Annotated in this window: 117 protein-coding genes (1 of these 117 cut by a window edge); 71 read left to right on the top strand and 46 right to left on the bottom strand. The window is 54.8% G+C overall.

Annotation, left to right across the window (positions count from 1 at the left end; genetic code table 11):
* Positions 1-853: the 3' portion of a sodium:solute symporter family protein gene (locus F8R23_RS09530; RefSeq protein WP_129935106.1), read on the top strand. Its footprint begins 530 nt before the window's first position; the window shows 853 of its 1,383 coding nt (coding positions 531-1,383); the start codon falls outside the window, past its left edge; its stop codon occupies positions 851-853.
* Positions 854-892: 39 nt separating this feature from the next.
* Here the strand turns inward: F8R23_RS09530 and F8R23_RS09525 are convergent, their stop codons facing one another.
* Positions 893-1,873: a magnesium and cobalt transport protein CorA gene (locus F8R23_RS09525; RefSeq protein WP_129938467.1), complete on the bottom strand. Its 981-nt coding sequence runs from the start codon at positions 1,871-1,873 to the stop codon at positions 893-895.
* 11 nt (positions 1,874-1,884) lie between these two features.
* Positions 1,885-2,304, bottom strand: coding sequence for a GNAT family N-acetyltransferase (locus tag F8R23_RS09520; protein ID WP_151415550.1), 420 nt, complete (start codon positions 2,302-2,304; stop codon positions 1,885-1,887).
* Between the two features lie 131 nt (positions 2,305-2,435).
* Between F8R23_RS09520 and F8R23_RS09515 the strand changes: the two genes are divergently transcribed.
* Positions 2,436-3,536: a PQQ-dependent sugar dehydrogenase gene (locus tag F8R23_RS09515; protein ID WP_129935102.1), complete on the top strand. Its 1,101-nt coding sequence runs from the start codon at positions 2,436-2,438 to the stop codon at positions 3,534-3,536.
* A gap of 18 nt (positions 3,537-3,554) precedes the next feature.
* On the opposite strand, the gene F8R23_RS09510 is transcribed toward F8R23_RS09515, so the two are convergent.
* Positions 3,555-4,175: a glutathione S-transferase family protein gene (locus tag F8R23_RS09510; RefSeq protein ID WP_099064163.1), complete on the bottom strand. Its 621-nt coding sequence runs from the start codon at positions 4,173-4,175 to the stop codon at positions 3,555-3,557.
* Between the two features lie 103 nt (positions 4,176-4,278).
* Complete coding sequence (locus F8R23_RS09505; RefSeq protein ID WP_085116000.1) at positions 4,279-4,935, bottom strand: HAD family hydrolase; 657 nt, start codon at positions 4,933-4,935, stop codon at positions 4,279-4,281.
* A 112-nt stretch (positions 4,936-5,047) separates the two neighbouring features.
* Here F8R23_RS09505 and F8R23_RS09500 point away from each other — a divergent pair, with 112 nt between their 5' ends.
* Positions 5,048-5,284 carry a hypothetical protein gene (locus tag F8R23_RS09500; RefSeq protein WP_129935100.1) on the top strand — a complete coding sequence of 79 codons (237 nt, stop codon included), beginning with the start codon at positions 5,048-5,050 and terminating at the stop codon, positions 5,282-5,284.
* A complete protein-coding gene (locus F8R23_RS09495) occupies positions 5,229-6,248 on the top strand; it encodes an isopenicillin N synthase family dioxygenase (RefSeq protein ID WP_151415549.1) in 1,020 nt (339 codons plus the stop codon). Before F8R23_RS09500 ends, F8R23_RS09495 begins: the two co-directional genes overlap by 56 nt.
* Before the next feature lie 50 nt (positions 6,249-6,298).
* Here the strand turns inward: F8R23_RS09495 and F8R23_RS09490 are convergent, their stop codons facing one another.
* Together F8R23_RS09490 and F8R23_RS09485 are read right to left on the bottom strand one after the other, a co-directional pair.
* Entirely contained in the window at positions 6,299-7,444 is a 1,146-nt protein-coding gene (locus F8R23_RS09490) for a trans-sulfuration enzyme family protein (RefSeq protein ID WP_129935097.1), read from the bottom strand.
* Positions 7,445-7,457: 13 nt separating this feature from the next.
* Positions 7,458-8,825 (bottom strand): pyridoxal-phosphate dependent enzyme, encoded by a 1,368-nt coding sequence (locus tag F8R23_RS09485; protein ID WP_129935096.1) that lies wholly within the window; start codon positions 8,823-8,825, stop codon positions 7,458-7,460.
* 464 nt (positions 8,826-9,289) lie between these two features.
* On the opposite strand from F8R23_RS09485, the gene F8R23_RS09480 reads away from it, so the two are divergent.
* Positions 9,290-10,495, top strand: a complete 1,206-nt coding sequence (locus F8R23_RS09480) for a serine hydrolase (RefSeq protein ID WP_170287982.1) — start codon at positions 9,290-9,292, stop codon at positions 10,493-10,495.
* 63 nt (positions 10,496-10,558) lie between these two features.
* Here the strand turns inward: F8R23_RS09480 and F8R23_RS09475 are convergent, their stop codons facing one another.
* The 4 genes from F8R23_RS09475 to deoC all read right to left on the bottom strand — a co-directional run bounded on the left by F8R23_RS09475 (position 10,559) and on the right by deoC (position 15,871).
* Positions 10,559-11,926 (bottom strand): L-serine ammonia-lyase, encoded by a 1,368-nt coding sequence (locus F8R23_RS09475; RefSeq protein ID WP_151415547.1) that lies wholly within the window; start codon positions 11,924-11,926, stop codon positions 10,559-10,561.
* 91 nt (positions 11,927-12,017) lie between these two features.
* On the bottom strand, positions 12,018-13,313 hold the full coding sequence (locus tag F8R23_RS09470; RefSeq protein WP_099064171.1) for an HAAAP family serine/threonine permease: 1,296 nt from the start codon (positions 13,311-13,313) through the stop codon (positions 12,018-12,020).
* A gap of 967 nt (positions 13,314-14,280) precedes the next feature.
* The gene (gene deoR, locus F8R23_RS09465; protein WP_151415546.1) at positions 14,281-15,045 is read right to left on the bottom strand and encodes a DNA-binding transcriptional repressor DeoR; all 765 of its coding nucleotides are present in this window, start codon (positions 15,043-15,045) and stop codon (positions 14,281-14,283) included.
* A gap of 145 nt (positions 15,046-15,190) precedes the next feature.
* The gene (deoC, locus tag F8R23_RS09460) at positions 15,191-15,871 is read right to left on the bottom strand and encodes a deoxyribose-phosphate aldolase (RefSeq protein ID WP_020826066.1); all 681 of its coding nucleotides are present in this window, start codon (positions 15,869-15,871) and stop codon (positions 15,191-15,193) included.
* A 216-nt stretch (positions 15,872-16,087) separates the two neighbouring features.
* Here deoC and F8R23_RS09455 point away from each other — a divergent pair, with 216 nt between their 5' ends.
* Positions 16,088-16,930 (top strand): aldose epimerase family protein, encoded by an 843-nt coding sequence (locus F8R23_RS09455; protein WP_129935093.1) that lies wholly within the window; start codon positions 16,088-16,090, stop codon positions 16,928-16,930.
* A 36-nt stretch (positions 16,931-16,966) separates the two neighbouring features.
* On the opposite strand, the gene ybjG is transcribed toward F8R23_RS09455, so the two are convergent.
* Both ybjG and F8R23_RS09445 read right to left on the bottom strand, forming a co-directional pair.
* On the bottom strand, positions 16,967-17,572 hold the full coding sequence (gene ybjG / locus F8R23_RS09450; protein ID WP_129935091.1) for an undecaprenyl-diphosphate phosphatase: 606 nt from the start codon (positions 17,570-17,572) through the stop codon (positions 16,967-16,969).
* Positions 17,573-17,577: 5 nt separating this feature from the next.
* The gene (locus tag F8R23_RS09445) at positions 17,578-18,330 is read right to left on the bottom strand and encodes a phosphatase PAP2 family protein (RefSeq protein ID WP_232810844.1); all 753 of its coding nucleotides are present in this window, start codon (positions 18,328-18,330) and stop codon (positions 17,578-17,580) included.
* A gap of 137 nt (positions 18,331-18,467) precedes the next feature.
* Here F8R23_RS09445 and F8R23_RS09440 point away from each other — a divergent pair, with 137 nt between their 5' ends.
* From F8R23_RS09440 to F8R23_RS09430, 3 genes are all read left to right on the top strand, one after another.
* A complete protein-coding gene (locus F8R23_RS09440; RefSeq protein WP_112350277.1) occupies positions 18,468-19,307 on the top strand; it encodes a 5'-methylthioadenosine/S-adenosylhomocysteine nucleosidase in 840 nt (279 codons plus the stop codon).
* A gap of 141 nt (positions 19,308-19,448) precedes the next feature.
* Positions 19,449-19,961 (top strand): serine protease inhibitor ecotin, encoded by a 513-nt coding sequence (gene eco / locus F8R23_RS09435; protein ID WP_129935087.1) that lies wholly within the window; start codon positions 19,449-19,451, stop codon positions 19,959-19,961.
* 242 nt (positions 19,962-20,203) lie between these two features.
* Positions 20,204-21,172, top strand: a complete 969-nt coding sequence (locus F8R23_RS09430) for a threonine ammonia-lyase (RefSeq protein ID WP_129935209.1) — start codon at positions 20,204-20,206, stop codon at positions 21,170-21,172.
* Between the two features lie 203 nt (positions 21,173-21,375).
* On the opposite strand, the gene F8R23_RS09425 is transcribed toward F8R23_RS09430, so the two are convergent.
* The gene (locus F8R23_RS09425) at positions 21,376-23,064 is read right to left on the bottom strand and encodes an aspartate:alanine antiporter (protein WP_085116017.1); all 1,689 of its coding nucleotides are present in this window, start codon (positions 23,062-23,064) and stop codon (positions 21,376-21,378) included.
* Between the two features lie 314 nt (positions 23,065-23,378).
* On the opposite strand from F8R23_RS09425, the gene F8R23_RS09420 reads away from it, so the two are divergent.
* Complete coding sequence (locus tag F8R23_RS09420) at positions 23,379-23,759, top strand: inner membrane protein YbjM (protein ID WP_112350447.1); 381 nt, start codon at positions 23,379-23,381, stop codon at positions 23,757-23,759.
* A gap of 50 nt (positions 23,760-23,809) precedes the next feature.
* Here F8R23_RS09420 and F8R23_RS09415 read toward each other — a convergent pair whose 3' ends face one another.
* The gene (locus tag F8R23_RS09415) at positions 23,810-24,073 is read right to left on the bottom strand and encodes a GrxA family glutaredoxin (RefSeq protein WP_099065106.1); all 264 of its coding nucleotides are present in this window, start codon (positions 24,071-24,073) and stop codon (positions 23,810-23,812) included.
* 243 nt (positions 24,074-24,316) lie between these two features.
* Between F8R23_RS09415 and F8R23_RS09410 the strand changes: the two genes are divergently transcribed.
* The 10 genes from F8R23_RS09410 (at position 24,317) to F8R23_RS24150 (ending at position 32,954) form a co-directional block, all read left to right on the top strand.
* Entirely contained in the window at positions 24,317-24,631 is a 315-nt protein-coding gene (locus F8R23_RS09410; RefSeq protein WP_112350280.1) for a YbjC family protein, read from the top strand.
* Positions 24,632-24,688: 57 nt separating this feature from the next.
* Positions 24,689-25,591, top strand: coding sequence for a 30S ribosomal protein S6--L-glutamate ligase (gene rimK / locus F8R23_RS09405; RefSeq protein ID WP_129935086.1), 903 nt, complete (start codon positions 24,689-24,691; stop codon positions 25,589-25,591).
* Between the two features lie 161 nt (positions 25,592-25,752).
* Positions 25,753-26,232, top strand: a complete 480-nt coding sequence (locus F8R23_RS09400) for a type III secretion system chaperone family protein (protein ID WP_099065103.1) — start codon at positions 25,753-25,755, stop codon at positions 26,230-26,232.
* A 408-nt stretch (positions 26,233-26,640) separates the two neighbouring features.
* Positions 26,641-27,750, top strand: coding sequence for a spermidine/putrescine ABC transporter substrate-binding protein PotF (gene potF / locus F8R23_RS09395; protein ID WP_129935084.1), 1,110 nt, complete (start codon positions 26,641-26,643; stop codon positions 27,748-27,750).
* A gap of 247 nt (positions 27,751-27,997) precedes the next feature.
* Complete coding sequence (gene potG, locus F8R23_RS09390) at positions 27,998-29,131, top strand: putrescine ABC transporter ATP-binding subunit PotG (RefSeq protein WP_112350283.1); 1,134 nt, start codon at positions 27,998-28,000, stop codon at positions 29,129-29,131.
* 25 nt (positions 29,132-29,156) lie between these two features.
* Positions 29,157-30,122, top strand: coding sequence for a putrescine ABC transporter permease PotH (potH, locus tag F8R23_RS09385; protein ID WP_390899990.1), 966 nt, complete (start codon positions 29,157-29,159; stop codon positions 30,120-30,122).
* Positions 30,119-30,964 (top strand): putrescine ABC transporter permease PotI, encoded by an 846-nt coding sequence (gene potI, locus F8R23_RS09380; protein ID WP_151415545.1) that lies wholly within the window; start codon positions 30,119-30,121, stop codon positions 30,962-30,964. Before potH ends, potI begins: the two co-directional genes overlap by 4 nt.
* Positions 30,965-31,067: 103 nt before the next feature.
* Positions 31,068-31,547 (top strand): YbjO family protein, encoded by a 480-nt coding sequence (locus F8R23_RS09375; protein ID WP_129935080.1) that lies wholly within the window; start codon positions 31,068-31,070, stop codon positions 31,545-31,547.
* Positions 31,548-31,615: 68 nt separating this feature from the next.
* Positions 31,616-32,743 (top strand): 23S rRNA (uracil(747)-C(5))-methyltransferase RlmC, encoded by a 1,128-nt coding sequence (gene rlmC, locus F8R23_RS09370; protein WP_112350285.1) that lies wholly within the window; start codon positions 31,616-31,618, stop codon positions 32,741-32,743.
* Between the two features lie 43 nt (positions 32,744-32,786).
* A complete protein-coding gene (locus F8R23_RS24150; RefSeq protein WP_165366362.1) occupies positions 32,787-32,954 on the top strand; it encodes a hypothetical protein in 168 nt (55 codons plus the stop codon).
* Here the strand turns inward: F8R23_RS24150 and F8R23_RS09365 are convergent.
* The 7 genes from F8R23_RS09365 to F8R23_RS09335 all read right to left on the bottom strand — a co-directional run bounded on the left by F8R23_RS09365 (position 32,951) and on the right by F8R23_RS09335 (position 38,297).
* Positions 32,951-33,568: a Fic/DOC family protein gene (locus F8R23_RS09365; protein ID WP_129938462.1), complete on the bottom strand. Its 618-nt coding sequence runs from the start codon at positions 33,566-33,568 to the stop codon at positions 32,951-32,953. The genes F8R23_RS24150 and F8R23_RS09365 overlap by 4 nt on opposite strands.
* 88 nt (positions 33,569-33,656) lie before the next feature.
* Positions 33,657-34,391 carry an arginine ABC transporter substrate-binding protein gene (locus F8R23_RS09360; protein WP_129935079.1) on the bottom strand — a complete coding sequence of 245 codons (735 nt, stop codon included), beginning with the start codon at positions 34,389-34,391 and terminating at the stop codon, positions 33,657-33,659.
* Between the two features lie 208 nt (positions 34,392-34,599).
* Positions 34,600-35,268 (bottom strand): arginine ABC transporter permease ArtM, encoded by a 669-nt coding sequence (artM, locus tag F8R23_RS09355; protein WP_085116031.1) that lies wholly within the window; start codon positions 35,266-35,268, stop codon positions 34,600-34,602.
* Complete coding sequence (artQ, locus tag F8R23_RS09350; RefSeq protein WP_099065096.1) at positions 35,268-35,984, bottom strand: arginine ABC transporter permease ArtQ; 717 nt, start codon at positions 35,982-35,984, stop codon at positions 35,268-35,270. The genes artM and artQ overlap by 1 nt, the downstream gene beginning before the upstream one ends.
* A 9-nt stretch (positions 35,985-35,993) precedes the next feature.
* On the bottom strand, positions 35,994-36,725 hold the full coding sequence (artJ, locus tag F8R23_RS09345) for an arginine ABC transporter substrate-binding protein (RefSeq protein WP_129935077.1): 732 nt from the start codon (positions 36,723-36,725) through the stop codon (positions 35,994-35,996).
* 33 nt (positions 36,726-36,758) lie between these two features.
* Positions 36,759-37,487 carry an arginine ABC transporter ATP-binding protein ArtP gene (artP, locus tag F8R23_RS09340; RefSeq protein ID WP_112350288.1) on the bottom strand — a complete coding sequence of 243 codons (729 nt, stop codon included), beginning with the start codon at positions 37,485-37,487 and terminating at the stop codon, positions 36,759-36,761.
* Between the two features lie 261 nt (positions 37,488-37,748).
* The gene (locus tag F8R23_RS09335) at positions 37,749-38,297 is read right to left on the bottom strand and encodes a lipoprotein (protein ID WP_112350289.1); all 549 of its coding nucleotides are present in this window, start codon (positions 38,295-38,297) and stop codon (positions 37,749-37,751) included.
* Between the two features lie 161 nt (positions 38,298-38,458).
* Between F8R23_RS09335 and F8R23_RS09330 the strand changes: the two genes are divergently transcribed.
* Positions 38,459-38,782: a heavy metal-binding domain-containing protein gene (locus F8R23_RS09330; protein ID WP_004942542.1), complete on the top strand. Its 324-nt coding sequence runs from the start codon at positions 38,459-38,461 to the stop codon at positions 38,780-38,782.
* A gap of 153 nt (positions 38,783-38,935) precedes the next feature.
* Positions 38,936-39,772 (top strand): N-acetylmuramoyl-L-alanine amidase, encoded by an 837-nt coding sequence (locus tag F8R23_RS09325; RefSeq protein ID WP_129935075.1) that lies wholly within the window; start codon positions 38,936-38,938, stop codon positions 39,770-39,772.
* On the opposite strand, the gene F8R23_RS09320 is transcribed toward F8R23_RS09325, so the two are convergent.
* Entirely contained in the window at positions 39,773-40,783 is a 1,011-nt protein-coding gene (locus F8R23_RS09320) for an NAD-dependent epimerase/dehydratase family protein (protein ID WP_112350292.1), read from the bottom strand.
* Positions 40,784-40,951: 168 nt separating this feature from the next.
* The gene (locus F8R23_RS09315) at positions 40,952-42,391 is read right to left on the bottom strand and encodes a DUF2867 domain-containing protein (RefSeq protein WP_129935072.1); all 1,440 of its coding nucleotides are present in this window, start codon (positions 42,389-42,391) and stop codon (positions 40,952-40,954) included.
* A 153-nt stretch (positions 42,392-42,544) separates the two neighbouring features.
* On the opposite strand from F8R23_RS09315, the gene F8R23_RS09310 reads away from it, so the two are divergent.
* A complete protein-coding gene (locus F8R23_RS09310) occupies positions 42,545-42,892 on the top strand; it encodes a DUF1294 domain-containing protein (RefSeq protein WP_112350294.1) in 348 nt (115 codons plus the stop codon).
* A 1-nt stretch (position 42,893) separates the two neighbouring features.
* Here the strand turns inward: F8R23_RS09310 and F8R23_RS09305 are convergent, their stop codons facing one another.
* Positions 42,894-43,721: a MurR/RpiR family transcriptional regulator gene (locus F8R23_RS09305; RefSeq protein ID WP_112350295.1), complete on the bottom strand. Its 828-nt coding sequence runs from the start codon at positions 43,719-43,721 to the stop codon at positions 42,894-42,896.
* Positions 43,722-43,888: 167 nt separating this feature from the next.
* On the opposite strand from F8R23_RS09305, the gene F8R23_RS09300 reads away from it, so the two are divergent.
* Together F8R23_RS09300 and F8R23_RS09295 are read left to right on the top strand one after the other, a co-directional pair.
* Positions 43,889-45,445 (top strand): PTS transporter subunit EIIC, encoded by a 1,557-nt coding sequence (locus F8R23_RS09300; RefSeq protein ID WP_129938460.1) that lies wholly within the window; start codon positions 43,889-43,891, stop codon positions 45,443-45,445.
* On the top strand, positions 45,442-46,134 hold the full coding sequence (locus tag F8R23_RS09295; protein WP_151415544.1) for an N-acetylmannosamine-6-phosphate 2-epimerase: 693 nt from the start codon (positions 45,442-45,444) through the stop codon (positions 46,132-46,134). The genes F8R23_RS09300 and F8R23_RS09295 overlap by 4 nt, the downstream gene beginning before the upstream one ends.
* Before the next feature lie 40 nt (positions 46,135-46,174).
* Here F8R23_RS09295 and ltaE read toward each other — a convergent pair whose 3' ends face one another.
* The 5 genes from ltaE to F8R23_RS09270 all read right to left on the bottom strand — a co-directional run bounded on the left by ltaE (position 46,175) and on the right by F8R23_RS09270 (position 52,989).
* Positions 46,175-47,191 carry a low-specificity L-threonine aldolase gene (gene ltaE / locus F8R23_RS09290; RefSeq protein ID WP_129935069.1) on the bottom strand — a complete coding sequence of 339 codons (1,017 nt, stop codon included), beginning with the start codon at positions 47,189-47,191 and terminating at the stop codon, positions 46,175-46,177.
* A gap of 97 nt (positions 47,192-47,288) precedes the next feature.
* Positions 47,289-49,010, bottom strand: coding sequence for a ubiquinone-dependent pyruvate dehydrogenase (gene poxB / locus F8R23_RS09285; RefSeq protein ID WP_099061804.1), 1,722 nt, complete (start codon positions 49,008-49,010; stop codon positions 47,289-47,291).
* Positions 49,011-49,212: 202 nt separating this feature from the next.
* Positions 49,213-50,217 (bottom strand): NADH oxidoreductase, encoded by a 1,005-nt coding sequence (gene hcr / locus F8R23_RS09280; protein ID WP_129935068.1) that lies wholly within the window; start codon positions 50,215-50,217, stop codon positions 49,213-49,215.
* A 53-nt stretch (positions 50,218-50,270) separates the two neighbouring features.
* On the bottom strand, positions 50,271-51,920 hold the full coding sequence (hcp, locus tag F8R23_RS09275; protein ID WP_151415543.1) for a hydroxylamine reductase: 1,650 nt from the start codon (positions 51,918-51,920) through the stop codon (positions 50,271-50,273).
* Positions 51,921-52,092: 172 nt separating this feature from the next.
* Positions 52,093-52,989 carry a LysO family transporter gene (locus F8R23_RS09270; protein WP_129935066.1) on the bottom strand — a complete coding sequence of 299 codons (897 nt, stop codon included), beginning with the start codon at positions 52,987-52,989 and terminating at the stop codon, positions 52,093-52,095.
* Between the two features lie 192 nt (positions 52,990-53,181).
* Here F8R23_RS09270 and F8R23_RS09265 point away from each other — a divergent pair, with 192 nt between their 5' ends.
* On the top strand, positions 53,182-54,846 hold the full coding sequence (locus tag F8R23_RS09265; protein ID WP_129935065.1) for an ATP-dependent endonuclease: 1,665 nt from the start codon (positions 53,182-53,184) through the stop codon (positions 54,844-54,846).
* Here the strand turns inward: F8R23_RS09265 and F8R23_RS09260 are convergent.
* A complete protein-coding gene (locus F8R23_RS09260) occupies positions 54,843-55,811 on the bottom strand; it encodes a VirK/YbjX family protein (protein ID WP_129938457.1) in 969 nt (322 codons plus the stop codon). The two genes, F8R23_RS09265 and F8R23_RS09260, sit on opposite strands and share 4 nt — an antisense overlap.
* 183 nt (positions 55,812-55,994) lie before the next feature.
* On the opposite strand from F8R23_RS09260, the gene macA reads away from it, so the two are divergent.
* Complete coding sequence (gene macA, locus F8R23_RS09255; protein WP_129935063.1) at positions 55,995-57,110, top strand: macrolide transporter subunit MacA; 1,116 nt, start codon at positions 55,995-55,997, stop codon at positions 57,108-57,110.
* Positions 57,110-59,056, top strand: coding sequence for a macrolide ABC transporter ATP-binding protein/permease MacB (gene macB / locus F8R23_RS09250; protein WP_129935062.1), 1,947 nt, complete (start codon positions 57,110-57,112; stop codon positions 59,054-59,056). The genes macA and macB overlap by 1 nt, the downstream gene beginning before the upstream one ends.
* Before the next feature lie 199 nt (positions 59,057-59,255).
* Here macB and cspD read toward each other — a convergent pair whose 3' ends face one another.
* Positions 59,256-59,477 (bottom strand): cold shock-like protein CspD, encoded by a 222-nt coding sequence (gene cspD, locus F8R23_RS09245; RefSeq protein ID WP_012006105.1) that lies wholly within the window; start codon positions 59,475-59,477, stop codon positions 59,256-59,258.
* A 359-nt stretch (positions 59,478-59,836) separates the two neighbouring features.
* Between cspD and clpS the strand changes: the two genes are divergently transcribed.
* Together clpS and clpA are read left to right on the top strand one after the other, a co-directional pair.
* Positions 59,837-60,157 carry an ATP-dependent Clp protease adapter ClpS gene (gene clpS / locus F8R23_RS09240; RefSeq protein ID WP_004928347.1) on the top strand — a complete coding sequence of 107 codons (321 nt, stop codon included), beginning with the start codon at positions 59,837-59,839 and terminating at the stop codon, positions 60,155-60,157.
* A gap of 27 nt (positions 60,158-60,184) precedes the next feature.
* A complete protein-coding gene (gene clpA / locus F8R23_RS09235) occupies positions 60,185-62,464 on the top strand; it encodes an ATP-dependent Clp protease ATP-binding subunit ClpA (RefSeq protein ID WP_085116051.1) in 2,280 nt (759 codons plus the stop codon).
* A 206-nt stretch (positions 62,465-62,670) separates the two neighbouring features.
* Here the strand turns inward: clpA and infA are convergent, their stop codons facing one another.
* The 6 genes from infA to F8R23_RS09205 form a co-directional block, all read right to left on the bottom strand.
* Entirely contained in the window at positions 62,671-62,889 is a 219-nt protein-coding gene (gene infA, locus F8R23_RS09230) for a translation initiation factor IF-1 (protein WP_002211347.1), read from the bottom strand.
* 106 nt (positions 62,890-62,995) lie between these two features.
* The gene (gene aat, locus F8R23_RS09225; protein ID WP_112350306.1) at positions 62,996-63,721 is read right to left on the bottom strand and encodes a leucyl/phenylalanyl-tRNA--protein transferase; all 726 of its coding nucleotides are present in this window, start codon (positions 63,719-63,721) and stop codon (positions 62,996-62,998) included.
* Between the two features lie 30 nt (positions 63,722-63,751).
* The gene (cydC, locus tag F8R23_RS09220) at positions 63,752-65,488 is read right to left on the bottom strand and encodes a heme ABC transporter ATP-binding protein/permease CydC (protein WP_151415542.1); all 1,737 of its coding nucleotides are present in this window, start codon (positions 65,486-65,488) and stop codon (positions 63,752-63,754) included.
* A 2-nt stretch (positions 65,489-65,490) separates the two neighbouring features.
* Positions 65,491-67,257 (bottom strand): heme ABC transporter permease/ATP-binding protein CydD, encoded by a 1,767-nt coding sequence (cydD, locus tag F8R23_RS09215; RefSeq protein WP_129935060.1) that lies wholly within the window; start codon positions 67,255-67,257, stop codon positions 65,491-65,493.
* A 220-nt stretch (positions 67,258-67,477) separates the two neighbouring features.
* Positions 67,478-68,449, bottom strand: a complete 972-nt coding sequence (trxB, locus tag F8R23_RS09210) for a thioredoxin-disulfide reductase (protein WP_099061793.1) — start codon at positions 68,447-68,449, stop codon at positions 67,478-67,480.
* A 281-nt stretch (positions 68,450-68,730) separates the two neighbouring features.
* Positions 68,731-68,949 carry a hypothetical protein gene (locus tag F8R23_RS09205; RefSeq protein WP_129935059.1) on the bottom strand — a complete coding sequence of 73 codons (219 nt, stop codon included), beginning with the start codon at positions 68,947-68,949 and terminating at the stop codon, positions 68,731-68,733.
* A gap of 162 nt (positions 68,950-69,111) precedes the next feature.
* Between F8R23_RS09205 and lrp the strand changes: the two genes are divergently transcribed.
* The 10 genes from lrp (at position 69,112) to F8R23_RS09155 (ending at position 83,257) form a co-directional block, all read left to right on the top strand.
* Entirely contained in the window at positions 69,112-69,606 is a 495-nt protein-coding gene (lrp, locus tag F8R23_RS09200) for a leucine-responsive transcriptional regulator Lrp (protein ID WP_151415541.1), read from the top strand.
* Between the two features lie 120 nt (positions 69,607-69,726).
* The gene (locus tag F8R23_RS09195) at positions 69,727-73,284 is read left to right on the top strand and encodes a DNA translocase FtsK 4TM domain-containing protein (RefSeq protein WP_151415540.1); all 3,558 of its coding nucleotides are present in this window, start codon (positions 69,727-69,729) and stop codon (positions 73,282-73,284) included.
* A 198-nt stretch (positions 73,285-73,482) separates the two neighbouring features.
* Positions 73,483-74,094 (top strand): outer membrane lipoprotein periplasmic chaperone LolA, encoded by a 612-nt coding sequence (gene lolA, locus F8R23_RS09190; protein WP_085116057.1) that lies wholly within the window; start codon positions 73,483-73,485, stop codon positions 74,092-74,094.
* 7 nt (positions 74,095-74,101) lie between these two features.
* Entirely contained in the window at positions 74,102-75,445 is a 1,344-nt protein-coding gene (locus tag F8R23_RS09185; protein WP_112350310.1) for a replication-associated recombination protein A, read from the top strand.
* 110 nt (positions 75,446-75,555) lie between these two features.
* A complete protein-coding gene (gene serS / locus F8R23_RS09180) occupies positions 75,556-76,848 on the top strand; it encodes a serine--tRNA ligase (protein WP_112350311.1) in 1,293 nt (430 codons plus the stop codon).
* A gap of 270 nt (positions 76,849-77,118) precedes the next feature.
* Positions 77,119-79,572, top strand: a complete 2,454-nt coding sequence (gene ynfE, locus F8R23_RS09175; protein WP_151415539.1) for a selenate/tellurate reductase subunit YnfE — start codon at positions 77,119-77,121, stop codon at positions 79,570-79,572.
* 10 nt (positions 79,573-79,582) lie between these two features.
* A complete protein-coding gene (locus F8R23_RS09170; protein WP_085116061.1) occupies positions 79,583-80,200 on the top strand; it encodes a DMSO/selenate family reductase complex B subunit in 618 nt (205 codons plus the stop codon).
* 1 nt (position 80,201) lies between these two features.
* Positions 80,202-81,062, top strand: a complete 861-nt coding sequence (locus F8R23_RS09165) for a DmsC/YnfH family molybdoenzyme membrane anchor subunit (protein ID WP_129938453.1) — start codon at positions 80,202-80,204, stop codon at positions 81,060-81,062.
* Positions 81,063-81,111: 49 nt separating this feature from the next.
* Positions 81,112-81,729, top strand: a complete 618-nt coding sequence (dmsD, locus tag F8R23_RS09160) for a Tat proofreading chaperone DmsD (RefSeq protein ID WP_085116062.1) — start codon at positions 81,112-81,114, stop codon at positions 81,727-81,729.
* Positions 81,730-82,111: 382 nt separating this feature from the next.
* Entirely contained in the window at positions 82,112-83,257 is a 1,146-nt protein-coding gene (locus F8R23_RS09155; protein WP_112350314.1) for an MFS transporter, read from the top strand.
* A gap of 52 nt (positions 83,258-83,309) precedes the next feature.
* Here the strand turns inward: F8R23_RS09155 and pflA are convergent, their stop codons facing one another.
* From pflA to F8R23_RS09140, 3 genes are all read right to left on the bottom strand, one after another.
* Positions 83,310-84,050: a pyruvate formate lyase 1-activating protein gene (gene pflA / locus F8R23_RS09150; RefSeq protein WP_129935053.1), complete on the bottom strand. Its 741-nt coding sequence runs from the start codon at positions 84,048-84,050 to the stop codon at positions 83,310-83,312.
* Positions 84,051-84,147: 97 nt separating this feature from the next.
* The gene (locus tag F8R23_RS09145) at positions 84,148-85,134 is read right to left on the bottom strand and encodes a phage integrase (protein WP_099061786.1); all 987 of its coding nucleotides are present in this window, start codon (positions 85,132-85,134) and stop codon (positions 84,148-84,150) included.
* Between the two features lie 63 nt (positions 85,135-85,197).
* Positions 85,198-85,500, bottom strand: a complete 303-nt coding sequence (locus F8R23_RS09140) for a helix-turn-helix domain-containing protein (RefSeq protein WP_151415538.1) — start codon at positions 85,498-85,500, stop codon at positions 85,198-85,200.
* A 107-nt stretch (positions 85,501-85,607) separates the two neighbouring features.
* Here F8R23_RS09140 and F8R23_RS09135 point away from each other — a divergent pair, with 107 nt between their 5' ends.
* The 8 genes from F8R23_RS09135 (at position 85,608) to F8R23_RS09095 (ending at position 90,262) form a co-directional block, all read left to right on the top strand.
* Positions 85,608-85,970 carry a Cox family DNA-binding protein gene (locus F8R23_RS09135; protein ID WP_151415537.1) on the top strand — a complete coding sequence of 121 codons (363 nt, stop codon included), beginning with the start codon at positions 85,608-85,610 and terminating at the stop codon, positions 85,968-85,970.
* Between the two features lie 174 nt (positions 85,971-86,144).
* On the top strand, positions 86,145-86,645 hold the full coding sequence (locus tag F8R23_RS09125; RefSeq protein WP_126501525.1) for a replication protein B: 501 nt from the start codon (positions 86,145-86,147) through the stop codon (positions 86,643-86,645).
* A 69-nt stretch (positions 86,646-86,714) separates the two neighbouring features.
* Complete coding sequence (locus F8R23_RS09120) at positions 86,715-86,966, top strand: DUF2732 family protein (protein WP_244953392.1); 252 nt, start codon at positions 86,715-86,717, stop codon at positions 86,964-86,966.
* Positions 86,959-87,258 (top strand): DUF5405 family protein, encoded by a 300-nt coding sequence (locus F8R23_RS09115; protein WP_151415534.1) that lies wholly within the window; start codon positions 86,959-86,961, stop codon positions 87,256-87,258. The genes F8R23_RS09120 and F8R23_RS09115 overlap by 8 nt, the downstream gene beginning before the upstream one ends.
* Before the next feature lie 2 nt (positions 87,259-87,260).
* The gene (locus F8R23_RS09110; protein ID WP_099784757.1) at positions 87,261-87,476 is read left to right on the top strand and encodes a TraR/DksA C4-type zinc finger protein; all 216 of its coding nucleotides are present in this window, start codon (positions 87,261-87,263) and stop codon (positions 87,474-87,476) included.
* A 2-nt stretch (positions 87,477-87,478) separates the two neighbouring features.
* Positions 87,479-87,769, top strand: coding sequence for a DUF5405 family protein (locus tag F8R23_RS09105; protein ID WP_151415533.1), 291 nt, complete (start codon positions 87,479-87,481; stop codon positions 87,767-87,769).
* On the top strand, positions 87,759-87,971 hold the full coding sequence (locus tag F8R23_RS09100) for a hypothetical protein (protein ID WP_099061778.1): 213 nt from the start codon (positions 87,759-87,761) through the stop codon (positions 87,969-87,971). Before F8R23_RS09105 ends, F8R23_RS09100 begins: the two co-directional genes overlap by 11 nt.
* The gene (locus F8R23_RS09095) at positions 87,968-90,262 is read left to right on the top strand and encodes a replication endonuclease (RefSeq protein WP_151415532.1); all 2,295 of its coding nucleotides are present in this window, start codon (positions 87,968-87,970) and stop codon (positions 90,260-90,262) included. The genes F8R23_RS09100 and F8R23_RS09095 overlap by 4 nt, the downstream gene beginning before the upstream one ends.
* A gap of 193 nt (positions 90,263-90,455) precedes the next feature.
* On the opposite strand, the gene F8R23_RS09090 is transcribed toward F8R23_RS09095, so the two are convergent.
* From F8R23_RS09090 to F8R23_RS09065, 6 genes are all read right to left on the bottom strand, one after another.
* The gene (locus F8R23_RS09090) at positions 90,456-91,274 is read right to left on the bottom strand and encodes a hypothetical protein (RefSeq protein WP_151415531.1); all 819 of its coding nucleotides are present in this window, start codon (positions 91,272-91,274) and stop codon (positions 90,456-90,458) included.
* Positions 91,275-91,276: 2 nt separating this feature from the next.
* A complete protein-coding gene (locus tag F8R23_RS09085; RefSeq protein ID WP_151415530.1) occupies positions 91,277-91,672 on the bottom strand; it encodes a hypothetical protein in 396 nt (131 codons plus the stop codon).
* Between the two features lie 13 nt (positions 91,673-91,685).
* The gene (locus F8R23_RS09080; protein WP_151415529.1) at positions 91,686-92,756 is read right to left on the bottom strand and encodes a hypothetical protein; all 1,071 of its coding nucleotides are present in this window, start codon (positions 92,754-92,756) and stop codon (positions 91,686-91,688) included.
* Positions 92,757-93,274: 518 nt separating this feature from the next.
* A complete protein-coding gene (locus F8R23_RS09075) occupies positions 93,275-94,264 on the bottom strand; it encodes a hypothetical protein (RefSeq protein ID WP_151415528.1) in 990 nt (329 codons plus the stop codon).
* A 153-nt stretch (positions 94,265-94,417) separates the two neighbouring features.
* Positions 94,418-95,455, bottom strand: a complete 1,038-nt coding sequence (locus tag F8R23_RS09070; RefSeq protein ID WP_151415527.1) for a phage portal protein — start codon at positions 95,453-95,455, stop codon at positions 94,418-94,420.
* Positions 95,452-97,224 (bottom strand): terminase ATPase subunit family protein, encoded by a 1,773-nt coding sequence (locus F8R23_RS09065; RefSeq protein WP_151415526.1) that lies wholly within the window; start codon positions 97,222-97,224, stop codon positions 95,452-95,454. The genes F8R23_RS09070 and F8R23_RS09065 overlap by 4 nt, the downstream gene beginning before the upstream one ends.
* Before the next feature lie 160 nt (positions 97,225-97,384).
* Here F8R23_RS09065 and F8R23_RS09060 point away from each other — a divergent pair, with 160 nt between their 5' ends.
* The 23 genes from F8R23_RS09060 to F8R23_RS08955 all read left to right on the top strand — a co-directional run.
* Positions 97,385-98,230 (top strand): GPO family capsid scaffolding protein, encoded by an 846-nt coding sequence (locus F8R23_RS09060; protein WP_151415525.1) that lies wholly within the window; start codon positions 97,385-97,387, stop codon positions 98,228-98,230.
* Between the two features lie 70 nt (positions 98,231-98,300).
* Entirely contained in the window at positions 98,301-99,494 is a 1,194-nt protein-coding gene (locus tag F8R23_RS09055) for a phage major capsid protein, P2 family (RefSeq protein ID WP_151415524.1), read from the top strand.
* A gap of 3 nt (positions 99,495-99,497) precedes the next feature.
* Complete coding sequence (gene gpM, locus F8R23_RS09050) at positions 99,498-100,247, top strand: phage terminase small subunit (RefSeq protein ID WP_151415523.1); 750 nt, start codon at positions 99,498-99,500, stop codon at positions 100,245-100,247.
* Between the two features lie 93 nt (positions 100,248-100,340).
* Positions 100,341-100,847: a head completion/stabilization protein gene (locus F8R23_RS09045; protein WP_151415522.1), complete on the top strand. Its 507-nt coding sequence runs from the start codon at positions 100,341-100,343 to the stop codon at positions 100,845-100,847.
* Complete coding sequence (locus F8R23_RS09040; RefSeq protein WP_151415521.1) at positions 100,847-101,050, top strand: tail protein X; 204 nt, start codon at positions 100,847-100,849, stop codon at positions 101,048-101,050. The genes F8R23_RS09045 and F8R23_RS09040 overlap by 1 nt, the downstream gene beginning before the upstream one ends.
* A 2-nt stretch (positions 101,051-101,052) precedes the next feature.
* Complete coding sequence (locus F8R23_RS09035) at positions 101,053-101,262, top strand: HP1 family phage holin (RefSeq protein ID WP_151415520.1); 210 nt, start codon at positions 101,053-101,055, stop codon at positions 101,260-101,262.
* Positions 101,246-101,755, top strand: coding sequence for a lysozyme (locus F8R23_RS09030; RefSeq protein ID WP_151415519.1), 510 nt, complete (start codon positions 101,246-101,248; stop codon positions 101,753-101,755). Before F8R23_RS09035 ends, F8R23_RS09030 begins: the two co-directional genes overlap by 17 nt.
* Positions 101,752-102,189: an Rz-like lysis system protein LysB gene (lysB, locus tag F8R23_RS09025; protein ID WP_151415518.1), complete on the top strand. Its 438-nt coding sequence runs from the start codon at positions 101,752-101,754 to the stop codon at positions 102,187-102,189. The genes F8R23_RS09030 and lysB overlap by 4 nt, the downstream gene beginning before the upstream one ends.
* Positions 102,071-102,316 (top strand): Rz1-like lysis system protein LysC, encoded by a 246-nt coding sequence (lysC, locus tag F8R23_RS24265; protein WP_244953384.1) that lies wholly within the window; start codon positions 102,071-102,073, stop codon positions 102,314-102,316. The genes lysB and lysC overlap by 119 nt, the downstream gene beginning before the upstream one ends.
* On the top strand, positions 102,279-102,746 hold the full coding sequence (locus F8R23_RS09020) for a phage tail protein (RefSeq protein WP_151415517.1): 468 nt from the start codon (positions 102,279-102,281) through the stop codon (positions 102,744-102,746). Before lysC ends, F8R23_RS09020 begins: the two co-directional genes overlap by 38 nt.
* Positions 102,739-103,191, top strand: a complete 453-nt coding sequence (locus F8R23_RS09015; protein WP_151415516.1) for a phage virion morphogenesis protein — start codon at positions 102,739-102,741, stop codon at positions 103,189-103,191. The genes F8R23_RS09020 and F8R23_RS09015 overlap by 8 nt, the downstream gene beginning before the upstream one ends.
* 42 nt (positions 103,192-103,233) lie before the next feature.
* On the top strand, positions 103,234-103,965 hold the full coding sequence (locus tag F8R23_RS09010; protein WP_151415515.1) for a hypothetical protein: 732 nt from the start codon (positions 103,234-103,236) through the stop codon (positions 103,963-103,965).
* 74 nt (positions 103,966-104,039) lie between these two features.
* Positions 104,040-104,681 carry a phage baseplate assembly protein V gene (locus F8R23_RS09005; RefSeq protein WP_151415514.1) on the top strand — a complete coding sequence of 214 codons (642 nt, stop codon included), beginning with the start codon at positions 104,040-104,042 and terminating at the stop codon, positions 104,679-104,681.
* A complete protein-coding gene (locus tag F8R23_RS09000) occupies positions 104,678-105,028 on the top strand; it encodes a GPW/gp25 family protein (RefSeq protein WP_151415513.1) in 351 nt (116 codons plus the stop codon). The genes F8R23_RS09005 and F8R23_RS09000 overlap by 4 nt, the downstream gene beginning before the upstream one ends.
* 4 nt (positions 105,029-105,032) lie before the next feature.
* Positions 105,033-105,941: a baseplate assembly protein gene (locus F8R23_RS08995; protein ID WP_151415512.1), complete on the top strand. Its 909-nt coding sequence runs from the start codon at positions 105,033-105,035 to the stop codon at positions 105,939-105,941.
* Positions 105,934-106,542: a phage tail protein I gene (locus tag F8R23_RS08990; protein ID WP_151415511.1), complete on the top strand. Its 609-nt coding sequence runs from the start codon at positions 105,934-105,936 to the stop codon at positions 106,540-106,542. The genes F8R23_RS08995 and F8R23_RS08990 overlap by 8 nt, the downstream gene beginning before the upstream one ends.
* Complete coding sequence (locus F8R23_RS08985) at positions 106,535-108,343, top strand: SGNH/GDSL hydrolase family protein (RefSeq protein ID WP_151415510.1); 1,809 nt, start codon at positions 106,535-106,537, stop codon at positions 108,341-108,343. The genes F8R23_RS08990 and F8R23_RS08985 overlap by 8 nt, the downstream gene beginning before the upstream one ends.
* Entirely contained in the window at positions 108,340-109,050 is a 711-nt protein-coding gene (locus F8R23_RS08980) for a LamG-like jellyroll fold domain-containing protein (protein WP_151415509.1), read from the top strand. The genes F8R23_RS08985 and F8R23_RS08980 overlap by 4 nt, the downstream gene beginning before the upstream one ends.
* An 11-nt stretch (positions 109,051-109,061) precedes the next feature.
* Positions 109,062-110,225: a phage tail protein gene (locus F8R23_RS08975; RefSeq protein WP_151415508.1), complete on the top strand. Its 1,164-nt coding sequence runs from the start codon at positions 109,062-109,064 to the stop codon at positions 110,223-110,225.
* A gap of 274 nt (positions 110,226-110,499) precedes the next feature.
* A complete protein-coding gene (locus tag F8R23_RS08970) occupies positions 110,500-111,669 on the top strand; it encodes a phage tail sheath protein (protein ID WP_151415507.1) in 1,170 nt (389 codons plus the stop codon).
* 16 nt (positions 111,670-111,685) lie between these two features.
* Positions 111,686-112,207: a phage major tail tube protein gene (locus F8R23_RS08965; RefSeq protein ID WP_151415506.1), complete on the top strand. Its 522-nt coding sequence runs from the start codon at positions 111,686-111,688 to the stop codon at positions 112,205-112,207.
* A 57-nt stretch (positions 112,208-112,264) separates the two neighbouring features.
* The gene (locus F8R23_RS08960; RefSeq protein ID WP_151415505.1) at positions 112,265-112,567 is read left to right on the top strand and encodes a phage tail assembly protein; all 303 of its coding nucleotides are present in this window, start codon (positions 112,265-112,267) and stop codon (positions 112,565-112,567) included.
* A 32-nt stretch (positions 112,568-112,599) separates the two neighbouring features.
* The coding region (locus F8R23_RS08955; protein WP_151415504.1) for a GpE family phage tail protein at positions 112,600-112,708 on the top strand (109 nt) is incomplete at its 3' end.

Here is a 112,708-nt window from a genome sequence, read left to right as displayed (position 1 = left end):
TATCCAGTTTATTATTATGACCGTCGGCATGATGCTGGTGTTGATGCCGATGAGCATCGTCAAAGCCGGTGGCTGGGCGGCGTTCAGCAGCCAATTGCCGGACAGCTACTACCAGCTGTCGTCGATCGGGCTGGATACTATCCTGGTGTTCTTCCTGATCTACTTCTTCGGCATCCTGATCGGTCAGGATATCTGGCAGCGGGTATTTACCGCCCACAGCATCAATACTGCTCGTTACGCCGGGCTGGGTGCCGGGGTTTACTGCGTGCTGTATGGCGTGACCGGTGCTCTGATTGGCATGGCCGGAAAGTTGGTGTTGCCGCAACTGACCAATACCGATGGCGCTTTTGCCGCCATTGCTCAGGCGGTGTTGCCGGCGGGCGTCAGCGGTTTGGTGGCGGCTGCCGCGTTGGCGGCGCTGATGTCGACGGCCAGCGCCTGTCTGTTAGCGTCCTCAACTATTGCGCTGGAGGACGTATTGCCGGCGATCCGCAAGCGGCCTTCCGGTGGCTTGGCGGCCGGGCGACTCACGACACTGATCATGGGCTGCATTATGCTGGGGCTGGCGTTTGTGGTGCGGGACGTGATGATGGCGCTGACGCTGGCTTATAACCTGCTGGTGGGGGGGATGCTGATCCCGCTGATCGGCGCCATTTTCTGGCAGCGCGCCACCAGCACCGGGGCTATTGCCAGTATGCTGACCGGCAGCCTGTGCGTGTTGGGGCTGATGTATTACCAGGGTATTGAGGCCAACAGCCCGATCTACGGTGGCCTGCTGGTGGGCGGCGCGGCCTTTCTGATTGGCAGTTTGCTGACCCGACCCAGTCTGTCACAGCAGGTTCAGCCCGAGTAATGGGTAAAATGGGGCTGTGGTGGGCAGCCCCATAATCGACTACAGCCAGCCGGATCTCTTCAGTTTTTGGTACAGGAAGAAGCAGCCGACGGCGGTGACTCCGAGGATGGTGTGATAGGCCCAGGGGAATTTCAGCTCCGGCATATTGGCAAAGTTCATGCCGTACAGGCTGAATATCACCGTAGGGATCGCCAGGATCGCCCCCCAGCCCGCTAGCCGTTTTACCACTTCGTTCTGTTTTACCGTGACCAGTGCCAGATTGACGTGCATGGCGTTGGTCAGCATTTCTCGCATATCGTCGATGTTACTGACCACCTGGCGGGCATGGTCCTGTACGTCACGTACATAGGCGCGCAGCTCTTTCGGGATCACTTCTTCATGCAGGTGAATCAGCTGATTGCAGATTTCGTCCATCGGCATCGCCGCATTGCGCAGCGCCAACAGGTGTCGCCGCAGGGTATAGACGTTCTCGATGGCGGTCTGATCAAACTCGGATTTGAACATGTTGGCTTCGATGGCTTCGATATCCGTCTCGAACTTTGCCACCACGGTGCGGTAGTTATCTACCACAAAGTCCATCACCGAATACAAGGCAAAACCCGGGCCGCGGCACATTTGCTTGTGGTTTTCTTCCGCCTTGAGGCGGATCGGCGCATAGCTGGGTGAGTCACCGTGGCGTACCGTGACCAGAAAGTTTTTGCCGACAAAAAAGTGGGTTTCGCCGTACTCGACTTCGTCCTTTCCCCATTGCGCGGTTTTGACCACGATAAACAATGAATCGCCGTAGGCTTCAAGCTTTGGTCGTTGGTGGGCGCACAGGGCATCTTCAATCGCCAGATCGTGCAGCCCAAATTCCTCTTGCACCTTGCGCATAAAGGCGTCCTCCGGCTGCCACAGCCCGAGCCAGACGAAGGTGTCCGGTTGCTTGACTACCTCACTGACATCATCAATGGTCACTTCGCCCAGCCGTTGACCGGCCTTGTATGCTACGCAATTCACAACCATGGTTGCGGTTTCCATCAAGCCACCTGCTATTCAATAAGAGTTTTGGTGAGAAAGTAACATTCGTGTTCTATCGGGTAATTCTGCAGCGTCATCTGCAAGCGGTACCCGAGCTTCTCGTAGAACGGCCGCGCCTGAAAGCTGAAGGTATCCAGACGAACATAACGACAGCCCCGCGCTTTAGCCTCCTGTTCAGCTGCCAGCACCACCTTGCGACCTAACCCGCTGCCGCGCTGCGAATCATCCACCCACAACCATTCAACGCTCAACCAGTTTCCCCAGGTCTCGCCGGTTAGGCCTGCGACCACCCGACCGGCTTCATCCTGGCTATAGACGGCAAGGGATTTGCGTTGGATAGGGTCGATGTATGGGCTGTTGTGGGCCCGTAACCCCAAACGGATGGTGTTGAGGGTTTCTTCATCAGGGGTTTCGGTGACGGTGATGTTCATGTTTTCTCCTTGGTGAACCCTTAACTTAAGCACAGTCGGTGGAAAAGGCAACATATTGAAATTTAAAACAAACGTGGGAATCATCCTACTGGGCTACACTAAGTGGGTCAGTTTCTGTCCCGGAGGACGCTATGCCCCGATTGAGCATGATGGCCGCTTTACTGTTGTTCAGTGGCCTGTTGCACGCCGCACCGACGGTCATGCAATTACAGGATAAATTGGAACACCCATGGTCGCTGGCGTTTTTGCCTGGCGATCGAGGTATGTTAATCACTGAAAGACCGGGGCGTCTGCGGTTGTGGCAGCAAGATAAAGGGCTGTCAGCGCCGATTAGCGGCGTGCCACCGGTGTATGCCCAGGGGCAGGGTGGCCTGCTGGAAGTGCTGTTGGCGCCGGATTTTGCCGACAGCAGGCGGGTTTACCTCAGCTTTGCCGAAGCGGGTGAGGATGACAAGGCGGGGACCGCGGTGGGCTACGGCCAGCTAAGCGCCGACAGCCGGCGGCTGGAAAACTTCAGAGTGATTTTCCGTCAGCAGCCGAAGCTGTCGGTCGGCAATCACTTCGGTGGCAAGCTGGCGTTCGATCGTCAGGGATATCTGTTTATCGCACTGGGCGAAAATAACCAGCGGCCGACGGCGCAGGATCTGGACAAGCTACAGGGCAAGATCCTGCGGTTAACCGCCGAGGGGGCCGTACCGCCGGATAATCCGTTTGTCGGTCAGGCGGGTAAGCGGCCAGAAATCTGGTCTTATGGCCAGCGCAATCCACAGGGATTGGCGCTGAACCCGTGGAGTGGTGCCATCTGGGAACACGAACATGGCCCGCGCGGCGGGGATGAGATCAATATTCCTCAGGCCGGGAAAAACTACGGTTGGCCGATCGCCACCTATGGCATTAATTATTCCGGGTTGGCGATCCCGGAGGCTAAAGGGCAGAAGGTAGCCGGCACCGAACCGCCGCTGCATTATTGGCCGGTGTCGCCCGGTATCAGCGGCATGGCGTTCTATGATTCGCAACGCTTCCCTGCCTGGCGGCATTCGCTGTTTATTGGCGCGTTGGCGCAAAAAGAATTAATCCGTCTGACGCTGGACGGTAATAAAATTGTTGGGGAAGAACGGCTGCTGGCCGATCAAGGCGAACGCATTCGCGAAGTGCGTACCGGACCGGACGGTTATCTTTATCTGCTGACGGATGAGAGTGACGGTAAGCTGCTGAAGGTCGGGGCGTCGTAAAAAACCGCCCCGTGAAAATCAGGTTAACTCACTCATCACACCCTGCTGATAAGCGGGGCGGGCGGTTAACTGTTGGTACCAGCGTTCCATGTTCGGGCGGGGTTGACGCTTAATCGGCATTGAGAACCAGGCGTAAGCAAAGCTGCCGAGCGGGATGTCACCGATACCGAACGACTCGCCGGAAAGGTAAGGCTGGCGGCCCAGGGTTTCTTCCACAATGTCGAAGTGCTTTTCCAGCGTGGCGATCGCCGCTTCAATCTTGGCCATGTCGCGCAGTTCCGGCTTGGTACGCACCAGGCCCCAGAACACCACGCTAAAGTGGCTGACGATAGTGGCGGTGGTCCAGTCCATCCATTTCTCAGCGCTGGCGCGTGCCTGCAGATCCTGCGGGTAGAAGGGTTCACTACCAAATTTCGCCGCCAGATAACGCACTATGGTGTTGGATTCCCACAGCACGAAGTCACCGTCCTGCAGTAACGGCACCAGGCCGTTCGGGTTTAATGAGCGGTAGAGCTCGTCGTTCACCTTGCCGAATGCGCCACCGGCATTGATATGGCTGTAATTCAGCTCCAGCTCTGCGGCGCACCACAGCACTTTCCTGACGTTGTTCGAATTTTCACGACCCCAAATGGTCAGCATAGAACGCCTCTTTATACGGGTGAATTAACCTAAGCTATTATTCGTACGCCACAATTCAGCGATTGTCACACCGGAAGGCATTTTTTGCCGACCGACGCGTCGTTTAGCGCTCCCAGCGGCAAATCTCCCACCCTTTTTCCACTGCCAGCGCGTTGAGCTCCGTGTCCGGGTTGATCACCGTAGCGCTGTCGACATATTCCAGCATCGCCTTGTCGTTGAGGGAATCGCTGTAGCCATGGCTGTGTTCAAAGCTCAGCTCCGGGTGTTCGGCCAGCCACTTTTTCAGGCGGATCACCTTGCCCTGCTGGTAGGTCATGGTGCCGTAAGTGTTGCCGGTGAAGCGGCCGTCTTGCACTTCGACGCCAATCGCCAGTGCGCCGTCGGCACCCAGTTGTGCGGCTATCGGCGCAACCAGATGTTCACCCGTGGCGGAAATAACCAGAATGCAGTCGCCGCGTTCACGGTGCCACAGCAGGCGTTCACGGGCGGCGGGGTAGACGCGCGGCAGAATATCGCGGCGGATATAACGCTGCACCCAACCAGCCACCGTCTGGGTGCTCAGGCCGGCCAGCGGGGCCAGCGTGGCCTGCATGTAATCCTCCATCGACAGCTTGCCCTGATAATAGAGCTGCATCAGTTGCTGTTCCTGCTGTTCCAGTTCCGCCGGCGCAAACCCCTCGGTGACTAACCAGCGCATCCACAGGCTGGCGCTGTCATCATCAATCAGGGTTTCATCCAGGTCGAATAAGGCTAAATCCATCAGTATTTCTCCGGCAGGCAGGGAGTGAAATGGCGGTGTATACAGAATAGCGGATAGCGTAAGCCGCCAGCCAGTGGCGACGAACAAATTGCGCAGAGCATAAGAAACATTGATGACAGTTTTGCGACACTTTGTTGAAGCTTTGCATAACTTAGAACGCAACAATATTGGCTGGCATCGCTGGCGGGGTGGTAACTATAGGGACCATACACTGGTCATCCAGGAGTTAAAGATGCTGATAATTCGCCTTTATAGCGGTCCGGTTTTTGTCGGGGATGAAGAGGAACAGGATAATGACACCACCACTGACGCTGAAGACGCTGCCGCTGCTGGATCTTTCGCAGCTTGACGGCGACGCGCGGCAGCGGCAGAGATTCCTTGATGAGCTGCGTGCGGCAGCGCGTGACGCAGGTTTTTTCTATCTGCGCGGACACGGCGTAGATAACAGGCTGAATGCTCAATTGCAGCAGTATGCCAGGCAATTTTTCGCCCTGCCGGAAGCCGACAAGCTGGCGGTGCAGATGGTGCATTCGCCGCACTTTCGCGGTTATAACCGTGCAGCGGCCGAACTGACGCGCGGGCAGCCGGACTGGCGTGAGCAGTTTGATATCGGCGCGGAACGCCCTGCGCTGCAACTGGCTAATGAAACTCCGCGTTGGGCGCGTCTACAGGGGCCGAATCAATGGCCTGAGGCACTGCCCGAACTGAAGCCGCTGCTGTTGCAGTGGCAACAGGCGATGACCGCCATGTCGCTGCGACTGTTGCGCGCTTTTGCCCTGGCGCTTTCTTTACCGGAGCAGGCATTTGACGCGCTCTACGGCGACAAACCCAATGAACATATCAAACTGATCCGTTATCCGGGGCGCGAGGCGACCGCCAGCGGGCAAGGGGTGGGTTCCCATAAAGACTCCGGGTTTCTCAGCTTTCTGTTGCAGGACCGGCAAAAGGGTCTGCAGGTTGAAATTGACGAAGGGCGATGGATCGACGCCGAACCGTTTGAAGACACCTTTGTGGTGAATATCGGCGAACTGCTGGAGTTGGCAACCAATGGCTATCTGCGTGCCACGGTACACCGGGTAGAGACACCCCCTGCGGGCAGCGACCGCTTGTCGATTGCCTTCTTCCTTGGCGCTCGGTTGGATGCCGTGGTGCCGCTTTATCAGCTTCCGGCATCTCTGATGGCCGAGGCGCACGGACCGGCCAGCGATCCGCATAATCCGCTGTTGCGTGACGTGGGTTTTAACTATCTGAAGGGGCGCATTCGCTCTCATCCCGACGTGGCGCAGCGCTACTATCAGGACGTTGTTGCCTGATGGCAGGGGCGCCGCATGCAGCGCCCTACGGTTTTACATCAGGGCTGTGATTATTCCGCCAGCGCTTGCTGCAGATCGGCGATCAGATCTTCTGCATCCTCAATGCCCACCGACAGGCGCAGCAACTGCGGCGTGATGCCGGTTTTCAGGCGCTGCTCCAGCGGGATTGACGCATGGGTCATGCTGAACGGCTGGCTGATCAGACTTTCCACACCGCCCAGACTTTCTGCCAGGGTGAACAGCTGAGAACGCTTGATCACCCGACGGGCAAAGGCATCATCACCTTTCAGCCGCACTGAAATCATGCCGCCAAAGCTGCTCATCTGCTTTGCCGCCAACCCATGCTGCGGGTGGCTCGGCAGGCCCGGATAGTAGACTTCTTCTACCTGCGGTTGGCTTTCCAGCCACTGGGCAATACGCAAAGCACTGTTACTGTGACGCTCCATGCGCAGCGCCAGCGTGCGGATACCGCGCAGCGTCAGGAAGCTGCTGAATGGATCGAGAATGCCACCCACCGCGTTTTGTAAAAAGCCCAGCTGTTCGGCCAGCTCTGGGTTATTCCCTACTGCGGCCACGCCGGCCACCACGTCGGAATGTCCGTTGAGGTATTTGGTGGCCGAATGCACCACTACGTCAAAGCCGAGCTCCAGCGGACGTTGAATATAAGGCGAGGCGAAGGTGTTGTCCGCCACGCTGATCAAACCGTGTTTTTTGGCGATCGCGGCGATCGCACTCAGATCCGCCAGTTTCAACAGCGGGTTGGTCGGCGTTTCTACCCAGATCATTTTGGTATCCGGTTCGATCGCCTGCTCCAGCGCGGCAATGTCCGCCGGGGAAACATAGGTGACCCGCAGGCCGGCAGTGCGACTACGCACTTTTTCCAGCAACCGATAGGTCCCGCCGTACAGATCGTCAACCGCCACCAGATGGCTGCCCTGGTCGAGCAGCTCCAGCACCGTTGAACAGGCCGCCAGGCCAGAGGCAAAGGCGTACCCGCGGCTGCCGCCCTCCAGTTCGGCGATGGCGCTCTCCAGCGCGGTGCGCGTCGGGTTGGCGCTGCGCGAATATTCATAGCCGGTATGCTCGCCCGGCGCCGGTTGGGCGTAGGTAGAGGTGGCGTAAATGGCCGGCATCACTGCGCCGGTAGCGTCCGGCGTGTAGCCGGCATGGACGGTCAACGTATCAAACTTGGCCATACAATCTTCCTTATTAGCGTAATTTCTGGCGCCAGGTATTAAGCACGTCTGTGCGGGTAATCAGACCGAGGAAGCGCTCGCCGTCGAGCACCACCGCCACGTGGCCGTGACTGAAGGTGGCGAGCAAATCCTGATAGCTGGCTTCTTTTTGCAAGGTTTTGACCGAATGGGTCATGGCGCGGGAGGCCGGTAGGCTGAAGTGGCTGGCGTCCGCCTGTACGGCGTTCAGCAAATCCCATTCGTCGATCAGGCCGATCACCCGATCGCCCTCCAGCACCGGTAACTGTGAGATGTCATACAGCCGCATGCGGGCATGGACGATCGCCAGGGTATCTTCCGAAGTCACCGACACCGCAGCGCCTTCGTCATGACGGTAGGCGATCAGATCGCGCAGATCGCCGTGCTGCGGCTTGCTTAGCAAACCCTGTTCCAACATCCAGTGATCGTTATACATTTTAGACAGGTATTTGTTGCCGCTGTCGCAGACAAAGGTGACCACGCGTTTCGGCTCGGTCTGCGTCTGGCAATAGCGCAGCGCGGCAGCCAGCAGGGTACCAGTGGATGAACCGGCCAATACGCCTTCTTTACGCAACAAATCGCGCGCGGTGGTAAAGGCCTCGGCATCGCCGATGCGGTAGGCGTGACGTACCTGATTGAAGTCGCTCAGCGGCGGGACGAAATCTTCACCAATACCTTCTACCAGCCAACTGCCGGCCTCACCTACCTGGCCGTTATCGAGATAGTCCGCCAGGATCGAACCGGCAGGGTCAGCCAAAACAAACTCGGTCTGGGGCGACATCTCGGCGAAATAGCGGCTCAGACCACCCAGCGTACCGCCAGAACCGACGCCGACCACGATGGCGTCGACCTGATGGTCCATCTGCTGCCACAGTTCCGGTGCGGTGGTGCGGGTATGGGCCGCAGGATTGGCCGGGTTATTAAACTGATCGATATAGAAAGCGCCAGCAGTCTCACTCGCCAGACGTTGGGCATAATCCTGATAGTAAGCCGGGTGGCCCTTGCCGACGTCGGAGCGGGTCAGTACCACTTCCACACCCAGTGCGCGCAGATGGAAAATCTTCTCGCGGCTCATCTTGTCCGGCACCACCAGCAACAGCTTATACCCCTTCAGGGCCGCCACCAGTGCCAGCCCGAGGCCGGTATTGCCGGCGGTGGCTTCAATGATGGTACCGCCGGGTTGCAGGCTGCCGTCACGTTCTGCCTGTTCGATCATCGAGAGCGCCACGCGGTCCTTGATTGAGCCGCCGGGGTTTTGATTCTCCAGTTTGACGAACAGCCGGCAAGGACCGGTATCGAACTGGGTCAGTTCCAGCATCGGGGTGTTGCCGATCAGATCGATGACGGAATGCGGTATAGCCATGGGGGATCTCCAGAATAATTCGGTTTAAAGCCGTTGCCTGGATGATAGCGCTGCAAATAAGCCTATTAAAAAGAACAAATAACCGTTAAATATGCCTTTTTGGAATATATTAATCTTATTTGGACGTATAGAAGCGCGGATGTGCAGCAGCTTAGATGTTTGGCCGTGTAGCCGTGGGCAGTATAAAAAAAACACGTACGGTTGGCTTTTCATCCAAATTGCGCGTAACAGCGTACAGTTATGTAAAAATGCTGAAAATTTACGCTAAACCCTGCAAAAATAAGATGAATCTAATAAACTCACAGCAAGGGCATTTTCGGTACGCCGCTCACCCGTCATGGGGCCGCAGGGAGATTGCGGTTGGCAAACGCGTGCCGGGCCACTCTCGCTGGTTGGCTGAAAACGTGAATATGTTTGAAAGTTAACGCTATTTCAATGATTTGAATGGACACTCTGGCGACGTCATGATGAAAAGAAACTTACCTACCACTCTGAAAAAATTAACTTTTAGCGTCAGCATACTGTTGCTGGCTGTCCCTGTTGTCCAGGCGGCCGAAGCGCCGGCGGCGCCACAGGTAGATGCCAAGGCCTATGTGCTGATGGATTACAACAGCGGCAAAATCCTGGCGGAGGGCAATGCCGATACCCGTCTCGATCCCGCCAGCCTGACCAAGATCATGTCCAGTTATGTGATTGGCCAGGCGATCAAGGCCGGCAAGATCAAGCCCGAAGATATGGTGACCGTCGGTAAGGACGCATGGGCTACCGGCAACCCGGCGCTGCGCGGTTCCTCGCTGATGTTTATCAAGCCGGGCGATCAGGTGCCGGTGATGGAACTGAACAAGGGCATCGTCATTCAGTCGGGTAACGATGCCAGCATCGCCTTGGCCGACTATGTCGCGGGCAGTCAGGATTCGTTTGTCGGCCTGATGAATAACTACGCCCAATCGCTGGGCCTGCAGAATACCCACTTCCTGACGGTGCACGGTCTGGATGCGGAAGGGCAGTACAGCACCGCACGCGATATGGCATTGCTCAGCCAGGCGCTGATCCGCGATGTGCCGGATGAGTACGCGCTGCACAAAGAAAAAGAGTTCACCTTCAACAAGATCCGCCAGGTTAACCGCAACCGTCTGTTGTGGAGCACCAACTTGAGCGTTGACGGTATCAAAACCGGTTACACCGGCGGTGCCGGCCATAACCTGGTGGCCTCCGCTACCGATGGCCCGATGCGTTTGATTTCGGTGGTGTTGGGCGCGCCGAGCGACCGTATCCGCTTTAGCGAAAGTGAAAAACTGCTGACCTGGGGCTTCCGCTTCTATGAAACCGCCACGCCAATTAAAACGGACAAGCCGTTCGTGACCCAGAAAGTGTGGTTTGGCGATGTCGGGGAAGTGCCGTTGGGCGTAGCGAAAGATGCCGCCGTCACCATCCCGAAAGGGCAGATGAAAAACCTGAAGGCCAGTTACAAGCTGAACCAACCGACGCTGGAAGCGCCGTTGGCGAAAAATCAGGTAGTCGGCACCATTGATTTCCAGCTAGACGGTAAAACCATTGAGCAGTATCCGCTGGTGGCGATGCAGGAAGTGAAAGAAGGTAACTTCTTCACCCGTATCTGGGACATGGTGATGATGAAGCTGACCCAATGGTTCGGTAGCGTGTTTGGCTAAGGGTTACAGCAATAAGCTTTAAGAAGAGGGCGCCGTCATTGATGATTGCGCCCTCTTTTTTTATCAGTTACAGGCCACTACCTTGATCGCCAATCCACCTTGCGATGTCTCGCGGTACTTGGCGTTCATGTCTTTGCCCGTTTCATACATGGTTTCGATCACCTTATCCAGACACACGCGCGGCTCACTGGTACGACGCAGCGCCATACGTGCGGCATTGACCGCTTTCACTGCGGAAATCGCGTTACGCTCGATACAGGGCACCTGAACCTGACCGGCCAGCGGATCGCAGGTCAGCCCCAGGTGGTGCTCCATGGCGATTTCCGCCGCAATGCAAACCTGTGCCGGGCTGCCGCCCATCAATTCTGCCAACCCTGCCGCTGCCATTGAGCAGGCGACGCCCACTTCGCCCTGACAGCCCACTTCGGCACCGGAAATCGAAGCATTCATCTTATACAACGCACCGATCACGCCGGACGTCAGGAAATAACGGCTGTAGGAATTGGGGTTTACCGGACGAATAAACTGGTCGTAATAGGCCAGCACCGCCGGGATGATGCCACAGGCACCGTTGGTCGGGGCGGTCACCACGCGGCCACCGGCAGCGTTCTCTTCGTTAACGGCGAAGGCGAACATGTTGATCCAGTCGACGACGTTCATCGGATCGATATTGTTCTTGTCACCGGTCACCAGCAGGCGGCGCAGGGCGGCGGCGCGGCGTTGAACCTTCATTGGGCCGGGCAACAGGCCTTCGGTGTTCATGCCGCGTTCGATACCAGCGCGCATCACCTGCCAGACATCGGCGAAGTGTGCATCGATCTCGGCCTTGCTGTGTAGCGCCAATTCGTTTTGCATCACCAGGCCGGACAGCGACAAACCGGCGTCTTTGCAGTGTTGCTGCAAGTCACGCGCAGAGTTGAACGGGAAGGGCACCTGAACCGGGGTGGTCGCGGCCAGGCCGAAATTTTCTTCATCGACGATAAAACCGCCGCCGGTGGAGTAATAAGTTTTACTGTGCAATTGCTGTTCACCGGCGAAAGCGCGGATACGCATGCCGTTTTCATGCAGCGGCAGATTATCTTTGCTGAAGTTCATGCTGGTCTGCAGCGGGAAATCCACCTCGTGGTGCCCCTTGGCCAGCAGCAGGCGACCGCGTTGTTCAACGTCGCGGATAAAACCGGCGATGCCGTCGATATCTACATCGTGCGGCAGGTTACCCGCCAACCCCATGATAATCGCGATATCGGTGTGGTGACCTTTGCCGGTCAGCGACAGCGAACCGTAGACGTCCACTACCACGCGAGTGGTATCCATTAACTGTTGGTTGGCAATCAATTCATCGACAAACAGCTTGCCGGCTTTCATCGGGCCGACGGTGTGGGAACTGGATGGACCAATACCAATTTTGAAAATATCGAAAACGCTGACCATGGTCTCGCCTCCTTCTTCAGGTGTTAGGCGTTAATGCAGGAAAGGGGGCCGTGCAGAAAAGCCGGCGCAAGGTAGCGCCGGCTGGGCTTGATTAGAAGCTGTACAGGATTGCGGAGATGGCGATCAGGCCCATCACTACCACGAACACGTTGCTGATGTGGCCGCTGTATTTGCGCATTGCCGGTACTTTACGGATGGCGTACATCGGCATCAGGAACAGCAACATGGCGATGATTGGGCCACCCATATTCTCGATCATGCCGAGGATGCTTGGGTTCAGGGTCGCAACAATCCAGGTGGTCACCAGCATAAACAGGGCGGTGATACGGTTCAGTTTGTTGGTGCTGATAGTCTTGCCGCGGCTCTTCATCGACTTGGCGATCAGACCGTTAAAGCCTTCACGTGCACCCAGGTAATGACCGAGGAACGATTTGGTGATGGCGATAAAGGCGATAACCGGCGCGATGTAGGCGATCATCGGGTTATTAAAGTGGTTAGCCAGGTAAGACAGAATGGAGATGTTCTGCGCCTTGGCTTCCGCCAGGTTTTCCGGCGACAGGCTCAGCACACAGCTGAACACGAAGAACATCACGGTCAACACCATCATGATGTGCGCGAAACCCAGAATGCGTGAGCATTTCTTCTCGGCTTCTTCCTGACCGTATTCTTCACGCTTGGCCACCGCAAACGCGGAGATGATGGGTGAATGGTTGAAGGAGAACACCATCACCGGGATCGCCAGCCACAGGGTGACAACCAGACCATGACCCATACCCGTGCCTGCACCAGACAGCGAAACGTTCTCGAAGATTGCGGTGGTCCAGTTCGGGATCAGGTACAGGGCCAGCAGCATCAGCACGGCGACAAACGGGAAGACCAGGATACTCATGGTTTTCACGATAGCCTGCTCACCAAAACGCACGATGGTCATCAGGCCGACAATCAGGATCAGCGACAGAATGGCACGTGGTGGCGAAGTCATCCCCAATTGGTGGGTAATAAAGCTGTCGACGGTATTGGTGATGGCGACGCTGTAAACCAACAGGATCGGGTAGATAGCAAAGAAGTAGAGCAGGGTGATCAGCTTACCGGCGCTGATACCAAAGTGTTCTTCTACTACTTCCGTGATGTTTTCACCGGCATTTTTACCGGAGAGCACGAAGCGGCACAGGCCACGGTGAGCGAAGAAGGTCATCGGGAAAGCGATGATGGCCATGATGATCAGGGGAATCAAACCACCGATACCGGCGTTGATTGGCAGGAACAAAACGCCCGCGCCGATCGCGGTGCCGTACAGGCCCAACATCCACATGGTGTCGGTTTTACGCCAGGTACTGGTAGAGCCAGAAGCCGCAGAGGCAATAGTGCCGGTCTGTGTAGTGTCCATAAATATCTCCGAAGTGAACACGCTAATTTAAAATTAAAGGCAAAACTTAAGGTTAAGACCGAATGACGCAATATCAGATGACGGCATCGGTAAGAATCAGATGTAGCTTGCGGGGATAGTGGGTGCCCCCTGGTTGTTTAATAATCTAATTACCGTTGGCAACGGTGCCGGATAATTAATCAAATGATATTTAGCCCGTCGAGGACATCGTATCGGTACTGCTGCCGGAAGGTCATTGCCTGCCGATTTTCGTTGGCGGCAAGATAACGATTTACAGTAGAAACAACCGTGATCATGCTCTCAAATGCGTAATGTGTGCGGTTAACTGCTTTTTTATTGGTTTTTCATGCATATGTTAAGCGCTTGTGTAAGATTTCATGCTGAAAACGCTCTCATCAATGTTTCAGAGTTTATCTGGCGTGAACAATCTGTAACCAGATAAAACGCTGCCGTTGTCAGCAAGTCGAGCAATATATTTTAAGCAGGGGTTTGAATCTAGCTAAAAACCCGGATTAAGCGGTTTTAGTGACACAGATCACATTGTTAATCTAAGCGGAATTTGTTTCAACAGTTTGTTTTTACTGTATTTATTTTAAATTTCCAGCTAATAACGCGGGTAAACTACTTAACTGGTTAGCGGGTAAAAATGCTTAACCATTCATCATATAAATAAGCCAAATTGGTTATATTCAAAGCGCATTGGTTGCGAAATTGTTGATATTTATCACGCAAACGGTAATGCGATTTATCATATAAAAGCGCTGTTATACCTGGCGAGAAAGTAATATTAAGCCGGATTTATCTGTACGAAGGGAATAAGCCTGAGAAACTGTTTCAATTTATTAACCTGATATCGCGTAGGGATAAGAAATCAATTGAATCAATTGCGCATTATTTGTCCGGTTTTGGCGGGCAAGAAGGGGCTAATGAAGAGCACCGCCGGCCGAGGCCGACGGTAGGGTGCAGACTAAAAACGAATGGCGATCGCGTTTTCGCTGAAAAATTCCGCAAACTCCGGGTCGGGCTGACGATCGGTGATCACCCGGTCGAATTGGGTCAGTGGTCCAATGCAGGCGGGTTTGGTTTTACCGAATTTGCTGTGGTCAGCCACCAGAATTTTTTGTTGTGACATTGCTATCGCCCGGTGCTTCATCTCCAGCTCATCAAAGTTAAAGCAGGTGGCACCCTGTTGCAGGCTCAAACCGGCGGCGGAGATAAAGGCGATATTGGGACAGATATGATCCAGCTCGTTGTGGCGGCCAACGGCGGTGAAAATGTAGTTGTTTGGCTTGAATTCACCGCCGCATAGGATCACCTTGCAGTTCGGTTTGTCCTGTAACGCCAGAAAAGTATTCAGCGAGTGGCAGACCGCGGTGAACACCAGGTCGTCGGCAATGGCGTCGATGATTGCCGGGGTGGTAGTGCCGCAGTCGAAAAACACGGTGTCGTTTTCACTGATAAGCTGCGCGGCGAGCAAGCCAATGCGCCGCTTTTCCGTGACCTGTTTGGCTTTTTGATCGGAAACAAAATAGTGGGTGACGCCGTTACTGCGTGGATCGGCCACCACGTAACCGCCCAGCAGCACCACGGCAGCCGGTTCCGCGCTGAGATCGCGGCGAATGGTCATTTCTGAAACGCCCAACAGGACGGCGGCTTCTTTTAAGTGGAGCTTGTCAGAGCGCTTTAACGCCTGCACTAATCGATTGATACGTTCTTCGCGCCGCGTTTCCATCTGTCTGTCTTCCCACAGGGTTAAGAGAGTTTCTCCAGGGCTGAACACACAAATGCGGGGTAATAGGGACCCAGCCATCGGCTGGACTTATTACCCCGCATCAGATTATCACGGCGCGCGCCCGGTATTGAGACGCCTCAGGTTATCAGTAACTGCCGGCGGCAGCCTGATCACCGGAAACGATTGCTACGCCAGAGCTGGTGCCGATACGAGTCGCACCTGCTTTGATCATCTTCTCGGCGGTTGCGCGATCGCGCACGGCGCCGGATGCTTTAACACCCATCTCACTGCCCACTGTCGCGCGCATCAGTTTGACGTGTTCTTCACGAGCTCCGCCGGTGCTGAACCCGGTTGAGGTTTTAACGAAGGCCACATCGAGTTCGCGACACATTTCACAAACCTGAACGATCTGCGCATCGCTGAGCAGGCAGGTTTCCAATATTACCTTCAACGGGATCGCCGCGCAAACCTCGCGCACGGCGGCGATATCGGCTTTGACTTCGTCCAGCAGGCCGCTTTTCAGCCAACCTACGTTGATCACCATGTCAATTTCTTGCGCGCCGGCGGCAATGGCAGCTTTAGCTTCGAAGGCTTTGGCTACGGTCAGACCGGCACCCAGTGGGAAACCAATCACTGAGCAGATTTTCACTTCGCTTTCCTGCAGCAGGTGCGCCGCCAGTGGCACATAGCCAGAGTTTACGCAGACGGCGTAGAAGTTGTGCTGCTGTGCTTCTTCACACAGTTTGGCGATTTGCTCTTCAGTAGCGTCCATCGCCAGCAGGGTGTGATCGACATAGCGAGCGTAATCAATGTTTTCGGTTGTCATCTCGATTCCTTAGTAAGGTTTTCAAAGCAGGATGTGAGTAATGTTAGAATAGTAACATTTCATCGGCGGTAAACATAGTGAAGTTTTAAAAGTTATACCCAGATCATCGTTTTTTGGCTGTTGTGTGTATAACATGGGGACGTATGAAATGTTATTTAAGTAACATTTACAGGCGTTGGCCGCGGGATGACTCGCGTGAACACCCAGGGGGAAAGTATGGATATGATAATAAATCTGGCGCCAGAGCAGTTCGGAGCGCAACCAGAAGAAGTTTTCCGCAATGCGGATTTTGTAGTCACCACTTTTAACTGTGAAACAGCAGGGCCGATGCTGACGCTGGCAAACAGCCGCGGCTCACTACGGGTATTGCCTTACCGCACTTTGACGATTTGGGATGCCGATTTTGATGGCTACTCGCTGAAGTCGGGCCGTCGTAGTACCAGAACGCCGATAGGCAAACCGGGGGGCAATGTTGCCTTTCATTCACCCTGGCCATGCCTGGGGGACCCATTATCAGACATGCAGCTAGTGTGGTTGCAGGTCGAGGGCGATACATTGACGCTGTATGGCAGTGGAGAGTCTGCTCATCAACATTGCCGACTGCGCCCGGCGGTACGTTTGACGGCGGACAGCGCGCAATTCTCGATTGATATGCAAATCACCAACCTTGCCAATCGCCCCTTGTCGCTAAGTTATGTTTGCCAGCTTAACTATGGCTGCATTCCCGCAGCGGTGTTCCGACAGAACTTACCGATGCCGGCACTGGCTCCTCCGGGGGGCATCGCCGAGCAGGGGGTGCAGTGTACGGACGATCTGTCACTGTATGTCGATCAGGCCGAGTTCTTCATGTTGGCGTCAAAGGGGAGGCGCTACGTCACGCGGTTTTCCACTGAGCAGTTTAACTATGGTCTGCGCCCTATTGCACAACAGGGAAACCAGCGTTTGTTCAGGTTCATTCAACCGGCCACCAGCAGCCCACAGAAGCAGAGTGGGCAGACGGGGATGATGATAGGAGCGGGAAAAACACGTGAGTTTTGTGTGACAACCGGTGTGGTGTGAGAACAGGGGCGGAGCCGCCCCTGCCAAAGTGCCAATTTACTCTTTCACCCAGCCCTTGCGGATCGGGATGGCGAACAGGAAACGGTACAGGCGTGTCAGTTTGTTGGCGATGATATCGCCAAACAGGTTCCACACCAACTGGGCAAACAGGCAACCGACCAGACCGAGCAGGAAACCGCCCACCATATCCAGCGGCCAGTGCACGCCCAAATAGACACGTGACCAGGCAATGCCGGCTGCCACAATCAGCAATAAAATCCCTGACCAGACCCGGTGCCAGAACAAAAAGGCCAGAGCGAAAGTGAAGATGGCGGTGCCGTGATCGCTCGGGAAGGAGCTGTCCGGCGCATGTGCCAGGAAGGTATAACCGACACTGGCAACGAATGGCCGCTCGTGCGGCAAAAGCATACCAATGGTGGCTGAGGCAAGCATGGCGAACAGCAGAGCAATTGTCGTCTTGGCCACTACTTCACGTTGCGATACCAGTTGATTCTGCGGCCCCCACAGCCAGAGCCCGACGATCAGCATCGGCACGATAGCAATGAGATCGCGCGCCAGAAAAGTAGCGAGATCGATCAACCATTCGGGGGACGCCGGGGTCGCATTGATCCAGGCGAAAAGAAGATAATTCAACTGCTCCATAGTATTTACCTTGTCTTGCGGCGGCTATAACCGCTCACCATCCAATAAACAGCCAACTGGCTGAGCCAAACCCACCAACCCGCCCACAGGTTATGGGTAAAAAAATGTGCGCCGCGCATCACCTGACCAAAACCCATCAGCATGCCGAGCGCAATACCGCCGAACCAGCACCAGTAAGCCAGGCGTGGGCGTTGCGGGTAAAACAGGAAAAACAGCGCCATCACTGCAAAGCCGCTGGAAGCATGGCCGCCAGGGAAGCAGCGGCCCGGACCAGGTTCTGCCGGGATTGCACCGAACAAGGGGTAGGACATGGCCTTGCCGCCGTATTCGATCAAATCCCATGGGCAGGAGTGCGCACTGGTGGCTTTCAGAATGCCGACCACCAAGGGGCCAATACCGATCAGCAGCATGGTGACGATCATGCGCGGATTACGGCGGAAAATTCCCCAAAACAACGCCAACACTGCACCGGTAATGACGCCAATTTTCAGCAAGCGGTGGTTAATCAAGTCCAGCCAGCGATCGTTCTGCCACGGGAAGTGCCCACTGGCGGCGTCGAACCAGTAATTGCTGACTGCCCAGTCCAACTGTTCGTTACGCGACAGCCAAAGGAACAACAGGCCACTGACTATCAATCCCAAAACCTGCCAACGGTAAAAGGATGCCGACAGGGAGTAAAGGGCGTTAGTCTTAATTTGGGGTGTTGTTGAGGATTGATTTAATGAAGGTTTTGGATTCACGCGCAGGCTCGGTGACATTAATGGATGCTGCCACTGTAATAATTCTGCCTTAAGAAAACCTTAACCCTCCGGCTGGCTGACGTAGAGAAAGCGATAGGCGTATTATCGGCTTTCGGCTAAGGTAATCGTTTGCTTTTTATTGGGATGATGTGGCGATGACAAAAAAATTAAATTTGGCGCTGTTGGCAGCCTGTAGTGCAGTTTTTTCACCTTTGGCATTAGCGCAGGTCACTGGGCCGATTGTGGTGCAGGGTGCCATGCCGGTAGAGGCTGAACGCTTCGCCCAGCGCCTGGACAACCCGCGTGAGGAGCAGATTGGTGGTTGGCGTTTCTGGCGCGGTACGGTGGACGGTTATCCGGTGGTGGTGTCAGAAACCCTGAAAGGCATGTCTAATGCGGCGGCCGCTACGGCGATTGCTGCGACTAACTTCCACCCGGTGGCGATCATCAATCAGGGTACCGCCGGTGGCCACGATCCGGCACTGAAGGTGTACGACATTGTGTTGGGTAAGTATTCGGTCAGCCTGGGGGCATTTAAAACGCCGAAGAAGGCACTGGGGGAGGGCAGTGACTCACGTCAGTGGCAACCGATGGATTTACTGGCTTCTAAAGGCAGTGCCGGTGAGGATAAGAATGCCCACACTCTCCGCCAATTCCCGGCTGACGCCAACCTCCTGAGCATAGCAGAGGGGGTTAAGGGCAGCTATACCCAGGGCAAGGTGGTTGAAGGGGTGATCGGCTCTGCCGACGTGTGGAACAGTGAACTGGACCGCATTGGTTATTTCCACAAAAACTATCATACCTCGGTTGAAGAAATGGAGACGGCCTCCGCCGCGCAGATCGCTGCTGCCTTCAACATCCCCTTTGTTGGCATCCGCGTACTGTCTAACAATATTACCAATCAGGGTAAATATGACCCGCAGACGGGCCTGGCGTGCCAGGATTATGTCTATCAGGTGGTGAAGGCTTATATCGCCAAAAACGCATCTCGTTAATGATTTATCCTAATAAATGGTCTGTGGTGGGTTATTGCCGCTGGCCATTGCTAATTGTAAAGAAGATTAAACTGCTGGCTAGCCTATCGGTAGTGTATTAGCTTATGCCCGGAGCATTTAATAAATTGTAGGGATATAAACATGAACAAGGCATCCGTTGTATTTTCCGGCCTGCTGATGGCCGTTTCCGCCAGCGCCATTGCTGCCACCTCTGCTGAAGAGACTGATATCAGCAAACAGCCGCTGGAAAAGGTCGCCCCTTACCCGAAAGCCGAAAAGGGCATGAGCCGTCAGGTGATTTACCTGCCGAAGCAGGAACACGAAGAGAATTTCAAGGTTGAACTGCTGATCGGCAAAACGTTGGAAGTGGACTGCAACCGCCACATGATCGGCGGCACGCTGGAAACCAAAACCCTTTCCGGTTGGGGTTACGACTACCTGGTAGTGGAAAAACTGTCTGAACCGGCTTCCACCATGATGGCTTGCCCAGACAATACCAAACAGCAGAAATTTATCGCTGCCAACCTGGGTGACGCTGCCATGCAACGCTACAACAGCCGCCTGCCAATCGTGGTCTACGCACCGAAAGACGTGGAAGTGAAATACCGCGTGTGGAAAGCCGAAGACACCGTCAGCAAGGCAGAACAGAAGTAATACCGATGCGTGCTAACCATTAGCATGGCTAAGTGATTACCCGAAAATGAACCCGTCTGGAGAGTGCATTGCGCCGTTGGCCATTGCCCCTTGGACGGGTTTTTTTGTTTATCGCGCCCTGGCGTGAAGCAATAGAAAACGGCAGTAAAAGTCTGTAGTTTGGCGTGTATTCCGATAAAGGCTGCAGGATTAAAATGTCAGCTTTATATACCCAACAATCGAATTCACCTGACTGGGCAAAAATGACAAAATTAATTGAATTTAGCGCCATTACTGAAGCAGCAGAACGGCTCAACGGGAAAGTTATTCGCACCGCCACTATTCCAGCACCGAAACTGACTGAAAAACTACAGAGGCCGGTTTTCCTGAAACTTGAAAATACTCAGCTGGGGGGCTCTTTTAAAGCCAGGGGCGTGCTTAACAAATTTTTGAGCCTGGCGGGCGATGTTAAAGATAACCGGTTTGTGGCGGTGAGCGGCGGTAATTTTGGCATTGCGATAGCCGAGGCGGCGAAGATCTTTGGGGCTGATGTCACTATTATTATGCCGAAAAGTGCCCCGGCAACCGCCATCTACCGGGTGGGTGAACTGGGCAGCTCTGTTATCGTGGAATCTGATGTTCACGCTGCGTTTGAGCGGGCCAAGGCTTTGGCTGACCAGGGATATGTAGTCATTGATGATTGCAACGACTCGCTGATCGCCGAAGGGCACGGAACCCTGGCACTTGAGTTCATTGCCGACTGCCCGGAGCTTACCGACGTCCTGGTTGCGGTGGGAGGTGGCGGTATGCTGGCCGGTGTGGCAACCGCGCTAAAAGCCATAAAGCCAGAGATTAGAATTTGGGGGGGTGAAACCTCTGGGGCAAGTTCGATGCACCAGGCATTGCGCGCCGGCAAACCGGTGAACATTGAGGTGACTTCAATTATTTCTACCCTCGGTGTGCCTGTCATTGATGAAGTGATGCTGGCCCATGCTCAAGCTTATATCGAGGAAGTGGTTGTGGTATCGGATAAGGCCGCGATAGAGGGAATGGTGGCCTTTGGCGAAGATGCAAAATTATGGGTTGAACTGGCGTCCGGGACGCTGATACCTGCGGCTATGGCCATTGCCCCCAAGCTTCCCGCTAACGCCGTCATTGGGATCGTCGTGTGCGGTGGAAATATCTCCCATCAGGAGATGTCGAAATGGGTTAGCTACTCGCAAACCCTGTGATTTAGCCCTTGCGGAGTTTATCCAGGCAATAAAAAACCCGATAGTCTTGAACCTAAAAAGGCGGGACTAACGGGCTCCACAAAATGGGGACATCAAAGAAAAGCAGTGGCACTAATTAAGACTACCCCCTGAAAGGAAAGTTCTCACCGGGGATAAAAATTTCAAATTATTTTTGCCACTGATTCATCTTCTTTGCTTATCGGTTAGCCGAGGATCCCCGGCCATAACACAACAATCAGCGAGCCCGCCAGGGTTAACAATACGTTAGCGATGGCGTAGGTCCCGGCATAGCCCAGCGCCGGGATGTTGCTGCGCGCGGTGTCGCTGATAATTTCCATCGCGGGTGCACAGGTGCGGGCCCCCATAATCGCACCGAACAGCAGGGCGCGGTTCATACGTAGCACGTAGGCGCCGAACAGGAAGCAGATCACCACCGGTACCAGACTGACGATTAACCCGGAGATTAGCATCTGGCCGCCAACGGCACCGAGGCTGTTGCCGATACCGGCACCGGCGCTCAGACCGACACCGGCCATAAACACCATAAGCCCGAACTCTTTCACCATGTTCAGCGCACCCTGCGGAATGTAGCCGAAGGTCGGGTGGTTGGCACGCAGGAAGCCGAGCATGATGCCCGCCATCAGCAGACCGGCGGCGTTGCCGATGCCGAATGAGAAATTGCTGAACTGAATGGTGATCTGGCCTATCAATAACCCGATAATAAAGAAGGCGCAGAAGGCCAGCAGGTCGGTCACCTGGCTGTGGATCGAGATAAAGCCGATCTTCTCCGCCACGCTTTTCACCCGGCGGGCGTCACCGCTGACCTGCAGCACGTCACCTTTGTTGAGCACGATACTGTCGTCGATAGGCATTTCAATCTGACTGCGGATCACCCGGTTGAGGAAGCAGCCGTGATCGGTCAGCTTCAACTGGCTCAGGCGTTTGTTCACCGCATTGCTGTTCTTGACCACGATCTCTTCGGTGACGATACGCATGTCCAGCAGATCACGGTCGAACACTTCTTTGCCATTACGGAAGCTGGGGTCCAGCCGTGCATGGGCATCCGGGTAACCAACCAGTGAAATCTCATCGCCCACCTGCAATACCGCGTCGCCGTCCGGGTTAGCTAAAATACCGTTGCGGCGGATACGTTCGATATAGCAGCCGGTCTGGCGATAGATGCCCAGCTCACGCAGATTTTTGCCATCGGCCCAGGCCACCAACTCCGGGCCAACGCGATAGGCGCGGATGACCGGCAGGTAAACCTTGCGTTGGCTATCGGTGTCCAGGCCGCGTTCACGGGCAATTTGCTGGGCAGAGGTGGAGAGGTCCTGATGTTGCAGCTTGGGCAGATAGCGCGCGCCGAAAATCAGGCTCACCAAGCCAATCAGGTAAGTCAGTGCGTAGCCGAGGCTCAGATGATCCTGCGCCGCCAGCAGTGCGGGACCATTGGTGATGGTATTACGCAGCGTATCGCCAGCGCCCACCAATACCGGGGTTGAGGTCATGGATCCTGCGAGCATACCGGCGGTCAGGCCGATATCCCAATGGAACAGTTTGCCGAGGCCGATGGCGATCACCATCGCGGAACCGACCATCACCAGCGCCAGCATCAGGTAATTTTTGCCGTCGCGGAAAAAAATTGAGAAAAAGTTAGGTCCGGCTTCCACACCCACGCAGAAAATAAACAGCATAAAGCCGAGATTCAGCGCTTCGGTGTTAATGGCGAAGTGTTGTTGGCCGAGCAGCAACGAAACCACCAAAACACCAATGGAATTACCGAGTTGAACGGAGCCCAGACGGACTTTACCGAGGCACAGCCCCAGTGCGAGTACCACGAACAGTAACAGGATGTAGTTACCGTTTAACAAACTAGCGACGTTTATGTTCACGTAGGATAACTTATTGTTTACCAGTAAGTGCTTGATATAGATAAATATAAGATATAAATTCAGTCAAAAAGCGACGTCATAAATAACTAACCAGCGAAAGGCGATTCGAACCATCGATCGGCGGCGTTTATTCTAGTCGCTATGGCGCGTGACAGCCAGCATAAAGCTGGATCCATGCCCTGCCGAAAGCATTTAACTCTCTTTAGGCCAAGGAAAAAGTTCAGTTCAGCATTGTCGGTTTACGGCAAGGCGTCACCGGCTTTGTGGCACGGCTGATTTTTACGGTGGTTAACGAGGTTAAAGGGGAGGGGCGCATGGCGAGTGAACGGTATTGGTGGGGAATTTTAAGCTGTTTTCTGCTGTTCAGCCTGGTGTATCTCGGCCAGCAGAGTGGGGCATTTGGCAGCACGGATCATGAGCATCGGGGTGAAACCGGCCTGCTGCTGTTTGTGATACCCGGCGTGGTTGCGAGCTACTTGTCGAGCAAAAAACGTATTCTCTGTCCGCTGCTGGGGGCGTTGTATGCGCTGCCGTTGTGTCTGGTTATCCGTCATTTTTGGCTAACACCGTCTGCCTCGGTCTGGCAGGAACTGGCTTATGCGACCAGCGCAGTGTTCTGGTGCGTGTTCGGTGCGTTGCTGGCTCTGTTTGTGCGTAGCCTGCTACAGGCCTACCGCCAGTGCCATCGTGGCTAACGGCAATAAAAAAGGCGCTTTAAGCGCCTTTTTGTCGTTCTGCCTGAAACTTACTGGAACAGGTTCAGGTTGTCTTTGGCATAGGCTTCGAAATCGGTGCAGCCGCCGATGTGTTTCTCATCGAGGAAAATCTGCGGTACGGTTTCTACCGGCTTGCCGACGGTTTTTTCCAGGTCGGCCTTGGTGATGCCTTCAGCGTGGATATCAACATAACGGAAGTTGAAATCGTCACGTTCTTCAGTCAGTTTTTCCGCCAACTCTTTCGCACGGACACAATAAGGACAGCCTGGGCGCCCGAAGATAACTGCAAACATGCAACACTCCTTAAGATTGATATTCAATAATTTACTCGCAACTGCAATGACATTCTGTCAGTCAAAAAAGACTTAAGCTTGAGCATTACCCGCATTGATGGCGACTACTATGCCCGTTGGGTCGGCGAAAAAAAAGCAGGAATTACCTGTTACTCTGATTCATGTAACCGATTAAGCCGCCGGGGCTGTCGTCATCAATGGGAATTCACTACACTGGAGGCAGAGCTTCTGGAGAAGAAAAATATGCGTTCATTCGGTGACTTACCGCGTACGGTGCTGGTTTTGGAAGGGCTGGGGATGCTGTTGTTGGTGCTGGCCTATTTGAGCATTCACAGCCACGTTCAATTGCCGGGGTGGCTGGCTTCACAGCAGGCGGCGGTGGGGATGATTTTCCTCGGCGTGGCGCTGATGGTGCCGGCAGCGGCGTTTCTGGTTTGGCGTGTGGTGCAGGGGTTTGGCCCGTTGATGCGTGGTGGTCAGCCGCCGCAGAACGATCGGCCCAAGCCTGCAGCGAAAATAACGCCGGACGAGAAAAACGACAAGGAGCCGCGTGCCTGAGTCACGGCCGCCGCTGACAGGCCTGCCAGGCAGGTGTTTGCCTTTTTGGGGTGACAAGTGAAAATTGCCATTCTTTCGCGCGATGGAACGTTGTACTCATGTAAGCGTTTGGTTGAGGCGGCGGAGCAGCGCGGCCACAGCATTGAGGTTATCGATCCGCTCTCCTGCTATATGAACATCAACCCGGCGGCACCGACTATCCATTATCGCGGTCGTCAACTGGAGCGTTACGATGCGGTGATCCCGCGTATCGGCTCCGCCATCACCTTTTACGGCACCGCGGTGCTGCGCCAGTTTGAACTGCTGGGCAGCTACCCGCTGAATGAGTCGGTAGCGATCACCCGTGCACGCGACAAACTACGTTCGCTGCAGTTGCTGGCGCGGCAGGGGATCGATCTGCCGATCACCGGGTTTGCCCATTCCCCGGACGACACCGGGGATTTGATCGAACTGGTCGGCGGCGCGCCACTGGTGGTCAAGTTGGTGGAGGGCACCCAGGGTATCGGCGTGGTACTGGCGGAAACGCGTCAGGCGGCGGAAAGCGTGATTGATGCCTTTCGCGGCCTTAACGCCCATATTCTGGTGCAAGAATACATTCGCGAGGCACAGGGCAGCGATGTGCGCTGTCTGGTGGTTGGCGGAAAAGTGGTGGCGGCGATTGAGCGCCAGGCCAAACCCGGGGAGTTTCGTTCCAATCTGCACCGTGGCGGCACCGCCCGCAAGGTGAGCATCACCACCAAAGAGCGGGCGATTGCGGTCAAGGCCGCCATTACGCTGGGGCTGGACGTCGCCGGGGTGGATATTCTGCGTGCGGTGCGTGGTCCGCTGGTGATGGAGGTCAATGCTTCGCCGGGCCTGGAAGGGGTGGAGAGCACCACCGGGTTGGATATCGCCGGCAGGATGATCGAGTATATTGAGCAGCGCGGCAGGCCAGGTTTTAGGTTGAAATCGGGTGGATAAGTGGCTTGCAAAAAATTCGTCTTTCCGCGGCTGGAGTTGTGACTTTTTCTCAACCATATTTACCTTAATAGCGAATTAAGCCGCATTGATCGTGGCGTAGCGGGGCAATATTCCGTAAGCTATGCGCCTTTTCGCGTTTTGAATATTGTGAGGCTGGTATTATGGATTCACTCATTGTCCCTGATTTGGCGCTGTTACGACGCTGGCTGGATCAATCGGGCATTTCTTTCTTTGAGTGCGATTCCTGTCAGGCGCTGCACCTGCCGCACATGCAAAATTTCGACGGCGTATTCGATGCCAAGCTCGATCTGGTCGACAACGTGCTGCTGTTCTCTGCGCTGGCCGAGGTGAAGCCGACCGCTTTGATCCCGCTGGTGGCCGATCTCAGCCAGATCAACGCCAGTTCGCTGACCATCAAAGCCTTTGTTGATATCCAGGACGATAACCTGCCGAAGCTGATCGTCTGCCAGTCGCTGAGCATCGCCGTTGGCGTCACGCTGGAGCAGTTCACCCACTTTATGCAGCAGGGCGAAGAGCAAATCTCGATGGTGATCCTCGAGGCGCGGGCGAACGATCTGCTGTTTATGGGTGACGAAGAAGATAACACGGCTGCGACTGACCGCCTGCCAATGCTGCACTGATCCCTACTGTACATTATGTGTGCCGCTGCTCTGGCGGCATGCTGCCGTTATTCCCTTCCGCAATAATATATTCTGCGTTTTACCCTCTGTTACCAGATATTCTTCGTCGTTTATGCCCTTAATGCCGTATCACATACAGACAAACTGCATAAAAAATCGATAAAAGCCGGTTTTAACCCCGGAGGCTGGTGCGTTCCGGCAACAGCGGTTATGCTGCTGATTCTGCTAAGGGCTTGCGATTCCCCTGGTGACCATGCGGGCTGAGCAACTGAAAAAGGCGTATGCAATCAACTGCATAGCCATTCAATCCGCGGTTGCAACGATTGCGCTCGATCAGGAAAGGTTTTGTATCCTTTCGCGATACAAGTTCAATTCTATGATTCACCCCTGTTTTGGAGGAAGTTACGGATGGTCACCCAACGTAAAAAGTGGTTATCGGGTCTTGTTGCCGGCCTGCTGATGGCCGGGTCCGTCACAGCGTCAGCCGAGGAAAAAACGCTGCACGTCTATAACTGGTCCGACTATATTGCGCCGGATACCTTAGCCAAATTCCAGAAAGAAACCGGCATTAAAGTGGTGTACGACGTCTTTGACTCCAATGAAGTATTGGAAGGCAAGTTGATGGCGGGCAGCACCGGTTATGATCTGGTAGTACCTTCATCCAACTTCCTTGAGCGACAGTCGAAGGCCGGTATTTTTGAGCCGCTCGACAAGAGCAAAATGCCGAACTACAAAAACCTTGATCCCGAGATGCTGCAACTGGTGGCTCACAATGACAAGGACAACAAGTACGGCATTCCTTATCTGATGGTGACCACCGGCATCGGCTATAACGTCGATAAAGTGAAGGCGGTGCTGGGTAAAGATGCCCCGGTCGACAGCTGGGATCTGATCCTCAAACCGGAAAACCTCGAGAAGCTGAAGAGCTGTGGCGTTTCCTTCCTGGATGCGCCAAGTGAGGTGTATGCCACCGTGCTGCACTATCTGGGCAAAGATCCCAACAGCACCAACGCAGCGGATTACACCGGTGCGGCCAACGATCTGCTGCTCAAGCTGCGGCCGAGCATCCGTTACTTCCACTCTTCCCAGTACATCAACGATTTGGCGAACGGTGACATCTGCGTAGCGATCGGCTGGTCCGGCGACGTGATGCAGGCGGCCAACCGTGCCAAAGAAGCGAAGAATGGCGTGAACGTCGCCTATGCGATCCCGAAAGAAGGGGCCCTGACTTACTTTGACATGTTCGCCATGCCGGCAGATGCCAAAAATAAGGACGCTGCCTACCAGTTCCTGAACTTCCTGATGAAGCCGGACGTGATGGCAGGGATCAGCAACTATGTGTACTACGCCAACGCGGTGAAAGACTCCACTCCGCTGGTCAATGCCGAGGTGCGCGACAACCCGAACGTGTACCCACCGGCCGATTTGCGCGCCAAGCTGTTTACGCTGAATGTGCAATCGCCGAAGCTGGACCGTGTGATTACCCGCGCCTGGACTAAAGTTAAAAGCGGGAAATGACATACCCTAAATAATTCGAGTTGCATCAAGGCGGCAAGGCCGTAAATCCCTGGGAGCTTACTCAACTAAGTGACTGGGGTGAGCGGGCGCAGCCAACACAGAGGCAGCTTGAAGGATGATGGGTAGGGGCTCAGTACGCTGAGCCCGGTGTCATACCAGCAGGCGGGTGCTTCCCGCCTGCGTTGCCATTTTGGGCCATGGCAATCGCCGTGGTTTTTTGTACTGTTTGCACCGGAGAGCACCCCGATTGAACGACGCTATCCCTCGTCCTCAAGCCAAGTCGCAGAAGGTCTTCACCCCTCTGCTGGAAATCCGTAACCTCACCAAAACCTTTGATGGCCAAAACGCGGTCGAAGACGTCAGCCTGACCATCTATAAGGGCGAAATATTTGCCTTGCTGGGCCCATCCGGCTGCGGGAAATCGACGCTATTGCGCATGCTGGCCGGCTTTGAACAGCCGACGGAAGGGCAGATTGTGCTCGATGGGCAGGATATGTCGCACGTGCCGCCTTACCAGCGGCCGATCAACATGATGTTCCAGTCCTACGCGCTGTTCCCGCACATGACAGTAGAGCAAAACATCGCCTTTGGCCTGAAGCAGGACAAAATGCCGCGCGCAGAAATCGTCGCTCGGGTGGCGGAGATGCTGTCGCTGGTGCACATGCAGGAGTTTGCCAAACGTAAACCGCATCAGTTGTCTGGTGGTCAACGCCAGCGGGTGGCACTGGCACGCAGCCTGGCCAAACGGCCGAAGCTGCTGCTGTTGGATGAGCCGATGGGCGCCCTGGATAAAAAGCTGCGTGACCGCATGCAGTTGGAAGTGACGGATATTCTTGAACGGGTCGGTGTGACCTGTGTGATGGTTACCCACGATCAGGAAGAAGCCATGACCATGGCGGGGCGTATCGCCATCATGAACCGTGGAAAATTTGTGCAGATCGGCGAGCCTGAAGAGATCTACGAGCATCCCAACAGCCGCTTTAGCGCCGAGTTTATCGGCTCGGTCAACGTGTTTGACTGCGTACTGCAAGAGCGTCATGACGATGGATTGATCCTGCAAAGCCCCGGCCTGCGCCATGCGATCAAGGTGGATTCCGATGCCTCGGTCGTGGACGGCGTGCCGATCCAGGTTGCCCTACGGCCGGAAAAAATCATGTTGTGCGAAGACGTACCGCAAGACGGCTGCAACTTTGCGGTCGGGGAGGTGGTGCATATCGCTTACCTCGGCGATCTGTCGATCTACCACGTGAAGTTGCACAGCGGTCAGATGATTAGCGCCCAATTGCAGAACGGCCACCGATTCCGCAAAGGGATGCCGACTTGGGGCGATGAAGTCCGCCTGAGTTGGGAAGCCGACAGCTGTGTCGTGTTGACGGTGTGAGTTGAGAAGGTGAGGAATAATCATTATGACAATGCTTGCTGAACGCACGCCGCCGGAACCTCCTGCCAAAGGACCCGGTCCGCTGAAAGCTTTTTTCCAACGCCTGCAGATGGCCCATGGCCGCAAGCTGGTGATTGCGATGCCGTTGCTGTGGTTGACGCTGCTGTTCTTGTTGCCGTTCCTGATTGTGTTCAAGATCAGCCTGGCGGAACTGGCGCTGGCCGTACCGCCTTACACCGACCTGATGAGTTGGGCAGACGGTAAGCTGGACATCGCGCTCAACTTCGCCAACTACCTGCAATTAACTGACGATCCGCTGTATCTGGACGCCTATCTGCAATCGCTGCAGGTGGCGGCGGTGTCGACGGTGTGTTGCCTGATCATCGGCTACCCGCTGGCTTGGGCTGTGGCACACAGCAAATCCTCAACCCGCAATATCTTGCTGTTGCTGGTGATCCTGCCGTCGTGGACCTCGTTCCTGATCCGCGTCTACGCCTGGATGGGCATCCTGAAAAACAACGGTATTCTGAATAATTTCTTGTTGTGGTTGGGGGTAATCGATCAGCCGCTGGTGATCCTGCACACCAATCTGGCGGTGTATATCGGCGTGGTGTATTCCTATCTGCCGTTTATGGTGCTGCCGATTTATACCGCGCTGACACGTCTGGATTATTCGCTGGTAGAGGCTTCGCTGGATCTGGGCGCCAAACCGTTGAAAACCTTCTTCAGCGTGATTATGCCATTGACCCGTGGTGGCATTATTGCCGGTTCGATGCTGGTGTTTATTCCGGCGGTGGGTGAGTTCGTGATCCCCGAACTGCTGGGAGGGCCGGACAGCATTATGATCGGGCGGGTACTGTGGCAGGAGTTCTTTAATAACCGCGACTGGCCGGTGGCCTCGGCGGTTGCTACCGTCATGTTGCTGCTGTTGATCGTGCCGATTCTCTGGTTCCACAAGCACCAGAATAAGGAAATGGGGGGGCGGGGATGAACAACTTGCCGGTAGTGCGCTCACCGTGGCGTATCGCCATTCTGGTGATAGGCTTCACCTTCTTGTACGCACCGATGTTGATGTTGGTGATCTACTCGTTCAACAGCTCCAAACTGGTGACGGTGTGGGCCGGTTGGTCGACGCGCTGGTATACCGCGCTGTTCCATGATTCGGCGATGATCAGTGCCGTCGGGCTTAGCCTGACCATTGCGGCCGCCTCAGCGACTGCCGCGGTGGTGTTGGGGGCAATTGCGGCTATGGTGATGGTGCGCTTTGGGCGTTTCCGGGGGGCAACCGGTTTTGCCTTTATGCTGACCGCTCCGCTGGTTATGCCGGACGTGATCACCGGCCTGTCGCTGCTGCTGCTGTTTGTGGCGATGGGGCACACCTTTGGCTGGCCCTCGGAACGCGGCATGTTCACCATCTGGCTGGCGCACGTCACCTTCTGTACTGCCTATGTTTCGGTGGTGATCAGTTCGCGTCTGCGTGAGTTGGATCGCTCGATCGAAGAGGCGGCGATGGATCTGGGCGCAACGCCGTTGAAAGTGTTCTTTGTGATCACTTTGCCGATGATTGCCCCGGCGCTGATCGCCGGCTGGATGTTGGCGTTTACCCTGTCGCTGGACGATCTGGTGATTGCCAGCTTTGTCGCCGGACCGGGGGCGACCACCTTGCCGATGTTGGTGTTCTCCAGCGTGCGCATGGGGGTTAATCCGGAAATCAACGCACTGGCGAGTTTGATCTTGCTGGTGGTCGGCGTTATCGGCCTGATTGCATGGTGGTTTATGGCGCGCTCGGAAAAACAGCGATCGCGCGAATTACAAAAGGCTGCCCGTAGCTGAGTCTGATTAAACCTGCTATTTTTGCAATTATTGGTATTGCAATTGATTACCTGACTTTATATATGCCGCTTGAATAGGTGGCGTTTCGTTGCGGAACATGGACATGTCAGACATGCTGAATAGCAGGCAGGGAATGAGAACGACTTCAGATGCGCCAGTGCCGGTGATGGTGGCTGGAACGGCGATGGTGGCGATCAAGTGCATCAGCGTGTTGTTGCTGTTGGGCGAGCTGGGTGTCGATGGCGCTCAGGAGTTTGTCAGTACCAGTGCGCAGGCCTGGGATTCCACCCTGATATTTTTGGCCGGTCTGGTACTGCTATGCCTGCAAATTAGCTGCGGTTTCGCGGTGATGCGCGGTCGCAACTGGGGCCGTTGGGTCTATGTGGCCTGCCAGTGTTTGGTGGTTGGTTATCTGCTGTTGGCGACTATTGGCAGCTTTTTGCCGGAGGTGTTTACCGTCGAAGGTGAAACCAGCGGCCAAATTCTGCACGTGCTGATCCTGCAAAAAATCCCGGACGTCGTCATTCTGACGTTAATGTTTGTTCCCGCCACCAGCCGCCGTTATTTCGCCGTGCGCAATTGAGATTTTAACGGCGTAGAGTGATAAACTCTGCGCCCTTAATTATTCACCCCGAACTCAGGGTTATCTTCATGCATTGCGCTTTGTATACGGCGGGCACCTGCCGTTCCTGTCAGTGGCTGGAAAAGCCTTACCCGCAGCAACTGACGGACAAACAGCATCATCTGCAATCACTGCTGGCCGACCGTGACGTCGTACAGTGGCTGGAACCGATCGCCGGTGAGCAGAGCGCATTCCGCAATAAAGCCAAAATGGTGGTCAGCGGCAGCGTAGAGCGTCCGCTACTTGGCATGCTGCATCGCGACGGTACGCCGGTGGATCTGAGCGCCTGCCCGCTGTATCCGGCCAGTTTTGCGCCGATGTTCGATGTGTTGAAAAGCTTTATCGCCCGCGCTGGCCTGACGCCTTACAACGTGGCGCGTAAACGCGGTGAACTGAAGTACCTTCTGCTGACTGAAAGTACCCACAGCGGTGGCGTAATGCTGCGTTTTGTACTGCGTTCAGATAGCAAACTTGCGCAACTACGCGCTGCGCTGCCGTGGCTGCAACAGCAGTTGCCGCAGCTCAGGGTGATCTCCGCTAATATTCAGCCGGTGCATATGGCGATTATGGAAGGGGAACGGGAGATCCCGCTTACCGGGCAGCAGGCACTGGAAGAGCGGTTTAATCAGGTGCCGTTGTATATCCGCCCGCAAAGTTTCTTCCAGACCAATCCGCAGGTGGCCGCAGAACTTTACGCCACCGCTCGCGACTGGGTACAGGCGTTGGCTATTGACAGCATGTGGGATCTGTTCTGTGGTGTGGGTGGGTTTGGCCTGCATTGCGCCCAGTCGGAAACACGGCTGACCGGCATTGAGATCAGTGCCGAGGCGATTGCCTGTGCGCGCCAGTCGGCAGAAACCCTGGGTTTGCAACACGTCGATTTTAAGGCGCTGGATTCTACTCAGTTCGCTACCGCCGAAGGCAGCGTGCCGCAACTGGTGCTGGTCAATCCGCCGCGCCGCGGCATTGGCAAGGCGCTGTGCGACTATCTGAACCAGATGGCGCCAGGTTATATTCTGTATTCGAGTTGCAACGCCGAGAGCATGGCGAAAGATATTGAGATGTTGCCGGATTACCGCATCGAGCGCGTGCAACTGTTTGATATGTTCCCGCACACCGCCCATTACGAAGTGCTGACGCTGCTGGTACGGCAGTAATCGTAGATTGAGGTTATACTGAGCCCAATAGCGAGGGGATAACATGAAACAGCACAAGCCACAGAGACAACCCGGTAAACTGTCGTCAGAGCGCATTGTGCGTGCCGTTGCCACTTCCACGGCCATTGAAACCGGGCAGGCGTCAGCCCAGTTGGCGGCTACATTGGCCGAAAAGCGTGAAAAATACGCTTATTTACACCTGGCTCTTTAGCCCCCTGTCAGCGCCTGTCTAACCCAATCCTGCATCGGCCGATAATCCATCAACATCCCATGATGAATAGCGGCGATATACTGCGGTCGGTTGTTTTCCCAACTGCCATAATCCAGGGGTTCAAACCCCGCCTGAACCGCCATCACGTCCGATAATAAACGCGCCAGCCGACCATTTCCCTCGCGAAAAGGATGGATCAGAATCAGCTCAATATGGGTAATGGCGATGGCTTCAGTTAACAGGGTTTCATCCATGTTAGTGCAGGGCGTATAGCGATCCAGGCAGTTTGACTGAAATTGGCCCATCAGCTTAACGATTTGCGCTGCCGGTGCGAACATAAAGCCGTTTTTACTGATATTGACTGAGCGGTCGTGGCCGGCCCAATCATAGACATTGCCCAGCCAGCGGTGATGCCATTGCCTGAGCATGGCCAGGGTAATCCGGCCCTGAGGGAGGTCAGCGCCTAAAACGGAGTGATACAACTTTTCCAACAGCACCAGTTCAACATCGTTGATATCTTCTAAGCGGACTATGCCCAGTTTATTGAGCAGCACTTCCTGGCGGGTGCCGTCGGCAAATTGTCCCTGCGAGTTTGCAACATCATATTTGCTCATCATCGCCACCTGTAAGCGGGTTGCCTTATCAACAGAATAGACTACTGAGACAGGTGTAGGGCGTGGTATCCCACGCCCTGAACAGGTGTTACTGCGGGAACCACTTGTCGTTAATGGCTTTGTAGGTGCCGTCGGCCTTGATGGCGTCCAGCGCGCTATTAAGCTTGGTCAGCAGCGCCTGATTGTCTGGTCGTACCGCAATGCCCAGCCCGGTACCGAAGTATTGCGCATCGGTAACGTGCTCGCCGACTGGGGCCAACTGAGGGTTGTTCTTGAGCCACTCATTCACCACGGCAGTGTCACCGAAGACCCCGTCAATGCGGCCATTTTTCAGTTCGAGAATGGCGTTCTGATAGCTGTCGTAAGAGACGGTGTTAATCTCCGGATGTTTGTCCTGCATGTATTTTTGGTGAGTGGTGCCGTTCTCCATGCCGACCTTTTTCCCTTTCAGATCTGCCAGCGAACTGAATTTACCTTTCTCGGCAATCACGATGGCCGAGTTGGCGTAATAGGGCTGGGTGAAGGAAACTTGCTTGCTGCGCTCGGGCGTGATGTCCATTCCGGAAATCACGGCATCGTATTTCTTGAATTTCAGCGCGGCGATCAGGCTGTCGAATGCCTGGTTGGTGAAGGTACATTCGGCCTTCATTTGTTTGCACAATGCGTTGGCCAGATCGATATCGAAGCCCACGATCTTGTTATTGGCATCCAGCGACTCGAACGGCGGATAGGTGGCGGAAGAGGCGAAGCGAATGGTCTCGGCTGCGTTGGCGTTGAAGGCGATGCCCGCTAATACCGTGGCGGCCAGTAATAGTTTTTTCATGCTTAAAACTCCTGTCTGCAAGTCTGCGTGTTTTTATCGCGTCACCGCTTGATTTTACTGACAATAACCCAGATGTTCTGGCGGCTGTTGCTCGGTGTTAACCCTGCCACCTAATGAATTAATATGCAATATAAATGATTAAAGATTTGCATTGGGTATAAAAAAGCCCCGCACGATGGCAGGGCTTTGAGAGCGTTGGTTAACTCACTCAGTTGCGGCGTTCGAAAGCCAGCGCCCGGCGTTCCACCAGACGCATCAGCAGCGTCAGCAGGCCGTTGACGCATAGATACACCAGCCCGGCGGCACCAAACACCATCACGTCGTAGGTACGGCCATACATCAGTTGGCTGTAGCCCATCACTTCCATCAGGGTGATGGTGTAGGCCAGAGAGGTACTTTTGAACACCAGCACCACTTCGTTGGAGTAAGACGACAGCGCACGCTTAAAGGCGAACGGCAGCAGGATACGCAACGACTGTGCGCGTGACATGCCGAGCGCTTCGCACGATTGCCACTGACCGGCCGGGATAGCCCGCACGGCACCGTAGAACAGTTGGGTGGTGTAGGCCGCACTGTTCAGCGCCAGTGCGATCATTGCACACAGCCACGGCTGCGACAGCAAATCCCACAGCCACGGGTATTCGCGGATCGCCGGGAACTGGCCTGGGCCGTAGTAGATCAGGAAGATCTGCACCAGCAGCGGCGTACCGGTGAACAGGGTGATGTAGATTTTCACCAACGGCGTCAGGATCGGCGTTTTCAGCGTCAGGATCACCGTCAGCACCAGTGACAGCACCAGCGCCACGATCAGGGCGGTAATGGTCAGCGTCAGGCTGGTATGCAGCCCTTTGAGAATTTCAGGCAAGAACTCAAACATTAGGATGGCCCCCGCTCAAAACGCGTGGTGCGCAGTTCTATGCGTTTAATGATGTACTGGCTGAACAGGGTGACCACCAGATAAATCGCCGCCGCAATCACGTACCAGGTAAAAGGTTCCTGGGTGCGGGTAGCGATGCTTTTGGTTTGCAGCATCAGATCGTTAACGCTGATCAGTGACACCAGTGCGGTATCCTTCAGCAAGACCAGCCACTGGTTACCCAGGCCGGGTAGGGCATGACGCCACATCTGCGGCATGATCAGGCGAAAGAAAATCGCCGTGGTGCTCATCCCCAACGCCTGACCAGATTCCCACTGTCCCTGCGGTACGGCTTTCAGCGCGCCGCGCAGCGTTTGCGAGGCATAGGCAGAATAGAGCAGGGCGAGGGCAATCACGCCGCACAGGAACGGGCTGACTTCGAAGTTATCAATCGCCAGTTGGACTGGCAGTTGGAACAGGCCAAGGTTCAGGGTGAAGCCATCGGACAGCATCAACAACAGTTGCGATGAGCCGAAATAGATGAACAGCACCACCAGAATTTCCGGCAGGCCACGTAGCAGGGTGACCCAGGCGGTGCCGAGCCAGCTAACCACTTTCCAGCGTGATGACTCCCAGACGGCAAACAGCATCGCCAGGATCAGCCCAAGGATAAGGGCGCAAACGGCAAGGCCGACGGTCATCCCGGCGGCGCTTGCTAAAGGTTGAATTTCATTCATCGGAGTTGATTACTGCTGGAACCATTTTTTGTAGATGGTTTGGTAAGTCCCATCCTGTTTGATCTTGTCCAGAGCGGCGTTGAACTTGCCCTGCAGATCGGTATTTTTCTGGCGAACGGCAATGCCCAACCCGGTACCGAAGTAGTCTTTATCGGTCACCTTCTCGCCCACGGCGGCCAGTGCCGCATTTTGTTTCAGCCATTCGTTGACCACCGCAGTGTCACCGAATACCGCATCAACGCGGCCATTTTTCAGATCCAGAATGGCGTTCTGATAGCTGTCATAAGGCACGGTGGTGATTTCCGGGTGCTTGTCGGTCAGGTATTTCTGATGGGTGGTGCCGTTCTGCACGCCCACTTTCTTGCCTTTCAGCGCAGCGACGTCAGCAACGGCGCCTTTCTGGGCGACAAACAGGGCGGAGTTGTCGTAATACGGCTTGGTAAACAGCACCTGTTTTTCACGCTCAGGCGTGATATCCATACCGGCCATCACCGCGTCGAAACGCTTGAACTTCAGGCTTGGGATCAGGCTGTCAAAGGCCTGATTGGTAAAGGTGCACTCGGCCTGGATCTCTTTACACAGCGCGTTGGCCAGATCGACATCAAAGCCCTGGATCTTGTTGCTGGCGTCAATAAATTCAAATGGAGGATAAGAAGCTTCGGTAGCGAAACGGATAGTTTCGGCTGCGGAGGCGGAAACGCTGATGCCAGCCAGAACGGCGGCGATTATTAGTTTTTTCATCGCAAACTCCCCAAATTACAGCAAGTAGAATTGTTAGTGTGATAAGTAATTGGCAAACTCGGTGGTCTGTGGATGCTTGAAGTGACTGGCATCGCCCTGTTCCACGACGTGGCCGTTTTCCATGTACACCACGCGGCTGGCGGTTTTGCGCGCCACTTCCACTTCGTGGGTTACGATCACCTGGGTGATGCCGGTGCCGGCCAATTCGCGAATGATGCTGACGATTTGGGCGGTGATTTCAGGATCCAGCGCGGCGGTCGGTTCATCAAACAGCAACACTTGCGGTTCCATCATCAGCGCGCGGGCAATGGCCACGCGTTGTTGTTGGCCTCCGGAAAGGTGCAGTGGGAAACGATCGGCAAAGTCGGTCAGGCGCAGGCGCTTCAGCAGCTTGTCGGCACGTCCCATCGCCTGAGCCTTGGTCAGGCCCAGTACGCGACACGGCGCTTCGATCAGGTTTTGCACCACGGTGAGGTGAGGCCAGAGGTTGTATTGCTGGAAGACCATGCCGACATTCTGACGCAGCTCGCGAATGGCTTTTTCACCCGGAGCCTGTTTGAAGTCGAATTGATTACCGGCAATCTGCAATTGGCCTGAACGTGGCATTTCCAGCAGATTTAACACCCGTAGCAATGAGCTTTTCCCCGCGCCGCTAGGACCCAGCAGCACTAAGGTTTCCCCTGCTGGGCAATCCAGCGTGATGTCAAACAGCGCCTGATGTGCGCCGTAATAGCAGTTGATACCGTTAAGTTGAATGCTCATGCGCCAAAATTGAATAGATATTGATGCCGCGAATGTTAACTTCCACAGAATACTTATGCAATCTTTGTGCGTTAAAATTTATTACTGCGCGGCAGAATAGTAAAAGAATAGCACAAGATACCGCGACTCAGGTTCGAAGGGGGGATTTGTCGTGCATGCTGTGAAGCAGGTAGCGAAATTTCTCAAAGTGAACAAATATTGAGCGCGATCAGGGCGGTTTTTTAACCACCGGCACCGTGGGGCACCGGTGGTTGAGTTGGCTTACTGGTTTTCCAACACCTGGCGCAGTGTACCGCTGGCGGCGTGTGGCGGCACGTTCAGATAGCGGATGTCGTCGACCACCCAACAGGTGCCCTCACGTACCATCAGCACTTCATCCTGCCAGTTGACCGCGCTACCGCCGTCTTTCTGGTAGCTGAGCTGAACGCGCAGCGGGATATTTTTGGCATCGGTATTAGGAATGGTCGACGCGCTGGCGACGGTTGCGCTGGTCGGCCCCTGAGCATTGCCGGTGAACAGATCGCCAGTGATCTGATGCTTGCCTGGGTTCTGGTTGGCCGTCACCAGGTCCTGGTACAGCACTTTACTCAGGTAAGGTTGCAGTTGCGCCAGACGGTTGCTGTCCGGCAGGGTGGTGCCGGTACCCTGTTGCAGACGCAGATCGTAAAATTTCTGTGCGACCGTATCCGGGCCGCCTTCCACACAACCGCCGGTACGGGTGCCGATATCCTTGAATGCCGGTTCAACGGTGGTGCAGGCACTCAGTAACAGCGCTAAGGGAAAAACAGCCGCAATCGTTTTTGTTTTCATCTCATTACCTTATGTGAAAGTCTCTACCATGAAGACCACTAGCCTACAGTATAAATGCGATTTCGGGCCTTGCATTCGTACTGCGTGCCATTTCATAACAGAACATAATGGCAAATCAATGGTCAGATAAATGCCATGAATCAATCAAGCAAGGAGTTTTGATGCAGCTTTCAACCACCCCGACCCTGGAAGGGTTTACCATTACCGAGTACTGCGGCGTTGTCACCGGCGAGGCCATTTTGGGTGCCAATATTTTTCGCGATTTCTTCGCCGGCGTACGTGACATCGTGGGTGGCCGTTCCGGCGCTTACGAGAAAGAGCTGCGCAAAGCACGCCTGATCGCTTTCCAGGAACTGGAAGAGCAGGCAAAAGAGTTGGGCGCCAACGCAGTAGTCGGCATTGATATTGATTACGAAACCGTGGGTAAAGACAGCAGTATGCTGATGGTGACCGTCAGCGGCACCGCAGTGAAAGTCAGTCGTTAATCCCTTCTTTCACGCCCCGGTAATCTCCGGGGCGTCATAATGATGAGGCTGGCATCTGGCATCTCTGTCATCATTTATTGAATAACTTGATTATTGGATGCAAGTTAATCAATCCGGGTAACAAATTCGGCGTAGCTAATACAGGAGGGATTCGTGAAAATTTGGCCAGGGATATTTGCCGTGGCGCTGCTCGCAGGCTGCCAAAGCGTGCCGCAGAACACCATCGTCGATCATGGTGGCTATCAGCTAGAAACGCTGCATCAGGCGCAGGGCGCAGACCAGCGCATTCGTTTTCTGGTGATGCATTACACCGCCGAAGATTTCCACTCCTCATTGAAAACCCTGACGGATGAACACGTCAGCGCGCATTATCTGTTACCGGCGCACCCGTCACTGGCGCAGGGCAAACCGGTGGCTTTCCAACTGGTGCCGGAAGCGTTGCGCGCATGGCATGCTGGGGCCAGCAGTTGGCGCGGCAGGACCAACCTGAATGACACCTCGATTGGTATCGAAATCGTTAATCGCGGGTTCAACCGTACCCTGCTGTTTACCCACTGGCAGCCGTATACGCCACAGCAAATTGCCCTGTTGATCCCGCTGAGCCAAGATATTATCCAACGTTATGGTATTCAGCCGACGGACGTAGTCGGGCACAGCGATATTGCGCCGCAGCGCAAGCAGGATCCCGGCCCGTTATTCCCCTGGCAGCAACTGGCGCAGGCGGGGATAGGCGCCTGGCCGGATGAGGCGCAGGTGAAGAAACTCTTGGCTGGGCGGGATAAGCATGCCGAAGTGCCGCTGGCGCCGTTGATGGCAAAGCTGGCGAGTTACGGTTACGGGATTGATGCGCAGTGGGATGTCCGGCAGCAGAAAAACGTGCTGGCGGCGTTTCAGATGCATTTCCGGCCCAGCGATTATCGCGGTGAGCCGGATGCCGAGAGTGAGGCTATTGTCGACGCGCTGCTGCTGAAGTACGGTGCAGCCCGTTAATTACAGGCCGTGCAGTTTACCGTGCTCTTTCAGCCAGCGGGCGGTGCGGGAAATGCCTTCGTCCAGCGAAATAATCGGTCGGTAGTCCAGCTCTTGCTGGGCGCGGGTGGTGTCCAGCGTCAGATCAAAATTGAGCTTGGCGACGCCATAGTGGGTCAGCACCGGCTCTTTTTCACTTTTGCTGCCGAGCTTTTCCATGCCGCGCGCCATCATGTCGAGCATCGGGTAGGGTACCGAACGGATCCGACACTTCATGCCCAGTTCGTCGATCAACTGCTGCACCACGCTATGTAACTGACGCGGTTGCTGGTTGGTGATGTTATAGGCGCGGCCTGATGGGGTATTTTCTTTCTGGGTTGCCAGCCACATGGCGTGCACGGCGTTTTCCAGATAGGTCATGTCCACCAGCGCAGCACCGCCGCGTGGCAGCAGCAGGTTGCCGTAGCGTTTGATCATTTGCAGTAAACGCGGCAGCATCACCTTGTCGTGCGGTCCGAATAACCCCTGAGGACGCAGGATGGTGAAGTGAGTCTGCGGGTTGGACAGCGCCAACTGCTGGATCACGTGTTCACCGGCGGCCTTGCTGCGTGCAAACTCATTGGCATAGCGCGCAGGGCGGAAGTCTTCGGTAACGTTGCGATGGTGATGATAGTCGAAGTAAACCGCCGGCGAAGAGATATGGATAAACTGCGCAACACCGTAGGCCGCTGCCCATTCGCCCAGGCGACGGGTCGCGCGCACGTTGGCCAGTTCAAATGCCTCTTCGGTGCCCCAGGGGGAGGTGAAACTGGAGCAGTGCCACAGCACGTCCACATCGGCCAGCATGGCTTTGGCCTGCGATGAGATCAGGTTGGTAAGATCGGCATGAATGAATTCCGCACCCATTTTTTCCAGCAGACTGCCCATAGCCTGGTTGCGACCGGTCGCGCGCACTTTTATGCCCTGACGGCGCAGATATTCAACGGCGTTACGGCCTAACCCACTGGTTGCACCGGTGACCAATACCTTCATAACGAACTCTATTCTCACCAAAAATCAGAATGCTGACGGCCTTCAGCGTCACACCAGCAAATAAGATGCCATTCTTCCGTTATTTCGTGCTCTATGCAATCGGAAAGGGCCTAACCACAACAGCAAACTGTGCGCTTGATCGATAATTGAACACCCGGATGCTGCCTATTACGGCAGATTACGCGGGTGCTCTTCGGCCAGTTTTGCAATACGGCGTGCCATACCGCGAAAAATAAACAGATGAGCGGGCATCATGGCGAACCAATACAGTAGTCCACTGAAACCGGCGGGGTGCCACCAGGCACGAACGTCGAGGGTACGGTGGTCGCCGTGATCCTTGATGGTAAAGCTCAGGCGGCCCAGTCCTGGGGCTTTCATACCAAACAGTAACGCCAACTGGCGCTGGGGTTTGAGCGTGATGACCTTCCAGCCGTCGACCACGTCGCCAATCTCCAGCGTGTCGCGCGGTGGACGGCCATAAACCACACGATTGCCGATCATATCGTCCATACGGGCGCGGATTTGCCACAGAATATTGGCGTAAAAATACCCCTCTTTACCGCCCAGTTGCTGCACGGTATGCCACAGCGCCTGGCTGGATGCCTGAGTTTCTATCGAACAACCGGCCTGTTTGGGATAAAAACCGTAGCCCGGCCGCCAGCGTGCTCGCGCTTCCGGATCGTAGCCCCAGTCGGCGGAATCGACGACTTCCGCTTCGCGTTGCAGGGTGGCTGTCACCGCCTGATCGAAGGTTTGCAGATTCTGCGGTATCAACGCCTGCAGCGGTTTACCGTCGGCGGGCAGATCGTGGTTCAACCCCTGGATCAGTGCGCTGGCGATGGAAGTGGGTACTGAAGTGATCATGCTGATAAACCATACTGAGATAAAGCGGGTGGGCAGCGGGATCGGGATCAGCCAGCGTTTCTTGCCGCTGATGGCGATGAAGCGTTCAAACATGGTCTGGTAGCTGATGTACTCCGGGCCGGCGACGTCAAAAATGCGGTTTTCTTCTGCCGGATGCGCCAGCAGATCGGCCAGATACACCAGCAGGTTTTCCAGTGCCACCGGGGAAGATTTGGATCGTACCCAGCGTGGCGGCGTTAGCACTGGCAGGTTGTAGACCATATCGCGCATGATTTCGAACGCGGCCGAGCCGGGGCCGACAATGATGCTGGCGCGTAGTTCGGTAACCGGGACTCCACCCTGGCGAAGGATCTCACCGGTCAGTTTACGTGCCACCAGGTGCGGTGAGCTGTCGCCCTCGGGTTGCAGTGCGCCAAGAAAAATTACCTGTTTGACGCTGGAACTGCGCAGCGCATCGCGCAGGTTCTCCGCGGCCTGGCGTTCTTTTTCAATAAAATCATCGCCGTCGCCCATGCCGTGGATCAGATAATAAACGGCGTCGATCTCCCACAGCGCGGCGGCCAGGGTTTCTGGCCGATAAACATCGACATATTGACAGTTAACCTGCGGCCAGTGCTGTTCCTGCAGCCATTCGATGCGTCGCGCGGCGGCGGTAATGCTGTGTCCCTGTTCGATCAGGTGGGGGATCAGGTTTTGGCCGATATAGCCGCTGGCCCCAAGAACCAGTACGCGTTGAGCTGTCATTAGCGCCGCCTTTGCGGTGAAAGTCTGTTTAGCATAGACACAGGATGCCAAACTCGTGGTTTAAATGCACTTTTTGTGTGGTTATGCGGGCATTGCATCCGCTGACGGGCGGCGTCACACTACGCACCGTTTGTCTGTACTAAGCCGGAAGCTATGAAACTCAATGCCGTTTGTTATGCCCTGTTGGGATTGGCGCTGATCGCCAGTTTGTTTTTCCTGCATCCGATCTGGATGTGGTGGTTGTTGGCTAACCTGCTGACGCTGTTGGTGTACGGTGCGGATAAGTTTGCGGCGCGCAAAGACTGGCGACGGATACCGGAAAGCACGCTGCTGGTGTTCGGGCTGGTGGGCGGCTGGGTCGGGGCGATAGCCGCGCAGCAGCTGTTTCGTCATAAAACCCAGAAACAGCCGTTCAAAAGCTGGTTTATCGTCAGCGTGGTGCTGAATGTGCTAGTGACGTTGGCGATTTGGTACTGGGTTTATGGCCGCTGGATACTCTGATTCACAGCAATAACGGCAGGGTAGCGCTTGCTGTTTCCTGCACGGCCTGGCCGTAAGCAGGGTCAAACTTGGCCAGTTCGGCCACCATAAACTCCACCAGCAACATCGCGCCGACCTTGGCAGGCAGTGCGCCTGCGTTCAGCGGACCTTCCGGTTTGGCCGCCACCAGCAGCACATCTGCCAGTTTGGCCAGCGGGCTACGCTGGGTGTTGCTGACGGCGATGATCCGTGCGCCGCGTTGTTTGGCCAGGGTCACCGCATGCAACACATCTTTGGTCGATCCTGAGCTGGAGATGACGATCAGCAGGTCTTGCTTTCCCAGCGAAGCTGCGTTCATCGCTGCCCGGTGCATATCACTGAACAACAGCGCCGGTTTGCCCACTCGCAACAGCTTGTAGTGCAGGAAATCCCCGATAATCGCACTGGCGGCGACGCCATAAATCTGCACCGAAGCGCTCTGGTGCAGACTTTCTGCCGCCTGCCGCAGGGCCTGATGGTCCAGCAACGCGCCGGTATCCCGCAGCGCCTGCACGCTTTCCTCCACCAGATCCTCCGTGGGGCTCTGGCGAGTGGTCGCCTCAGGCTGGTTTTGTTGCAGGCTCAGCGCCAGCGCCATTTTAAACTCGGTATAGCCTTTGCAGCCCAGATGGCGGCAAAGCCGGGTCACGCTGGCTTCGCTGGTGCCGCTCTCGCGGGCCAGTTCGGTGATGGTAAAGTAGACGGCCCTGGATGGCTCCTCGATCACATAGCTACCGAGTTTTTGCAGCGTGGGGCTGTAACTCGTCAGATCTTGCCGCAGCCGCAATAATAAATTTCCAGTATTCATCACGTTACCTTTCTGATTATTCCTCTTTCTATTGTGGCGGAAAGTCGCCGCCGCCCGCCAGTGAAATCGACGTATTGTGAAGCCGATCATCGTTATGGTTAAAATTTTCAACATTTGTATTTATTTGTGGTAAAAATTTTCATCATAAAAAATGATAATGAGGAAAATTTATGTCAACAGCAGGGGAATCAAGATCCGGAAGCTGGTTTGAAAAAGCCCAGCGGTTCGGAAAGTCGTTTATGTTGCCGATCGCTGTGTTGCCAGCCGCTGGATTGCTGCTGGGGATCGGTGGGGCGTTGTCCAATCCCAATACTCTGGAGGCCTATCCCTTCCTCAACGTCGGTTGGCTGCAGGGGGTGTTTACCGTGATGGCCAGCGCCGGTTCTATCGTGTTTGCCAACCTAGCGGTGTTGTTCGCTGTGGGTGTGGCCGTGGGCCTGGCCAAAGGTGATAAGGGGACGGCGGGGTTGGCATCGTTGATTGCCTACCTGGTGATGAATGCCACCATCAATGCCTTACTCAAAATCAACGGTTCTCTGGCCGCTGAAAATCCGGGTGCGGTAGGGCAAGGCGTCATTATGGGTATCCAAACGCTGGAGACCGGGGTATTCGGCGGGGTGATCATTGGCCTGGTTACTGGGTATCTGCACGATCGCTACAACAAAATTGCGTTGCCGCAGTTCCTGGGTTTTTTCGGGGGGTCCCGTTTCGTCCCTATTATCTGCTCCCTGGCGGCCATGGGCGTGGGAGCCCTGATGACCCTGATCTGGCCCCACTTCCAGCAGGTGATCTTTGGCCTGGGCGGGCTGGTGGATGCCAGTGGTTATTTGGGCACCTTTATCTATGGTTTTGTGCTGCGCATGCTGGGGCCATTTGGCCTGCACCATATTTTTTATCTACCGTTCTGGACCACCGCACTGGGCGGCAGCGAAGTGATCAACGGCCAGTTGGTGGAAGGGACACAGCGTATTTTCTTCGCTCAGCTCGCCGATCCACATACCCAGCAGTTTTACATCGGGACTGCGCGTTTTATGTCTGGCCGCTTTATCACCATGATGTTTGGTCTGGTAGGGGCCTGTCTGGCGATGTACCAGACCGCCCGCCCGGAGAACCGCAAACGCGTCGGCGGTTTGTTACTGTCGGCGGCGTTGACATCGTTCCTCACCGGCATTACCGAGCCGATTGAGTTCTCGTTCCTGTTTGTCGCCCCGGCGCTGTACGTGGTCCATGCCCTGTTTGATGGCCTGGCGTTCATGCTTGCCCACATTCTGCATATCACTATCGGCCAGACGTTCTCCGGCGGCTTTATTGATTTTATGCTGTTTGGCGTATTGCAGGGCGAGGCCAAGACCCACTGGATGTATGTGCCGCTGGTCGGCGTTCCCTGGTTTTTTCTGTACTACTTCACCTTCCGCTTCCTGATTGTTCGTTTCAATTTCAAAACGCCGGGGCGCGGCGAAGAACTGCCGGCAGAAGTGGCACTGGAAGGCACCGCGCGATCGCAGCAGGTGCTGGCGGCGCTGGGTGGCAAAGACAACATTGTCGAGTTGGACTGCTGCGCCACCCGTTTGCGCATTACGGTGAAGCAGAGCCGGTTGCTGGATGAAGCCGGGCTGAAAGCCAGCGGGGCACGTGCGGTGATCATGCGCGGCAATGGGGTGCAGGTCATTTACGGTCCGCACGTCACCATCATTAAAAATGAAGTCGAGGAGTTATTGGATTTATGACGCTTTCTATTTTGCAGCAGATTAAGGGACGGTTGGTGGTTTCCTGCCAGGCATTGGATGATGAGCCGCTGCACAGTGATTTTATCATGTCGCGTATGGCGGTTGCTGCGCAGCAAGGCGGGGCGGCAGCGATCCGGGCTAACAGCGTAGAGGATGTCAAAGCCATCATGCAGGCGGTGACACTGCCGGTGATTGGTATCATCAAGCGTGATTATGTCGGTAGTCAGGTGTACATCACGCCCACTTTGCAAGAAATTGATGAGCTGATGACGGCGGGACCGCAGATGATCGCCCTGGATGCGACCTTGCATCCTCGACCTGGCACCCTGGCGTTGGCGGCGTTGGTTGCTGCCGTGCGTGAGCGATATCCCGACGTGTTGTTGATGGCAGACATCGCCACGCTGGAAGAGGCAATCCATGCCGATCGTCTGGGGTTCGACTGTGTAGGGACAACCTTGCATGGCTATACCGAAGAAACCTTGGGCTGCCAGTTGGCACAGGACGACTTTGTTTTTCTGCGGGAGGTACTGGCGGCGGTCAGCGTACCGGTGATTGCCGAGGGCAATGTTGAAACGCCGACAATGGCTGCCCGCTGTCTGGCTTTAGGCGCGCATGCGGTGGTAGTGGGCGGGGCCATTACTCGTCCACAGCAGATCACTCGTCGCTTTGTAGTCGCACTCGGAAACTGATGGGGATCTCCCTGAGGGTTACGTCAGGGAGACTCAGGACTCAGGCGTGCTGTTGGAGGAATTTTTGCCACAACTCGACCAGGCGCTGCAAATCCTGACGGCTGACGTCGAGATGGGTCAGAATGCGCGTCAACGGCCCGCTGCTGATCAGTACGCCGTGCTCACGCATCCAGGGGCCCAGTTTGGCCGCCAGCTCCGGTGACTGACGCAGGTACAGCACGTTGGTCTGCGCGCCCGGCTCGACGATGTCGAGGCCAATCCGTTGCAGTTGCTGTTCCAGCCATTTGGCATTGTCGTGGTCTTCACGCAGGCGCTCGACGTTGTGCTCCAGCGCATATAAACCGGCCGCGGCCAGAATACCGGCCTGGCGCAGGCCACCGCCGGTCATTTTACGCCAGCGCAGGGCCTGCTGGATAAAGGCCTCACTGCCACACAGCAACGACCCCACCGGCGCGCCGAGCCCTTTTGACAGGCAAATGGTGAAGGTGTCGCAGTATTGCACAATCTCTTTCAACGGCACATTCAGCGCGACGGCGGCGTTGAAGATACGTGCGCCGTCGATGTGTAAGGCCAACTGATGCTCACGGCTGAACTGCCAGGCTTGCTGCAGGTATTCCAGCGGTAGCACGCGGCCACTGATGGTGTTTTCCAGGCTCAGCAGGCGGGTTTTGGCAAAGTGGATATCGTCGGGTTTGATTGCCGCAGCAACCTTATCGAGCGGTAGGGTGCCGTCCGGGTTCGCTTCAATCGGTTGTGGCTGGATGCTGCCAAGCACCGCCGCGCCGCCGGCTTCGTATTTATAGTTATGCGCCTGCTGCCCGACAATGTACTCATCACCACGCTGGCAATGGCTCAGCAGCGCCACCAGATTGGCCTGAGTGCCGCTTGGCAAGAACAACGCCGCTTCTTTACCGGACAGACGGACCGCTTCCGCCTCCAGAGCATTGACCGTCGGGTCATCGCCGTAAACGTCATCACCGACTTCGGCCTGGGCCATGGCTTCGCGCATCGCGGCGCTGGGACGGGTCACTGTGTCACTGCGTAAATCGATAAGCATAAAAATCCTTTATCCCCTTCATCTTTCAAGCCGCAGCGTTGTTGGCTGCAACTTGAAATCTGTTGGGGATAGTTTTAGCTGAAAGAGGACACGATTATTAACGCAACCAGTTGGTTTTTGCCAGCTCGACCACTTCGTCGCCGCGACCGTTGATAATGGCGCGCAGCATATACAGGCTAAAGCCCTTGGCCTGTTCGAATTTGATCTGCGGCGGCATCGCCAGTTCTTGCTTGGCGGTGACCACGTCCAGCAACGCCGGACCCGGGTGCGCCAGCATTTCTTGCAGTGCAGCATCCAGATCCGAAGCTTTCTCCACGCGAATGCCCTTGATGCCGGCGGCGTTGGCAATTGCGGCAAAATCCGGGTTGTGCAGATCGGTGCCGTCGGTCAGGTAGCCGCCGGCCTTCATTTCCATCGCCACAAAGCCCAGCACGCTGTTGTTGAATATCACAATCTTGACCGGCAGTTTCAGTTGCGCCAGCGACAGAAAATCCCCCATCAGCATGGTAAAGCCGCCGTCACCGCACATGGCAATTACCTGTTTGTTCGGTTCGGTGGCCTGTGCGCCAATGGCTTGTGGCATGGCGTTGGCCATCGAGCCGTGGTTGAATGACCCGAGCAGGCGGCGTTTGCCGTTCATCTTCAGATAGCGTGCGGCCCACACCGTTGGCGTACCGACGTCACAGGTGAAGATGGCATCATCACTGGCGTACTGGCTAAGCTGCTGTGCCAGATACTGCGGATGAATCGGTTGATCGTCATTGGCGGTTGCCAGTCCGTCGAGATCCTTACGCGCAGTGCGGTAGTGCTCCAGCGCCTTGTCGAGAAACGCACGGTCGCTCTTCGGTTCCAACTGCGGCAGCAGCGCGGTGAGGGTGGTATGGATATCGCCCACCAGCGCCATATTGACCGGGCAGTGGGCGCCGATGCTGCCGGGGTTGATGTCGATCTGAATGATATTGGCGTTGGTTGGATAGAACGCACGGTAGGGGAATTGGGTGCCGAGCAGCACCAGGGTATCGGCGTTCATCATCGCGTGGTAGCCGGAAGAGAAACCGATCAGCCCGGTCATGCCGACGCTGTAAGGGTTATCCCATTCGATATGCTCTTTACCGCGCAGCGCATGGACCACCGGTGCCTGCAGCAGTTCGGCCAATTTGACCACTTCGTCATGCGAGCCGGCGCAGCCACTGCCGCACATCAGCGTAATGTTCTTCGCTTTGTTCAGGGTGGCCGCCAGCTTGTTCAGTTCGCTCATTGGCGGCTGCACCAGCGGCAGTGCCGGGGTGTGCCACACCATGCTGGCGTCTTCCGGTGCCATACGCAGTGCCACGTCGCCCGGCAGTACGATCACCGACACGCCGCGATTGAGGATCGCCTTGCGCATGGCAATTTCCAGCACCCGTGGCAACTGTTCCGGGTTGGAAACCAGTTCACAGTAGTGGCTGCATTCGCGGAACAGTTCTTGCGGGTGGGTTTCCTGGAAATAGCCGCTGCCGATCTCGCTGGAGGGAATGTGTGCGGCAATCGCCAATACTGGTACGTGGTTGCGATGACAGTCAAACAGACCGTTAATCAGATGCAGGTTGCCTGGGCCACAGGAACCGGCACAGACCGCCAACTGACCGGTAAGCTGGGCTTCTGCTCCGGCGGCGAAGGCGGCGACCTCTTCGTGGCGCGTTCCCAGCCATTCGATGGTGCCCATACGGTGCAGGCTGTCGCTGAGTCCGTTGAGCGAATCACCGGTGACGCCCCAAATGCGTTTCACACCGGCCTGTTCCAGAGTTTTGGCGATCAGTGTGGCTACAGTTTGCTTCATAATTCCCCCAAGCGTTGTAAAGGCCCCCTCGTCTTTCAAACCACAACCAGTCGGCAAGCGTGACTTGAAATCTATTGGGTATGACTTATCAGTCTTTCTCAAATAAACGCAGTGACATGCATGGAACCGGGAAAGTGTAGAAGGGGAAGGGAAAGCCTGCTTGCCGATAAATGCCCCATCGTGGCCGACGGGGCAGAAAGTGTCAGGCGAGGGTGACGTCACCTTGCAGTTGGCAACTGCAGGCCAGCACGTAGCCCTGGGCGATTTCAGCCGCAGTCAGCGTCATGCTGCTGCTGGTGGTGTAGTCACCTTCGAGGATGCGGGTTTTACATGAACCACACACCCCGGCGCGACAGGCGGCGTTGACCGGCAGCGCGTGAGCTTCCATTGCCGCCAGCAGCGTGCTGCCGACCGGTACGCGGAACTCACGCAGAGGGCGAGCGGTACGCAGGGTTAATCCTTCACCCTGTTCGGCATCGGTTTCTGCCGGGGTATGGAATTGCTCCTTATGGAAGCGGCTGGCCGGCACACCAAGCTGCAGACAAAGCTGTTCTGCCTGAGTCATATAGGGCGCGGGGCCACAGGTCATCACCGTGCGCTCGGTGAGATCCGGCAGCGTCTGGCGCAGCACTTCGGCACTGATTCGTCCGCTGAGATAGCCCGGCTGAATATCCTGTTCGGCCATAAGCGTCAGCCGCAGCTGCGGATGCGCGGCGCACAACTCGCGCCATTGTTCGGCGAAAATGGTGTCAGCAGGGGTACGCACGTTAAAGATCACCGCGATATCACAGGCCGGACGGTTCGCTACCAGCCAGCGACACATGGAGATAATCGGCGTGACGCCACAACCGGCCGCCAGCATCAGGTAACGATCGGCCGGGTGCCGTTCACAGCTGAACTCGCCTTGTGCATCGGACAGCCACAGGGTATTGCCGGGTTTGACGTCGCGGGTTAACCAGCGTGAACCCACGCCGTCCGGCAGGCAACGCACGCTGATGCTGAGAAAACGACTCTGACCGGGTGAGGAGGACAGCGTATAGGCGCGCAGCGTGTCTTCGCTATTGCCAATGCTGACCAGCGCAAACTGACCGGGTTGATAAGGGTAAAAAACATCGCAAATCAGATTCAGCGTCCAGACGTCAGCGGTTTCCTGCTGGATCGAATGCACCTGCATGCGGTTGGGGCAAAGTGGGCTGGGTTGGGTCATCGGGCACCTCAAAAGCAAAGGGGCCGCTATCCGCGACCCCAGGAATAACGTTATCAGCCGAGAAGGGCTTGCAGATCCTGCTCAACGGTGGTGATCGGACGCATGCCGAACTTGTCGTTGAGAATGGCCATCAGGTTGTCGGTCAGGAAGCCCGGCGCGGTCGGCCCGGTGACAATGTTTTTGACTCCCAGTGACAGCAGCGTCAGCAGGATGACGATCGCCTTTTGCTCAAACCATGACAACACCAGACTCAGCGGCAGCTCGTTGACCGAGCAGCCGAGGGTATCGGCAAGTTTGACCGCCAGCATGATGGCAGAATAGGCGTCGTTACATTGGCCGACGTCCAGCAGGCGTGGCAAACCTTCCAGAGTACCGAAATCCAGCTTGTTGAAGCGGTATTTGCCGCAGGCCAAGGTCATGATCAGGCAGTCTTGCGGTACGCTGCGGGCGAAGTCGGTAAAGTAGCTGCGTTCATCACGGCTGCCGTCACAACCGCCGACCAAAAAGACGTGACGCAGTTTCTTTTGCGCCACCAGGTCGATCACCGTATCAGCGGCGTTGAGCAGCGTCTGGCGGCCAAAACCGACGGTGATCATATGTTCGATTTCGCTGTACGGAAAGCCGCTCATGCCCTGAGCCTGAGCGATCACCAGGGCGAAATCGTCCCCTTCCAGATGGTTAACGCCCGGCCAACCGACGATGCTGCGTGTCCAGATGCGATCGCCGTAGTTACCCACTTCAGGATCGATAATGCAGTTGGAGGTCATCAGGATCGGGCCGGGGAATTTGGCAAACTCGGTTTGCTGGTTCTGCCAGCCGCTGCCGTAGTTGCCCACCAGATGCTTGAATTTTTTCAGTTCCGGGTAGCCGTGTGCCGGCAACATTTCACCGTGGGTGTAGACGTTCACGCCCTGGCCTTCGGTCTGTTCCAGCAGCATGCGCAGATCTTTCAGATCATGGCCGGAGATCAGAATGGCTTTACCCGCCACCGGGCGCACGTTAACCGCACTGGGTACCGGATCGCCATAGGCCTGAGTCTCTCCGTGATCGAGGATCGCCATCACGTTAAAGTTCATTTTACCGATGCCCATGGCGTTATTCAGCAGGGTATCCACGTCGCGCGGCTGGGTGCCGAGCCAGGCCATAAAAGCGTGGTAGTCGGCGTAAATTTGGTCATCGGACTGGCCCAGCACGTGGGCGTGTTCCATATAAGCCGCAGCGCCTTTCAGACCATACAGGCACAGCATGCGCAGGCCGTGCACGTCGTCACCGACCTCGGCTTTATCGGTATTCAGGGCAAACTGAGAGGCCTGTTGCAACAGTGAGGGCATATCATCGCCGGCCAACTGCAGCGTGGCCAGGGGATGATCGACGCGTACACCTGCGTCCAGCAACCGGCAACGGGCGGCCAAAGACTCACGCAGAGCGATGGTTTCGCGCGCGTAACCGATGATACGCTCTGAATCGAAGTTAACATTGGTCAGGGTCGAGAAGAAGGCGCGTGGGGCAAAGCTGTCGATATCATGATCGACGATCCCGAGCGCCCGGGCCTGCAACGCCCAGGCGGATAATCCCTGTAACGCTGCGACCAGCAGATCCTGCAGGTCAGAGGTTTCCGCCGTTTTGCCACACATGCCCTGGGCATAGGAGCAGCCGTTGCCGGCTGGGGTACGGATGGTTTGTTCACATTGCACACAGAACATAATCGCTTCCTTTTTAAAGTTGCATTTATAATGCTTGTTTATGAGCATAGATCGGCAACCGGGGCTTAAAAAGGCTTTTGTGATGCTACCAAGGGCAAGTTTGATTTAGCGCAACTTTGCCATGCGGATGGGAATTATTACGCTTTCCGGGGGCAATGCCCCCGGGCAGAAATCAAGAGAACAGGGCGATCAGTACCGGTGCCAACAGGCTCAGCAGGAAGCCGTGCACAATGGCTGGCGGCACTATCTCCATACCCCCGCTGCGTTGCAGCACTGGCAGGGTAAAGTCCATTGAGGTGGCGCCACACAGGCCCAGCGCGGTGGAACGGCTGCGACGTACCAGTGTTGGGATCAGCATAATCGCTACCAGTTCGCGCGCCAGATCGTTAAAGAAGGCGGCGCTACCCAGGACCGGGCCGTAGGCGTCGGTGATCAGAATGCCGGAAAGCGAGTACCAGCCAAAACCGGACGCCATCGCCAGCCCGGCTTTGATCGGCAACCCCAGCAGCTGTGCCGCCAGAGCCCCCCCGGCCAGTGCGCTAACGACCACCACGACCGCAACCATCATGCCGCGACGGTTAAGCACGATCTGGCGCAGCGTCATGCTGCTGTTGCGCAGTTGGATGCCGACCAGAAGCAGCAGGAAAATCAACGCATACTCGCTGCCTTTATTGGCGAATTGCAGCCATTGCCACTGCGTCAGGCCGAGCAGGAAGCCGCCGAGCACCACGCCGCACAGTTTGAACGACTCGAGTGCCATATGCAGGCGTGAGGGCAGCTTTTCCTGTTTATGGCTGTTGTGCCACGGCATTTTGCGTTCCAGCAGCATCAACATCAGTAAACTGGCGGCGAGAATGCACAGGAAAAACACCGAGGCATACTGGAAGATCAAGACCAGATTGCTGCTCAGGTCCTCCAGAAACGCCAGGCTGATGCCCATAAAGAACAGGATCACGTACACCATCCCGCTCAGCAGGCGGTTGATGGTTTGCAGTAACGTCCTGCTGCGTAAAGAAATGAGGTAACCGGCAATCAGCGGTAACAGAATAATCAGCAGTCCTGAATACATGGTGAAGCTTACGTCCTTTGTTCAGCGGATGGCGCGCGGGTGACCGGCGGGGCTCAACAAGCTAACCAAAACAACGGCCGGAGTAAAGCGGCAGATTTAACCTCGTCCGCTTGACCTGCAAGGGGTTTTTTGACCATGCTCTGAGGAGGTCACCCCATGAAGGACGGTGGCAGTGCGCACGGGAGGCGACAGATGTTCTTAGAGCGTATCGAGATTGTAGGTTTCCGCGGCATCAACCGGCTATCACTGATGCTGGATGACAACACGCTGCTGCTCGGCGAAAACGCCTGGGGTAAATCCAGCCTGCTTGACGCGCTGACTTTGCTGCTGGCCCCAGAGCCCAAGCTGTACCGTTTTGAGGCGCATGACTTTCATTTCCCGCCCGGTGAGGAAGAGGCCAAAGATCGACATTTGCAGGTGGTTTTTACCTTCTGTGAAAAAGACATTGGCCATGCTCATCTGCCCCGTTACCGCCATCTGTCGCCGCTGTGGATTAAGGGTGACGATAACCTGAACCGCATTTATTACCGTTGCGAAGGCGAATTGGCTGATGACGATACGGTATGTACCTGGCGTGGCTTCCTGGATGCGGACGGCAATGCGATGCAATTGCATCATATTGAGCAACTGGTGCATGCCATCATCCGGATTCACCCGGTACTGCGCCTGCGCGATGCACGTTTTATCCGCCGCCTGCGGCCCAGTACGCTGAATAACGAAAACCCGGCGGATAACAAGGCGCTGTCCCTGCAATTGGATCAATTGACGCGTGAGTTGGTGCGTAACCCGCAAAAATTGACCAATGCCGAGATGCGTCAGGGGTTGGCGGCCATGCAGCAACTGCTGGAACACTACTTCGCTGAACAGGGCTCGCAGGTGACAAGGCCACGCCGACAGCGACTGGATCAAGATCAGGATCAGCTGGCATGGCGTTCGCTGGACAGTATCAACCGCATGGTGGCCGAACCTAATAGCCGCAGTATGCGTCTTATTTTACTGGGCATGTTTTCTACGCTGCTGCAGGCCAAGGGCAGCGTCAAGCTGGATCCGCACGCCCGGCCGCTGTTGCTGGTGGAGGATCCGGAGACCCGTCTGCATCCGATCATGCTGTCGGTGGCCTGGGGGCTGCTGAACCAGCTGCCGCTGCAGCGCATCACCACCACCAATTCCAGCGAACTGGTCTCCCTGGTGCCGGTTGAGCACGTTTGCCGGTTAGTGCGTGAGTCGGGGCGGGTTGCCACTTATCGCCTTGGGCCACGCGGTTTGGGCCCGGAGGACGGGCGACGCATTTCATTTCATATTCGCTTTAACCGACCGTCGTCGTTGTTTGCCCGCTGTTGGCTGCTGGTGGAAGGTGAAACGGAAGTCTGGCTGCTGAATGAGCTGGCGCGCCAGTGTGGTTATCACTTTGAAGCGGAAGGGGTGCGGGTGATCGAGTTTGCCCAGTGCGGCCTGAAGCCGTTGCTAAGGTTTGCCCGGCGGATGGGCATTGAGTGGCATGCGCTGGTGGACGGCGATGAGGCGGGGAGAAAATACGCCAGTACCGTACGTAGCATGCTGGATAACCATGACGATAACGAGCGAGACCGTTTGACCGCGTTACCGGCGCCGGATATGGAACACTTTATGTTCCGTGAAGGCTTCAGCTCGGTCTATTACCGGGTGGCCTCCGTGCCGAGCAATGGCCAGATGCCGGTACGTAAGGTGATCCTCAAGGCGGTGCATCACTCCTCGAAGCCCGACCTGGCGATTGAGGTTGCGATGACCGCGGGTGAGCGGGGCACGGATTCGGTGCCCCCCCTGCTGAAGAAAATGTTCTCACGCGTGATCTGGCTGGCGCGCGGCCGGGCCGATTAGGCCCCGGCAAAACGGGATTGGGCGTTGAAATGCTCCGCCATTCCCTGTTCCAGCTCGTCCAGCAGTTGATAGCGACGGCGGTATTCTGCACGTTTTTTACTGACGACGTCATCGATGGGTTTGCGAGTGATGTGTTCCGGCAATAGAAAATAGCCGCTTTCCAGCATCTTGCCGCCTATTGATATCCAAAATTGATCGTAATCGGCATGCAGTAGTTGTTTCTTTTTACTCTGATAACGCCAGTTCTGATAGATATGGGTGCTGTTGCCGACCGCCACGATTTGCTGAATGCCCAGATGACGTGCCAGTGTGCAAATGCCCTCCAGCACCAGCCGTTTTGGGAATAACCCGTGGCACTCTTTGGTGGCCTGCTGGATTTCCGCGTGGGGTACCTGGTGATTGGCCCCCTGCAACCCCCCGATAAACAACGTTGGCTGTTGCTGAAAGTGCATCAGTGCAAAGGTGATTTCCGCCAGCATGATCCCGTTGGCATTACGCAGCAGCAGAGTGGCTTCCCCTTCTTTATTCAGGTGATCAATGGCTGCCAGCTCCAGTGACACCGCACCGCCACTCTTGCCGCTGGCGCTGGTCAGCATAAAGGGCTTGTTCAGATGACCGAGCAGCATTTTCATTGGCATGCGTTGTTTGCTGAGATCGTAATGGTCGCGCAGGGCGAACAGGCCCTCGATTTTGCTCATGTTTGCTGCCAGATAGGGGCGATGCAGCTTGCACGGCAGGTTGGGTTGCGCGCTCAGGATCTCATCCAGCAAAGGGTTGGACGCCAGCATGTTGAGCAGGCCACTGGTGGTGCGCCAGGAAAATAACGAACGACCGATAAACTTAAGGCGGAATGATGTTTTCTTCCAGGCTTTGCTCGGCATTTTGTCGCCATTGGCCAGCGCCGTCATCAGTTGCCAGCCGTTAAGCGGGCGAGCAGATACGAGTGGATAGCTGAGCTGAGACATGATGAAATCCTTGACTGTGTTGAATGGCGCTATTTCAACAAGCCTTGACTAAACGGGAGTTCAATACTGAATGTAACCAAGGGTGTCTCCACAATGTGTTGAGCTAAGGTTTAGTTATTCAGCACTGTGCGTGATAATTTAGCCGCCATTGGCAGCTTCAATTGCAACAGACAGGAATCTATTTTGACGTGGTTTAAAGGACATAAACGACGCTGGGTCATGGTGCTGGTGGTACTGGTGGCGATTGCCGCAGTAGCGGCCTGGCACTTTGGCCATCCGACAGCGACCCCATTTAAAACGGTGAAGGTTGCCAAGGGCGATCTACAGCAAAACGTATTGGCGACCGGCCAGCTTGACGCAGTGCGCAAAGTTGACGTGGGCGCGCAGGTCAGCGGTCAGTTGGAAAGCCTGTACGTCGAGATTGGCGACCGGGTGAAAAAGGGCCAGTTACTGGGCGTGATTGACCCGCAGCAGGCGCAAAACAGCATCCGAGAGGGTGAGGCTACCTTGCGTGAGTTGCATGCTCAGTTGCAGCAGGCTCAGGCGGAACAACAGCTGGCGGCGGTAACGCTGCAGCGCAATCAGGCGCTGGCCAAACTGCAGGCGGTATCACGCCAGGATTTGGATCAGGCGGCAACCCAACTGGCGGTGAAAAAAGCCCAGGTGGGCACCATTCAGGCGCAGATCGCCAGAAATCAGGCCAGCCTGGATACCGCAAAAATCAATCTGGCGTTTACCCGGATTGAAGCACCGATGGACGGTGACGTGGTGCAAATCACCACCTTGCAGGGCCAGACGGTGATCGCCGCACAACAGGCGCCAAACATTTTGACCCTGGCCGATCTCAGCACCATGTTGGTGAAGGCTCAGGTATCGGAAGCAGACGTTATCAGCCTCAAACCGGGCCAAAAAGCCTGGTTTACCGTACTGGGCGATCCGAACCGGCGCTTTGACGGCGTGCTGAAAGATATTCAGCCGACGCCGGAAAAGGTCAATAACGCCATCTTTTACTATGCACGTTTTGAAGTGCCGAACCCCGAGGGGTTGCTGCGACTGCAAATGACCGCGCAGGTGCATATCCAACTGGCGGGCGTCAGTCAGGCACAGGTCATTCCTTTGGCGGCGCTGGGCGATCAAATTGCCGATAATCGCTACCAGGTTTCGATATTGAAACAGGGCAAGGAGGAAAAGCGTGAGGTGGTCATTGGCCTGCGGAACAATATTGACGTGCAAATTCTCAGCGGATTGAACATCGGCGATGAAGTGATTGTCAGCCGCGGCGGCGCGGAGGCTCTCTGATGGCCGCGCTGCTGGAATTGAGCGGTATTTGCCGCAGCTATCAATCGGGCGATCAGACGGTGGCGGTCCTGAAGGACGTGAGCCTGAGCATCGAAGCCGGTGAAATGGTGGCGATCATGGGGGCCTCTGGCTCCGGCAAATCGACGCTGATGAATATTCTCGGTTGCCTGGATAAGCCCAGCGCCGGCGTGTATCGGGTGGCGGGGCAGGACGTCGCGACGCTCGATGGCGATGCGTTGGCCCGGCTGCGGCGTGAGCATTTTGGCTTTATCTTCCAGCGTTATCATTTACTGCCCCATCTGAGCGCTGCGCATAACGTTGAGGTCCCGGCGGTGTATGCCGGGTTGGGAAAGGCGGCGCGGCGCGAGCGGGCGGTGGCGTTGTTGCAGCGCCTGGGGCTCAGTGAGCGTGTGGGCTACCGGCCAAGCCAGCTTTCCGGTGGCCAGCAGCAACGGGTCAGTATTGCTCGCGCGTTGATGAACGGTGGGCAGGTGATCCTGGCGGATGAACCGACCGGTGCTCTCGATAGCCACTCCGGCGAAGAAGTGATGGCGATCCTCAAGCAACTGCGCGAGCAGGGGCATACGGTGATTATCGTCACCCACGACCCGGCGGTGGCCCGACAGGCTGAGCGGATCATTGAAATTCGCGATGGGGAGATCATTGCCGATTCACGGCCGGAACAGCGCCGCAACCCGAACGCCAAACCCCTGGATATGGTGGCCCCGGCCCCGTCCTGGCAGCAAACCACCGGCCGTTTCCGTGAGGCGCTGGTGATGGCCTGGCGAGCGATGGCGGCAAGTAAAATGCGTACCGCGTTGACCATGCTGGGGATTATTATCGGCATCGCTTCGGTGGTGTCGATCCTGGTGATCGGCGACGCCGCCAAACAGATGGTGCTGGCGGACATCAAATCTATCGGCACCAATACGGTCGACATTTATCCCGGCAAGGACTTTGGTGACGACGACCCGACCTTTCGCCAGGCGCTGAAGTACGACGACCTTGCAGCGCTCCGTGAGCAACCCTACGTCAATGCACTGTCACCCAGCATCGCCAGCAGCATGCGGCTGCGGTTGGGTAACGTCGACGTGGCGGCCAACGTCACCGGGGTCAGCGAGCAGTTTTTCCGCGTATACGGCATGACCTTTACCCAGGGCATCGGTATTGATCAACTGCAGGTGCAATCGCAGTCGCAAACGGTGGTAATTGACGCCAATACGCAGCGCCGGCTGTTCCCGCACCAGAAGGATGTGGTGGGGCAGGTGATCCTGGTGGGCAATATGCCGGCGACGGTGGTCGGGGTGGCGAAAGAAAAACAGTCGATGTTCGGCAGCAGCAAGACGCTGAATGTCTGGGTGCCCTACAGCACCATGGCCAATCGGCTGATGGGCAATGCCTATTTCGATTCGATCACCGTGCGTATCCGCGAGGGCTACAACAGCCAGGAGGCGGAGCAGCAGTTGACGCGCTTGCTGACGCTGCGCCACGGCAAGAAAGACATCTTCACCTATAACATGGACAGTCTGGTGCAGACCGCAGAAAAAACCACGCGTACGCTACAGTTGTTCCTGACGCTGGTGGCGGTAATTTCACTGGTGGTTGGTGGGATCGGCGTGATGAACATTATGTTGGTGTCGGTGACCGAACGTACCCGTGAGATCGGCATTCGTATGGCGGTGGGGGCTCGATCCGGTGACGTACTACAACAGTTCCTGATTGAAGCGGTGCTGGTGTGTCTGGTCGGCGGCGCGTTGGGCATCATGCTGTCGTTTGCCATCGGCCTGTTGGTTCAACTGGTGCTACCGGGATGGCAAATCAGTTTCCCACCGGCGGCGTTGCTGAGCGCATTTGTTTGTTCAACGGCAATCGGCGTGGTATTCGGCTATCTGCCGGCGCGCAGTGCGGCGCGGCTTAACCCGATTGACGCGCTGGCGCGCGAATAGCCTGGCCTGCCCTATGAATTTCAAGCTGCAGTTAGGCGCCCAGCTCGCTCATCCTCAGGCGCTTACTTGAGTAAGTAACTGAGGTGAGCGAGTGCAGGTAACAACGCTGCAGCTTGAATACGACGGGCATAATAAAAAATGCCAGTCATACGGCGGCTGGCATTCTTTTCGGTGTTTCAGACTGACTGGGTGGAAGCGTTTAGGCCAACGCCTCGCTTTCCACTGGCACAATAAGACTCGCATGATTCCCTTTTGGCCCCTGGTGCACGTCAAAACTGACCTGCTGGCCAGCTTTTAGCGTCCGGTACCCGTCCATCTTGATCGTAGAGTAATGGGCGAATATGTCTTCGCCGCCGCCTTCAGGACAGATAAACCCAAACCCTTTGGCGTTGTTGAACCATTTAACAGTACCCGTCTCCATGCTTTTACATCCCTCGCAACGCTATTTTTAGGTGAGATGAATAACTGAATTCGCACCTGCCAATGGCAGGCAGCAGATGAGCCTGAGAGTGGTTAAAACACCACCAGCTCACGAATTTACACTCTAGAGCAAATGATCATCACGTCAAGGGATCGGCTTTTGTCGGTGGGGTGCAGTTCATCAAAGTTTGAAGCAGGTAACGCTATTGACATTGTTTGGTAACAATTCGTCAGTGATTTTTGCGCACGTTCCAGTGCGGCGGGATGGCGGCGAAGATGATAAAATAGTATGAATACCCCACTTTGAATAACCGGAACCTGTCCCCATATTAAAGGACAGAGCAGAGAAGATGAGCAGCGATGGGCAATAACAACGATTGGCTAAATTTTGAACACTTAGCCGAAGAAAAACAAATCGATGCGGTAAAACCGCCGTCTATGTATAAAGTTATACTTAACAACGACGATTACACACCGATGGAATTTGTGATTGACGTTCTGCAAAAGTTCTTTTCTTATGATATTGAACGCGCAACGCAACTGATGCTCACGGTCCACTATCAAGGCAAGGCGATCTGTGGTGTTTTTACCGCCGAGGTGGCGGAAACCAAAGTCGTACATGTGAACCGTTATGCCAGGGAGAACGAGCATCCGTTGCTTTGTACGCTGGAAAAAGCCTGATTAAGGCAATCTATTGGGGAGGTGCTTATGCTCAATCAAGAACTGGAACTCAGTCTCAACATGGCTTTCGCCAGGGCGCGTGAGCACAGACACGAGTTTATGACCGTGGAGCACCTGTTGCTGGCGTTACTCAGCAACCCTGCCGCGCGGGAAGCGCTTGAGGCATGTACGGTGGACCTGGCTGCACTGCGCCAGGAACTCGAAGCCTTTATCGAACAAACCACGCCGACGCTGCCCGCCAGCGAAGAAGAGCGCGATACTCAGCCGACGCTTAGCTTCCAGCGCGTACTGCAGCGTGCGGTATTCCATGTGCAATCTTCCGGCCGCAGCGAAGTCAGCGGCGCCAACGTGCTGGTGGCAATTTTCAGCGAGCAGGAGTCGCAGGCGGCTTACCTGCTGCGCAAACACGACGTCAGTCGTCTTGACGTAGTGAACTTCATTTCACATGGCACACGTAAAGACGAGCCGGGCCAAGCGCCAAATGCGGAAAACCCGGTGAATGAAGAGCAGTCCGGAGGGGAAGACCGTATGGAGAACTTCACCACCAACCTCAATCAACTGGCCCGGGTGGGCGGCATCGATCCGTTGATTGGCCGTGACCCTGAGCTGGAACGCGCTATCCAGGTACTGTGCCGTCGCCGCAAGAACAACCCGTTATTGGTGGGTGAGTCCGGCGTGGGTAAAACCGCGATTGCCGAAGGGCTGGCCTGGCGCATTGTGCAGGGCGACGTTCCGGAAGTGATGGCGGACTGCACCCTGTATTCCCTGGACATCGGTTCGCTGCTGGCGGGCACCAAATACCGCGGCGACTTCGAAAAACGCTTCAAAGCCCTGCTGAAACAGCTGGAGCAGGATAAGAACAGCATTCTGTTTATCGATGAGATCCACACCATTATCGGTGCCGGTGCGGCGTCCGGTGGGCAGGTAGATGCCGCTAACCTGATCAAACCGCTGCTTTCCAGCGGCAAGATCCGGGTCATCGGCTCGACCACCTATCAGGAATTCAGCAACATTTTTGAAAAAGACCGCGCACTGGCCCGTCGTTTCCAGAAAATCGACATTACCGAGCCAACGCCGGAAGAGACCATTCAGATCATCAACGGCCTGAAAACCAAGTACGAAGCACACCACGATGTGCGTTATACCGCGAAAGCGGTGCGTGCGGCGGTTGAGCTGTCAGTGAAATACATCAATGACCGTCATTTGCCGGACAAGGCTATCGACGTGATCGACGAGGCGGGTGCTCGCAGTCGCTTAATGCCGATCAGCAAGCGCAAGAAAACCGTCAACGTTGCCGACATTGAGTCGGTGGTGGCGCGTATCGCGCGCATTCCGGAAAAAACCGTGTCAGCGAGCGATCGTGATGTGTTGAGAAGTCTGGGCGACCGTTTGAAAATGCTGGTGTTTGGTCAGGATCAGGCGATTGAAGCATTGACCGAAGCGATCAAGATGAGCCGGGCGGGTCTGGGACACGATCGCAAGCCTGTCGGTTCCTTCCTGTTTGCCGGGCCAACCGGCGTCGGGAAAACCGAGGTCACGGTTCAGCTGGCGAAGGCGATGGATATCAAACTGCTGCGTTTTGACATGTCCGAGTATATGGAACGTCATACCGTCAGCCGTCTGATTGGCGCACCTCCGGGTTATGTCGGTTACGATCAGGGCGGTCTGCTGACCGATGCGGTGCTCAAACATCCGCACTCGGTAGTGCTGCTGGATGAAATCGAGAAGGCGCACCCGGACGTGTTCAACCTGCTGCTGCAGGTGATGGACAATGGTACCCTGACCGATAACAACGGCCGCAAGGCGGACTTCCGCAACGTGATCCTGGTGATGACCACCAACGCCGGGGTACGCGAGACAGAACGTAAATCGATCGGTCTGGTCCAGCAGGACAACAGCACCGACGCGATGGAAGAGATCAAAAAAGTGTTCACGCCGGAATTCCGTAACCGCCTGGACAACATTATTTGGTTCAACCATCTGTCGGCCGAAGTCATTCAGCAGGTTGTCGACAAGTTTATCGTCGAACTGCAGGCACAGCTGGATGCGAAGGGCGTGTCGCTGGAAGTGAGTGACGAAGCGCGTGACTGGCTGTCAGTGAAAGGCTATGACCGTGCGATGGGGGCTCGTCCAATGGCGCGTGTGATGCAGGAAAACCTGAAGAAACCACTGGCCAACGAATTGCTGTTTGGTTCACTGGTGGATGGCGGCTCGGTGAAAGTTGAGCTGGACAAAGAGAATCAGAAACTGACTTACCAATTTATCAGCGCGTCAATGCGCAAAGCGGATGAAGGTGCGGTGCACTAAGTCCGAGGTCAGATAAAGAAAAAGCGATGCTTCGGCATCGCTTTTTTTATGGGTGAAAATCATCACCACAACAGAAATGATTGAGCCCTCTCAGTTTACCTGCGCACCTGCAACTCGATGTTGAACGTTGCTACGGGGGTAAACGGAAAGGGCTCCGGAGGCATTACATCCTCGGTGCCGCCATCGGCTGGCGACGAGTGAGCCGATTAACGGCTACGGAAGACAATGCGGCCTTTGCTCAGGTCGTACGGGGTCAGCTCTACAGTGACTTTGTCGCCCGTCAGGATGCGGATGTAGTTCTTACGCATTTTACCGGAGATATGTGCGGTAACCACGTGCCCGTTTTCTAATTCAACGCGGAACATGGTGTTTGGCAGCGTATCAAGAACGGTGCCCTGCATTTCAATATTGTCTTCTTTGGCCATCGAATCCTCTAGGTCTAACTACCTTAGTTTTTAACCGGCAAGATAATGCCGAAAAACCCACATTATGTAAAGAAGTGTCGGTGAACATTGCACCGTTTCCGCAAAATTAGTTTGTTGGGGAGGGTGGTTCAACCTGCTGTGGGGGTAAAACTTGCGGTGCCCAACACTCTGGCGCTAATGGCTTGCGCTGAAGTTGGCTGAGCTGCTGCAAAAATTGTCTTCGGGGGATCTCTCTCGCACCCAGCGTGGCAGTGTGAGCGTTAAGCACCTGACAGTCAATCAATTCTCCGCCATAAGCGGCAAAATGGCGGCAAAAAGTCATCAGGGCGCACTTGGAGGCATTAGTGGTGCGGCTAAACATCGACTCGCCGCAAAATAGCGCCCCCTGAGCGATACCGTACATGCCACCGACCAACTCTTCATCCTGCCAAACCTCGATCGAGTGGGCGAAGCCAAGGCGGTGAAGATGCAAATAAGCACGTTGTACTTCCGGGCCAATCCAGGTGCCTTCTTCCGGTCGATCGGCGCAGGCGGCGATCACCGCGGCAAAGTCATGATTCAGCGTAACGCGCAAAGCGGTACTGCGCAGAAAACGTTTCAGACTGCGGCTGATATGACGTTCGGCCGGGAACAGCACCGCCCGGGGGTCCGGCGACCACCACAGAATGGCTTCCCCCGGCGAGAACCAGGGGAAGATGCCTCGCTCATAAGCGGCCAGCAAACGCGGCGCGGTCAGATCGCCGCCAATTGCCAGCAGCCCGTTAGGATCGCGCAGAGCGCCCTCAGGAGAGGGGAACGCCAATGACTGCGGTGACAGCTTAACAATGCGCATATAAGGTCTCAGCGTCCTCTACAGGCCATTTTACAGCGGTATACCACTGATACGTTGGCGGAAGTGGGCATAACGCCCCTGTTGACGCATCAGGGTGAGATGATCACCTTGCTCGACAATCTGGCCGCCGTCCATCACGCAGATGCGGTCCAGGTGCTCCAGCCCATACAGACGGTGAGTGACCAGGATCAGCGTTTTCCCCTGACAGTGCTTGCGCAGTAGTGCCAGGATCTGCTGTTCGGTCTCGGCATCCAGGCCTTCGGTCGGTTCATCGAGCAGCAACAGAGGGGCCTGATGCAACAGCGCACGGGCAATACCCAGACGACGCTGCTCACCGCCGGAAAGCTGGCGACCACCATCTCCCAGCCAGGCATTCAGCCCCTCGTTCTCCAGCAGCTTGTCCAGTCCGACCTGCTGCAAGACCTCGCGCAGTTGTTCATCGGTTGCCGCCGGGGCGGCGATGCGCAGGTTTTCACGCAGCGTATCGCTGAAAATATGCACCCGCTGGCTGACGACGGTGGTCATCTGGCGCAGCGTGGTTTCATTGTAAGCGCTCAGTGGCTGGCCGTTGAGCAGCACCTGACCGCTATCAGCGTTCCAGGCGCGGGTTAGCAATTGCAACAGGGTTGATTTGCCGCAGCCGGTACGCCCGAGCAGAGCAATGTGTTCACCGGCGGCAATCTCCAGCGTGACGTCCTGCACTACCGGCAGCGGTTGGTCGGGGTAGGTGAAGGTCAGCCGTTGCAGACTCAGGGCAGCGCCTTTCTCAGCCGCTGGGCCGCTGGTAGGGAAGCTGACCTCCGGTTGCCGGTCGATGACCTGCTTCACCCGGGTGGCGGAAGTGATCACCTGCCCAAGATGCTGGAAAGCACCAGCCACCGGCATCAGCGCTTCAAATGAGGCCAGCGCGGCAAACACGAACAGCGCGATCAGCGCACCGGGCTGGCTGTCACCACCGATACCGGCCGCAGTGAGCCACAGCAACAAGGTGACTGTCAGGCCGCTAGCCAGGATCATCAGTGCCTGCGCGATGCCGCCCAGCGAGGCCTGCTGCCATTGGCGGCGCTGCCAGTGCTGCTCGGTGGTATCCAGATCGGCGCGGAAGCTTTCAACGGCGCCAAACACCACCAGTTCGGCCTGGCCCTGCAGCCAGGCGGTAAGGTCGGTACGGTACTGGCCGCGCAGCGCGGTCAACTGGCCGCCAATCGGCTTGCCCGCACGATAAAATACCGGGGGTACCAGCAACAGCAGCATCAGCAGAATGCCCCCCAGCGTCAGCGCCAGGGAAGTGTCCAGCCAGCTCAGGCCGTAAGTGACGACCATAATCACGGCGGCAGCGCTGACCAGCGGTGAGATCACCCGCAGGTACAAATGATCCAGCGTATCGACATCCGCCACCAGACGGTTAAGCAGATCGGCCTGACGGAAACGGGCAATGCCGCCCGGCGACAGTGGCAGGATCTTTTTAAAGGTAAACACCCGCAGATGGGACAGCACGCGGAAGGTGGCATCGTGACTGACCACGCGTTCGGCGTAGCGCCCGGCGGTGCGGAAAATGGCGGCGCCGCGTACACCGGCGGCCGGCAGCATGTAGTTGAAAGTAAACAGGCCCGCCAACCCGGCGAGGGCCGAGGCGGCGAGGAACCAGCCAGACAGCGCCAGCAGGCCGATGCTGGCCAGCAGCGTAACGATGGCCAGTACAATGCCCAGACAGATCAGCAGGCTGTGACGACGGTATAGCGCCAGAAACGGCAGCAAAACGCGCATGATTATAGATCCCCGCTGCGGTGTGCAATCAGATTGGCGAACAGGCCCGGTTGGGCACTCAGCGTGGCGTAATCGCCTTGCTGGACGATGTGTCCGCCGTCCATGACCCAAATCTGGTCGTAGTCTTCGGTATCTTCCAACTGGTGGGTTACCAGCAGGGTAGTTTGCTGATGCGAGGCGGCATTCAGCGCCTGCATCACCCGCCGTTCACTGTGGGCGTCAAGGCTGGCGGCCGGTTCATCCAGCAGCAGTAAACGACGTGGGCTGATAAGCGCCCGGGCAACCGCTACGCGCTGGGCCTGGCCGACGGAGAGACGGGCGGCGTTATCGCCGACTTCAGTCTCTAATCCCTGTGGCAAATGTGGCAGGATCTCACCGACGTAGGCTTGCTCTACCGCCAGCTGTAACTGGGCGTCACTGGCCTGCGGGTTGCCCAGCAGGATATTGGCCCGCAGCGTTTGAGCCGGCAGGTGCGGGTTTTGTCCTACCCAGCCAAGCTGCTGGCGCCAGCCTTTGGCGGCCAATTCGCGCAACTCGATGCCGTTGACCGTCAGAGAACCGCGATAGGGCAGAAAACCCAGCAGCAGGTTCAGCAGCGAGCTTTTACCGGCACCGCTCAACCCGACTAAAGCAATGCGCTGGTTCGCGGGCAGAGTGAAACTCAGCGGGCCGGCCAGCAGCACGCCATCCGGTGACAGGATCTCCAGATCCTGCGCCTGCAACTCCAGCGGCGCATCGCTATCCAGCGTTTGCGTGCCGCTACCCATTTGCTCGCCTTCGGCACTGAGGAAGGTTTCCAGCGCTTCTGCAGCGCCCACCGCCTGCGCTTTGGCATGGTAGAAGGCCCCAAGGTCACGCAGCGGCTGGAAGAATTCCGGTGCCAGGATCAGCACCAGGAAACCGGCGAACAGCGTAACGCCGGTGCCGTAGCTGCCAAAATTAAGTTCGCCAAGGAACGAGAAACCAAAATAGACCGCCACCACGGCGATGGAGATGGAAGCAAAGAACTCCAGCACCGCCGACGACAGAAATGCCAGTCGCAAGACTTCCATGGTGCGAGTACGGAAATCCTCGGATGATTTGGCAATCTGCGCGGTTTCGGCTTCAGCCCGGTTAAACAGGCGCAGCGTATCCAGCCCGCGCAGACGATCGAGGAAGTTACCGCTCAGTCGTGCCAGCGCCACAAAGTTGCGGCGGTTGGCGTCTGCGGCACCCATACCGACCAGCGCCATAAACATGGGGATCAGCGGAGCGGTGGTCAACAGGATCAGGCCGGCGGCCCAGTTTATCGGGAATACGGTGATCAGGATCAGCACGGGAATAAACACCGCCAGGTACATCTGCGGCAGATAGCGAGAGTAGTAATCCTGCATGTCTTCTATCTGTTCGACGATGATGCTGGCCCAACTGCCGGCCGGTTTGCCCTGGATCCAGGCCGGGCCGAGTTGCTGCAGTTTATCCAGCACCTGCTGACGCATACGCTGGCGGATCACCTGTCCGCAGATAAAACCGACACGTTCACGCAGCCAACTCAACACCGCCCGCAATGCGAAGGTGGCGGCCAGCCAGATAAACGAGGGGATAAGCTGTTCGCGCGGAGCGTGCTCGATAATCAGCGCGTGGAGCAGGGCAGCCAATAGCCATGCCTGGGCGACAATCAGAATGCCGCTTATCAGCCCCAACAACATGGAAAGGCGCAACCAACGCTGCGCCAGGGTGCTCTGAGTTTTGAGCCAATGGGTTAACTGTTGCTGTCTGGTTTTTTTCATCAGATATGGGTCTGCGTCGCCGGCGCCTGTGGGTACAGACAAGGTTAACGTACTGTTAAAAAAAGTGTTTGCCCCAACCTGAAGCGAACAAGTGAAGGCCAATGTTACCTCTTCACCCGACAGACTGAAAATAATAAAGCGGTCAAATAGCGGTATAACAGAAAGATGGCGGCAAAAAAAAGCGGCTTTGATAGCCGCTTTTCAAAATGACAGTGTGGGGTTACAGCACTTCTGCGCCGGCAATGCCGTCCAGATAACGCTCAGCGTCCAGCGCCGCCATACAACCGGTCCCGGCGGAGGTGATCGCCTGGCGGTAGATGTGGTCCATCACGTCGCCGGCAGCGAATACGCCAGGAATGGTGGTCTGGGTGGCATTACCGTGAATGCCGGACTGCACCTTGATATAGCCGTTTTCCAGTTCCAGCTGACCACCGAAAATGCTGGTGTTCGGGCTGTGGCCGATGGCGATAAATACGCCGGCCAGTTCCAGGTCCTGCGTTTGGTTTTCCGCTTTGGTGCTGCGGATGCGTACGCCGGTCACGCCCATCTGATCGCCCAGCACTTCGTCCAGGGTATGGTCGGTATGCAGTACGATATTGCCGTTTTTCACTTTCTCCATCAGCCGGTTGATCAGGATTTTCTCTGAACGGAAGCTGTCACGGCGGTGAATCAGGTGAACTTCGGCCGCGATGTTGGACAAGTACAAAGCCTCTTCCACGGCGGTATTACCACCGCCGACGACCGCGACTTTCTGATTGCGATAGAAGAAACCGTCGCAGGTGGCACAGGCAGACACGCCTTTGCCTTTGAACGCTTCTTCGGTAGGCAGGCCAAGGTACCGTGCGGAAGCGCCAGTGGCGATGATCAAAGCATCACAGGTGTATTCGCCGTTGTCACCAAACAGACGGAACGGACGATTCTGCAGCTCAACGCTGTTGATGTGGTCAAACACAATCTCGGTCTGGAATTTTTCCGCATGCTCGCGCATACGCTCCATCAGCGCCGGGCCGGTCAGGCCTTCGGCATCACCCGGCCAGTTTTCCACTTCGGTGGTGGTGGTCAACTGACCCCCTTGTTCCATACCGGTAATCAATACCGGGCTCAGGTTGGCGCGCGCTGCGTAAACGGCGGCGGTGTAGCCAGCCGGGCCGGAGCCCAGGATCAATAATTTACTGTGTTTAGCCGTGCCCATGAATAACCTCTTTTCCCACAATGGCGGACAATGGGTTCGATTGTAGGGAAAATGCAGCATTAAAAAAAGCGTCAGGGGATGTTGTTAACGATTTGTTTGATAGTCATGGCCTATTAATTATTATTTTGCTGCTAAAGCGAGCGTAAAACGCAGCAATTTAACTTATGGAAGCCACTCAACGCGGTTGTGTACTCAATGGGTCAGAAACAGCCGGTTAAGCGGGTTTAAGCACCTTGGCCGCGGGGTTTTTAAGCCAGCGATTCATAACTAAAAACGGGGTGCTAACTTTTCATGACGGTACGTTCTTCTGATTTTGCTTCTTTTACTTTGACAATCCGCTGCGCATTTGCGAAAACATCATAGGAAGAAGAAATTATCCCTGTCCCTGCAGTAAATCGTACGTATTTACGGCGTTGGCGCAGAATTTTGCGCCGTTGCTGAAGCGGCGGGTGAGGGGACACCGCGCAAGCGAGGGGGATTTCTTCTTGCAATAACGTCATTTAACTACCCGGTGCAGGGTTTGACAGACAGACTGCACAAGGGGTGATGATGGTAGTGAAGCATATGACAGGCATTGGGTCTTCGCTTGGAACGAACCCTTACACATTGATGTTGGTTAGGGTGTGGCAAGTGCAGGGAAGAAAATAAGAGAGACAATAATAATGGCAGACAATAAGAAACGCCCGGGTAAAGATCTCGACCGTATCGACCGCAATATCCTGAACGAGCTGCAGAAGGATGGGCGTATTTCGAACGTTGAGCTTTCGAAGCGCGTGGGGCTATCCCCAACTCCATGTTTAGAACGCGTGCGCCGCCTCGAGCGCCAGGGTTTCATTCATGGCTATACCGCTTTGCTCAATCCGCATTATCTGGACGCTTCCCTGTTGGTTTTCGTGGAAATCACGTTGAATCGCGGTGCGCCGGATGTGTTTGAGCAATTCAACTCAGCCGTTCAGAAGCTTGAAGAAATTCAGGAGTGTCATCTGGTGTCCGGTGATTTCGACTATCTGTTGAAAAACCGCGTGCCGGATATGTCGGCTTACCGTAAGTTGCTCGGTGAAACCTTACTGCGTCTGCCGGGGGTTAACGACACCCGTACGTACGTGGTAATGGAAGAAGTGAAACAGAGTAACCGTCTGGTTATCAAAACACGGTAGGGTGCAGGTGCAAAACCTGATTAAATTGGTTACACTCCTGTTTATTCATACAGTTTCGGCGCCGGGGAAGCTTCTCGGCGCTGTTGCTATGTCAGCTAACAGGAACCTGGAGAGCCTTTCTTGAGCCAGGAATATACAGAAGATAAAGAAGTTACCTTGAGAAAACTCAGCAGCGGTCGCCGTTTGCTCGAAGCTGTGTTGATTGTGGTAGCCATTTTTGCCATTTACCTCATGGCTGCCTTGGTCAGTTTTAATCCCTCTGACCCAAGCTGGTCGCAGACCGCGTGGCATGAGCCTATTCATAACCTGGGCGGTGGCGTCGGGGCCTGGATGGCCGACACATTGTTCTTCACCTTCGGGGTACTCGCCTATGCGATACCGCCGATCATGCTGGTGCTGTGCTGGGCGGCTTACCGTCAGCGCGGCAATGGCGAATACATCGACTATTTTGCGCTTTCACTGCGCCTGATCGGCACGTTGGCGCTGGTGCTCACCTCGTGTGGCCTGGCGGCATTGAATGTCGACGACCTCTATTACTTCGCATCCGGCGGCGTGATTGGCAGCTTGCTGAGCAACGCCATGTTGCCGTGGTTCAACGGTATCGGCGCCACCCTGGGGCTGTTGTGCGTTTGGGCTGCGGGGCTGACGCTGTTTACCGGCTGGTCCTGGTTGGTGATCGCCGAGCGCATCGGCGGCGTGGTGCTGGGTACAGCCACCTTTATGACCAACCGCTCACGTCGTGAAGACCGTTATCATGACGATGATGAGCGCTACGTCGAAGATCAGCCTGAATCCACTGACAAGGATGCCGCGCTTGCTGCGGCTACCTCGGCAACGGCGGCTAACGCGGCGGAAGACGATGTGTTGTTCTCTGCGCCTTCGGTAACGGAAACCGCCAAAATGGCGGCGGAAGATGCGGAAGATCCGTTACTCAGCGGTCTGCGGGCTAATGATGACGATGAGACCGATGCCACGCCTGTCGCGTCAGCGGTAGCCAGCGCCCCTGTCACTGCGGCACCTGTCGTGGCGCAGGCTCCGTCGGTTACTGCAGCACCTGTGGCTCCGGCCTCGGTGAACCAGCATCCGATGAGTGCGGTAGCAGAAAACACCGCGCCGCCGCTGTATTCGTTTGAAATCCCTGAAGAAACGCCGACGCCGAAGTTGACGCGCCAGGCCGATCCTTACCGGGACGACGATGAACCGCGTATGGGGAACTGGGACGCACAGGCCGTATCGCCGTCGCCAGACCGCTCCCCGTTTGATTTTTCTGCCGCCCAGCGTGATAGCGTTGACGTCAGCGCTCCGACCGGCTTCAGCGCTGCTGAGCCTGCCGCTACCCCGTTTGGCAGCGTGAAGCCTCAGGCGCCTGCCGCAGCGGCGGCGATTGCCGGTGCTGTTGCCGCCAATACCTTTATGCCGGCCTTTAGCGCTACCAGTGATGCTAACTCGCAGGTGAAACAAGGCCTCGGCCCTGAATTACCGCGTCCTAATCCGGTACGCATTCCGACCCGTCGTGAACTGGCTTCTTATGGTATCAAACTGCCTTCGCAGCGCATGGCCGAACAGCAACAGCGCACCCGAGGGGACGATGAGCCATTGCCGAATACGGATAATCTTTCGCCAGATGATGAAGCCCTGCAGGAAGCGGCGTTACGTCAGGCATTTGCCGAGCAGCAGAGCCAGCGTTACGGTGAGGAGTCTGCGTCGGATAATCTGGATGATGAAGCTGCTCTGCAGGAGGCCGCACTGCGTCAAGCGTTTGCCAACCAGCAAAGCCAGCGCTATGGCCAGTCAGAAGTCGCGCCATCGGTGCAGCCAACTACGCCGGTCGATACCCGTAATGCGTTCGGCTTCTCGCCGATGGATGATTTGGTGGATGATGGCCCGGTTGAGCCGCTGTTCACCTTGTCGCCGCAGTTGGAAGAACGCATTGAGCAGCAAAGCGAGCGTGAAGACGATGTGCCGTTCGGTCAGTTTGAGCCCGCCGCGCCGGCTCAGCCTCAGACTCCGCCGGTACAGTCCTATCAGCCTGCTTACCAACAATCGCAGCAGCAACCGGCAGTGCAGCAACAGCCGCCAGCCTATCAGCAGCCTGTGGCGCAACCGGAACCTGCCGCTGTGCAACAACCGGCGATGGACAGCCTGATACACCCGTTCCTGATGCGCAACGATATGCCGTTGCAAAAACCGACCACGCCGTTGCCGACGCTGGATCTGCTGACCGAAGCCCCGAAAGAGGTGGAACCGATAGATTCCTTCGCGCTGGAACAAAAGGCGCGTTTGGTGGAGGCAAGCCTGGCCGATTACCGGGTGAAAGCCGACGTGGTGGATATTTTACCAGGTCCGGTCATCACCCGCTTCGAGCTGGATTTGGCTCCGGGCGTCAAGGCTGCACGTATTTCCAACCTGTCGCGCGATTTGGCGCGTTCATTGTCGACCTCCGCGGTGCGTGTGGTGGAAGTGATCCCCGGCAAGCCTTACGTCGGGTTGGAGCTGCCTAACGTCAAGCGTCAGACGGTTTATCTGCGAGAAGTGCTGGACTGCCCGGCGTTCCGTGACAATCCGTCGCCGCTGGCGATCGTATTGGGTAAAGACATTTCTGGCGAACCGGTCGTGGCCGATTTGGCGAAAATGCCACACCTGCTGGTCGCGGGGACCACCGGTTCCGGTAAGTCGGTCGGGGTCAATGCCATGATCCTGAGCATCCTGTATAAGGCCACGCCGAAAGAAGTGCGCTTTATCATGATCGACCCGAAAATGCTGGAACTGTCAGTCTATGAGGGCATTCCGCATCTGTTGACCGACGTGGTTACCGACATGAAAGACGCCGCCAATGCCCTGCGTTGGTGTGTCGCCGAGATGGAGCGTCGCTACAAGCTGATGTCTGCGCTCGGTGTGCGTAACCTGGCCGGTTATAACGAACGCGTCGATCAGGCTGAAGCCATGGGGCGTCCGATCCCGGATCCGTTCTGGAAACCGACCGACAGCATGGACATCACGCCGCCGGTACTGGAGAAAGAACCTTACATCGTGGTGATGGTCGATGAGTTTGCCGATCTCATCATGACGGTCGGTAAAAAGGTTGAGGAATTGATCGCTCGTCTGGCGCAGAAAGCGCGTGCGGCGGGGATCCACCTGGTGCTGGCAACCCAGCGTCCGTCGGTGGATGTGATCACTGGCCTGATCAAGGCCAACATCCCGACCCGTATCGCCTTTACCGTGTCCAGCAAGATTGACTCGCGCACTATCCTCGATCAGGGCGGTGCTGAATCCCTGCTGGGGATGGGTGACATGCTGTATCTGGCCCCTAACTCCTCCATTCCGGTACGTGTGCATGGTGCATTTGTGCGCGATCAGGAAGTGCATGCAGTGGTTAAGGATTGGAAAGCGCGTGAACGACCTCAATATAAAGAGGGTATCCTCAGCGCCGGTGACGACGGTGAGGGTGGAACTGGCGGCGGTCTGGACGGTGACGAAGAGCTGGATCCGCTGTTTGATCAGGCGGTGGAGTTTGTGGTGGATAAACGCCGTGCCTCTATCTCCGGCGTACAGCGCCAGTTCCGCATCGGTTATAACCGCGCCGCGCGTATCATCGAACAGATGGAAGCGCAGGGCATCGTCAGTGAGCAGGGGCACAACGGCAACCGCGAGGTGCTGGCCCCGCCACGGCATGACTGATGAAGTTTTAATCGTTGTTATTTAATTAAAAGGGCCGCTTAGCGGCCCTTGTGCAAAGAAGCGTAAACCCAACGGCTTCTCGGAACATTGGCCTATCTGCCGGCGAATGGCTTCGGGTAGAGTAAAGGTGTTTAAGGGTTAATTTGACCCGCACGGCACCGCCTTGCGGTTAACGCATTTCATAAGGTATCTGGAATAATGAAAAAACTGTTAGTTGCCTGTTGTCTGCTTTCGGGTTTCGCTTCCACCTCTGTGTTGGCCGACGCCGCGCAGGATTTGCAAAGTCGTCTGGCGAAAGTGAACAGTTTCCACGCCAGCTTCTCCCAGACGGTGACCAGCAGCGATGGCGCGGCGGTACAGCAGGGTGAAGGCGAACTCTGGGTTAAGCGCCCGAATCTGTTTAACTGGCACATGACCTCGCCGGACGAGAGCGTACTGGTGTCAGATGGGCAGACCCTGTGGTTCTACAATCCCTTTGTTGAGCAGGTCACTGCCACCTGGCTGAAAAACGCCACCGGCAACACGCCGTTTATGCTGATCACCCGTAATAACGCCAATGATTGGAAACAGTACAACGTTAAGCAGAAGGGTAATGATTTTGAGCTGACGCCAAAATCCAGCAGCGGCAACCTGAAACAGTTCGCCATTACCGTGGATAACAGCGGCACTATCCGCAGTTTTGCCGCGGTTGAGCAGGACGGCCAACGCAGTTCTTACGCGCTGAAAAGCCAGCAGAATGTCGCGGCTGATGCCAGCAAATTCAAATTTACCCCGCCGAAGGGGGTGACGCTGGACGACCAGCGCCAGTGAGGTCCGCGTGAGTAATATGTCGCTCGATTTTTCCCAGAATGAATTCCAGCCGTTGGCCGCGCGGATGCGGCCGACTACGCTGGCACAATACATCGGCCAGCAGCATCTGTTGGCTGCCGGTAAGCCTTTGCCGCGGGCTATCGAGGCGGGACAACTGCATTCGATGATTCTGTGGGGGCCACCGGGCACCGGGAAAACGACGCTGGCGGAATTGATCGGCCGTTACGGCCAGGCGGACGTCGAACGTATTTCTGCCGTCACGTCCGGGATTAAAGAGATCCGCGAGGCGATTGAGCGCGCACGTCAAAACCGTGACTCCGGTCGCCGCACTATCCTGTTTGTCGATGAGGTGCACCGCTTCAACAAAAGCCAGCAGGATGCCTTCCTGCCGCATATTGAAGACGGCACCATCACCTTTATCGGCGCCACCACCGAAAACCCGTCCTTTGAGCTTAACTCGGCGTTGTTGTCGCGTGCTCGCGTCTATTTGCTGAAGGCACTGACTGCCGAAGATATCAGTCAGGTGCTGGATCAGGCGATGCAAGACAACAACCGGGGTTTGGGTGGCCAGAATATCGAACTGCCGGAAGAGACGCGCCGCATGCTGTCGGAGTTGGTGGGCGGCGACGCCCGTCGGGCGCTGAACAGCCTGGAGATGATGGCGGACATGGCGGAAATCAACGCCAAAGGCATCCGCGTATTGACACCGGAATTACTGAAAGAAGTCTCCGGGGAACGCAGTGCGCGTTTCGATAATAAAGGCGACCGCTTTTACGATCTGATCTCGGCGCTGCATAAATCGGTGCGTGGTTCAGCACCGGACGCAGCGCTGTACTGGTATGCCCGTATTATTACCGCCGGGGGCGATCCCTTGTACGTGGCACGCCGGTTGCTGGCGATTGCTTCTGAAGATGTCGGTAATGCTGACCCGCGTGGTATGCAGGTGGCTATTGCGGCCTGGGACTGCTTCACTCGGGTAGGGCCGGCGGAGGGCGAACGGGCGATAGCCCAGGCTATCGTCTATCTGGCCTGTGCGCCAAAAAGCAACGCGGTTTATACCGCCTTCAAAGCGGCAATACGTGACGCCAAAGAGATGGCTGATTATGACGTCCCCGAGCACTTGCGCAATGCGCCAACCAAGCTGATGAAGGAAATGGGGTTGGGTGCAGAATATCGCTATGCCCACGACGAACCCAATGCCTATGCCGCCGGTGAAGATTACTTCCCGCCCGAAATGGCCAAGACGCGTTACTATCATCCAACCACTCGCGGGCTGGAAGGTAAAATCGGTGAAAAGCTGGCATGGCTTGCTGAGCAGGATCAAAATAGCCAGACAAAACGCTACCGCTAGCGTTGCCGTTGCGGTAAGGTTAGCGGGTATCACTCTTCCTTTATGCGGCTATAAATTCAGCCGAATAAAACATCAAATTTTCTTTCAATAACAATAAGCACAGGATTAGCATGCTCGATCCCAATCTGCTGCGTAATGAGCTAGACGCAGTCGCCGTCAAACTGGCTCGCCGAGGCTTTAAACTCGATCTGGATCTGCTGCGTTCTCAAGAAGAGCGTCGCAAAGTTCTGCAGGTAGAAACCGAAACGCTGCAGGCAGAACGTAACTCCCGATCGAAATCCATCGGCGCGGCTAAAGCGCGCGGGGAAGACATTGAGCCGCTGCGTCGCGAAGTCAACGAACTGGGTGACAAGTTGGACACGGCCAAGGCCGCGCTGGACCAGCTGCAGGCTGAAATCCGTGACTATGCGTTGGCGATCCCGAACCTGCCTGACGATGAAGTGCCAGACGGCAAAGACGACAGCGATAACCAGGAAGTCAGCCGCTGGGGCGAACCGCGCAAGTACGATTTCCAGGTGCGCGATCATGTCGACCTGGGCGAAATGGCCGGGGGTCTGGACTTTGCCGCGGCGGTAAAACTGACGGGTTCACGCTTTGTGGTGATGAAAGGGCAAATCGCCCGCATGCACCGTGCGTTGTCCCAGTTCATGCTGGATCTGCATACCGAACAGCACGGTTACCAGGAAACCTACGTTCCTTATCTGGTTAACCATGCCACGCTGTACGGTACCGGCCAATTGCCGAAGTTTGGTGAAGACTTGTTCCACACCAAACCGCTGGAAGAAGAGTCCGACAGCAGCAACTATGCGCTGATCCCAACGGCAGAAGTACCATTGACCAACCTGGTACGTGACGAGATCCTGGAAGAGGAATCTCTGCCGCTGAAGTTGACCGCGCATACGCCTTGTTTCCGTGCCGAAGCCGGTTCTTATGGCCGTGACACACGTGGTTTGATCCGCATGCACCAGTTCGACAAAGTTGAGATGGTGCAGATCGTCCGGCCGGAAGACTCTATGGCTACGCTGGAAGAGCTGACCGGCCATGCAGAGAAAGTGCTGCAGTTGCTGAACCTGCCATACCGCAAAATGTTGCTGTGTACCGGTGACATGGGCGCAGGTTCATGCAAGACCTACGATCTGGAAGTGTGGCTGCCAGCGCAGGACACTTACCGTGAGATCTCATCTTGCTCCAACATGTGGGATTATCAGGCGCGCCGTATGCAAGCCCGCTGCCGCAGCAAAACCGAGAAGAAGCCGCGCCTGGTGCATACGCTGAACGGGTCTGGTCTGGCAGTAGGTCGCACGCTGGTGGCGGTGCTGGAAAACTACCAGCAGGCCGATGGCCGTATTCAGGTACCAGAAGTATTACGCCCATATATGGGTGGCCTGGAATATATCGGTTAATAAGATAGCTGTTCCACGAAAAGCGCCTACGGGCGCTTTTTTTATAAGAAAATCGTTACCCCTTTGTTCGAAAGCCCTTTTTCTTTCAGATACTTCCCCCGCTTTATTGATAGCAGACAAAGTTCACTACTCACTTCTGAGTAATATCCACTCATAGAGGAGGGCTTTTGCTCAGGCTCATCAACAGACATCGGATCTGTCTCCTCTGATCGCTGCCTTGAATCAAGGGCATAACGTTTATCAATACCAGGGTAAAACGTGGAGTGAGTTATGTCGGAAAACAAAACAAACCGTCAGGAGTCTGGGGGATTCAGCCGTCGTACGTTGGTAAAATCCAGCGGCATAGTCGGGTTGGCGCTGGCCGTCGGGGGTATAGCATTGCCCTTTAGCCGGCGTGCTTTAGCGGTTTCAATCAGTGAAAGTGTGCTACAAGCCGCACAGGACAAAGTCGTCTGGGGCGCTTGTTCGGTTAACTGTGGCAGTCGTTGTGCCTTGCGTTTACACGTCCGTGACGACGAAGTTTATTGGGTCGAAACCGATAACACTGGCCTGGATGAGTATGGCGACCACCAGGTGCGAGCCTGTTTACGCGGTCGTACTATTCGTCGCCGAATGAACCATCCTGACCGTCTGAATTATCCCATGAAGCGCGTCGGTAAACGCGGGGAAGGCAAATTCAAACGTATCAGTTGGGACGAAGCTTATGATGCCATCGCCAACAACCTGAAGCGGATTGTCGGGCAATACGGCAACGAGGCGGTATATATCAATTACACCTCGGGCATTGTCGGCGGCAATATTACCCGCTCATCGCCGAATGCTTCACTGGTCGCCCGTCTGATGAATTGCTATGGCGGTTACCTGAGCCAGTATGGCACTTACAGCACTGCGCAAATCGCCTGCGCTATGCCTTACACCTATGGCAGCAATGAAGGTAACAGCACCTCGGATATTGAAAACAGCAAACTGGTGGTGATGTTCGGTAATAACCCGGCGGAAACGCGGATGAGTGGGGGAGGTATTACCTATTATCTGGAGCAGGCGCGTGAACGCTCTAATGCACGGATGATCGTTATCGATCCACGTTATACCGATACTGCCGCCGGACGTGAGGATGAATGGATCCCTATTCGGCCAGGTACGGATGCGGCATTAGTGGCTGGACTGGCGCACGTGTTGATCAGCGAGAATCTGGTCGATCAACCCTTCCTGGACCAATATTGCGTTGGCTACGACGAAAAAACCCTACCCGCCGATGCTCCAATAAATGGCCATTACAAGGCCTATATTCTTGGGCTGGGTGAGGACGGCGTTGAAAAAACGCCGCAGTGGGCGGCAAAAATTACCGGCATTCCGACAGATCGCATTATCAAACTGGCAAGGGAAATAGGCAGCGCGAAACCGGCCTATATCTGCCAGGGCTGGGGGCCGCAGCGGCAGGCCAACGGTGAACTGACCTCTCGGGCCATCGCTATGCTGCCGATTCTGACCGGCAATGTTGGCATTAATGGCGGCAACAGTGGGGCGCGTGAATCCACCTATACCATCACCATTGAGCGTATGCCGGTATTGACCAACCCGGTCAAAGCGCAAATCTCCTGTTTTAGCTGGACTGATGCCATTGCACGAGGCCCGGAAATGACCGCCAGGCGCGATGGGGTTCGTGGCCAGGATAAACTGAACGTACCGATCAAGTTCATCTGGAACTATGCCGGTAATACCATCACCAACCAGCACTCCGACATCAATAAAACCCACGATATTTTGCAGGACGATTCCCAATGCGAAATGATAGTGGTGCTGGAAAACTTTATGACCTCGTCGGCGAAATATGCCGATATTCTGCTGCCGGATCTGATGACCGTCGAACAGGAAGACATTATTCCCAACGACTATGCCGGTAACATGGGCTATCTGATCTTTATTCAACCCGCCACTTCCGCCAAATTCGAACGTAAGGGCATCTATGAGGTGCTGAGTGAAGTGGCGCGTCGTTTGGGGCCAGAGGTGCATCAGAAATTCACCGAAGGGCGTTCCCAGGCACAATGGCTGCAATATTTGTACGCCAAAATGCAGGCGCGGGATCCCCTGCTGCCGGGCTATGAAGCGTTACGCAATATGGGGATCTACAAGCGTAAAGATCCCAATGGCCATTTCGTGGCTTACAAAAATTTCCGTCAGGATCCCGAAGCGAACCCGTTAAAAACGCCGTCCGGCAAGATAGAAATCTATTCCAGTCGACTGGCTGAGATCGCCAACGACTGGCAACTGGAGAAAGACGAAACCATCAGCCCGTTACCGGTTTATGCCTCTACCTTTGAAGGCTGGGACGATCCGCTGCGTAAAACCTACCCGCTGCAAATGTTTGGCTTTCACTACAAGGCCCGTACCCACTCCTCGTACGGCAATATCGATATTTTGCAGGCGGCCTGCCGCCAGGAAGTGTGGATCAACCCACTGGATGCGCAATCGCGTGGGATCCTCGCTGGTGACAAGGTGCGGGTGTTCAACGGCCGTGGCGAAGTACGGGTCGAAGCCAAGGTAACGCCACGCATCATGCCGGGTGTGGTAGCCATGGGTCAGGGAGCCTGGCATCAGGCGGATATGAGCGGCGATCGGGTCGATCATGGCGCCTGCATGAATACTCTGACCACCCATCGTCCCTCGCCTTTGGCGAAGGGGAATCCGCAGCATACCAATCTGATTCAAATCGAAAAGGTATAAGGGGTAGCCAATGACTCAGCAATATGGATTCTTTATCGATTCAAGTCGTTGCACCGGCTGCAAAACCTGCGAACTGGCCTGCAAGGACTACAAAAACCTGACGCCAGATGTCAGCTTCCGCCGCATCTATGAATATGCCGGAGGCGATTGGCAGCAGGATGGCGAAGGCTGGCAACAAAACGTGTTTGCCTATTATTTGTCGATTGCCTGCAACCATTGTGAAGATCCCGCCTGTACCAAAGTGTGCCCGACCGGTGCGATGCACAAACGGGAAGATGGCTTTGTGGTGGTGAATGAAGAGGTGTGTATTGGGTGTCGCTATTGCCACATGGCCTGTCCGTACGGCGCGCCGCAGTACAATGCGGCCAAAGGGCACATGACCAAATGCGATGGTTGCCATGAGCGAGTGGCAGAAGGCAACAAGCCTATCTGCGTGGAGTCCTGCCCGCTGCGGGCCCTGGACTTTGGTCCTATCGAGCAACTACGCCAGCAGCATGGCACTTTAGCACAGGTGGCCCCGCTACCGGCGGCGCATTTTACCCGGCCGTGCATCGTGCTGAAACCCAATGCCAATAGTCGACCGAGTGGTGATACCACGGGTTATCTGGCCAATCCGAAGGAGGTTTAATATGGGCATGGGATGGCATGAATGGCCGCTGATGCTGTTTACCGTATTGGGGCAATCTGTGGTGGGGGCGATCATCGTTATGGGAATTGCGGTGATCGGTGGCAATCTGAACCAGCAGCAGGACCGGGCGGTGCATCGCTCAATGTTCTTCTTATGGTTGCTGATGGGCATCGCTTTTGTCGCATCTACCCTGCACCTGGGTTCACCGTTACGGGCGTTTAACTCTTTAAACCGCGTCGGCGCGTCGGCGTTGAGCAACGAAATTGCCGGTGGCGCGTTGTTCTTAGCCGTCGGGGGGGTCTATTGGCTACTGGCGGTGCTGGGCAAAATGCCAGCGGCGTTGGGCAAAGTGTGGCTGTGGGTGACCATGGCATTGGGCATAGTCTTTGTTTACGCCATGACGCGGGTGTATCAAATCGATACTGTGCCAACCTGGCATAACGGTTACACTACGCTGAACTTTTTCCTGACGACGCTGATCGGCGGGCCGTTGCTGGGAGTTCTGTTATTGCGTGCGGCTGGATTAGCGGTATCAGCCCGCTATTCGCTGGCTATTCTGAGCGTAGTGGCGCTGTTGGTAAGCCTGGGTGCGGTGATGATGCAAGGCTATGAGTTGGCCAGTATCACCAGCTCGGTACAGCAGGCATCAACGTTGATCCCTCAATACGGCCAGTTAATGGTTGGGCGACTGGTGTTGGTGGTGTTAGGTTTAGGTTGTTGGATTTGCCCACTGTTGCGCCGGGGTAACGCGAGCGTGATGGGGATGGTTTTAGGTTTGATTTTGGTTATCGCTGGTGAGCTGGTAGGGCGTGGTGTGTTCTACGGCCTGCATATGACCGTTGGCATGGCGGTAGCCGGTTAATATTGTAGTCAGGCACAGTTCGCTGTGCCCTTAATAGGATCCTTGATTTATGACGCTTGAAAATATCGCTTTAACGGGCCGGGTGCTGGGTGTGTTGTTGTATGCACCGCCAGAAAGTGAAGACGGTCAACAGTTGTTGGCAACCTTGTCTGAATCTGAGTGGGTCAAAGAATGGCCGTATGGCGACGCCGAGCAGTTGCAGACTGCGGCAGCACTGATCGCCACCGGGATTGAAGATGAGCAAGAGGAGTCGTTGGCAGAGGCTTACCAACGTCTGTTTGTAGGGCCTGACACCTTACCGGCTCCGTTATGGGGTTCGGTGTATCTGGACAAAGAGAACGTGCTGTTTGGCAATTCCACCCTGCGTCTGCGCCGGTGGTTACGTTCGAATGGCATTGATGCACAACACGATCGCAATGAGCCGGAAGATCATATCGGCACCTTGTTGATGATGGTGGCATGGTTAGCTGAAGAACGTCAGGGTGGGCTGGTTGAACAGTTGCTGACCAAGCATGTGCTGCCTTGGGCTCCGCGTTATCTGGAGTTGTTGCAAGCGAATGCACAGCATCCTTTCTATCAGGGGCTGGCACAATTGGCGCAAATTACCCTGAGCGCCTGGGGTGAAGAATGCACTGCCGAAGTTGAGTCTTTGGACCTGCATTTCTGATAAAAAATGAACGGCCGTCAGGCGTACAAACGCCGGCGGCTGTTCATCGGTTCGGCATACGGCGAAACGTACCGATTCGCAGACATTGTCACCTACAGCGGTGGCCAGTTGGCGAACGCGCTGAATCACCGATAAAAGCTCAGCCTGGGTGCTGGCAATATCACTCAACAGTGTAGTGACGGCAGTCTCTGTTTTGCTTTCCATCATGTCCTTCCTCCCCGCGAATTTTATCAGTGCTCAGCATAAAGGTTTTTGCTCTGAGTTGTGCCTGCCAGCCTGTGTAATACAAATTGTGCGGTGTACTGATAAGAGCTGATTGACTTTTTTATCGCCAGTGGCATGATGCGCGCACTCTCATTGCGCGTTCGGTTTTAATCTCACTATGTCCGCATATTCCCGCCCAGTGCTCCTGCTGCTCTGTGGCCTGTTGTTGCTCACGGTTTCTATTGCCGTATTGAATACGTTAGTTCCTCTTTGGTTAACCCATGCTCAGTTGTCAACCTGGCAGGTGGGAATGGTAAGTTCTTCTTACTTTACCGGCAATCTGTTCGGCACGCTGATTGCGGGCAAACTGATCCAGCGCATTGGCTTTACCCGCAGCTATCATCTTGCCTGCGTGGTGTTCGCCGTGGCGACTGCCGGTATGGCGTTGTCGCTTGATTTCTGGAGTTGGATGGGGTGGCGTTTCTTTGCCGGTATCGGCTGTGCCTGGATTTGGGTGATTGTTGAGAGTGCCTTACTGCGCAGCGGTAATCTTTCCAACCGTGGCCAACTGCTGGCGGCCTATATGATGGTTTACTACCTCGGTACGGTGGTCGGCCAACTGCTGTTGAGTATGGTGTCTACCGAACTGTTGAACGTGGTGCCTTGGGTGACTGCCATTGTGATCAGCGCCATGTTGCCGATGTTGTTTGCCCGGGTTAACAGCCAGCACGATGAACCCCAACAGGCCGCGGTATGGCCGATGCTGAAACGCCGCAGTGCCCGGTTGGGTATCAATGGCTGCATTATCTCCGGGATTGTGCTTGGTTCACTGTATGGTCTGATGCCGCTGTATTTATCCCATCAGGGGATGAGTGATGCCAACGTCGGTTACTGGATGGCGTTGCTGGTCAGCTCCGGCATTGTTGGCCAATGGCCGGTAGGGCGATTGGCTGACCGCTATGGCCGCCTGCTGGTACTGCGCATTCAGGTGTTTGTGGTGATCCTCGCCAGCGTGGCGATGCTCAGTCACTCTGCCATGGCACCATCGCTGTTCATTCTCGGCTGTGCCGGCTTTACCCTGTATCCGGTGGCGATGTCCTGGGCCTGTGAGAAGACGTTGCCGCATGAGCTGGTGGCAATGAACCAGGCGCTATTGATGAGTTACACCATCGGCAGCCTGATCGGCCCGTCGATGACGGCGCTACTGATGCAAAATTATTCCGACCAATCGCTGTTTGTGATGATCGCCGCGGTGGCTCTGGTTTATCTGATGATGCTATTGAAAAAGCCGGACCCGCAACACACTCCGTTTGCTGCCGCCTGAGCATAAAAAACCCGGCCATACCTTGCCGGGTTTTTTATTGTGGCTAACAGAATCAATACATCACTTTGTGGCCGTAGCTTTCCAGAATACCTTTGACGCGCTCCATAGTGTCCGCTTTCGGCGGATGAACTCCGTCCAGCTTGTACTCTTCCCCCATCGCTATCCACTTGTGCTTGCCCAGTTCGTGGTAAGGCAGCAGTTCGATTTTCTCGATGTTGGTCATGTCCTTGGTAAACTCACCCAGCAGGTGCGTTGACTTGTCATCATCTGACCAACCCGGCACCACCACATAACGGATCCAGGTGCGCTGATTGCGCTTCGCCAAATAGCGGGCGAATTCCAGTGTGCGGTGGTTAGAAACGCCGACCAGATTCTGGTGAATGTCGTCGTTCATCTGTTTGAGATCCAGCATCACCAGGTCGGTGGTATCCAGCAGTTCATCGATCACTGGATCGTAACGCCGTACAAAACCGTTGGTGTCCAGACAGGTGTTGATACCTTCTTCATGACAAGCCCGGAACCAATCGCGGACGAATTCGGCCTGCAGAATAGCCTCGCCGCCGGAAGCCGTAACGCCGCCACCGGAGGCATTCATAAAGTGGCGATAGGAGACGGTGTCTTTCATCAATTCTTCGACGGTGACTTCTTTCCCTCCGTGGGTATCCCAGGTATCACGGTTGTGGCAATACAGGCAGCGCATCAGGCAGCCCTGAAAGAAAACGATAAAGCGGATCCCTGGGCCATCTACGGTGCCACAGGATTCGAAGGAGTGGATGCGACCTGTCACTGACATCGCGGCCCCTGCTGCATCAGGGGTTTCCTTTATAATACAATCGTTTGTCATATTTATATGGTCTCAAATAGTGCTAAATAGTGCTGCTTGGTGGACATTATATGGACATTCCATTGAGCGGATTTAACGCTACAGCATCATGTAAAAAGTCTGGCGCAAAATGCGCGTAAATCATGGTCTGCTGTATCGTTGAGTGCCCGAGTATCCTCTGCAATGTAATAATGTTACCCCCATTCATCATAAAATGTGTGGCGAATGTGTGCCTAAACACATGTACTGCCTGACCATCGGGGAGGTCTGGCTTCATCCGGCGGAGCACATTTCGAACGTTCTTATAATCTGGGCTATACAACAGGCCAGTAGCCTTGATTTTCACCTGACTAACCAACTCGGCCGACAGAGGAATTGTGCGGCGTTTACCGTTCTTCGTCTTCATGAACGTTAACATGTTGTTGATGATGTGCTCACCCTTCAAACTAGCAACCTCGCCCCAGCGCCCACCAGTCGCCAAACAAATTAATACAGCTTTACGGTCATCACCATCGAGCAGATCAAGAAGAGTGCAGATTTCCTCTTTTGCAAGGAAAGCCATTTCTGATTCAGGTTCTTTAAACTGCTTTATGTCCTTAAACGGATGCTGTGAGTGATACTCCTCAGCATCAATTAGCTTAGTAAACATTCCGCTTAAAATCGCATGGTGGCGATTAACGCTAGAAGCTTTCAGCCCTTGATTCAGCATATGGACTCGGTAATCTAAGATAGCTTTCCTCGTTAACTGATCCGCTCTGGATACTCCCATTTCAGCTAGTTTCGCAATGATTGCCTTTAACCGGCCGTGCTCTATCTCCCCTCTGATGTGACTCTTGCCGTGATACACCCACCAACGGTCTAATAACGCCGTCAATTTACGGCGATCTGCTGGCTTTTCGACCCATTCTTTGTTGTGAAAATTAACCAATATGTGACGTTCAAAAATTGACGCCTCGCCTTTGGTTTCAAACTTCCGCCGGATCCGTTTTCCCTCGGCTCCCTGCGGTCTGACGTCCACTTCATAACGACCATCATCGAGCTTCTTAATCGACATAAGACAGCCCTCCGACGCATTCGTCTTGGAAACAAATTGTGAAAATGTATTCTTTATAAACAGTTAGCCATTCTTTTGGCCGGATTGGGGTGATGTTGTTGAGTCTTGCCCAAAGTGTGCGAGAACCGGTGCAATTTGACCGGCCTCGGGATTAATTTCATCGAACATGAACCAATCACGATATTTGCGGAATCTAGGGTGTTTAAATATTTTAGAGCCTGCTTCAAATGACATTTTCATTCGTCCTGCCTCATAGTTCGCCAAACTACTGTAAGGAATATCAAGTAGTTGGCTCATTTCTTTACGATTCATCCTTTCTGATTCTCGCATGAGAGTCAGCTTCTCACTCTGTTCGTACGTTGACATAAATGTTCGTATCCGATAAATTTAACCCAATACAAAACCCGCAACTAGATCTATCCGGCGCTAAGTGGTGCTAGATGGAAGTGCGGGGCCAACTTGGAGGATAGCAAATGCGTGTTGAAGCTAAAACTATTACTCAGGAGGACGTGTCTGATATGGGCGATAACGTGAAAAAACGCGCTATCAATCTGTCGGCTCAGCCTTCCGCACTTTTGTCTAAAGAGGGTTTTGCTCTCTATGTGGGCAAAACCCCTGCTGCCGTTGTCGCGATGGCAAAGGCTGGCAAGCTCCCGGCGTTTTACATGGCAGACCCATTGAAGCCGGGCAGCAATGCGGAGCTGTGGATTAACAGGAAAGAATGGGACAAGTACGCCGACCAACTGGTTGAGGAAGCCGCTGAAGAGTGGCACGGATGGAAAGACCGCATCAGCACCAGCAAACCGGGTCGGGGGCGCAGTCACAATGCAGCTTAATACAATGAGCCAGCGACCTATCTCAATCGCTCCGATGCTCTGGAACCATCAGACCGGCCGCGCGCTTGATATCACTATCACCCATGGTCGAGGCCGGAGAGGTATTGTCATTCGTACCCGCCGGGCCAGCCGTTGGATCTCCTCCATCAATTCAGTGTTGCGGGGTTTATCAAAATGACAGCTATCACCGCCGGAATTGTTCGTAATCAGCCCGCCGGACTGCGTGCTTTGGTCGGGGAGCGCCTCGCCGCCCCTCGCTGGAAAAGCACCTGCGACTTTTATAATCAGATGATGGAGCGTGAGCGCTTGACCATCTGTTTCCATGCGCAGTTAAAACAGCGTCATGCTGTTATGCGGTTAGAGGAAATGAATGATAGCGAACGTGAACGCCTTGTTTGCGCCATCGATGAACTACGCAGCGCATTCGCTACCTACCGTAAACACGGCATTAGCAAGTCTGGTTTTATTGGTCGGTTGACAATAAGTCAGCGTCGCACCTTGTTCCTGCATGCAGGATTGACAGAAATTGAATTTAATCAACCGTATTGGCGTATTGATGATGAGACTTGCACATGGCGCGAGGCGTTATTTAGAGCGTTGCGCGAGCTGTTTAATTTATTCGAATATGCACCCACTATATTAACCTCGGTTAAACCCGAAGCGTATTTCCATTAATTAACTCGTTTTAAATTTAATGGCGCTTGATTGCGTCGGGCATTCTTTTATCTGGAGTTCTCTATGCACATGTATAAAACCATCGGCCAAGATATGCGAAATAAGGCAGATTCGGCATCGCGCAACTTAATGTTGAACAACGCACGCGTTGAGGCAAAGGCTGATGCTGCTGTTAGCTTCTCATCTCACCTTGACCGTCTTGCAACGCATGCCGCCGTCAATCACCTGTCTAGCGTTGAGATTATCGAACTACTGCGGCAAGAGTCGGAGAAATTTGACCATGAAGGCCGTGCGCATAAGCAGGGGGATAATCATGGCTGAGTATCATTGTGTGGAAGTAAATAACGTGTTCGCCATCATGAAAATGGAGGCGGGAGGTTTAATTCTGGCCGAAGTGAAAACGGATAAAGAGACAAAAGAAAAATACTATCCAACCAGAGCTATTTACTCAAGTGAGTTAAATCTGGTTGCTGACCTTATTAATCTTTCTGTGAAACGTGGTGTTTATCTTAAAACAATTACCAGCATTGGCGAAGTGATGAAGGAGTCACACCGCATTGCGGAATTAGGTCAGCAGGCACTCAATCAACTGAATAACGAAACGGAGCTATAACGATGCCGGATTTAATGGATTTGGTTCAGCAGCGCCAGCAGGAAACGCTCTCCGCGCAAATTAATGCGGCGCGGATTAAGGGTGGAGTATCTGCGTCAATTTGCGAGGAGTGCGACCAAGCTATCCCGGCCGCGCGTCGTGCAGCCTTTCCCGGTGTGACCCGTTGCGTGTCATGCCAAACCATCCACGAACAACAAACTAAGCATTTCAGGGGTTAATCATGCTGCGCATTCCTATCGGCAAGGACTGGGTCGTCACCAGCGACGCCCATCAGTTTATTTTGAACCAAAAGAAGCTGGTTAAAACCGGCGGTAAGGCGGGCGAGGTGTGGCTCGACGCAGTTGGTTATTACCCGACGGTCACGCAGTTGGTTTCCGGGCTGTTGCATCACCACGTTCGTGACTCAACCGTCACCAGCATTGCCAGTCTGGCCGCTGAGATTGGTCGTATTGGCGAGCTTTGCCAAGAGGCTTTTTCAACTCACTACGCGATAGAAAAAAATGACAACTAAACAGCAATTTGTAATGGCCGTCACATCTCATTTTTCGTGGGGCGCTTATGCCGCCGCGATTATTTTATCAACCCTAAAAGTCATGGGTTTTGTTCCCTATGGTTCATGGTTGCAGGTTACGTCCCCGGCGTGGGGTGTTCCGCTGATTCTGTTCTTAATGGTTGTGTCGTTTGAGTGGCAGGCTAACCGGAAGCAGAAATGAACAACGCCAGCGAACAAAGAGAGGCAAGGGGGCGTATAGCCCCCTCACCGCCGCCGCCATTCGCTACAACCTCCGGCGAGCTGTTCGTCGGTGTTCACTCATGGAACGCCCCAAAATCAGCTATTAGCAAAGAAAGACCGCTTACCCGTGAGCAACATGCTCAGGGGCAAGCTGTTTTGCGTAAAATCCACTCCTTACCGCATTTCCTCAGCAGTATCTTTTTGGGGCGTCATTCATTCTTGCTGAAAGAGCAGGGCCTGCACGCCGCTAATAAGTGGCTTGTTCTCCAGTTTGAGCGCCGCATCTGGCCGCGCATTGAAATCGTTAACGGTAAAAATGCGATGAGACTTTACTCGTCGCTGCGCTTTATGGCGGAGGTAGACAACTATGCGCGCCTACCGGGTATGGATGATAAGGAGTTGCGCCGCTTTGCTGACCGCGTTGCCGGTCAGTTGCTGCAAAATTATGACCGCTATTGCGAGGAGTTTATCGCTGAGAATAACGGGGATAATTCACAGCTAATCAGCAACAGTGTTCAGGCTGAATTCTATGGACGTATCGCGCTTATGGCACGGGCGTTTAACATTACTCCGATGCACTGGCGCAAATACCTCAAAGGTAGGCTGGACGCTACATCAGCGGTTGCCAGTTTGTCACGCCTTGTTAACTCCGAGTGGTGGGAGCGCCAGTTGAAAGCCCAGCGCATGCGCTGGCGTGAGGCGTTGCTCATTGCGGCCGGTGAAGTGAACCTCAAAAAACACCCTTACGCGAGTAAGCAGGCTATCCGTGAGGTGCAGGCTCGGCGGCTTGCCAATATGGATTACCTGAAAGGGTGCGAACTGGAGAACGTCGCCACCGGCGAGCGCGTTGACCTGATTGATAAAGTGATGGCGAGCATTTCTAACCCGGAAATTCGACGTATGGAGCTGATGAGCACCATCGCAGGGATCGAGAAATATGCCGCCAGCGAGAAGCATGTCGGCATGTTTATCACTATCACCACCCCGTCGAAATACCATCCGACCCGCGTCGTCGGCAAAGAAGGGGCTGAAAAAGTCCAGTTTAACCACAACTGGGATTTAGAGGCTTTTTCACCGAAAGACGGCCAGCGTTATCTTGTGCACATCTGGAGCAAGATGCGCACTGCGTTTAAAGACAACGATTTGAGCGTTTACGGCATGCGCGTCGTTGAGCCACATCATGACGGTACGCCGCACTGGCACATGATGCTGTTTTGCCAACGCCAGCAGCGTCAGGACGTCATCGATATCATGCGTCGCTATGCCTTGAAAGAGGACTGCGACGAGCGCGGTGCGGCAAAGAACCGGTTTGAAGCCAAGCACATGAACAAGGGCGGTGCGGCGGGGTATATCGCCAAATACATCGCCAAAAATATCGACGGTTATGCGCTCGACGGCCAGATTGACCACGACACCGGCAAGCCGTTGCGTGATATGGCCGCAGCGGTAACGTCATGGGCGTCAACGTGGCGCATCCCGCAATTTAAATCTATAGGCGTCCCCACTATGGGGGCTTATCGCGAATGCCGAGCCGCTTGCCTTCGCGGTGTCAGTCTGGTGGATTCCTTTGACGAGCGGGTTGAGGCGGTGCGTGCGGCGGCTGATGCGGGTGATTTTGCGGCCTACATCGCTGAGCAGGGTGGCGCAAACGTCCCGCGTGATGTGCAGACCGTTCGCGTGGCGCGCAAGGTGGCCGATGAACCGAACGCGTATGACGAAGAGGTGCAAAAGGTTGTCGGCATTTTTGCGCCGCACCTTGGCGCTGGTCATGTCCACGAAACCCGGTCAACAGAATGGCGTATCGTCCGAAAGGCTGTTGACGTTGAGCCTTTGACTTTAAAAAGCGCCTCCGGCGCGCCTCGGAGTCCTGTCAATAACTGTGGGGAGGTTAAGCGAGAACCTGATCCAGATATGCAGGTAGCAACGCCTGAGTATGTCACGGCGGTGATGAATTTGATTGAGAGCGGGGATGTTAGCTGGGATGACGCTGACGTCGCCAAGACGATGATAGACGCTCTAAGACAGCAATCACCGCAGAGTAACCACCTAGAAATTGCTCGAAATCGCAAGAAATCACAGAATGATTCGCCGTCGGCGCGTCTGACTCCGGCAGAAAGGGCTAGGGTTCCGCAAATCAGGCTTGAGCTGGCGCGCCAGGGAATTATTGCGGAACCTTGGGAACTGAAAGCATTGACACGTGGAGCTACGCTGATTAAAGATGGTATAGAGCTTTCATATCTTACATGTGATGATTGGCCGAAGTTTCAGTAGAATATGTAAAGGGGAACAATGCGGGGATACCAATCAGTAGCACAGCAAAAAAACGAAATGTAGTAATTGATTTCCACTTAATCTCATTGACCCATAAATTCACCTGAATAACATTAAAGATAAAATCGCCGTGAGCGTGCTTTTCCTCGGTGCTGCTCACGAATAGGACATATCTAAGGTGCCTTGCTGATAATTAGGTTTTATTCTTAGTATCACTCTCGCTTTCATCATCAATACAGTCATCATGAAATATTTTTATAGATGCAAATAATTCATTGGTCATGCTTTCGTCATAACTTCCTTCCTGCCACATATTATATAGATCCCTGATTTTGTTTTTTGCCTGACCATAAGCTATGGATTGGTTTTTTACCCCACTTTTATCTAACGGTTCATGATGGACATCGATATAAAAAAAACGAATATTTAGACTGTCACTTGAAGGTTTTATTACACTTACATCTGCGAAACAACAATCACCAACCACTGTAGGGCATTGACTAGACTTAAGGTGTTGCAGTAGCGGTGAAACCTTATTTAAGGTCCCTTGCTTAGAACAGTAAGCAGTCCATTTGTTTTCATGTAAATATTTTAACCAATCTTTAAAGTAAAATGTAGATTTGGCCTTTTGATAATATATGAAAACCCCTGCGTGGTTGTCTCTTTTTATATATCTAGTGAGAAGTTGAAGTAAACCCTCAAATATTTTTTGGTTACCATAACCTATTTTTGCTTCAGCAATCCATTCGTAAGCATCATCTTTTGAGTATACAGTAATGTCTACGCTACCATTTTTTTTAGTTTGCTCAGATGCTCTATAACCCAAATGGACTAAAGAGGAAACGATAGAGTGGCTTAATTTGTCTTCATCATCACAATAGTATTTGTCACTTGATGATTCAATAAGCTTTATAATTGATGCGATATCAGCATATAATGTTGATATGAAATCATCTTCGCTATCGAATTTATTTCTTTTATGTAATTCTGCTGTGATATTTTGCTTTTCCATTTTTAATCCAAATTTATCAAACAATAAAATGAAAGGTATTTTGGATTGAAATCTTCAAGCTCCACACCATTTATATCAACCGGTTCTTGGTTGTTTAATATATAATTATTATACTCCTCAAAAGGAATTTCAATATATTGCCTGTCTTCTTGCTCGTAGCAGTATTTTATATCGAAAAACTTTGAGCCTCCACCACTAAAAAATTGAACCACTTTCAATAAATCATCGTTATTGGTGGTTTTAATTGCTTGGCGCAACAATGGTATTGTATAAATTTCCCTGTAGGTGTGATTCTCGATATATTCAAGAAGATTATAGTAAAAGCGTTGAGAATCCTCAGTAATAAAAACTGAAGAATCACAAAGATCTTTTACTAGCTCTCTTTGTTTTATGATCATTGAGCGCATTCTATCATTTCGCTCTAGTGAGGATATCATTTATCACCCCATAGTGTGCTTGATGATCCGCTGACTGGGTGAAGTAAAATCCTCCACAAAACTTGTTAACAGCCCAATCAGTTTTGCTAGGTTCGAAACCAATTTCGTTTGAAACGGTCTCTTTATGCAGTTTACTATCGAGTCTTACAGCAACACCAGAAACCTTTAAATTTAATGAGTTAGTCGATCCGCTTTGTGTTTTAGATACGACTTCTCGATAACGAGCATCGTAGCTAGGGTCATTCCTGCATCGAAGCACTGCATCTTCATCACCATTAGGGTCAAGAAAATCGACCTGAACTAAACGTCCATATTTTTTATCATTATAAATATTAGAAATTGCATTATAGAAATTAACAGTATCAAGATTAAGATTAATATCTAACTCAACCATTAACTCAAGGAGTTTATTTCTCAACTCGCCCATTGCTTTATCTGCAGATCTTTTTCCGAGCGACTTATCAACTCTATATTCAATTCGGCTTAGATCATTTGGAATAAATACGGTATTGAAGTATTGCTCTGGATATTTATTACTACGAAGCTTACTGCGACCATTTATTGTTCTTAATATTACATAAGAATAAATAATAGCTTTTCCATCGCCCATATCTTCAATTGAAGTGATGAAGTGGCCAGAGATAGGTGGTAGGCCATTACCATCCTCTAATTTGGTCGGGAATACCGATTTAAAGGTTGGGTCGAAGTTGTTATATCCTGTAATCGTTGGGATGAGATGTAAATCACCACCTTTGATATAATCTATAGAATAATAATGATTGGCCGCCGTTATTATTTTTAATGTAATTAAGCGTAGGTTTGAATAATTAGCAGGCGTACCTTGTTTTGTTGGGTCACTTAGCGTTTTTTTTAAGTTTTCTAATGTGCTTGCCCATCTGGTTGTCACATCAAAGCCATGTCGGCCACCTACACGCCGAAAATATGCTAACTCCGTAGTTTGCTCTAGCCCTTTCAATAAGTTATCAATCTCAACTGCAGGTACGGATGCTGTCACAGGCGTGTTAAGAACTTGCTGAGTACTCATTTTGTGTAGTTCCTTTTTGAACAAAATCAAACAAACCATTTAAGGTATAAAAAGAAGCTCAAAGATGACCCTATTCTTTATCATTAAATGTAATAAAGTCCATGCATAAATGTGCATTTTTTTGCATTTCGCTATTGGGTTTTCATTCTTTGATTTGAACCACGGCTGGCAAGGCTGCGAGTGAAGCAAGCAACTGCATGAAAACCGACCCATGAAGCGGGCAGGCGTGGCGGGGATAGCATTGCGCGCAGGCACGTATTTAATTATCAGAATTGACGGCGTCAGCGCGTCGTGTTGGCGTTTTGATATTCTGTTTTGATTCGTGGGTGTGTGCGATGGGGTGGGCTGTGGTGGGCGTCAGAGAGCGTTTGAGGGTGGGTATGAAAAGGCCGCTAATCAGGCGGCCGGTTTATCTGTACTAGCTTAGACTCGACCTGACACAGTTATGGCACAGAGCCAAACCCAATCTGACAGGTAGCTCTGTGCCAGAAGTGGAAAGCCAGTCCGAAAACATGCACTTATTGTATTACATTGAGAAAACCCGGGACATTTACTGGTTCAATATCAAAAATGTATTTAATAATACCGGCTTTTAGGTTCTCCTCAATCCCACTCCTGAAATCTAGGACACTTGAGATTGCTGCATCATGTTGCAAATGATGTCTCCAGTGAACCTCATCTTCTCGACCATGAAAAGTGAGCAATCTAGTTAAGGCCATATGCGCAAACATTGCCGATTCTTCATTGATTGTATTATGCATCACCACGTGAGAGTCAGAGTGTAATTCTATTGTAGTAAGGTTCCAAGAATGGAATAGTTGCTGAGCAATTGGTGACAGATCCCTTAACTGCTCATTTTCCCCGTTAGTGAAATACACGTCATCTATGACCATTTGCCAGTTTTCTTTTATCCCTTCATCTGTTTTTATGGTTTCAATAAGCCTTTCTTTCTTGCAGCTAATATGAACACCAGAATTAACTTGTGGAGTGTAGGAGAAGTCGCCCAGAACTTTACTCATCAAGCTATTTCGCATTGCATCATTGAAATTAAGATTGAAATTCTTCGTGGCCTTTGTAAATAAGTCTAAATCTACTAGGCTCCAAATTCCATACCTTCTCCAAGCAATTAAAATGGGCAGGCCTAATAATTGACTATAAGCCCTTAATCTAGATACGTAGTCAGGCCGAAAAGACAAAACATTTCCCTTGTGAGACTTAACTTCAATTAAAACAGTAGTATTTCCCGCACCGCGAACATTAAAGTTTGCTAGTAAATCCGGAACCTGAAAAATATCGTTAGAAGTAGTTGGATACTGCTGCTGATCTAATTTATGGACTAAGGTACATTGACCGAGCCAGCCGCAGATAATCGAAAACTCGTCTTCTAACGGAAGGCCTATATTAAGCCTATTTACTCGTTCAGCGATAGCTGTAGCGTCAGCCGCCCAACCTAGCTGCTCCAGAGATTCATGAATAAGTCTCTCTAAATCTGACGGTTTATCTTTCAAGGTGGCTCCCTATAGTATTAGTTCGCAACTCAATAATTTATTTATCATTAACATACCACAAAGTTATGCCACGATAGCTCAAAGCTGACCGTCAGATAAGATTGTATTCTATCCATGGAAACGGTCAGTTCAGGTTTGAGCTAATACAGTTTATCATTCGTCGTCGTTGTCGAGGGTGTATTTTTTAAAACGAATAACCTCCTCGCCGATCCAGTCATTCACCTCAGTGATGCGTTGCTGTAGCGGCGTCAGCTCGTTGCGGACAAACACCATTGCAGCCTTCACCACGTCGCCCACTGACCCGACGTTCTCCGGCTTACCGCCCATCAGTTGATAGGGGATGCGGTGGGCGTCCAGCAGGTCGGCGGCGCTGACCTTTTTGATGTTAAAGAAATCATCCTTTGTCGCCACTTCGCTGAGCGGCACAATCTTGATTCCATCGGGCTTTCCGTTCGGCGCGTAGAAGAACAGGTTTTTAAAGTTCCCCATGCCTTTTGAGCTATTCATGGCGCTGCGCAACGACTCAACGTCGGTGCTGTTTTGCGCGGCGTCGGTGACATACATGATGTAGCCCGCATGTGCACCGTTCTGGTAATACTTGCGGCGGAACAGCGTGGCGGACTCGTTCAGCCACGCGGAGTTGAGTGCCGACAGATATTCCGGCATCCCATACAGCTCTTGATTAATGTCCGGCTCCAGCAGGTGAAAAACGCTGTCAGGCGCGAACGGGTGCGGCTCAGCGAACGATTGCACGAACCAATAGACCCCGGGTTCAACACCGCGCCGGGTGTATTTGGCTGGGGAGGTTTCCAGCTTCAATAGCTTGCCGCTGACGCTCTGCCGCTTTTCCAAAAAGGCGTTGCCGAACACCAAATAATCCAGCACAAACCGGCTGAAATCTTGCTGTGACAGCAGGGGATGCGTGATGTAGGTGCTCGCTAAAATGTTGCGCTTCACATAAATCGGCGAACTGTGGTGAACGGCGGCGCGCAGGCTTTTCGCCAGCCCGGAGAAGCTGATAGGCGGTTCTATCCATTTGCCGTTACCGACGCATTCGGTGTAATCCAGAATCTCGCGGCGATCCAGAACGGCCGACGGTTCACCAAAGGTAAACGCCTGCATTTTCTGGTCAGGTTCAGCAACGGTCAGAGTCTCTTTTCCTTTGTTGCGGTTGCGATTACGTTTGCTCATCGGTTGAAGTCCAGAATGGATTTAGAGGGCTGTCCGTTGGCGGCGGTCAGGGGTTCATTTAGCAGCGCGTGCATGGTGGCCCACGCGACGTCGGCGTGACTGGCTTCCTCGCTGCGGCTCGCTTCGTAGGTCATGCCTCGGCCGCTGGCGGTCATGGTTTTGCGGATGGCCATAAACGATTTTGTGATATCGGTATAGGCGGTGTCGTATTCCAGCCGGCCGCTGCCGATAGTGTCTTTTGCCTTGAGCACCATGGCGGTCTTCACCTCGGCGCTGTAGCGGATTTCACGGGCGGCCGGGTAGAAGGCGCGCACCAACTGGAAAACGCCTTGCCCGATGCCGGTGGCATCGATGCCGATATATTCCACGTTGTATTTCGCGGTCAGTTTGCGGATGGATTCGGCCTGCGTGGCAAAGTCCATGCCTTTCCACTGGTGGCGCTCCAGTATGCGGAACTTACCGCCCGTCACCATCGGTGGGGCCAGCACCACGCACCCGGCGCTATCGCCGGAGTGCGCCGGGTCATAGCCGACCCACACCGGCCGGTCACCGAATGGCCGGTCAGCGTATGGGTTAACGTCCGTCCACTCGACCAGACTGTCGACCATGCAGCCCTGCAGCTCCTCAAACGGGAACACCGACGCGCTATCGTCGACAAATTCACACATGAACAGGTTGCGGAAATCTTCGGCGCTGTTCTCGCGCTTCAACACGTCGAGGTCAAACAGGTTACAGCCACCACGCAGGGCGTCCTCAATGGTGACGATTTGCCGCCATTGACCGTCATCGCACAGTTTCCCGGCGGCTAACGCGCGGTGGCTGATATCGATCTCGACGTGTTCGCTGGCGTTTTTGCGGCCCTTGTTAAACAGCTCGCCAGACCAGAACGGAAACGCGCCATGTGCCAGCGTTGACGGGGTGGAAAAGTAGGTCGACCGGAGGTGCTTTTGCGAGGCCATGCCGGAGGCGACTTTGCGCAGTTTCTGGAAGTTGGGGATCCAAAAGATTTCATCGACCAGCAGGTCGCCGTTATGGCTCTGCGCGGTGTTGGAGTTGGTGCCGAGAAAAATCAGCTTAGCGCCGTTATTGCCGAGCACAATCGGGTCACCGGTCAGCTCAACGTCAACCCGCCGGGCAAACTGAATAATGTATTCGCGGAATACATACGCCTGCGTTTTGCTTGCTGACAGGAATATCTGGTTATGGCCGGTTTTAAGCGCGTGCAGCAGTGACTCTCGGGAAAAATAGAAGGTTGCCCCAATCTGGCGCGATTTCAGAATATCGCGGATGCGGTGAGCCAATCCGGCCTTGTGCCAGCCGAGCTGATACTCGAAAGACTCGTCGTAAAAAATATCCTCAAGCTTTGCGATAGCCTCATCGTTGAAATAGTTCTTTGTCGGCTTTTTGCGCTCGCCCTTGTTGCGGTTGGCGACGTTGGGGTTGAGATCGGCTTCGTTGCCGGAATTCATGTAGCGGCTGACGCGCGCAAGGCGCTCAATCTGGCGGCCTAACAGGTCAATTTCTTTGTAGTCGCTGCCCTCTTTTTTTGTCTTGAGAACGAGCTGCACCATTCGCGCCTCGATGCTGGACTCCACGCGGGAAATAGGCGCGATATCGTCCCATTTTTCCCGCTGTTTCCAGCTCTGCACCGTGGGTGCTTTCTGCTTCAACATTTCCGCGATCTGCTTCACGGAGAAACCTTGCCAGTACAGCAACGCAGCCTGTCGGCGTGGGTCGCTGAGTAACGAGGTGTCGGTCTGGATTTGCATGATATACCCTCATGTGGATGACGAGGGCAAGGCTACGCAAGCCACGACGGCCGCGCGCTAAGGTGCTGTTGTCTGAGGGATAGTCCGTCGGCAGTCGCTGGCCGTGAGGGTGGTCAGTCGGGAAACTAGCCCCGACCTTAACCACTCAGGACAATGGCTCATGGCAAAGAAAGTATCTAAATGGTTTCGCATTGGCGTCGAGGGCGACACTTGTGACAACCGTGTAATTGACGGTAACGATATTCAGGAAATGGCAGGCGGTTTTGACCCGCGTGTTTATGGTTGCCGTATCAATCTGGAGCACATCAAAGGGCTGTTTCCCAACGGCGATTTTAAGCGCCTCGGCGACGTGGTCGAGTTGAAGGCCGAGAAGATTGATGACGACTCTATCCTCAATGGCAAGTGGGCGCTGTTCGCCAAAATGACCCCGACCGACGAACTGGTCGGCATGGTCAAGGCCAGCCAGAAAGTTTACACCTCCATGGAAATCCGCCCGAACTTTGCCAACACCGGCAAATGCTACCTCGTCGGTCTGGCGGTCACTGATGACCCGGCCAGCCTCGGCACCGAATACCTCGAATTCTGTTCCCGCGCCAAGACTAATCCGCTGGCCGGTAAAAAAGCCGAACCGGGTGATGTGTTCTCGGTGGCGACTGAGGTGCTGCTGGAATTTGAGGAGCTACCTGACAACCTGCTGACCAATCTGACCGACCGTGTAAAAGGCATGTTCAGCCGTAAACAAGTCAGCGATGACGCGCGATTCAGCGATGTGCATGACGCGGTCACTGTTATCGCCGAGCAGGTGCAAACCAACGGCGACAGCGCCGAAACGCGTTTTGCCCAGCTTGAGCAGGAAATCGCAGGGCTGAAAGGCGAGGTAACGGCCGGTCAGGAACAGCTTTCCGAGCTTCAGACCACCCTCGACACCACCGAGAACCTGAGCCAACAGCGACGCCCGAAAGCCTCCGGCGGTAACGGTGAAGACAGTCTGTTGACCAACTGCTGATAACAGCCAGGGCGGGGCGCGTGGCGTGCCGCTGTGAAGTAACCCGAATTAATCGAATCAGGATAATGCAATGAAGACAAAGACCCGCTTTCAATTTAACGCCTATCTGAAACAGGTTGCCAAGCTGAACGGCATCACGGACGTCGGCGACGTCGGCAAAAAATTCAGCGTAGAGCCGTCAGTGACGCAATCACTGATGAACATCGTACAGGAGTCCTCCGAGTTCCTGACCCGCATCAACATGACCCCGGTTGCTGAGTTGAAGGGCGAGAAGGTCGGTGTGGGCGTCAACGGTTCAATTGCCAGCACCACCGACACCGACGGCGGTAAAGAGCGTCAGACCGCTGATTTCACCTCGCTGGAGTCCAACAAGTACGAATGCCAGCAGGTGAACTTTGATTTCCATCTGCGCTATAACCAGCTCGATTTATGGGCGCGCTATCAGGATTTCCAGTTGCGTATCCGCAACGCCATCGCCAAGCGTCAGGCGCTGGATTTCATCATGGCCGGGTTCAATGGCACCAGTCGTGCGGCAACCTCCGACCGTGCCAAAAATCCGATGCTGCAAGATGTGGCTGAGGGTTGGCTGGAAAAATACCGTAAAGAGGCCGCATCGCGTGTGATGAGCAACATCACCGGCGAAGATGGTGCGGTAATCTCGACGGTCATTCGCATTGGCAAGGGCGGCGATTATGCCAATCTCGATGCCGTGGTGATGGACGCGACCAACAACCTGATTGCGCCATGGCATCAGGAGTCGCCTGACCTTGTGGTGATTTGTGGCCGTAAGCTGCTGGCCGACAAATATTTCCCGCTGGTCAACCAAGAGCAACCCAATACCGAGGCACTGGCCGCCGACGTGATTGTCAGCCAGAAGCGTATCGGTAACCTGCCAGCGGTGCGCGTGCCGTTCTTCCCGGCTAACGCCATCTTTATCACCACGCTCGCCAATCTGTCGATTTACATCATGGATGACAGTCACCGTCGTCACATCGAAGAGAACGCCAAGCGTGACCGCGTCGAGAACTACGAGTCGATGAAAATTGACTATGTGGTCGAGGACTATGCGGCCGGTTGCCTGATTGAAAACATCGAACTGCTGCCCGCACCGACTGAAAAATCGGCCGCTATGGCATCGAATGTGATCCAGCAGTCATCCGGCGCGGATATCAATGCGCTGGCTGACGCTATCGTGCTGGCAGTTCAAGGCGCTGCGGCTCAACCGACAGCAACCCCGGAAACTCAACCAGAAGGCGGCGAGTAAACCATGACGAGTCCCGCACAGCGTCACATGATGCGGGTCTCGGCCGTGGAGGCCGCGCAGCGGGTGGATAATCCGCTGCGCCATGCCACCGCCTACGAGCAAATGCTCGTCAAGCTGGCCGCAGACCGCACCAAGCTGAAACTTATCCATTCTGTTGAGAGAAAGGCCGACCACAAGCGCGCCATGTTGCCGTTATACGCGCCATGGGTGGCGGGTGTGCTGGCCGAGGGTCGGGGGGCGCAGGATGACATTCTGATGACGGTCATGCAGTGGAAACTCGACGCCGATGACATTCCCGGCGCGCTGGAAATTGCGCCTTATGCCCTGAAATACCGTCTTAAGGTGCCGAACAACAAACGGCCGGTCGCGTATCTGTTTGCCGAAGAGGTGGCACTGTCGGCAGAACGCAGCCGCAAGACGGGAAGCCCGGCCAACATCGATGACCTGCGCACCGCCATCGAAATGACCGCCGCCGAGGATATGCCTGACATGGTCAAGGCCAAGCTCTACAAGGTGGCCGGTCTTATGTTGAGTGACGGCGGTGACCCAGCGCAGGCGCTGGAGTACCTCGTCCGCGCAATGCAGCTCGACAGCAATGCCGGGGTGAAAAAAGAGATCCAAAAATGCGAGAGCGCCCTCAAGCCGAAGCCCGCGCCCGTCGCAAAAAGAACAACCACGCGCACGCGTAAGGCCGCCGCTACTCCGGCCAAGCGCGGGCGTCCACGTAAGCCGGTTAAAAAAACCGGCGGTTAACAGAACGCACCCCGTGCCGGGCGGCACGATGGCCGAGAGTGTCTTTTGACTTATCAACGCCATCGTTCACCGCCCACCTATTTTGAGGTTGTCATGACGACAGTGATTATGCGTAACCCGGTCGAACCGAAGGACGAGCCGACGGCCATTATCCCGCAGCCGGATGCGCCAGAGCTGGTGATTAAAAACACGTTCTTTTTCCCGGACGTTGACCCGAAGCGCATCCGCGAATTGATGCGGCTGGAGTACACGGTCACGCCTGAGCGCCTGCGCTTTGCCATTCGCAGCGGTATCGCGGAGACGAATGCGGAGCTTTATCTCTATCGCGAGCAGCAAATCGCCGCTGGGTTCAAGACGCTGGCCGCCGTTCCTGCCGATGAAATCGACGGCGAAAGCGAGAAGTGTTTTCACTACCTGAGCGCGGTCTGCGCCATGACCACGGCAACGCTGTACGAACGTTATCGGGGCGCGGATGCCAGCGCCAAGGGGGATAAAAAAGCCGACAGCGTCGAGGTGTCCATTGATGAGCACTGGAGGGATATGCGCTGGTCAATTGCCCGGTTGCAGGGCAAGCCGCGCTGTATTGTCGGGCAAATCTGATGAACGTCATTGCGCTTCAAGGGGACACGCTCGACGCGCTGTGTTATCGCGCCTACGGCCGCACCGAGGGCGTGGTCGAGGCGGTGTTGCTGGCTAATCCGGGGCTGGCTGAGTTGGGTGTCATCTTGCCGCATGGCACGGTGGTCACGCTGCCAGTGATTGACACTGCTTCGGCATCCGAAACCGTTCAGCTATGGGATTAACCATGGAGAAAGTCACCTCGTTTATTGCCTACGTCGTTGCGGTGCTGCTGGCGTGGGCTGGGAAGTATTCCGCGCAGGATATTGCGTTGATTGTTGGCGCGGTGGTCGGCGTCGGCACTTTTTTAACTAACTGGTATTACCGCCGCAAAAGCTATTTGCTGCTGAAAAATGTCGGCATCCCCCGGGAGGTTTTCGATGAAATCAATCGTTAAACGTTGCAGCGTTGCCGTCGTGTTGGCACTGGCGGCCTTGTTGCCGGACTTTACCCGGCTGCATACGTCGATGGCAGGCCTTGAGCTAATTGCCAATCTGGAAGGGTGCCGCCTGAGTCCATATCAGTGCAGTGCGGGCGTCTGGACAAGTGGCATCGGTCACACGGCCGGGGTTAACCCAGGGCGACAAATTACCGAGCGGGAGGCGGCGGTCAATCTGGTGGCTGACGTCATGCAGGTCGAGAAACGCCTCGCGCAGTGCATGCCGGTGACCATGCCGCAACCGGTCTATGACGCCGTGGTCAGCTTTGCGTTTAATGTCGGCACCGGCGCAGCGTGCTCGTCGACGTTGGCGAATTTCATCAATAAAAAGCAGTGGCCAGCCGCATGCAATCAGCTTCCCCGCTGGGTGTTTGTCAACGGAGTCAGGTCTGCCGGACTGGAGAATCGCCGGGGTCGGGAAGTGGCGTTGTGTATGACGGGGGCGTTATGAGTCGCAGTAGCAAGCTTTTTCTGGCGCTGGTGTTGCTGGCGGTCATTGCATTGATGAAATGGCAGGTTATTACCCTTGGCGATCGACTGGATGCCACCAAGCTGGAAAACGTCAAAATAGCGGCGGCGCTAACCGAAAGCCGCACAGCAATAGCTGCCTTACAGGAAAATGCCCTGAGTAATGAACGAGCACAGGTTATGTTGCGCCAGCGCATCGCCGCCGCTGACCTGTTGGCGAACCGTCGAAACCACACCATTACGAGGCTGCTCAATGAAAATGAAGTTCTGCGCCGCTGGTATCAGTCTGCTTTGCCTGATGACGTTATCGGGCTGCACACCCGCCCCGACTTTGCCACCCCCGACGATTATTTACGCTGGTTGTCCGAGGGTCAGCAGTTGCCCGCTGCCCGGCAGCAGCCCGAAAACCAACGGTGATTTAAGCGCGGATATTTTCAATCTTGAGCGTGAGCTGGTGAGCTGCGCGCTACAGGTTGAATCTGTGAAAAAATGTCAGGAGGAACACGATGTTAAAGCCGAAAAGTCTGCGCAAGGCGCTCTATGATGCAGTGCCGAAACTCAAGGCGAACCCGGATATGCTGCGTATTTTTATCGATAGCGGTGTCATCGGCGCAACGCTGGCCGCGTCCCTGTCCTTTGAAAATCGCTACACCCTCAACGTGACAGTCACCGACTACCCGGATGATATTGATTTGCTGCTGGTGCCAATTGGTGCATGGTTGCGGGAAAACCAGCCCGATATCATGACCACGGACGAGGGCAAGAAAAAGGGTTTCACCTACATTGCTGATATTAACAACGATGACAGTTATGACCTCAGTATCAGCCTGCAACTGACCGAGCGCACCATTGTGAAAGAGGTTGAGCGGGAGCTGCATGTCTCGCACGCGCCGGAACCCACTTTGCCGATGCCGGTGGAAAGCCCGACGCATCTTTATGCTAATGGCGAGCTGGTGAGTGCATGGGATGAATGAGTTAAAGCCCTTTGATGACAAGCTTGCCGGGCTGATTGCGGGGCTGTCCGCCTCCAGCCGTCGCCAGATGGCCGCCGATATTGCGAAACGTCTGCGCGCCAGTCAACAGGGCAGGATTAAGCGGCAGCAGGCACCGGACGGCACGCCCTATGCCGACCGCAAACGCCAGCCGATCCGCAGTAAAAAAGGGCGGGTTAAGCGCCAGATGTTCGCCAAGCTGCGCACCAATCGCTACATGAAAGCCAAAGGCACGGCTGATGAGGCGTTGGTCGAGTTTGCCGGGCGCGTGCAGCGTATCGCGCGCGTGCATCAGGAGGGGCTGCGTGACCGCCCGAACCGCCATAGCCGGGATGTGCAATATGACGCGCGGCCGTTATTGGGTTTCAGTGAAGCTGACCGGCAGATTGTGGAAGATATGATTATTCATCGTTTGATAATTGACTGAAACTGGCGATAATATTTGAAAATAAAACCGTCTGGGGTTGCTATGAAATTTGATTTTAAGAAATTGCGTGTGAAAATAAGGAACTTGCTTTTATATGGTCTCAATAGTGCTAAGCCATTCACAGCTATAAATTTGTTTTTTTATGGCATTATAATTGCTCTTGTTTTTTTCTCTCTCGTCTTTACCTTCCTTTTTGTTTCTGATGGCACTGGGGAGTATGCCAAATATTTTATCTTGCTGGCTGTTAGCGTGACACTGCTTACACTAGTTTATAATATCAGGCGGCATGTCTCCGAAGACTATTATAAAGATGCCAAAGAACATTTGGAGAAAGCTTTCGAAATATTACAACCAAAAGAGGGTGATGTTTGGCCGCCTAATGATAGATACATTTGGCTAACAGCAGCGAGATTTTTAAAGGTTTCGGAGAGGCTGGCGGCGAAAATAATGATGACCTCACATAAAGATATGTATCGTGAGGAAAGACAGTACTGGCGTGTGAAGTTTAGAGGGTTAGTTAAAGATTTTCCTGCTGAATATTATGCCGAGTCTGCTGAGAAAATGGGTGGGTGGAGTTCGCGTGATAGATCCCCGTTAAGTGAACCATCATTAGTTGTTATTTATAAATTTCTTGATTGGGAGAAAGGCTATGTTGACCCATTGGATAACCTAACATTTACCGATGATGAGATAGAACATATGAGAATTAGCACCTATAGACAGCTCGGAGGGTTTCTCCACGACGTGAGAGAGTATCGAAGAAAAGATAAATAAAAGTAGTGTTGTCTGACGGGCTATCCTACGCCCGTAAATTGCCGCTGGATCCCTTCAGCGGCATCCTTTCCCTCATGAACACACTCGAAACAATTTCAGAACTGGCGCGCGTAGTGCGCAACCTCATCCGCATCGGTGTCATCGTTGACGTTGACGCCGTGCAGGCGCGTTGTCGCGTTCAACTTGGCGGTAATACGTCGGATTGGTTGCAGTGGCTGACCTGTCGTGCCGGAGGCGCACGCGCATGGTGGGCGCCGTCCATTGGCGAGCAGGTATTGCTATTGGCGTTGGGCGGCGAACTCGACACCGCTTTTGTGCTGCCGGGTATTTTTTCCGACGACTTTCCGGCCCCGTCGGCGTCTGCCGAAGCCTATCACGTTAGCTTTCCCGATGGCGCGGTCATTGAGTACGAGCCACGAACCGGCGCGCTGGCCGTTACCGGTATTAAAACTGCTGACGTGCAAGCGTCCGAGTCGATAACCGCCAATACCAAAGTGGTGATGATAAACGCCGCAGAAAGCATCACCCTCGACACGCCGGAGGTGGTCTGCACTAACAAGCTGACCACCGGCACGCTGGAGGTGAAAAAAGGCGGGAAAATGTCGGGGGATATCGAACATGCCGACGGCATCTTTAAATCCAACGGCGTGCAGGTAGATAAACACGGTCACGGTGGTGTGCAGCGCGGCAATGACTGGACGGAGGGAACTAAATGACCGTGCGCTATACCGGCATGAGCCGGGAAACGGGCCAGACCCTGACGGACAGCGAACATATCAGCCAGAGCGTGCGCGATATCCTCATCACGCCTGTCGGCTCGCGGTTGATGCGCCGGGAGTATGGCTCGTTGCTGTCGGCCCTGATTGACCAGCCGCAAAGCCCGGCGGTGAACGGGCAGGTGATGGCCGCCTGCTACATGGCAATCCTCAAATGGGAGCCGCGTGTCAGGTTGACGTCTATCACCTTCGAGAAAACCTTCAACGGTCAGATGTTTGTTGATATTACCGGCGTGCGCCAAGACACCACCGGCGGCACATTTTCGTTAACCGTTCCACTGAGCTGACATCATGGCAACTATCGATTTAAGCCAGCTACCCGCGCCGAATGTCGTTGAACCGCTGGACTATGAAACCCTGCTTGCTGAGCGCAAAGCAACGCTGATTTCTTTGTATCCGGCAGACCAGCAGGAGGCCATTGCCCGCACCTTGGCGCTAGAGTCTGAGCCTATCGTCAAGCTCCTGCAGGAGAACGCCTATCGTGAGGTTATCTTGCGCCAGCGCGTCAATGAGGCCGCACAGGCGGTCATGGTGGCCTATGCAGGCGGTGCAGACCTCGACCAGCTCGGCGCGAACAATAACACCCCGCGACTGACTATTGCCCCGGCGGATGATTCTGCTATCCCGCCCATTGCCGCCGTCATGGAGTCAGACGAGGATTTCCGCCCTCGCATCCCGTCGGCCTTTGAGGGAATGTCAGTCGCGGGGCCGGTGGGAGCGTATGAGTTTCACGCCCTGAGCGCCGACGGCCGTGTCGCCGATGCCTCGGTATTCAGTCCGGCCCCGGCTATGGTCTCGGTCAGCGTGCTGGCGCGCGACGGGGACGGCACCGCACCCGATGAGTTGCTCGCGATAGTTGCCAAGGCGCTGAATGACGAGAGTGTGCGCCCGGTGGCTGACCGGGTGACTGTCGCGTCGGCTAAGATTGTTGATTACCAGATTAACGCCACGCTCTTTGTCTTGCCTGACCCGGCCGTCGAACCTATCAAAGCCGCCGCTGAGCAGCGTCTAAAAGCCTACATCAACGCGCAGCGACGTCTCGGCCGCGATATTCGCCGCTCGGCCATTTATGCCGCGCTGCATGTGAGCGGGGTGCAGCGTGTCGAACTGGCGGCTCCGCAATCTGATGTGGTGTTGGACAAGACGCAGGCGGCCAACTGTACCGACTATCAAATCATTATCGGCGGCTCTGATGAGTAGCCTGCTGCCGCCGGGGTCATCTGCGCTGGAGCGCCGTGCGGCTGAGGCTTGTGCGGTGGGTATGGATTTAAATGTGCCGCTTCGCGACCTGTGGAACCCGGCGCGATGCCCGGTCAAATTCCTGCCGTATCTGGCGTGGGCGTTCAGCGTTGACCGCTGGGATGAGGACTGGCCGGAGGCGGAAAAGCGCAAGGCTGTCAGCGATGCGTTTTACATCCACCGCCGCAAAGGCACCGTTTCCGCTATTCGCCGCGTGATTGAAAACATGGGCTACAGCATGAGCATCGCGGAGTGGTGGGAGGTGGCAGACCCCGCCGGGATGTTTCGCCTGACTATCGATGTGAATGACGTCGGTATTACGGAGGAAATCGTTAATGAACTTGAGCGATTAATCGGTGAGGCAAAATCAGCAAGTCGTCATATTGCGCAGTTAAGTATCAGCACCCAAACATCCGGGGCTATTTATTCCGCCGTCGCTATTCATGACGGCGATATCGTTACCGTATACCCGGCTGATTATTCACCTTCGGAAAAAGTGAAATACAACGGTATACCGAGATTTAACGGCAATTATCATTACTCCGGGGAAAAATATGTCTGAGCTATCAGAACAAGCAAAGTGGGAAAAAACCATTTATCAAATCCAGCGCGGTGATGACGTCTCAGGCGGCCGGGATGGTGTTGCAAATATTCAGGCGCGCCAATTGGCAAACCGTACCGCGTTATTAAAAAATGATGTTGATAAACTGAATACCTCCGTCATGAGTGATGCGAAGATTTATGACAATGAATCGGAGGCGCAACAGGCCATTAATGACGGTATGGAAAAGCGGCAGTTTTTTACCGTAACGTCTCAGATTACTAATTATTGGGTTGAGCAGTACGAAAACGTTAACGGCATCGCGGTTAAAACCGGAAAAAAAATTGTGACCAGTGCATTTGTCGAGGCGGTGGAGTTGCTGGCCGCCGGAACGGACAAGCGCACGCGCGGCCTGTTGACGCTGCCACGCTCTAAATACCCTTTCGATATTGTCAGTCGTCAGGGGTATCGCCTGTTTGCCATTAAAGGGAACGGGGATAAATCGCTGCCCGGTAACTCGTTCGCGGATTACCTGAGCGTGTTGAAAGGGTTGATTGTTGGTCAGACGTCGGTGCGGCGTGTGCGTCCGGGCTATCTGTTTGACTTGGTCGTCGGTGGGTATCGTCTCTTATCGGTGCGTGACGATGGTCGTGGGACGCTGGAGCATCGCGGTATTCCCGTCGAGAATCATTTGGGGCTGCTGGAAAACACGCTGGGCTTTTTGGGCGACTCACTGTCGGATAACGGCCGAAACCCGAAAGAGATTGCAAGCCGTCCTCGTGGCTGGACGTATAACGCGAAGTCATGGCAAACGTGGGCCGTTATGAAAACCGGCGGGCGTTTGAAATACGTCGGGCAGTGGGCGACCGGCGGTTATACCTCGGGTGACGTCATTAAGCATCACCTGCAATCAGCCATCGAGGCCAAGCCGAGATTTTGCGGCCTGCTTATTGGGCGTAATGACGTCATCAGGCTGGAAATTTCACTGGAAACCACAAAGGCAAATGTCCGCACAATCTGTACTGCACTGAGGAAGGCCGGTATCATCCCGGTGATTTGCTCAATGGCCGCGCAGATTAATGCGAGTGACGTGCTGAAAGGGCGCGAAAATGCCGTCAATGCGTTCCTGCGTGCTTACGCATTGGATCAGGGCTATCCGTTTGTGGACATGCGCGCGGCAACCGTTGACCCGGCGACAGACGCATGGAAGCCAGGGTATAACGGCATTCTCAACGGTGGGCCAGACCCCTCGCACCCGGCACCCCTTGGCGCATTCCATATGGGGACGGCACTGGCTGAGACGCTGGCACCCTATACCATGCCAACCTATCCACCACTGGCCATCGCCAACACCACACCGGAACGCAGCCCGAACGGCCTGCGCAATCCGCTGTTTCTTAACGTTGATGCCGCCGGGCGGCCGGCTGACTGGGCGATTGAATCCGGCGACGTGAGTGTGACTAGCGCCCCGGACATTGTTGGTAATGCGCTTGCCGTAAAAGCCAGCTCCGGCACTTACGCCAAAGTGTCGCAGGTTGTGAAGGTGAAACCGGGGGAGCGCCGGGAATTCTGTTTTAAAGTGAAAGTTGATACTGATGATAAATCAACGGTGGCCTGTTACTGCGAAACGAATGATGCCGATATGGTGAATCTTGCGGGTCTGAGGGCGTGGAGTCATCCGGTAGAAGGGTATTTAACTTACAGCTATGAATTTATTGTTCCGGCTGATGTTGAAGAGATAAAAATTGTCGTCGCGGCAAATAACGCGGCAGATATTTATATTTGTCAGGCGGGCGTTATTAATCTGGAGAATGCGAAATGAAAATTGTTTGTGACGGTGTGGTGCACTCAACAGATTTAGAGTTGGCAGACCCGGAAATGTTGCTGAATCTTGATTCAAGTCTGGCAACCTATGGCCTGCAAGATAAATATGATTCCAGCGGAAATGGCCGCGACCTTATTACCGGCAATGATTTTACCGAAGCCGGAATGTTACTCGTTGATGATGCCGAACACGGTGCTGATACCGGAATTATCGAAACGGACGAGATGACGTTCGCGATTTGCATTAACGTGGATAACATCAAAACCAGCGGCCGTATTTTCTCCAGCTTTGTTCCGGGCGTTGCGCCGTTTTCGGGTATTCAGTTACGCATTGAACCGAATGGGGCATTGATTTTTCAGGTGGCGAGCGGCGAGGTCGGCGGAGCTGAATTTGATGCATTGTATTCGGTGGCGGCGGGCGGCGCGGTGGGTGGCTGGACGCGTTTCACTGCGACAGTCTCTAACAGCGAGGTGACTATCACACGCGCGGCGGGTACACGTTATGCGGCAAAAGTGAAAAAACGTGCGAAATCTCCAGAATCCATCTTTCTGAATGGCGCACCGAGCAAAGAGCAAAACAAAGGGCTGTCCGGAGTGATGGGTGTCATCGCGTTTTATGACCGGGTATTGACCGGCGATGAGCAGGAGCAAGCCCGTACAAAATTAAAAGAAATCATGCGCACGCGCGGGCATTTCGTTAACTGACAGGGGGGGATATGACTGAGAAAAAATTCCTGACCCTAATCACGCAGGCCGGGGCGGAGCGGCTGGCGAATGCGGCAGTCACCGGGACGCCGGTTGCCATTGCCGCAATGGCTGTCGGTGACGGCGGCGGGCTACTGTCACGGCCAGACCTAACCCGCGTGGGTCTTGTGGGTGAGCAATATCGCGCTGAGCTGAATAAGCTGGTCATTGCGGACGCGGATGCGAGTGTCATTGAGGCGGAAATGATTATGCCGCCACAAATTGGCGGGTTTTGGCTGCGAGAGCTGGCGCTCTATGCTGATGACGGGGTGTGTATCGCTGTCGGCAATATGCCGGAGACGTATAAACCGCTGCTTGTTGAAGGCTCCGGCCGTTTTCAGGTCATCAGGGTGCAATTGAAGGTCAGCAGCACTGCGGACGTGGTACTCATCACCGACCCGTCGGTCATGATTCCTACGGTGGAGGACGTCCATAAGCTGGAGGCGGTGGTTAAGGATTACACCGATAATCAGCTTTCGGCGCATGAGCAATCCCGCAGTCATCCAGACGCGACGCTCACCGAAAAAGGTTTTGCGCAGCTCAGCAGCGAAACGGACAGCGATAGCGAGGCGCTGGCTGCCACCCCAGCAGCGATTAAAAAGGCCATTGCTGCCGCTGTGCGCGAGAGTTGGGAGCTGTCTAATCCCGTTGGCATCAGTCATTTCTTTTTTGCCAACGTCGACCCTAACGCCCGCTGGCCGTGGTCAAAGTGGGAATATACCGGGGAGGGTAGAACAGTCCGCATTGCCAAGCGGGACGGCTCCAATGTGGGGCAAACCGGCGGCAGTGATACCGTGACAATCAGCCGGGAAAATTTGCCCGCCGAAAAGATTAGCGTGAATGGTACGGCCCACGATACCGACCTTGGTACCAAGAGAACCAAGATGTCAGGGAAGCACGTTCACCATGGCACGCCACAACGTAATAGCAATTATGAGCTGGGCGGGAATAACCGCGTATTCTTTGACCCGTATGCCGAAGGTGATACGGATGAAGCTGGCGAACATGACCACGAACTCGAACTCGGGCCGCATGGCCATAATGTTGCGGGGGAAACGGATGCGCTGGGTAGCGGTCAGGCTGTCAGCATTGTCGAAAGCCACGTACTGCAAATGTGCTGGCACCGCATAGCATAAAAAAATGGCCCGCATGTGCGGGCCGTTGTCTACCTACGGCATTTCCCTGATGTTGCCGGATAGATAACGCCACCCTAACCGTTCCGGCTAAATTCCGTCCAATCGATTGCACAGATCAATACATTGATATTGATCGGCCAAATCGATCGCAATGTGTTTCCCCTTCCTCCTGTCTTTTTACTCCGTTGTCTGGTCGGTCATCCACCGGCCATTGCGTGCGCCTGCGCAAGCCCGGCGGCAAGCTAGGCACACCACCAACAACCGGAGTCACAATATGGGTGATTATCACCACGGCGTGCGCGTCCTTGAAATCAATGACGGTACGCGCGTCATTTCCACCGTATCGACGGCCATCGTCGGCATGGTCTGCACCGGCAAAGATGCCGACCCGAAGGTTTTCCCGCTCAACACCCCGGTATTGATTACCGATGTGATTGCCGCCGCCGGTAAGGCGGGGAAATCCGGCACGCTGGCGAATGCCTTGGCCGCCATCGGCGACCAGTGCAAGCCGGTAACGGTGGTTGTGCGCGTTGAAGAGGGCAAAGACGCAGCGGCAACAACGTCCAATATCATCGGTGGCGCGGATGAAAACGGCCGCTATACCGGCATGAAAGCCCTGCTTACTGCGCAGGCCGTCACCGGTGTAAAACCGCGCATTCTGGGCGTGCCGGGACTGGATACGCTGGAGGTGGCGACGGCGCTGGCCGGTATCTGTCAGCAGTTGCGCGCCTTTGGTTATATCAGCGCGTATGGCTGCAAAACCATTTCCGAGGCCATTACCTACCGTGACAATTTCAGCCAGCGCGAGCTGATGCTCATCTGGCCGGATTTCCTTGCATGGGATACCACTGGCAACGTGAGCGCCACGGCTTATGCCACCGCTCGTGCGCTGGGCCTGCGTGCCAAAATCGACACGGAAACCGGCTGGCATAAAACCCTGTCTAACGTTGGCGTCAACGGCGTGACCGGTATTTCCGCCAGCGTGTTCTGGGACTTGCAAGCACCCGGCACCGATGCCGACTTGCTCAATGAGGCCGGGGTCACGACGCTGGTGCGTAAAGACGGTTTCCGCTTCTGGGGTAACCGTTCCTGTTCTGATGACCCGTTGTTTTTGTTTGAGAACTACACCCGCACCGCGCAGGTGTTGGCTGACACCATGGCCGAGGCCCACATGTGGGCGGTGGATAAGCCGGTCACTGCATCGCTCATTCGCGACATTGTCGATGGCATTAAAGCCAAATTCCGTGAGCTGAAATCCAACGGCTACATCATCGACGCCGATTGCTGGTACGACGAATCGGCCAACGATAAAGAGACCCTCAAGGCCGGAAAACTGTATATCGATTACGACTATACCCCGGTTCCCCCACTGGAAGACCTGACCCTACGCCAGCGCATCACCGATAAGTATCTGGTGAATCTGGCCGCAGGCGTCAACAGCTAAGAGGACGCGTTAAACCATGGCACTACCGCGCAAACTGAAGTACCTCAACCTGTTTAACGACGGCCTGAGCTATATGGGCGTGGTCAGCTCTGTGACCCTGCCGAAACTGACCCGCAAGCTAGAGAACTACCGCGGCGGCGGCATGAACGGTTCGGCCCCGGTGGATATGGGGCTGGACGATGACGCGTTGAGCGTCGAATGGACAATCGGCGGCTTCCCGGATGACCAACTTTGGGAGCAGTACGCCGCCGCCAGTGCGGCATCGGTACCGCTGCGATTCTGTGGCTCCTACCAGCGCGATGACACTGGCGACATGGTGGCCGTGGAAATCGTGATGCGTGGCCGCCACAAAGAGTTTGATTTTGGCGACCAGAAACAGGGCGAAGACACCGAGACCAAAATCTCGACCCAATGCACCTATTTCAAACTGACCGTTGACGGCAAAGAGCGCATCGAGGTCGACACCGTCAACATGATTGAGCGTGTGAACGGTGTCGACATGCTGGAACAGCACCGCCGCAACATCGGGCTGTTGTAATCACCGGGCGGTCAGCGACGCTGGCCGCCATTCCCCACACTGAATTGAGAGAACATCATGAAAAACGAAACTACCGTCACCGCTACTGAAAACCCGAACGTCGTGAAACTGGATACCCCGGTAAAACGCGGCGATACCACCATCACCACCGTCACGCTGATTAAACCCAACACCGGTACATTGCGCGGTGTCGGGTTGGCCTCGCTGGCAAACTCCGAAGTTGATGCGCTGATTAAGGTACTGCCGCGCATGACGTACCCGGCATTGACCGAGAGCGAAGTCACTGCGCTGGAGTTGCCTGACCTTGTGGCGCTGGCCGGGAAGGTAATCGGTTTTTTGGCACCGAGTTCGGCACTCTAGATTTCCCGGCAGGCTTGTCGGTTGATGACCTGATGGCGGATATCGCGACGATTTTCCACTGGCCGCCGTCAGAGCTTTACCCGATGACACCGCAAGAACTCCTCAACTGGCGCGATAAAGCGCTCCAACGAAGCGGACAAA

The organism is Serratia proteamaculans, assembly GCF_008830365.1.
In the GTDB taxonomy this organism is placed as follows: Bacteria; Pseudomonadota; Gammaproteobacteria; order Enterobacterales; family Enterobacteriaceae; genus Serratia; species Serratia proteamaculans.
The sequence above is the reverse complement of the archived record's forward strand: the minus strand, read 5'-3'. Positions and strand labels throughout refer to the sequence as shown.

Bases quoted from the DNA above. Each gene is read 5' to 3' on its own strand.
- F8R23_RS09270 (WP_129935066.1), bottom strand. From the start codon at position 52,989: ATGTATTCAGGACTGCTGATTATTCTGTTACCGCTGATTGCCGGTTAC.
- artP (WP_112350288.1), bottom strand. From the start codon at position 37,487: ATGAGCATTCAACTTAACGGTATCAACTGCTATTACGGCGCACATCAG.
- gpM (WP_151415523.1), top strand. From the start codon at position 99,498: ATGACGAGTCCCGCACAGCGTCACATGATGCGGGTCTCGGCCGTGGAG.
- deoR (WP_151415546.1), bottom strand. From the start codon at position 15,045: ATGGAAACGCGGCGCGAAGAACGTATCAATCGATTAGTGCAGGCGTTA.
- F8R23_RS09320 (WP_112350292.1), bottom strand. From the start codon at position 40,783: ATGAAGGTATTGGTCACCGGTGCAACCAGTGGGTTAGGCCGTAACGCC.
- F8R23_RS09020 (WP_151415517.1), top strand. From the start codon at position 102,279: ATGTTAAAGCCGAAAAGTCTGCGCAAGGCGCTCTATGATGCAGTGCCG.
- F8R23_RS09330 (WP_004942542.1), top strand. From the start codon at position 38,459: ATGCAGCTTTCAACCACCCCGACCCTGGAAGGGTTTACCATTACCGAG.
- F8R23_RS09155 (WP_112350314.1), top strand. From the start codon at position 82,112: ATGTCCGCATATTCCCGCCCAGTGCTCCTGCTGCTCTGTGGCCTGTTG.
- F8R23_RS09040 (WP_151415521.1), top strand. From the start codon at position 100,847: ATGAACGTCATTGCGCTTCAAGGGGACACGCTCGACGCGCTGTGTTAT.
- F8R23_RS09335 (WP_112350289.1), bottom strand. From the start codon at position 38,297: ATGAAAACAAAAACGATTGCGGCTGTTTTTCCCTTAGCGCTGTTACTG.
- F8R23_RS09430 (WP_129935209.1), top strand. From the start codon at position 20,204: ATGACAAAATTAATTGAATTTAGCGCCATTACTGAAGCAGCAGAACGG.
- potH (WP_390899990.1), top strand. From the start codon at position 29,157: ATGACAATGCTTGCTGAACGCACGCCGCCGGAACCTCCTGCCAAAGGA.
- F8R23_RS09005 (WP_151415514.1), top strand. From the start codon at position 104,040: ATGAACACACTCGAAACAATTTCAGAACTGGCGCGCGTAGTGCGCAAC.
- F8R23_RS09110 (WP_099784757.1), top strand. From the start codon at position 87,261: ATGCCGGATTTAATGGATTTGGTTCAGCAGCGCCAGCAGGAAACGCTC.
- F8R23_RS09375 (WP_129935080.1), top strand. From the start codon at position 31,068: ATGTCAGACATGCTGAATAGCAGGCAGGGAATGAGAACGACTTCAGAT.
- F8R23_RS09410 (WP_112350280.1), top strand. From the start codon at position 24,317: ATGCGTTCATTCGGTGACTTACCGCGTACGGTGCTGGTTTTGGAAGGG.
- F8R23_RS09015 (WP_151415516.1), top strand. From the start codon at position 102,739: ATGAATGAGTTAAAGCCCTTTGATGACAAGCTTGCCGGGCTGATTGCG.
- artQ (WP_099065096.1), bottom strand. From the start codon at position 35,984: ATGAATGAAATTCAACCTTTAGCAAGCGCCGCCGGGATGACCGTCGGC.
- lysC (WP_244953384.1), top strand. From the start codon at position 102,071: ATGACGTTATCGGGCTGCACACCCGCCCCGACTTTGCCACCCCCGACG.
- F8R23_RS09100 (WP_099061778.1), top strand. From the start codon at position 87,759: ATGACAACTAAACAGCAATTTGTAATGGCCGTCACATCTCATTTTTCG.
- hcr (WP_129935068.1), bottom strand. From the start codon at position 50,217: ATGACCCAACCCAGCCCACTTTGCCCCAACCGCATGCAGGTGCATTCG.
- F8R23_RS09000 (WP_151415513.1), top strand. From the start codon at position 104,678: ATGACCGTGCGCTATACCGGCATGAGCCGGGAAACGGGCCAGACCCTG.
- F8R23_RS09315 (WP_129935072.1), bottom strand. From the start codon at position 42,391: ATGACAGCTCAACGCGTACTGGTTCTTGGGGCCAGCGGCTATATCGGC.
- F8R23_RS08960 (WP_151415505.1), top strand. From the start codon at position 112,265: ATGAAAAACGAAACTACCGTCACCGCTACTGAAAACCCGAACGTCGTG.
- hcp (WP_151415543.1), bottom strand. From the start codon at position 51,920: ATGTTCTGTGTGCAATGTGAACAAACCATCCGTACCCCAGCCGGCAAC.
- F8R23_RS09365 (WP_129938462.1), bottom strand. From the start codon at position 33,568: ATGAGCAAATATGATGTTGCAAACTCGCAGGGACAATTTGCCGACGGC.
- cspD (WP_012006105.1), bottom strand. From the start codon at position 59,477: ATGGAGACGGGTACTGTTAAATGGTTCAACAACGCCAAAGGGTTTGGG.
- macB (WP_129935062.1), top strand. From the start codon at position 57,110: ATGGCCGCGCTGCTGGAATTGAGCGGTATTTGCCGCAGCTATCAATCG.
- F8R23_RS09495 (WP_151415549.1), top strand. From the start codon at position 5,229: ATGACACCACCACTGACGCTGAAGACGCTGCCGCTGCTGGATCTTTCG.
- F8R23_RS24150 (WP_165366362.1), top strand. From the start codon at position 32,787: ATGAAACAGCACAAGCCACAGAGACAACCCGGTAAACTGTCGTCAGAG.
- F8R23_RS09400 (WP_099065103.1), top strand. From the start codon at position 25,753: ATGGATTCACTCATTGTCCCTGATTTGGCGCTGTTACGACGCTGGCTG.
- poxB (WP_099061804.1), bottom strand. From the start codon at position 49,010: ATGAAGCAAACTGTAGCCACACTGATCGCCAAAACTCTGGAACAGGCC.
- aat (WP_112350306.1), bottom strand. From the start codon at position 63,721: ATGCGCATTGTTAAGCTGTCACCGCAGTCATTGGCGTTCCCCTCTCCT.
- F8R23_RS09010 (WP_151415515.1), top strand. From the start codon at position 103,234: ATGAAATTTGATTTTAAGAAATTGCGTGTGAAAATAAGGAACTTGCTT.
- potF (WP_129935084.1), top strand. From the start codon at position 26,641: ATGGTCACCCAACGTAAAAAGTGGTTATCGGGTCTTGTTGCCGGCCTG.
- F8R23_RS09170 (WP_085116061.1), top strand. From the start codon at position 79,583: ATGACTCAGCAATATGGATTCTTTATCGATTCAAGTCGTTGCACCGGC.
- F8R23_RS09105 (WP_151415533.1), top strand. From the start codon at position 87,479: ATGCTGCGCATTCCTATCGGCAAGGACTGGGTCGTCACCAGCGACGCC.
- cydD (WP_129935060.1), bottom strand. From the start codon at position 67,257: ATGAAAAAAACCAGACAGCAACAGTTAACCCATTGGCTCAAAACTCAG.
- lysB (WP_151415518.1), top strand. From the start codon at position 101,752: ATGAGTCGCAGTAGCAAGCTTTTTCTGGCGCTGGTGTTGCTGGCGGTC.
- artJ (WP_129935077.1), bottom strand. From the start codon at position 36,725: ATGAAAAAACTAATAATCGCCGCCGTTCTGGCTGGCATCAGCGTTTCC.
- dmsD (WP_085116062.1), top strand. From the start codon at position 81,112: ATGACGCTTGAAAATATCGCTTTAACGGGCCGGGTGCTGGGTGTGTTG.
- F8R23_RS09510 (WP_099064163.1), bottom strand. From the start codon at position 4,175: ATGCTGACCATTTGGGGTCGTGAAAATTCGAACAACGTCAGGAAAGTG.
- F8R23_RS09165 (WP_129938453.1), top strand. From the start codon at position 80,202: ATGGGCATGGGATGGCATGAATGGCCGCTGATGCTGTTTACCGTATTG.
- F8R23_RS09205 (WP_129935059.1), bottom strand. From the start codon at position 68,949: ATGACGTTATTGCAAGAAGAAATCCCCCTCGCTTGCGCGGTGTCCCCT.
- F8R23_RS09120 (WP_244953392.1), top strand. From the start codon at position 86,715: ATGTATAAAACCATCGGCCAAGATATGCGAAATAAGGCAGATTCGGCA.
- F8R23_RS08975 (WP_151415508.1), top strand. From the start codon at position 109,062: ATGACTGAGAAAAAATTCCTGACCCTAATCACGCAGGCCGGGGCGGAG.
- F8R23_RS09440 (WP_112350277.1), top strand. From the start codon at position 18,468: ATGACAAAAAAATTAAATTTGGCGCTGTTGGCAGCCTGTAGTGCAGTT.
- F8R23_RS08995 (WP_151415512.1), top strand. From the start codon at position 105,033: ATGGCAACTATCGATTTAAGCCAGCTACCCGCGCCGAATGTCGTTGAA.
- F8R23_RS09295 (WP_151415544.1), top strand. From the start codon at position 45,442: ATGACGCTTTCTATTTTGCAGCAGATTAAGGGACGGTTGGTGGTTTCC.
- F8R23_RS08970 (WP_151415507.1), top strand. From the start codon at position 110,500: ATGGGTGATTATCACCACGGCGTGCGCGTCCTTGAAATCAATGACGGT.
- eco (WP_129935087.1), top strand. From the start codon at position 19,449: ATGAACAAGGCATCCGTTGTATTTTCCGGCCTGCTGATGGCCGTTTCC.
- lrp (WP_151415541.1), top strand. From the start codon at position 69,112: ATGGCAGACAATAAGAAACGCCCGGGTAAAGATCTCGACCGTATCGAC.
- F8R23_RS09310 (WP_112350294.1), top strand. From the start codon at position 42,545: ATGAAACTCAATGCCGTTTGTTATGCCCTGTTGGGATTGGCGCTGATC.
- rlmC (WP_112350285.1), top strand. From the start codon at position 31,616: ATGCATTGCGCTTTGTATACGGCGGGCACCTGCCGTTCCTGTCAGTGG.
- trxB (WP_099061793.1), bottom strand. From the start codon at position 68,449: ATGGGCACGGCTAAACACAGTAAATTATTGATCCTGGGCTCCGGCCCG.
- F8R23_RS09090 (WP_151415531.1), bottom strand. From the start codon at position 91,274: ATGGAAAAGCAAAATATCACAGCAGAATTACATAAAAGAAATAAATTC.
- F8R23_RS09135 (WP_151415537.1), top strand. From the start codon at position 85,608: ATGCGTGTTGAAGCTAAAACTATTACTCAGGAGGACGTGTCTGATATG.
- F8R23_RS09525 (WP_129938467.1), bottom strand. From the start codon at position 1,873: ATGGAAACCGCAACCATGGTTGTGAATTGCGTAGCATACAAGGCCGGT.
- F8R23_RS09030 (WP_151415519.1), top strand. From the start codon at position 101,246: ATGAAATCAATCGTTAAACGTTGCAGCGTTGCCGTCGTGTTGGCACTG.
- F8R23_RS09485 (WP_129935096.1), bottom strand. From the start codon at position 8,825: ATGGCTATACCGCATTCCGTCATCGATCTGATCGGCAACACCCCGATG.
- clpA (WP_085116051.1), top strand. From the start codon at position 60,185: ATGCTCAATCAAGAACTGGAACTCAGTCTCAACATGGCTTTCGCCAGG.
- F8R23_RS09475 (WP_151415547.1), bottom strand. From the start codon at position 11,926: ATGGTCAGCGTTTTCGATATTTTCAAAATTGGTATTGGTCCATCCAGT.
- F8R23_RS08980 (WP_151415509.1), top strand. From the start codon at position 108,340: ATGAAAATTGTTTGTGACGGTGTGGTGCACTCAACAGATTTAGAGTTG.
- clpS (WP_004928347.1), top strand. From the start codon at position 59,837: ATGGGCAATAACAACGATTGGCTAAATTTTGAACACTTAGCCGAAGAA.
- F8R23_RS09055 (WP_151415524.1), top strand. From the start codon at position 98,301: ATGAAGACAAAGACCCGCTTTCAATTTAACGCCTATCTGAAACAGGTT.
- F8R23_RS08985 (WP_151415510.1), top strand. From the start codon at position 106,535: ATGTCTGAGCTATCAGAACAAGCAAAGTGGGAAAAAACCATTTATCAA.
- F8R23_RS09490 (WP_129935097.1), bottom strand. From the start codon at position 7,444: ATGGCCAAGTTTGATACGTTGACCGTCCATGCCGGCTACACGCCGGAC.
- F8R23_RS09500 (WP_129935100.1), top strand. From the start codon at position 5,048: ATGACAGTTTTGCGACACTTTGTTGAAGCTTTGCATAACTTAGAACGC.
- F8R23_RS09445 (WP_232810844.1), bottom strand. From the start codon at position 18,330: ATGTCACCGAGCCTGCGCGTGAATCCAAAACCTTCATTAAATCAATCC.
- F8R23_RS09145 (WP_099061786.1), bottom strand. From the start codon at position 85,134: ATGTCGATTAAGAAGCTCGATGATGGTCGTTATGAAGTGGACGTCAGA.
- F8R23_RS09035 (WP_151415520.1), top strand. From the start codon at position 101,053: ATGGAGAAAGTCACCTCGTTTATTGCCTACGTCGTTGCGGTGCTGCTG.
- serS (WP_112350311.1), top strand. From the start codon at position 75,556: ATGCTCGATCCCAATCTGCTGCGTAATGAGCTAGACGCAGTCGCCGTC.
- F8R23_RS09265 (WP_129935065.1), top strand. From the start codon at position 53,182: ATGTTCTTAGAGCGTATCGAGATTGTAGGTTTCCGCGGCATCAACCGG.
- F8R23_RS09455 (WP_129935093.1), top strand. From the start codon at position 16,088: ATGGATATGATAATAAATCTGGCGCCAGAGCAGTTCGGAGCGCAACCA.
- F8R23_RS09505 (WP_085116000.1), bottom strand. From the start codon at position 4,935: ATGGATTTAGCCTTATTCGACCTGGATGAAACCCTGATTGATGATGAC.
- F8R23_RS09065 (WP_151415526.1), bottom strand. From the start codon at position 97,224: ATGCAAATCCAGACCGACACCTCGTTACTCAGCGACCCACGCCGACAG.
- F8R23_RS09085 (WP_151415530.1), bottom strand. From the start codon at position 91,672: ATGATCATAAAACAAAGAGAGCTAGTAAAAGATCTTTGTGATTCTTCA.
- F8R23_RS09115 (WP_151415534.1), top strand. From the start codon at position 86,959: ATGGCTGAGTATCATTGTGTGGAAGTAAATAACGTGTTCGCCATCATG.
- lolA (WP_085116057.1), top strand. From the start codon at position 73,483: ATGAAAAAACTGTTAGTTGCCTGTTGTCTGCTTTCGGGTTTCGCTTCC.
- F8R23_RS09260 (WP_129938457.1), bottom strand. From the start codon at position 55,811: ATGTCTCAGCTCAGCTATCCACTCGTATCTGCTCGCCCGCTTAACGGC.
- infA (WP_002211347.1), bottom strand. From the start codon at position 62,889: ATGGCCAAAGAAGACAATATTGAAATGCAGGGCACCGTTCTTGATACG.
- cydC (WP_151415542.1), bottom strand. From the start codon at position 65,488: ATGCGCGTTTTGCTGCCGTTTCTGGCGCTATACCGTCGTCACAGCCTG.
- F8R23_RS09470 (WP_099064171.1), bottom strand. From the start codon at position 13,313: ATGGACACTACACAGACCGGCACTATTGCCTCTGCGGCTTCTGGCTCT.
- ltaE (WP_129935069.1), bottom strand. From the start codon at position 47,191: ATGCTTATCGATTTACGCAGTGACACAGTGACCCGTCCCAGCGCCGCG.
- F8R23_RS09520 (WP_151415550.1), bottom strand. From the start codon at position 2,304: ATGAACATCACCGTCACCGAAACCCCTGATGAAGAAACCCTCAACACC.
- F8R23_RS09045 (WP_151415522.1), top strand. From the start codon at position 100,341: ATGACGACAGTGATTATGCGTAACCCGGTCGAACCGAAGGACGAGCCG.
- F8R23_RS09480 (WP_170287982.1), top strand. From the start codon at position 9,290: ATGATGAAAAGAAACTTACCTACCACTCTGAAAAAATTAACTTTTAGC.
- F8R23_RS09300 (WP_129938460.1), top strand. From the start codon at position 43,889: ATGTCAACAGCAGGGGAATCAAGATCCGGAAGCTGGTTTGAAAAAGCC.
- pflA (WP_129935053.1), bottom strand. From the start codon at position 84,050: ATGTCAGTGACAGGTCGCATCCACTCCTTCGAATCCTGTGGCACCGTA.
- F8R23_RS09140 (WP_151415538.1), bottom strand. From the start codon at position 85,500: ATGTCAACGTACGAACAGAGTGAGAAGCTGACTCTCATGCGAGAATCA.
- F8R23_RS09515 (WP_129935102.1), top strand. From the start codon at position 2,436: ATGCCCCGATTGAGCATGATGGCCGCTTTACTGTTGTTCAGTGGCCTG.
- F8R23_RS09070 (WP_151415527.1), bottom strand. From the start codon at position 95,455: ATGAGCAAACGTAATCGCAACCGCAACAAAGGAAAAGAGACTCTGACC.
- F8R23_RS09415 (WP_099065106.1), bottom strand. From the start codon at position 24,073: ATGTTTGCAGTTATCTTCGGGCGCCCAGGCTGTCCTTATTGTGTCCGT.
- F8R23_RS09125 (WP_126501525.1), top strand. From the start codon at position 86,145: ATGACAGCTATCACCGCCGGAATTGTTCGTAATCAGCCCGCCGGACTG.
- F8R23_RS09095 (WP_151415532.1), top strand. From the start codon at position 87,968: ATGAACAACGCCAGCGAACAAAGAGAGGCAAGGGGGCGTATAGCCCCC.
- ynfE (WP_151415539.1), top strand. From the start codon at position 77,119: ATGTCGGAAAACAAAACAAACCGTCAGGAGTCTGGGGGATTCAGCCGT.
- F8R23_RS08965 (WP_151415506.1), top strand. From the start codon at position 111,686: ATGGCACTACCGCGCAAACTGAAGTACCTCAACCTGTTTAACGACGGC.
- F8R23_RS09080 (WP_151415529.1), bottom strand. From the start codon at position 92,756: ATGAGTACTCAGCAAGTTCTTAACACGCCTGTGACAGCATCCGTACCT.
- F8R23_RS09360 (WP_129935079.1), bottom strand. From the start codon at position 34,391: ATGAAAAAACTATTACTGGCCGCCACGGTATTAGCGGGCATCGCCTTC.
- F8R23_RS09420 (WP_112350447.1), top strand. From the start codon at position 23,379: ATGGCGAGTGAACGGTATTGGTGGGGAATTTTAAGCTGTTTTCTGCTG.
- deoC (WP_020826066.1), bottom strand. From the start codon at position 15,871: ATGACAACCGAAAACATTGATTACGCTCGCTATGTCGATCACACCCTG.
- F8R23_RS09060 (WP_151415525.1), top strand. From the start codon at position 97,385: ATGGCAAAGAAAGTATCTAAATGGTTTCGCATTGGCGTCGAGGGCGAC.
- ybjG (WP_129935091.1), bottom strand. From the start codon at position 17,572: ATGGAGCAGTTGAATTATCTTCTTTTCGCCTGGATCAATGCGACCCCG.
- artM (WP_085116031.1), bottom strand. From the start codon at position 35,268: ATGTTTGAGTTCTTGCCTGAAATTCTCAAAGGGCTGCATACCAGCCTG.
- F8R23_RS08990 (WP_151415511.1), top strand. From the start codon at position 105,934: ATGAGTAGCCTGCTGCCGCCGGGGTCATCTGCGCTGGAGCGCCGTGCG.
- potI (WP_151415545.1), top strand. From the start codon at position 30,119: ATGAACAACTTGCCGGTAGTGCGCTCACCGTGGCGTATCGCCATTCTG.